This window comes from Kitasatospora sp. NPDC096077 (genome assembly GCF_040303245.1).
In the GTDB taxonomy this organism is placed as follows: domain Bacteria; phylum Actinomycetota; class Actinomycetes; order Streptomycetales; family Streptomycetaceae; genus Kitasatospora.
The window spans coordinates 1-112,548 of the sequence record NZ_JBEOSV010000018.1; the positions used below are offsets into that span (position 1 = coordinate 1).

Annotated in this window: 94 protein-coding genes and 1 riboswitch (1 of these 95 only partly in view); of the genes, 39 read left to right on the plus strand and 55 right to left on the minus strand. The window is 74.1% G+C overall.

What is annotated here, in order from left to right:
- Window positions 1-688 precede the first annotated feature (688 nt).
- Together ABTZ03_RS17725 and ABTZ03_RS17730 are read left to right on the plus strand one after the other, a co-directional pair.
- On the plus strand, window positions 689-4,369 hold the full coding sequence (locus ABTZ03_RS17725) for a SpoIIE family protein phosphatase (protein ID WP_350513896.1): 3,681 nt from the start codon (window positions 689-691) through the stop codon (window positions 4,367-4,369).
- Window positions 4,370-4,488: 119 nt separating this feature from the next.
- Window positions 4,489-4,893: a nuclear transport factor 2 family protein gene (locus ABTZ03_RS17730; protein ID WP_350513897.1), complete on the plus strand. Its 405-nt coding sequence runs from the start codon at window positions 4,489-4,491 to the stop codon at window positions 4,891-4,893.
- Window positions 4,894-4,919: 26 nt separating this feature from the next.
- On the opposite strand, the gene ABTZ03_RS17735 is transcribed toward ABTZ03_RS17730, so the two are convergent.
- The 3 genes from ABTZ03_RS17735 to ABTZ03_RS17745 form a co-directional block, all read right to left on the minus strand.
- A complete protein-coding gene (locus ABTZ03_RS17735) occupies window positions 4,920-5,987 on the minus strand; it encodes an S-adenosylmethionine:tRNA ribosyltransferase-isomerase (protein WP_350513898.1) in 1,068 nt (355 codons plus the stop codon).
- Complete coding sequence (locus ABTZ03_RS17740; RefSeq protein ID WP_350513899.1) at window positions 5,984-6,766, minus strand: SDR family oxidoreductase; 783 nt, start codon at window positions 6,764-6,766, stop codon at window positions 5,984-5,986. Before ABTZ03_RS17740 ends, ABTZ03_RS17735 begins: the two co-directional genes overlap by 4 nt.
- A gap of 164 nt (window positions 6,767-6,930) precedes the next feature.
- Window positions 6,931-7,881, minus strand: coding sequence for a pseudouridine synthase (locus ABTZ03_RS17745; RefSeq protein ID WP_350513900.1), 951 nt, complete (start codon window positions 7,879-7,881; stop codon window positions 6,931-6,933).
- A gap of 190 nt (window positions 7,882-8,071) precedes the next feature.
- On the opposite strand from ABTZ03_RS17745, the gene ABTZ03_RS17750 reads away from it, so the two are divergent.
- Window positions 8,072-9,163 carry a PP2C family protein-serine/threonine phosphatase gene (locus tag ABTZ03_RS17750; RefSeq protein WP_350513901.1) on the plus strand — a complete coding sequence of 364 codons (1,092 nt, stop codon included), beginning with the start codon at window positions 8,072-8,074 and terminating at the stop codon, window positions 9,161-9,163.
- 119 nt (window positions 9,164-9,282) lie between these two features.
- Window positions 9,283-9,675: a DUF3224 domain-containing protein gene (locus ABTZ03_RS17755; RefSeq protein WP_350513902.1), complete on the plus strand. Its 393-nt coding sequence runs from the start codon at window positions 9,283-9,285 to the stop codon at window positions 9,673-9,675.
- Between the two features lie 97 nt (window positions 9,676-9,772).
- Here ABTZ03_RS17755 and ABTZ03_RS17760 read toward each other — a convergent pair whose 3' ends face one another.
- Entirely contained in the window at window positions 9,773-10,615 is an 843-nt protein-coding gene (locus ABTZ03_RS17760; protein ID WP_502894497.1) for a poly-gamma-glutamate hydrolase family protein, read from the minus strand.
- A 253-nt stretch (window positions 10,616-10,868) separates the two neighbouring features.
- Between ABTZ03_RS17760 and ABTZ03_RS17765 the strand changes: the two genes are divergently transcribed.
- Window positions 10,869-11,717, plus strand: coding sequence for a DUF5995 family protein (locus ABTZ03_RS17765; protein ID WP_350513904.1), 849 nt, complete (start codon window positions 10,869-10,871; stop codon window positions 11,715-11,717).
- 66 nt (window positions 11,718-11,783) lie between these two features.
- Here ABTZ03_RS17765 and ABTZ03_RS17770 read toward each other — a convergent pair whose 3' ends face one another.
- Window positions 11,784-13,223, minus strand: coding sequence for a GuaB1 family IMP dehydrogenase-related protein (locus ABTZ03_RS17770; RefSeq protein WP_350513905.1), 1,440 nt, complete (start codon window positions 13,221-13,223; stop codon window positions 11,784-11,786).
- A 381-nt stretch (window positions 13,224-13,604) separates the two neighbouring features.
- On the opposite strand from ABTZ03_RS17770, the gene ABTZ03_RS17775 reads away from it, so the two are divergent.
- Both ABTZ03_RS17775 and ABTZ03_RS17780 read left to right on the plus strand, forming a co-directional pair.
- Window positions 13,605-15,077 carry an SDR family NAD(P)-dependent oxidoreductase gene (locus tag ABTZ03_RS17775; RefSeq protein WP_502894503.1) on the plus strand — a complete coding sequence of 491 codons (1,473 nt, stop codon included), beginning with the start codon at window positions 13,605-13,607 and terminating at the stop codon, window positions 15,075-15,077.
- Between the two features lie 40 nt (window positions 15,078-15,117).
- Window positions 15,118-15,579, plus strand: coding sequence for a nucleotide triphosphate diphosphatase NUDT15 (locus tag ABTZ03_RS17780; RefSeq protein WP_350513906.1), 462 nt, complete (start codon window positions 15,118-15,120; stop codon window positions 15,577-15,579).
- 56 nt (window positions 15,580-15,635) lie between these two features.
- On the opposite strand, the gene ABTZ03_RS17785 is transcribed toward ABTZ03_RS17780, so the two are convergent.
- Genes ABTZ03_RS17785 through ABTZ03_RS17795 form a run of 3 tightly spaced genes read right to left on the minus strand, consistent with a single transcriptional unit; the run spans window position 15,636 to window position 19,074 of the window.
- On the minus strand, window positions 15,636-17,870 hold the full coding sequence (locus ABTZ03_RS17785; RefSeq protein WP_350513907.1) for an FtsX-like permease family protein: 2,235 nt from the start codon (window positions 17,868-17,870) through the stop codon (window positions 15,636-15,638).
- A complete protein-coding gene (locus tag ABTZ03_RS17790; protein ID WP_350513908.1) occupies window positions 17,867-18,553 on the minus strand; it encodes an ABC transporter ATP-binding protein in 687 nt (228 codons plus the stop codon). Before ABTZ03_RS17790 ends, ABTZ03_RS17785 begins: the two co-directional genes overlap by 4 nt.
- Complete coding sequence (locus tag ABTZ03_RS17795; protein ID WP_350513909.1) at window positions 18,550-19,074, minus strand: PadR family transcriptional regulator; 525 nt, start codon at window positions 19,072-19,074, stop codon at window positions 18,550-18,552. Before ABTZ03_RS17795 ends, ABTZ03_RS17790 begins: the two co-directional genes overlap by 4 nt.
- A gap of 362 nt (window positions 19,075-19,436) precedes the next feature.
- Between ABTZ03_RS17795 and ABTZ03_RS17800 the strand changes: the two genes are divergently transcribed.
- Entirely contained in the window at window positions 19,437-20,093 is a 657-nt protein-coding gene (locus tag ABTZ03_RS17800; RefSeq protein ID WP_350513910.1) for an Rv1733c family protein, read from the plus strand.
- A 26-nt stretch (window positions 20,094-20,119) separates the two neighbouring features.
- Here ABTZ03_RS17800 and ABTZ03_RS17805 read toward each other — a convergent pair whose 3' ends face one another.
- The 3 genes from ABTZ03_RS17805 to ABTZ03_RS17815 all read right to left on the minus strand — a co-directional run bounded on the left by ABTZ03_RS17805 (window position 20,120) and on the right by ABTZ03_RS17815 (window position 23,380).
- Entirely contained in the window at window positions 20,120-20,797 is a 678-nt protein-coding gene (locus ABTZ03_RS17805; protein ID WP_350513911.1) for a YoaK family protein, read from the minus strand.
- 95 nt (window positions 20,798-20,892) lie between these two features.
- The gene (locus ABTZ03_RS17810) at window positions 20,893-21,627 is read right to left on the minus strand and encodes an MgtC/SapB family protein (protein WP_350513912.1); all 735 of its coding nucleotides are present in this window, start codon (window positions 21,625-21,627) and stop codon (window positions 20,893-20,895) included.
- A 97-nt stretch (window positions 21,628-21,724) separates the two neighbouring features.
- On the minus strand, window positions 21,725-23,380 hold the full coding sequence (locus tag ABTZ03_RS17815) for an NRAMP family divalent metal transporter (RefSeq protein WP_350513913.1): 1,656 nt from the start codon (window positions 23,378-23,380) through the stop codon (window positions 21,725-21,727).
- 369 nt (window positions 23,381-23,749) lie between these two features.
- Window positions 23,750-23,926, minus strand: a riboswitch (M-box (ykoK) riboswitch).
- 138 nt (window positions 23,927-24,064) lie between these two features.
- Between ABTZ03_RS17815 and ABTZ03_RS17820 the strand changes: the two genes are divergently transcribed.
- The 4 genes from ABTZ03_RS17820 (at window position 24,065) to ABTZ03_RS17835 (ending at window position 29,106) form a co-directional block, all read left to right on the plus strand.
- Window positions 24,065-24,865 carry an ABC transporter ATP-binding protein gene (locus ABTZ03_RS17820; protein WP_502894498.1) on the plus strand — a complete coding sequence of 267 codons (801 nt, stop codon included), beginning with the start codon at window positions 24,065-24,067 and terminating at the stop codon, window positions 24,863-24,865.
- The gene (locus ABTZ03_RS17825) at window positions 24,862-27,603 is read left to right on the plus strand and encodes an FtsX-like permease family protein (RefSeq protein ID WP_350513915.1); all 2,742 of its coding nucleotides are present in this window, start codon (window positions 24,862-24,864) and stop codon (window positions 27,601-27,603) included. The genes ABTZ03_RS17820 and ABTZ03_RS17825 overlap by 4 nt, the downstream gene beginning before the upstream one ends.
- Window positions 27,604-27,853: 250 nt before the next feature.
- Entirely contained in the window at window positions 27,854-28,189 is a 336-nt protein-coding gene (locus tag ABTZ03_RS17830) for a BlaI/MecI/CopY family transcriptional regulator (protein ID WP_400922324.1), read from the plus strand.
- Complete coding sequence (locus ABTZ03_RS17835) at window positions 28,186-29,106, plus strand: M56 family metallopeptidase (protein ID WP_350513917.1); 921 nt, start codon at window positions 28,186-28,188, stop codon at window positions 29,104-29,106. The genes ABTZ03_RS17830 and ABTZ03_RS17835 overlap by 4 nt, the downstream gene beginning before the upstream one ends.
- Before the next feature lie 29 nt (window positions 29,107-29,135).
- On the opposite strand, the gene ABTZ03_RS17840 is transcribed toward ABTZ03_RS17835, so the two are convergent.
- From ABTZ03_RS17840 to ABTZ03_RS17850, 3 genes are all read right to left on the minus strand, one after another.
- Entirely contained in the window at window positions 29,136-30,158 is a 1,023-nt protein-coding gene (locus ABTZ03_RS17840; RefSeq protein WP_350513918.1) for an acetamidase/formamidase family protein, read from the minus strand.
- Window positions 30,155-31,612: an APC family permease gene (locus tag ABTZ03_RS17845; protein ID WP_350513919.1), complete on the minus strand. Its 1,458-nt coding sequence runs from the start codon at window positions 31,610-31,612 to the stop codon at window positions 30,155-30,157. The genes ABTZ03_RS17840 and ABTZ03_RS17845 overlap by 4 nt, the downstream gene beginning before the upstream one ends.
- Before the next feature lie 124 nt (window positions 31,613-31,736).
- Window positions 31,737-32,810: a substrate-binding domain-containing protein gene (locus ABTZ03_RS17850; RefSeq protein ID WP_350513920.1), complete on the minus strand. Its 1,074-nt coding sequence runs from the start codon at window positions 32,808-32,810 to the stop codon at window positions 31,737-31,739.
- A 56-nt stretch (window positions 32,811-32,866) separates the two neighbouring features.
- On the opposite strand from ABTZ03_RS17850, the gene ABTZ03_RS17855 reads away from it, so the two are divergent.
- Both ABTZ03_RS17855 and ABTZ03_RS17860 read left to right on the plus strand, forming a co-directional pair.
- Window positions 32,867-33,337, plus strand: a complete 471-nt coding sequence (locus tag ABTZ03_RS17855; protein WP_350513921.1) for a MarR family winged helix-turn-helix transcriptional regulator — start codon at window positions 32,867-32,869, stop codon at window positions 33,335-33,337.
- A gap of 114 nt (window positions 33,338-33,451) precedes the next feature.
- A complete protein-coding gene (locus ABTZ03_RS17860) occupies window positions 33,452-33,781 on the plus strand; it encodes a DHCW motif cupin fold protein (RefSeq protein ID WP_350513922.1) in 330 nt (109 codons plus the stop codon).
- 84 nt (window positions 33,782-33,865) lie between these two features.
- Here ABTZ03_RS17860 and ABTZ03_RS17865 read toward each other — a convergent pair whose 3' ends face one another.
- Window positions 33,866-34,936 (minus strand): C40 family peptidase, encoded by a 1,071-nt coding sequence (locus ABTZ03_RS17865; protein ID WP_350513923.1) that lies wholly within the window; start codon window positions 34,934-34,936, stop codon window positions 33,866-33,868.
- 347 nt (window positions 34,937-35,283) lie between these two features.
- Here ABTZ03_RS17865 and ABTZ03_RS17870 point away from each other — a divergent pair, with 347 nt between their 5' ends.
- From ABTZ03_RS17870 to ABTZ03_RS17885, 4 genes are all read left to right on the plus strand, one after another.
- Window positions 35,284-37,152 (plus strand): methylmalonyl-CoA mutase family protein, encoded by a 1,869-nt coding sequence (locus tag ABTZ03_RS17870; RefSeq protein WP_350513924.1) that lies wholly within the window; start codon window positions 35,284-35,286, stop codon window positions 37,150-37,152.
- Window positions 37,149-39,392, plus strand: a complete 2,244-nt coding sequence (scpA, locus tag ABTZ03_RS17875) for a methylmalonyl-CoA mutase (RefSeq protein WP_350513925.1) — start codon at window positions 37,149-37,151, stop codon at window positions 39,390-39,392. The genes ABTZ03_RS17870 and scpA overlap by 4 nt, the downstream gene beginning before the upstream one ends.
- A gap of 12 nt (window positions 39,393-39,404) precedes the next feature.
- The gene (gene meaB / locus ABTZ03_RS17880) at window positions 39,405-40,397 is read left to right on the plus strand and encodes a methylmalonyl Co-A mutase-associated GTPase MeaB (RefSeq protein ID WP_350513926.1); all 993 of its coding nucleotides are present in this window, start codon (window positions 39,405-39,407) and stop codon (window positions 40,395-40,397) included.
- 205 nt (window positions 40,398-40,602) lie between these two features.
- Window positions 40,603-41,100, plus strand: a complete 498-nt coding sequence (locus tag ABTZ03_RS17885) for a phosphoribosyltransferase (protein ID WP_350513927.1) — start codon at window positions 40,603-40,605, stop codon at window positions 41,098-41,100.
- Window positions 41,101-41,119: 19 nt separating this feature from the next.
- On the opposite strand, the gene ABTZ03_RS17890 is transcribed toward ABTZ03_RS17885, so the two are convergent.
- The 7 genes from ABTZ03_RS17890 to ABTZ03_RS17920 all read right to left on the minus strand — a co-directional run bounded on the left by ABTZ03_RS17890 (window position 41,120) and on the right by ABTZ03_RS17920 (window position 49,140).
- Window positions 41,120-41,764, minus strand: coding sequence for a response regulator (locus ABTZ03_RS17890; protein WP_350513928.1), 645 nt, complete (start codon window positions 41,762-41,764; stop codon window positions 41,120-41,122).
- Window positions 41,728-43,047 (minus strand): sensor histidine kinase, encoded by a 1,320-nt coding sequence (locus ABTZ03_RS17895; RefSeq protein WP_350513929.1) that lies wholly within the window; start codon window positions 43,045-43,047, stop codon window positions 41,728-41,730. Before ABTZ03_RS17895 ends, ABTZ03_RS17890 begins: the two co-directional genes overlap by 37 nt.
- Before the next feature lie 145 nt (window positions 43,048-43,192).
- A complete protein-coding gene (locus tag ABTZ03_RS17900) occupies window positions 43,193-45,778 on the minus strand; it encodes an ABC transporter permease (RefSeq protein WP_350513930.1) in 2,586 nt (861 codons plus the stop codon).
- Window positions 45,778-46,608, minus strand: coding sequence for an ABC transporter ATP-binding protein (locus ABTZ03_RS17905; RefSeq protein ID WP_350513931.1), 831 nt, complete (start codon window positions 46,606-46,608; stop codon window positions 45,778-45,780). The genes ABTZ03_RS17900 and ABTZ03_RS17905 overlap by 1 nt, the downstream gene beginning before the upstream one ends.
- A gap of 147 nt (window positions 46,609-46,755) precedes the next feature.
- Window positions 46,756-47,400 carry a pyroglutamyl-peptidase I gene (gene pcp, locus ABTZ03_RS17910; RefSeq protein WP_350513932.1) on the minus strand — a complete coding sequence of 215 codons (645 nt, stop codon included), beginning with the start codon at window positions 47,398-47,400 and terminating at the stop codon, window positions 46,756-46,758.
- A 34-nt stretch (window positions 47,401-47,434) separates the two neighbouring features.
- Window positions 47,435-48,409 carry a DUF979 domain-containing protein gene (locus ABTZ03_RS17915; protein WP_350513933.1) on the minus strand — a complete coding sequence of 325 codons (975 nt, stop codon included), beginning with the start codon at window positions 48,407-48,409 and terminating at the stop codon, window positions 47,435-47,437.
- Window positions 48,406-49,140, minus strand: a complete 735-nt coding sequence (locus ABTZ03_RS17920; RefSeq protein ID WP_350513934.1) for a DUF969 domain-containing protein — start codon at window positions 49,138-49,140, stop codon at window positions 48,406-48,408. The genes ABTZ03_RS17915 and ABTZ03_RS17920 overlap by 4 nt, the downstream gene beginning before the upstream one ends.
- A gap of 157 nt (window positions 49,141-49,297) precedes the next feature.
- On the opposite strand from ABTZ03_RS17920, the gene ABTZ03_RS17925 reads away from it, so the two are divergent.
- The 4 genes from ABTZ03_RS17925 to ABTZ03_RS17940 are packed head-to-tail and all read left to right on the plus strand — an operon-like array spanning window position 49,298 to window position 52,458.
- Window positions 49,298-49,984, plus strand: coding sequence for a GntR family transcriptional regulator (locus tag ABTZ03_RS17925; RefSeq protein WP_350513935.1), 687 nt, complete (start codon window positions 49,298-49,300; stop codon window positions 49,982-49,984).
- The gene (locus ABTZ03_RS17930) at window positions 49,984-50,871 is read left to right on the plus strand and encodes a LamB/YcsF family protein (RefSeq protein ID WP_502894504.1); all 888 of its coding nucleotides are present in this window, start codon (window positions 49,984-49,986) and stop codon (window positions 50,869-50,871) included. Before ABTZ03_RS17925 ends, ABTZ03_RS17930 begins: the two co-directional genes overlap by 1 nt.
- A complete protein-coding gene (locus tag ABTZ03_RS17935; protein WP_350513937.1) occupies window positions 50,868-51,539 on the plus strand; it encodes a 5-oxoprolinase subunit B family protein in 672 nt (223 codons plus the stop codon). Before ABTZ03_RS17930 ends, ABTZ03_RS17935 begins: the two co-directional genes overlap by 4 nt.
- A gap of 58 nt (window positions 51,540-51,597) precedes the next feature.
- Complete coding sequence (locus tag ABTZ03_RS17940; RefSeq protein WP_350513938.1) at window positions 51,598-52,458, plus strand: 5-oxoprolinase subunit C family protein; 861 nt, start codon at window positions 51,598-51,600, stop codon at window positions 52,456-52,458.
- Between the two features lie 79 nt (window positions 52,459-52,537).
- Here ABTZ03_RS17940 and ABTZ03_RS17945 read toward each other — a convergent pair whose 3' ends face one another.
- Both ABTZ03_RS17945 and ABTZ03_RS17950 read right to left on the minus strand, forming a co-directional pair.
- Window positions 52,538-53,581, minus strand: coding sequence for a glycosyltransferase family 2 protein (locus ABTZ03_RS17945; protein ID WP_350513939.1), 1,044 nt, complete (start codon window positions 53,579-53,581; stop codon window positions 52,538-52,540).
- A 268-nt stretch (window positions 53,582-53,849) separates the two neighbouring features.
- Window positions 53,850-54,452, minus strand: coding sequence for a superoxide dismutase (locus ABTZ03_RS17950; protein WP_350513940.1), 603 nt, complete (start codon window positions 54,450-54,452; stop codon window positions 53,850-53,852).
- Between the two features lie 258 nt (window positions 54,453-54,710).
- Here ABTZ03_RS17950 and ABTZ03_RS17955 point away from each other — a divergent pair, with 258 nt between their 5' ends.
- Window positions 54,711-56,975, plus strand: coding sequence for a M9 family metallopeptidase (locus ABTZ03_RS17955; RefSeq protein ID WP_350513941.1), 2,265 nt, complete (start codon window positions 54,711-54,713; stop codon window positions 56,973-56,975).
- A gap of 93 nt (window positions 56,976-57,068) precedes the next feature.
- Here ABTZ03_RS17955 and ABTZ03_RS17960 read toward each other — a convergent pair whose 3' ends face one another.
- From ABTZ03_RS17960 to ABTZ03_RS17975, 4 genes are all read right to left on the minus strand, one after another.
- Window positions 57,069-57,524: a DUF5990 family protein gene (locus ABTZ03_RS17960; RefSeq protein ID WP_350513942.1), complete on the minus strand. Its 456-nt coding sequence runs from the start codon at window positions 57,522-57,524 to the stop codon at window positions 57,069-57,071.
- Window positions 57,525-57,578: 54 nt separating this feature from the next.
- Window positions 57,579-58,073, minus strand: coding sequence for a hypothetical protein (locus ABTZ03_RS17965; protein WP_350513943.1), 495 nt, complete (start codon window positions 58,071-58,073; stop codon window positions 57,579-57,581).
- Window positions 58,074-58,158: 85 nt separating this feature from the next.
- Window positions 58,159-61,434, minus strand: coding sequence for a type 2 lanthipeptide synthetase LanM family protein (locus tag ABTZ03_RS17970; protein ID WP_350513944.1), 3,276 nt, complete (start codon window positions 61,432-61,434; stop codon window positions 58,159-58,161).
- A gap of 131 nt (window positions 61,435-61,565) precedes the next feature.
- On the minus strand, window positions 61,566-61,745 hold the full coding sequence (locus ABTZ03_RS17975) for a hypothetical protein (protein WP_350513945.1): 180 nt from the start codon (window positions 61,743-61,745) through the stop codon (window positions 61,566-61,568).
- A gap of 366 nt (window positions 61,746-62,111) precedes the next feature.
- On the opposite strand from ABTZ03_RS17975, the gene ABTZ03_RS17980 reads away from it, so the two are divergent.
- From ABTZ03_RS17980 to ABTZ03_RS17990, 3 genes are all read left to right on the plus strand, one after another.
- Window positions 62,112-62,627: a hypothetical protein gene (locus ABTZ03_RS17980; RefSeq protein ID WP_350513946.1), complete on the plus strand. Its 516-nt coding sequence runs from the start codon at window positions 62,112-62,114 to the stop codon at window positions 62,625-62,627.
- A gap of 116 nt (window positions 62,628-62,743) precedes the next feature.
- A complete protein-coding gene (locus ABTZ03_RS17985; RefSeq protein WP_350513947.1) occupies window positions 62,744-64,030 on the plus strand; it encodes a sensor histidine kinase in 1,287 nt (428 codons plus the stop codon).
- Entirely contained in the window at window positions 64,030-64,755 is a 726-nt protein-coding gene (locus ABTZ03_RS17990; RefSeq protein WP_350513948.1) for a response regulator transcription factor, read from the plus strand. The genes ABTZ03_RS17985 and ABTZ03_RS17990 overlap by 1 nt, the downstream gene beginning before the upstream one ends.
- Before the next feature lie 53 nt (window positions 64,756-64,808).
- Here the strand turns inward: ABTZ03_RS17990 and katG are convergent, their stop codons facing one another.
- Window positions 64,809-67,025 carry a catalase/peroxidase HPI gene (gene katG / locus ABTZ03_RS17995; protein ID WP_350513949.1) on the minus strand — a complete coding sequence of 739 codons (2,217 nt, stop codon included), beginning with the start codon at window positions 67,023-67,025 and terminating at the stop codon, window positions 64,809-64,811.
- Window positions 67,026-67,271: 246 nt separating this feature from the next.
- Between katG and ABTZ03_RS18000 the strand changes: the two genes are divergently transcribed.
- Window positions 67,272-67,685: a Fur family transcriptional regulator gene (locus ABTZ03_RS18000; protein WP_350513950.1), complete on the plus strand. Its 414-nt coding sequence runs from the start codon at window positions 67,272-67,274 to the stop codon at window positions 67,683-67,685.
- A 67-nt stretch (window positions 67,686-67,752) separates the two neighbouring features.
- On the opposite strand, the gene ABTZ03_RS18005 is transcribed toward ABTZ03_RS18000, so the two are convergent.
- Complete coding sequence (locus tag ABTZ03_RS18005) at window positions 67,753-69,069, minus strand: cytochrome P450 (protein WP_350513951.1); 1,317 nt, start codon at window positions 69,067-69,069, stop codon at window positions 67,753-67,755.
- Between the two features lie 137 nt (window positions 69,070-69,206).
- On the opposite strand from ABTZ03_RS18005, the gene ABTZ03_RS18010 reads away from it, so the two are divergent.
- On the plus strand, window positions 69,207-69,827 hold the full coding sequence (locus ABTZ03_RS18010) for an L-threonylcarbamoyladenylate synthase (protein ID WP_350513952.1): 621 nt from the start codon (window positions 69,207-69,209) through the stop codon (window positions 69,825-69,827).
- A gap of 154 nt (window positions 69,828-69,981) precedes the next feature.
- On the opposite strand, the gene ABTZ03_RS18015 is transcribed toward ABTZ03_RS18010, so the two are convergent.
- The gene (locus tag ABTZ03_RS18015; protein WP_350513953.1) at window positions 69,982-70,692 is read right to left on the minus strand and encodes a hypothetical protein; all 711 of its coding nucleotides are present in this window, start codon (window positions 70,690-70,692) and stop codon (window positions 69,982-69,984) included.
- A 136-nt stretch (window positions 70,693-70,828) separates the two neighbouring features.
- On the opposite strand from ABTZ03_RS18015, the gene ABTZ03_RS18020 reads away from it, so the two are divergent.
- Window positions 70,829-71,554: an NADPH-dependent F420 reductase gene (locus tag ABTZ03_RS18020; protein ID WP_350513954.1), complete on the plus strand. Its 726-nt coding sequence runs from the start codon at window positions 70,829-70,831 to the stop codon at window positions 71,552-71,554.
- A 4-nt stretch (window positions 71,555-71,558) separates the two neighbouring features.
- Here the strand turns inward: ABTZ03_RS18020 and galK are convergent, their stop codons facing one another.
- Both galK and galT read right to left on the minus strand, forming a co-directional pair.
- Window positions 71,559-72,689, minus strand: a complete 1,131-nt coding sequence (gene galK / locus ABTZ03_RS18025) for a galactokinase (RefSeq protein ID WP_350513955.1) — start codon at window positions 72,687-72,689, stop codon at window positions 71,559-71,561.
- Window positions 72,686-73,840: a galactose-1-phosphate uridylyltransferase gene (gene galT, locus ABTZ03_RS18030; RefSeq protein ID WP_350513956.1), complete on the minus strand. Its 1,155-nt coding sequence runs from the start codon at window positions 73,838-73,840 to the stop codon at window positions 72,686-72,688. The genes galK and galT overlap by 4 nt, the downstream gene beginning before the upstream one ends.
- 151 nt (window positions 73,841-73,991) lie before the next feature.
- Here galT and ABTZ03_RS18035 point away from each other — a divergent pair, with 151 nt between their 5' ends.
- A complete protein-coding gene (locus tag ABTZ03_RS18035; RefSeq protein ID WP_350513957.1) occupies window positions 73,992-74,801 on the plus strand; it encodes a DeoR/GlpR family DNA-binding transcription regulator in 810 nt (269 codons plus the stop codon).
- 48 nt (window positions 74,802-74,849) lie between these two features.
- Here the strand turns inward: ABTZ03_RS18035 and ABTZ03_RS18040 are convergent, their stop codons facing one another.
- The 5 genes from ABTZ03_RS18040 to ABTZ03_RS18060 form a co-directional block, all read right to left on the minus strand.
- The gene (locus ABTZ03_RS18040) at window positions 74,850-75,872 is read right to left on the minus strand and encodes a LacI family DNA-binding transcriptional regulator (RefSeq protein ID WP_350513958.1); all 1,023 of its coding nucleotides are present in this window, start codon (window positions 75,870-75,872) and stop codon (window positions 74,850-74,852) included.
- An 88-nt stretch (window positions 75,873-75,960) separates the two neighbouring features.
- Complete coding sequence (locus tag ABTZ03_RS18045) at window positions 75,961-77,730, minus strand: glycoside hydrolase family 36 protein (RefSeq protein ID WP_350513959.1); 1,770 nt, start codon at window positions 77,728-77,730, stop codon at window positions 75,961-75,963.
- Window positions 77,731-77,735: 5 nt separating this feature from the next.
- Complete coding sequence (locus tag ABTZ03_RS18050) at window positions 77,736-78,581, minus strand: carbohydrate ABC transporter permease (RefSeq protein ID WP_350513960.1); 846 nt, start codon at window positions 78,579-78,581, stop codon at window positions 77,736-77,738.
- Window positions 78,578-79,519, minus strand: coding sequence for a carbohydrate ABC transporter permease (locus ABTZ03_RS18055; protein WP_350513961.1), 942 nt, complete (start codon window positions 79,517-79,519; stop codon window positions 78,578-78,580). Before ABTZ03_RS18055 ends, ABTZ03_RS18050 begins: the two co-directional genes overlap by 4 nt.
- On the minus strand, window positions 79,516-80,859 hold the full coding sequence (locus ABTZ03_RS18060) for an ABC transporter substrate-binding protein (protein WP_350513962.1): 1,344 nt from the start codon (window positions 80,857-80,859) through the stop codon (window positions 79,516-79,518). The genes ABTZ03_RS18055 and ABTZ03_RS18060 overlap by 4 nt, the downstream gene beginning before the upstream one ends.
- A gap of 381 nt (window positions 80,860-81,240) precedes the next feature.
- Between ABTZ03_RS18060 and ABTZ03_RS18065 the strand changes: the two genes are divergently transcribed.
- The gene (locus ABTZ03_RS18065) at window positions 81,241-82,728 is read left to right on the plus strand and encodes an extracellular catalytic domain type 1 short-chain-length polyhydroxyalkanoate depolymerase (RefSeq protein WP_350513963.1); all 1,488 of its coding nucleotides are present in this window, start codon (window positions 81,241-81,243) and stop codon (window positions 82,726-82,728) included.
- A 364-nt stretch (window positions 82,729-83,092) separates the two neighbouring features.
- Here the strand turns inward: ABTZ03_RS18065 and lysA are convergent, their stop codons facing one another.
- Window positions 83,093-84,484 carry a diaminopimelate decarboxylase gene (gene lysA / locus ABTZ03_RS18070; protein ID WP_350513964.1) on the minus strand — a complete coding sequence of 464 codons (1,392 nt, stop codon included), beginning with the start codon at window positions 84,482-84,484 and terminating at the stop codon, window positions 83,093-83,095.
- Between the two features lie 44 nt (window positions 84,485-84,528).
- Window positions 84,529-84,738, minus strand: coding sequence for a hypothetical protein (locus ABTZ03_RS18075; protein WP_350513965.1), 210 nt, complete (start codon window positions 84,736-84,738; stop codon window positions 84,529-84,531).
- 378 nt (window positions 84,739-85,116) lie between these two features.
- Between ABTZ03_RS18075 and kdpB the strand changes: the two genes are divergently transcribed.
- Window positions 85,117-87,315, plus strand: coding sequence for a potassium-transporting ATPase subunit KdpB (kdpB, locus tag ABTZ03_RS18080; protein ID WP_350513966.1), 2,199 nt, complete (start codon window positions 85,117-85,119; stop codon window positions 87,313-87,315).
- A 230-nt stretch (window positions 87,316-87,545) separates the two neighbouring features.
- Complete coding sequence (locus tag ABTZ03_RS18085) at window positions 87,546-88,055, plus strand: universal stress protein (RefSeq protein ID WP_350513967.1); 510 nt, start codon at window positions 87,546-87,548, stop codon at window positions 88,053-88,055.
- Window positions 88,056-88,218: 163 nt separating this feature from the next.
- On the opposite strand, the gene ABTZ03_RS18090 is transcribed toward ABTZ03_RS18085, so the two are convergent.
- The 3 genes from ABTZ03_RS18090 to ABTZ03_RS18100 all read right to left on the minus strand — a co-directional run bounded on the left by ABTZ03_RS18090 (window position 88,219) and on the right by ABTZ03_RS18100 (window position 93,069).
- Window positions 88,219-89,382 carry an alpha/beta hydrolase gene (locus tag ABTZ03_RS18090; protein ID WP_350513968.1) on the minus strand — a complete coding sequence of 388 codons (1,164 nt, stop codon included), beginning with the start codon at window positions 89,380-89,382 and terminating at the stop codon, window positions 88,219-88,221.
- A gap of 124 nt (window positions 89,383-89,506) precedes the next feature.
- Window positions 89,507-92,230: a molybdopterin-dependent oxidoreductase gene (locus ABTZ03_RS18095; protein WP_350513969.1), complete on the minus strand. Its 2,724-nt coding sequence runs from the start codon at window positions 92,228-92,230 to the stop codon at window positions 89,507-89,509.
- A complete protein-coding gene (locus ABTZ03_RS18100; protein ID WP_350513970.1) occupies window positions 92,227-93,069 on the minus strand; it encodes an FAD binding domain-containing protein in 843 nt (280 codons plus the stop codon). The genes ABTZ03_RS18095 and ABTZ03_RS18100 overlap by 4 nt, the downstream gene beginning before the upstream one ends.
- 572 nt (window positions 93,070-93,641) lie before the next feature.
- Here ABTZ03_RS18100 and ABTZ03_RS18105 point away from each other — a divergent pair.
- Window positions 93,642-94,091, plus strand: a complete 450-nt coding sequence (locus tag ABTZ03_RS18105) for a hypothetical protein (protein ID WP_350513971.1) — start codon at window positions 93,642-93,644, stop codon at window positions 94,089-94,091.
- Window positions 94,092-94,235: 144 nt separating this feature from the next.
- Here ABTZ03_RS18105 and ABTZ03_RS18110 read toward each other — a convergent pair whose 3' ends face one another.
- From ABTZ03_RS18110 to ABTZ03_RS18150, 9 genes are all read right to left on the minus strand, one after another.
- Complete coding sequence (locus ABTZ03_RS18110) at window positions 94,236-96,236, minus strand: Ig domain-containing protein (protein WP_350513972.1); 2,001 nt, start codon at window positions 96,234-96,236, stop codon at window positions 94,236-94,238.
- Between the two features lie 336 nt (window positions 96,237-96,572).
- Window positions 96,573-97,187: a hypothetical protein gene (locus ABTZ03_RS18115; protein WP_350513973.1), complete on the minus strand. Its 615-nt coding sequence runs from the start codon at window positions 97,185-97,187 to the stop codon at window positions 96,573-96,575.
- A 149-nt stretch (window positions 97,188-97,336) separates the two neighbouring features.
- Window positions 97,337-97,756 (minus strand): cupredoxin domain-containing protein, encoded by a 420-nt coding sequence (locus ABTZ03_RS18120; RefSeq protein ID WP_350513974.1) that lies wholly within the window; start codon window positions 97,754-97,756, stop codon window positions 97,337-97,339.
- On the minus strand, window positions 97,756-98,202 hold the full coding sequence (locus ABTZ03_RS18125; RefSeq protein ID WP_350513975.1) for a hypothetical protein: 447 nt from the start codon (window positions 98,200-98,202) through the stop codon (window positions 97,756-97,758). Before ABTZ03_RS18125 ends, ABTZ03_RS18120 begins: the two co-directional genes overlap by 1 nt.
- A 150-nt stretch (window positions 98,203-98,352) precedes the next feature.
- Window positions 98,353-99,684 (minus strand): nitrate/nitrite transporter, encoded by a 1,332-nt coding sequence (locus ABTZ03_RS18130; RefSeq protein WP_350513976.1) that lies wholly within the window; start codon window positions 99,682-99,684, stop codon window positions 98,353-98,355.
- Window positions 99,681-100,157: a nitrite reductase small subunit NirD gene (gene nirD, locus ABTZ03_RS18135; protein WP_350513977.1), complete on the minus strand. Its 477-nt coding sequence runs from the start codon at window positions 100,155-100,157 to the stop codon at window positions 99,681-99,683. The genes ABTZ03_RS18130 and nirD overlap by 4 nt, the downstream gene beginning before the upstream one ends.
- Entirely contained in the window at window positions 100,154-102,742 is a 2,589-nt protein-coding gene (gene nirB, locus ABTZ03_RS18140; protein ID WP_350513978.1) for a nitrite reductase large subunit NirB, read from the minus strand. The genes nirD and nirB overlap by 4 nt, the downstream gene beginning before the upstream one ends.
- On the minus strand, window positions 102,739-103,965 hold the full coding sequence (locus ABTZ03_RS18145; RefSeq protein WP_350513979.1) for an NAD(P)/FAD-dependent oxidoreductase: 1,227 nt from the start codon (window positions 103,963-103,965) through the stop codon (window positions 102,739-102,741). The genes nirB and ABTZ03_RS18145 overlap by 4 nt, the downstream gene beginning before the upstream one ends.
- Window positions 103,962-106,109: a molybdopterin oxidoreductase family protein gene (locus ABTZ03_RS18150; RefSeq protein WP_350513980.1), complete on the minus strand. Its 2,148-nt coding sequence runs from the start codon at window positions 106,107-106,109 to the stop codon at window positions 103,962-103,964. Before ABTZ03_RS18150 ends, ABTZ03_RS18145 begins: the two co-directional genes overlap by 4 nt.
- A gap of 192 nt (window positions 106,110-106,301) precedes the next feature.
- Between ABTZ03_RS18150 and ABTZ03_RS18155 the strand changes: the two genes are divergently transcribed.
- The 3 genes from ABTZ03_RS18155 to ABTZ03_RS18165 all read left to right on the plus strand — a co-directional run bounded on the left by ABTZ03_RS18155 (window position 106,302) and on the right by ABTZ03_RS18165 (window position 108,597).
- Window positions 106,302-107,510: a uroporphyrinogen-III synthase gene (locus ABTZ03_RS18155; protein WP_350513981.1), complete on the plus strand. Its 1,209-nt coding sequence runs from the start codon at window positions 106,302-106,304 to the stop codon at window positions 107,508-107,510.
- A complete protein-coding gene (locus ABTZ03_RS18160; protein ID WP_350513982.1) occupies window positions 107,510-108,214 on the plus strand; it encodes a sirohydrochlorin chelatase in 705 nt (234 codons plus the stop codon). Before ABTZ03_RS18155 ends, ABTZ03_RS18160 begins: the two co-directional genes overlap by 1 nt.
- 98 nt (window positions 108,215-108,312) lie before the next feature.
- The gene (locus tag ABTZ03_RS18165) at window positions 108,313-108,597 is read left to right on the plus strand and encodes a hypothetical protein (RefSeq protein ID WP_350513983.1); all 285 of its coding nucleotides are present in this window, start codon (window positions 108,313-108,315) and stop codon (window positions 108,595-108,597) included.
- Window positions 108,598-108,656: 59 nt separating this feature from the next.
- Here ABTZ03_RS18165 and ABTZ03_RS18170 read toward each other — a convergent pair whose 3' ends face one another.
- Window positions 108,657-109,670 carry a questin oxidase family protein gene (locus tag ABTZ03_RS18170; RefSeq protein ID WP_350513984.1) on the minus strand — a complete coding sequence of 338 codons (1,014 nt, stop codon included), beginning with the start codon at window positions 109,668-109,670 and terminating at the stop codon, window positions 108,657-108,659.
- A 72-nt stretch (window positions 109,671-109,742) separates the two neighbouring features.
- Window positions 109,743-110,633, minus strand: coding sequence for an alpha/beta fold hydrolase (locus tag ABTZ03_RS18175; protein ID WP_350513985.1), 891 nt, complete (start codon window positions 110,631-110,633; stop codon window positions 109,743-109,745).
- 57 nt (window positions 110,634-110,690) lie between these two features.
- Between ABTZ03_RS18175 and ABTZ03_RS18180 the strand changes: the two genes are divergently transcribed.
- The gene (locus tag ABTZ03_RS18180; protein ID WP_350513986.1) at window positions 110,691-111,278 is read left to right on the plus strand and encodes a TetR/AcrR family transcriptional regulator; all 588 of its coding nucleotides are present in this window, start codon (window positions 110,691-110,693) and stop codon (window positions 111,276-111,278) included.
- 205 nt (window positions 111,279-111,483) lie between these two features.
- On the plus strand, window positions 111,484-111,900 hold the full coding sequence (locus tag ABTZ03_RS18185; protein WP_350513987.1) for a helix-turn-helix domain-containing protein: 417 nt from the start codon (window positions 111,484-111,486) through the stop codon (window positions 111,898-111,900).
- A gap of 75 nt (window positions 111,901-111,975) precedes the next feature.
- On the opposite strand, the gene ABTZ03_RS18190 is transcribed toward ABTZ03_RS18185, so the two are convergent.
- On the minus strand, window positions 111,976-112,548 hold the 3' portion of the coding sequence (locus tag ABTZ03_RS18190) for a ClpP family protease (protein WP_350513988.1). 30 nt of this gene lie beyond the right edge of the window; only the last 573 of its 603 coding nucleotides appear in the window; its start codon lies beyond the right edge, outside the window; its stop codon occupies window positions 111,976-111,978.

Genomic DNA, 112,548 nt, shown 5'->3' on the forward strand with positions numbered 1-112,548 from the left:
CCGATCCGTCAGAAGCCGACCCGATCCGGTGATCCGTCAGCGAGCTCATCAGTGTCTCCCTTAATCAGGGTGTCCACCTGATTCATGACACTCCCTCGCTGGCAGCGGGGGCGAGTGAGGTGGGGGCGGTCATGAGGCGGACTCGTCGGGGCGTGACTTAAGGAGCGGAGCGTCCGTCCTGCAGCCCGCGGTCCCGCTGCCGGTGACCGTAGGCCTGGGCCAGGGGCAAGGGCCGTAAACCGGGGCCGAGCTCCAGGGGCCAGGGGCCGGGAGCCCGAGCTCGGAGCCGGAGCCGGAGCCGGAGCCGGAGCCGGAGCCGGAGCCGGAGCGCAACTTGTGGCGGGTGTGGGAGTGTTGGCGCATGAGGGCGGGGAGTGTGGGGGACTTTGTCTGCCGGGGTGCGGTGTGGGTCGGGGCCGTGGTGGCGGCGCCGGTGTTGCTGGTTGCCGGGGGGCCGTTGTACCGGCGGTACGTCGCGTACCTCTACCGGGACGGTGCGCCGCCGGTGGTCGACAGGTCCCGGTTGTGGGTGACCCCGGGGTACCGGGTGCTGCACAACCGGTTGGTGCGGGTCCTGGTGGCGCCCACGCTGGGGTGGGCGGGCCGGTAGCCACGAGGGGCGGGGCTCGGGGGCCGCGTGCGAGGATGGCAGGGCTGGGGGGAACGAGCTCCGGGCGGTTCTCTGGCCATGGTGAACGACGACGCGCAGCGCCGGGGGGAGCCTCGGCGGGAGGCCCTGTTGATGGTGCCGATCGCCACGGCGCTGATCGAGGCCGACGGTCGGATCCTGCACTGGAGCGGCGACGCGGAGGCGTTGCTCGGTTACCGTGCGGACGAGGCGGTGGGGGCGAAGGCGGCACGGCTGCTGACCTCCGACGAGCAGCGGCCCGAGGTGCTGGAGCTGTTCCGGGAGATCCTGGCGGGCCGGGAGTGGTCCGGGGTGTTCCCGGTGCGGCACCGGGACGGGCACCTGGTGAACCTGGAGTTCCGGACCCATCCGGTGAGCGGGCCCGGCGGGGTGCCACTGGTGCTGGCGGTGGCGTCCGAGGTCACGACGCTGCGCCGGATCCAGGCGGATCTGGCCGTGCTGGACGGTTTCTTCACCCAGTCCCCGGTCGGGATGGCCGTGTTCGACACCCAGTTGCGGTACGTGCGGCTGAACGAGGCGCTGGCCCAGAGCAACGGTGTGGCCGCCGCCGAGCACCTGGGGCGGCGGCTGACCGAGGTGCTGCCGGGGATCAACGCCGTCGAGTCCGAGGCGGTGATGCGGGAGGTGCTGGCGAGCGGCCGGTCGGTGGTGGACTTCCGGGCGCACGGCCGGACGCCGGGCGATCCGCGCCGGGACCGGGCCTGGTCGGCCTCGTACTTCCGGCTGGCGGACCGGGTCGGGCGGGTGCTGGGGGTGAGCGGGACCATCGTCGACGTCACCGAGCGTTACCGGGCCGACGCCCGGGCGGCCCGGGCCCAGGAGCGGCTGGCGCTGCTGGTCGACGCCACGGCCTCGATCGGCACCACGCTCGACCTGCGGCAGACCGCCCGGGAGCTGGCGGACGCGATGGTGCCCCGGGTCGCCGACATCAGCGGGGTGTTCGCGCTGGAGGCGTTGATCGCCGGGCGCAACGTCGAGGCGCCCGTCCCGGGCACCCCGCAGCTGGTGCGCCGGCTGGCGATCGCCACCGCCGACCCGCTGTATCCGGCCGACGCGCTGCCGCTGGACTCGGTGTACGAGTTGCCGGCCGACTCCCCGTACGCCCGGGCGCTGATCACCGGGCGGACGGTGGTGGTGCCGTCCTGGGAGCTGCCGCCGCTGAGCGAGGGCATCAACGAGAGCGGCCGCCGGGCCTTCCTGGGCGACCGGCCGCGCTCGGTGCGGATCACCCCGCTGGTGGCGCGCGGCACCACGCTCGGCATGGTGGTGTACTCGCGACGCGGTGAGCGGGAGTCCTTCGCGGAGGCCGACATCACGCTCGGTGACGAGCTGGCCTCGCGGGCGGCCGTCGCGATCGACAACGCCCGGCTGTACCTGCGCCAGCACCAGACCGTCCTGGCGCGGCAGCAGGCGCTGCGCGAGGCGAAGGCCGCCCAGGAGCGACTCGCGCTGGTCAACGCGGCCTCCGCCCGGATCGGCACCACGCTCGATCTGGACCGCACCGCGCACGAGTTGGCCGAGGTGGCGACGCCCCGGCTGGCCGACACGGTGGTGGTGGAGGTGCTGGAGGAGCTGGTCCGCGGCGAGCGCGAGGCCCGGGCCCCCGCGGACGGCTCGGCGCTGCTGCGCCGGATGGCGTTCCACTCGGTGCACGGCTCGACCCTGGCGCCGATCGCCCGGCTGGGCGGGGTGCACCGGTTCACGCCCGGTTCGCCGTACGCGTGGAGCCTGGCGCACCGCAAGCCGGTGCTGGTGCCGCGGATGGACGAGGAGGGCATGGCCTGGTTCGCCGACGATCCGGTGCGCACCGCCGCCGTACGGGAGCAGAACGTGCTGTCGTTCATGGTCGTGCCGTTGATCGCGCGCGGCAATCCGATCGGCGTCGCGGGCTTCTACCGGACCCTGGTCGAGCGCCCGTACGAGGACGAGGACCTGGCGCTGGCCGGGGAGTTGGCGGTGCGGGCGGCGGTGTCGATCGACAATGCGCTGCTGTTCACCCGCGAGCGCGACGCGGCCACCGCCCGGCAGCGCGCGCTGGACGAGGCCTGGGCCGCCCAGCAGCGGCTCGGTCTGCTGAACGAGGCCAGCAACCGGATCGGCACCACGCTCGATCTGCACCGCACCGCACGGGAGTTGGTGGACGTGGTGATCCCGCGCTTCGCCGACTTCGTCACGGTGGACCTGCGCGACGCGGTGCTCGGCGGCGAGGAGCCGGGCGCGGTGCCGCGGGTCGGGCCGGTGCTGATGCGGGCGGTGGCGGTCGGCGATTCGGCGTCGGACAACGTCATGACGGCGGCCGCGGACCAGGTCGGCGAGACCTCCCAGTCCGCGGCGGTGTACGCGCAGAGCCTGCGCACCCGGCGCTCGATCCTGGTCTCCGAGGTGACCGAGGAGGAGCTGCGGCGGATCGTCGCCTCCCCCGACCGGGTGCAGCCGGCGCTGGCCTCCGGGGTGCACTCGTACCTGATGGTGCCGCTGGTGGCGCGCGGACTGGTGCTGGGCGGCGCCGAGTTCGTCCGCAGCCGCAATCCGGTGCCGTTCGGTCCGGCGGACCGTTCGCTGGCCGAGGAACTGGCCGCCCGTACCGCGCTGGCGATCGACAACGGCCGGCTCTACCGGCGGGAGCGGGACACCGCGCTCACCCTCCAACGCAGCCTGCTGCCACAGGAGATCCACCGCACCCTCGGCCTGGAACTGGCCTACCGCTACCTGCCCAGCAGCGTGGTCAGCGAGGTCGGCGGCGACTGGTTCGACGTGGTGCCGCTGTCCTCCGGGCGGGTCGCCCTGATCGTCGGCGACGTGATGGGCCACGGCATCCGGGCCGCCGCCACCATGGGCCAACTCCGGACGGTGGCGCGGACGTTGATCACCCTGGAGCTGCAGCCGACCCGGGTCCTGCACCGGCTGGACGAGGCCACCGCGGCACTCGGCGAGGGCCAGTTCGCCACCTGCGTCTGCGTGGTCTACGACCCGGCCGACCGCAGCTGCACCGCCGCGTGCGCCGGCCACCTGCCGCCCGTGGTCGCCGACACCGCGGGCAACGCCCGGCTGGTCGAGCTGCCGCCGGGCGCACCGCTCGGCGTGGGCGGAGTCCCGTTCGAGGGCGTCGAGTTCACCCTGCCCGAGGAGGCGATCCTGACCCTCTACACCGACGGGCTGGTCGAGCGCCGGGGCCACGACCTGGACGAGGGACTGGAGTTGCTCTGCCACACGGTCGCCGACCGGCGCCAATCGCTGGAACAGACCTGCGACGCCGTACTGACCCGGCTCACCGGCCCCACCGCCGAGGACGACATCGCCGTCATCATGGCGCAGGTCCGCCCGCAGGGCGCCGACCGGATCGCCGCCCTGCCGCTCACCGGCGACCACGCGATGGTCGCCCACTCCCGCCGGTTCACCCGCGAGACGCTCGCCGCCTGGGGCCTGGACGCGCTCAGCGACGGCGCTGAACTGCTCACCAGCGAGCTGATCACCAACGCCCTGGTGCACGCCGGATCGCCCACCCAGCTGCGGCTGTTCTGCAACCGGGTGCTCACCGTCGAGGTCGCCGACCGGGACGACGAGACGCCCCGGATCCGCCGGGCCCGCAACGAGGACGAGGGCGGGCGCGGCATCCACCTGGTCAACGAGCTGGCGCACCGCTGGGGCAGCCGACGGACCGGTGAGGGCAAGGTGGTCTGGTTCGAGCTGGAGCTGCCGCCGGGCGCCCCGCCTGGATGAACAACCGGCGGTTGTCGGAAGGCACCCGGGGTTGTTGGCCGCCCCGGCGGCCCCCGGGCTTTGCTGGTGCCACGGCCGGAGAGCCCGACCGGACGGACCACAGCAGCCAGGAGCCCACCATGCCGCAGACCGACGCCCGCACCGTCGTCACCGAGTACGTCACCCGGATCGCCGCCGGCGAACGGGACGCCGCCGTCGCCCTGTTCGCCGAGGACGCCACCTGGACCTACCCGGGCGACCTCGCGCTCTCCCGCACCTGGCACGGCAAGCAGGAGATCTTCGGCGACTTCCTGGGCCAGGTCGGCACCCTGTTCGCCCCCGACGGCCTGCCGACCATCACCCTCACCGGGGTCCTCGCCGACGGCCCGCAGGCCGTGGCCGAGTGGACCACCGTCGGTACGGCCGCCAACGGCACCGCGTACCGGAACCACTGCCTGGGCGTGTTCACCGTGGAGAACGGCCTGATCACCGCCGTCCGCGAGTACCTGGACACCCACCACGTGGCGCAGACCCTGCTGGCCTGAACGCCCGCCGCCGCACGGCCCGTCGGTCAGTTCGGCAGCAGCAGGTTGACGTCCCCGAACTCGTGCCACAGGTAACGCCGTCGGACGGCCTCCCGGTAGCAGGCGGCCAGCAGCGGGCGGCCCGCGACGGCGGCCAGCATCAGCAGGTGGGAGGCCCGCGGCTCGTGCCAGCCGGTGAGCAGACCGTCCACGGCGCGCACGCCGCGCTCCGGGGTGATCACCAACTCCGTCCAGCCGTCCGCCTCCTGGAGCGTGCCGTCCGACCCGACGGCCGACTCCAGGGCGCGGACGACGGTGGTGCCGACGGCGATCACCCGGCCGCCCCCGGCCCGGACGTGGCCGACCAGTCGGGCGGTGGCCGCCGGGACGTGGAAGCGCTCGGCGTACGGGGCCTCGTGCGCCTCCGGCGAGGCCACCCCGGTGTGCAGGGTGACCGGCGCGACCAGCACGCCGCGGCCCGCCAGCCGGGCCACCGTCCCGGCCGTGAACGGTCGTGCCGCGCTGGGCATTTCACTGCTGCCGGGGACGGTCGCGAAGACCGTCTGGTAGTCCTCGATCGGCCACTCGCGGTCCACGTAGCCGTACCGGATCGGTCGGCCGTGCAGCTCCAGGTAGCGCAACAGGGGTGCGGGAAGGGTGAGTTCGGCGTACCAGAGGCGCGGCGTGAAGGCCTGCACCAGCTCGGCCGCACCGCCGGCCGGGAGCGAGACGCGCAGGCCCGGGCGGGCCGGGGACTCCTCCGGCGGGTAGTAGGCCGCCGCCGCGCCGGGCACCGCCCGGCGCAACTCGACCAGATGGGCGCCCTGTCGGTCCGGCTGGGCGGAGGAGAGGTGCAGCGCGACCGGGGTGCCGTCGGGCAGTCGGCCCGGCAGGGCGGCCGGGAGGGTGGCCGAGTTGTTGACCACCAGGAGGTCCCCCGGGCGCAGCACCTCGGGCAGGTCGGTGAAGCGGCGGTGCTCCACGGCGCCGGTGGTCCGCCGGCCGACCAGCATCCGCACACCGTCCCGGGCCCCGCCGCGCGCCTCCGCCGGTGCGCGGGCGGAGAGTTCGGGCGGGACGGTGACGTCGGGGTCGAGCCCGGCCAGGGTCGTCATCGCCCGCCGCCGTCGGCCGCGGTGACTTCCGGGGCCCCGGCGGCCAGGTCCTCGGCGCGGTAGCGGCCGGAGGGGGTGCGGTCGTGCAGCAGGCCGAGCAGCAGCGGGGCGATCTGCTCGGGCAGCGGTTCGCCGGAGAGGTCCTGGTCGGGCTCGGCCTGCTGCAGCATCCGGGTGCGCATGCCGCCCGGGTCGACCGCCCAGACGTTCAACTCCTGCTCCTCGCGGGCGAGTACGGCGGTGGCCAGGTCCAGCGCGGCCTTGCTGGCGCCGTACCCTCCCCAGCCGAGGTAGGGCACCACGGCGGCGTCCGAGCTGATGTTGAGGACGGCGCCGGAGTGGGCGCGCAGTTGCGGCAGGACGAGCTGGGTGAGGGCGATCGGGCCGAGCGCGTTGACCTCGAAGACCTCCAGCAGGTCGGGCAGCGGGAAGTCGGCCAGCCGGGGCAGTGGTTCGGCGCCGGGGGCGGCTGCTCCGTTGAGCGTTCCGGCGTTGTTGACCAGCAGGCTCGCGCCGCCGAGGCCCTCGGCGGCCTCGGCCAGGTGGGCGCGGTGGTCGTCGTCGACGATCGAGCCCGGGAGCGCGACGACCTTGGTGACGGCCGCCAGACCGGCGGCGGCCTCGGCGAGTTCGGCCGCACCGCGGGCGGTGATCACCAGGTGCCAGCCGTCGGCGGCGAGGGCGTGGGCGAGCGCCAGCCCGAGGCCGCGGGAGGCGCCGGTGACCAGGGCGACGGGGGCGGGGGCGGTGGCGGGGGCGGTGTGCGGTGCTGCGTTCATGGCTCAACGATCCCGCCGCCGGGGCGGGCGGCGGATCGGGCGGCGGAACCGGGACCGGGTCCTCCGTTCGCCCTAGACCGCAGGCCGGACCCAGGACTTCGCCGCTCCCTGATCGGCTCCCACGAACCCGGCCGCAACCCGGTCCGGCCACGGGCGGGTGCCGGTCAGGCCCCCGACTCCCAGCCGGGCCGGTCGGCCCAGGCGGCGAGCGTGCGCCGGCTCTCGAAGCGGCGCTCCCGACCGGACAGCGGGTCGGTGAACTCGACCGTCGAGGCGAGCAGTTGGAGCGGGCGGCGGAAGTCGTCCGGGGCCGGTTCGGGCAGCACCACCGGATACACCGGGTCGCCGAGGATCGGCAGCCCGAGGCCGCTCATGTGCAGCCGCAGCTGGTGGGTGCGCCCACTGAGCGGCCGCAGCCGGTAGCGGCCGAGGCCGTCGCGGTGCTCCAGCAGGTCGACCCGGCTCTCGCTGTTCGGCGGCGCGTCGACGACCTCCCGGGCGGCGATCACCCCGCGCTCCTTGACGATGTGGCTGCGTACCGTGCGCGGGAGGCTCAGCTCCGGGTCGTACCCGGCGATCGCCTGGTACTCCTTGCGCACCAGCCGGTCCCGGAACAGCGTCTGGTAGGCGCCGCGGTCCTCGGGCCGGACCACGAACATGGCCAGCCCCGCGGTGAGCCGGTCCAGCCGGTGGGCGGGGCTGAGCGCGGGCAGGTCGAGGGAGTGCCGCAGCCGGGACAGCGCCGTCTCGACGACGTGCCGGCCGCGCGGGGTGGTGGCCAGGAAGTGCGGCTTGTCGACCACCACGAGGTGGTCGTCGCGGTGCAGCACCACCAGGTCGAAGGGGACGGGCACCTCCGCCGGGTGGTCCCGGTAGAACCAGAGGTGCGCACCGGGGCGAAACGGTTCGTCGAAGCCGATCGGGCCCTGCTCGCCGACGATCTCGCCGTCCCGCAGCGCCGTCTCGACCCGGGCCGCCGCCACCGCGGGCAGCCGCTCGACCAGGTGCTCCCGGACCGTCGGCCAGTCGCCCTCCAGCGGCAGCCGCAGGTGGACCGGGTCCACGCCGCGGCGCTGCGGAAGGGGGGAGGCCGGGCGGCGGCTCTTGCGTCTCATCTCCCGGCCCAGCCTAGTGCGCGCCGCACCGGAGCCCGCGCCGAGGTACCGGGGCACCGGGGGCAGGGACACCGGGGTGTCGCGACCCCGGTGCGCCGGGGTGCCGAGGTGCTGACCCGGGGCGGTACGGGGAAAGTGGTTCGAAGGCCCTCGGGCCCGGAGCACCATTGCCCCCCCTGAAGGAGGACGCGTGACCGCCGCCGGCCCGGACGGGCTCCCGCCGCTGCACCTGCCACGGCGGACCCGGCTGCTGCTGTACGGCGCCCTCCTGCTGCTGGTCGCCGCCGTCGCGGCGGCCCTGGCCATCGGTCCCGGGGCGACCCTGTCGCCGCTGCTCGCGGTGGCCCCGGTGCTCGCCGGGGCCACCACCCGCAAGGCCCGGGTGCCGCTGCTGGTCGGCGCGGCGGCACTGGTCGCGGTCGGCGCGCTGGAGTCGGAGAACACCCAGCTGCCCGCCTCGGTCCGGATCACCGTCTCGGTCACCGTACTGGCCTCGACGCTGGCCAGCGCGGCCAGCGTGGTGCTGGTGGCGGCCCGGGAGCGGGAGCTCTACCAGGTCCGGACGGTGGCCGAGGCGGCCCAGCGGGCCCTGCTGCGACCGCCCGCCGAGCGGATCGGCCCGCTGCGGCTGGCCGTCCGGTACGTCGCGGCGACGGCCGAGGCCCGGATCGGCGGGGACCTGTACGCCGTGGTGGAGACCCGCTTCGGGGTGCGGGTCCTGCTCGGGGACGTGCAGGGGCACGGGCTGTCGGCGGTGGAGACGGCGGCGGACGTGCTGGGGGTGTTCCGCGAGGCGGCACGGACCGAGCCGGACCCCGCTCGGCTCGCGGAGCGGCTGGACGCGGCGCTCACCGCCCGGCCGGGCGACGACGGGCGGTTCGCCACCGCGCTGCTGCTGGACGTCCCGGCCGGCCGGGAGCCGGTCCGGGTGGTGAACTGCGGCCATCCGCCCCCGCTGCTGCGCCGCGCGGGCCGGGTCGCCGAGCTGGCGCCGCCCGTCCCCGCGCCACCGCTGGGCCTGCGCGAGCTGACCGGCGAGGACTACGCGGCGAGCCGCTTCGACCCGGGCCCGGGCGATCTGCTCCTGCTGCACACCGACGGGGTGTCCGAGGCCCGGGACGCCCGGGGCTGCTTCTACCCGCTGGCGGAACGGCTGCCCGGACTGCACGGCGGCAGCCCGGCCGACCTGCTGGACGCGGTGCTGGCGGACGTCCGGGGCTGGGTCGGCGAGCCCGGGCTGGCCGACGACGCGGCACTGCTGGCGCTGCGCTGGGACCACTGACGGGGCTGCCGGGGCGGCTGTGCCGGAGGACGCGGGCGCGATTGTCAGTGCCGTGTGCAACGCTTCACACACGGTCGACGAACGGTCGGCCGGGGTGCGGACTACGAGGGGAGCGTGCCATGACTGCCGAGGTGAGCGGGTCGTTCGAGGTGACGGCGTTCGAGCCGGGCGAGACGGAGGAGCACGAGGGCGGCACCGCCTTCGGGCGGGTCCGGATCACCAAGACGTTCACGGGCGGGCTGAGCGGCCGCAGCGAGGTGCGGATGCTGTCCGTCGGCGGCACGTCGGGCGGGCCGGCCTCGTACGTCGCGGTGGAGCACGTGACCGGCGAACTGGACGGGAAGGCGGGCTCGTTCGTGCTCCAGCACGCGGCCTGGGACACCAGCGGGGTGACGATACGCGTGGTGCCGGGCACGGGGGCGGGCGAGCTGGCCGGGATCACCGGCGAGTTCCGGCTGGCCGTCGACGAGTCCGGCGCCCACACCTACGTGCTGGCCTACCAGCTGGGCTGACGCCCGCTGCGCCCCCGACGACGGGCGCGGCGCAGCGGGCGGGGTCCGGTCGCCCCTTCGGTCGGTCAGTCGGTCGGTCCATCCGTCCGTCCGTCCGTCACAGGATGGGCTGGGTCGCCTCCAGGCGCTGGACGGCGGTCCGGACGGCCGCCGTGAAGCTCCAGAAGAGCGGCAGGGTGTTGGCCGCCCGGTCGGCCCGGGTGTTCTTGCCCGGGGCGAACATCGCGGCCCGCAGCTCGGTGGTCATCTCCAGCTGGGCGCCCATGCCGAGCATGCTGCGGTTGCAGATGTTCTCCGGGGAGATGCCGGCGATCTCCTCCTCACCGGAGGCCGTCACGGCCCGGATGCCCGCCGCGGCGAACTCCTCCATCAGGTACTGGCGGAGGGTGGAGTTCAGGCCGCCGACCAGCACGGCCTGGGCGCCCGCCTCCAGGCCGGCCTGGGCGGTGGTGCAGCCGTGCAGCGAGAGCACGTTGAGGCTGCCGGCGCACATCGCCCGGACCACGGTGTCGTCGCAGTGGGTCGAGGTGACGTGCAGCGCGCTGTTGTTGGAGGACCGCAGGCCCTCGAACATCCAGAAGTCGCGCACCGGGCCGGCGGCCGGGGTCGGGGCGAGGTCCGCGGGGTGGTAGCCGGCGATGGCGAGGCACAGTTCGGAGGTGCCGCCCTCGATGCCGCCGCCGTGCGGGGCGATGACGGTGGTCCGGATGAACGCCGTGCGGTCCTGCGGGCTCTGGTCGTCGATCAGGTGGCGGCGGTAGCGGCGGCCGTAGTCGACGCCTTCGACCAGGGCCGGGTTGGCGTACAGCGCGGTGTTGGAGGGGTAGAGGTCGGCGGCGCTCGCGGGGGTGCTGCCCACGGCGGCGCCGAGGGTGCCGAGGGCAGGGGCCGCGGCGAGCGCGGCAAGCAGGGTACGACGGTTGATCACGGTCGGGATCATGGCAGGAGGTGAGCTATAGGTAAAGTCGAGGCAAAGTAAAGATCAAGTCTGCACCCTCGCACGGCGGGGTCGGACTGATCGTGTGACACCGGCCGGACGGACGCGCGCCGCACCGGCCGAGCGCGGCGACGCGCTGCCACGATGATGCGATCAGTGCACGATCGGTCTCGGAGGGTGGCGCATGCCCGGTCCAGCGACGACCCGCACGATTGCGGCTCACACGCCAGCGGCTCACACGGTCACGACTCGCACGGTGACGGCCCCTTGGGCGACGGCCCGTGCGACGGCGGCCCGAACGCCGGTCACGGTCGAGGAGGTGGTCGGCCGACTGCGGGAGATCGGGGCGGCCCTGCCACTGTCCGACGGGGTGGCGGTGTTCAACCGGCTCTACCTCACCGTGACCGAGGCGGTCCGCGACCGGCTCGCGGACGGGTACTCGACCGACGGCGGGCACTCCGCCGACGGCGACCGCTCCACCGACGGCGGGTACTTCGCCGACCCGCCGGCGATGGCCGAGCTGGACGCGGTGTTCGCCGGACGGTACCTGCTAGCCGTGGCCGCCGACGCGGCCGGGCAGCAGCCGCCCGCCTGTTGGCGACCGCTGTTCGCGCTGCGCGCCCACCCCGGCGTGCACCCGCTGCAGTTCGCGCTGGCCGGGATGAACGCCCACATCCAGCACGACCTGCCGCTGGCGGTGGTCGACCTCTGCCTCCGCCGGGGCTGCGGGCCGGCCGAGGTCGAGCAGGACTACCACCGGATCAACGGGGTGCTGGCCGAGGTGGAGTCGGTCGTACGGGAGCAGTTGCTGCCCGGGCCCGAACTGCCGGAGTACGCCAGGCCGCTCACCCACCTGCTCGGCACCTGGTCGGTCGAGACCGCCCGGGAGGGCGCCTGGTCGGCCGTCCAGGCGCTCTGGGAGCTGCGCGGGCTCCCGGCCGCCGCCCGGGCCTTCACCGCCGCCCTGGACGGCTCGGTCGGGCTGCTCGGCCACGCCCTGCTGCTCCCGCTGCTGCCGTACGACGGCTGCGCGGACGCCCCCGGAACGGGCGCGGCCGCCCGGCTCCCCGAAGCGAGGAGCCGGACGGCCGACGAGCAGGCGTGACGGGAGGCACCGGGTCCGGGCCCGGGTCCGGGTCCGACCTCGGCCCCGACGCCGCCGCTACCGCGATCAGGCCCAGCTGGAGTGCAGCGGCTTGCCCTCGGCGTAGCCGGCCGCGCTCTGGATACCCACGATCGCCTTCTCCTGGAACTCCTCCAGGCTGTTGGCGCCCGCGTAGGTGCAGGAGCTGCGCACGCCGGCCACGATCGAGTCGATCAGGTCCTCGACGCCCGGGCGGGCCGGGTCGACGAACATCCGGGAGTGCGAGATGCCCTCCTCGAACAGCGCCTTGCGGGCCCGGTCGTAGGAGGAGTCCTGGGCGGTGCGGTTGCTCACCGCACGGGCCGAGGCCATGCCGAAGCTCTCCTTGTACTGGCGGCCGTCGGCGGCGGTCTGCAGGTCGCCCGGGGACTCGTAGGTGCCGGCGAACCAGGAGCCGATCATCACGTTGGAGGCGCCGGCGGCGAGCGCCATGGCGACGTCGCGCGGGTGGCGCACGCCACCGTCGGCCCAGACGTGCTTGCCGAGCCGGCGGGCCTCGGCGGCGCACTCCAGCACGGCGGAGAACTGCGGGCGGCCGACGCCGGTCATCATCCGGGTGGTGCACATGGCGCCCGGGCCGACACCGACCTTGAGGATGTCCGCGCCGGCCTCGACCAGGTCGCGGACACCGGCGGCGGAGACCACGTTGCCGGCCACGATCGGGATCTGCGGGTCCAGGCCGCGCACCGCGCGCAGCGCGCTGATCATGCTCTCCTGGTGGCCGTGCGCGGTGTCGACCACCAGCACGTCCGCCCCGGCGTCGATCAGCGCCTTGGCCTTGCCCGCGACGTCGCCGTTGATGCCGACGGTGGCGGCGATCCGCAGCTTGCCGTTCGCGTCCACGGCCGGGGTGTAGAGGGTGGCGCGCAGCGCGCCCTTGCGGGTGAGCAGGCCGACCAGCTTGCCCTCGCGGTCGACGACCGGGGCGAGCTTGCGGTGCGCCTCGGTGAGCTTGTCGAAGGCCTCGCGCGGGGCGATGTCCTCGTCCAGCAGCAGCAGTTCGCGGGACATGATGTCGGCGAGGCTGGTGAAGCGGTCCACGCCCTGGCAGTCGGACTCGGTGACGACGCCGACCGGCTTGCCGTCCTCGACCACGACGAGGGCGCCGTGGGCGCGCTTGGGCAGCAGCGAGAGCGCCTCGGCGACGGTGGCGCCGGGGGCCAGGGTGATCGGGGTGTCGACCACCAGGTGGCGCTGCTTGACCCAGGAGATGACCTCGGCGATGACCTCGGTGGGGATGTCCTGCGGGATGGCCACCAGGCCGCCGCGGCGGGCGACGGTCTCGGCCATCCGGCGGCCGGCGATGGCGGTCATGTTGGCGACCACCAGCGGGATGGTGGTGCCGGTGCCGTCGTTCGAGGAGAGGTCGACACCCTGCCGGGAGCCCACGGCGGAACGGCTGGGGACCATGAAGACGTCGTCGTACGTCAGGTCGTACGAGGGCTTGAGGTCGTTCAGGAAACGCATGAATGGGCTCTCTGGCTGGGAGAAATTACACCTCGGGTGCGGTTGCGGCGATGCCGCCGGAGCGCACTCGGGCGCCCGGCACCCAGCATTCGATTCTCCGTGAGGGCGGGGGCAAATGCCAGTTCGAGCGGCATTGCTGGGGATGTGCACAAACCATGATCAGTGCTCCGCGCGTAGACATGGATGATCCTCCAAAGACGCCCCCCGCCGGTTCCGGGCCCGGCCCCGCCTGCCGGGTCCACCCCGGCCCCCACCTCCGGCTTTCGCTCCGGCCCCCGCCGCTCCCGTAGCATTCACGCGGTACGCGGTAACAGCGGGGCGAGCGGGAAAGCGGCAGCACGGGTGAGCATCGAGCAGACGGACATCGAGCGGGGCCGAGACGTGGAGGAGGGCGAGCAGGAGATCGACTACGGTCCCGGCCTCGACCCCGAGCGCCTGAAGCTCTGCCTGGACGTGCTCGCCGAGCTCGACCGGTTGCACGTCGACCACCCGGACGCGATCACCGTCCGGCAGGCCGTGGGCGGCATATTCCGCACCCTCAAGCAGCGCCGCCGCCAGGAGACCCGGGCCCGCAAGACGGCCAACGACCGCGAGGTCACCGCCCGCACGGCCACCGGCGCGCCGACCCGGATCGACGACGAGACGGCCGGTGCCTTCGGTCTGACCACCGTCACCACCACCGAGATCGCCGGCATCCTGGAGCGCCCGCGCTCCTGCTACACCTGCAAGACCCGGTACGTCGAGGTCGACGCCTTCTACCACAACCTGTGCCAGAAGTGCGCGGCGCTGAACCGGTCCCGCCGGGACGCCCGGGCCGACCTCACCGGCAAGCGCGCGCTGCTGACCGGCGGCCGGGCCAAGATCGGGATGTACATCGCGCTGATGCTGCTGCGCGACGGCGCCCACACCACCATCACCACCCGCTTCCCCAACGACGCGATCCGCCGCTTCACGGCGATGCCGGACAGCGCCGAGTGGATCCACCGCCTCAAGATCATCGGCATCGACCTGCGCGACCCGGCCCAGGTGATGGCCCTGGCCGACGAGGTCGCCGCCGACGGTCCGCTGGACATCCTGATCAACAACGCCGCGCAGACCGTGCGTCGGCCGGCCGAGTCCTACCGCGAGCTGGTCAACGCCGAGTCCGCCCCGCTGCCGGCCGGCGAACTGCCCCAGGCCACCACGATCGGCCGGTTCAACAGCGGCAGCGTCGACCTGCCCGCCCTCCCCCACCAGCCGAGCGACGGCGGGCAGCGACTGGCCGCCGAGGACGTCACCTCGCTCGCCCTGGTCACCGGCTCCGCGACCCCGGCCCGGATCGAGGCCGGCACCGCGATCGACGCCGGCGGCCTGGTGCCCGACCTCGCACCGACCAACAGCTGGGTGCAGACCGTCAGCGAGGTCGGTCCGGTCGAGCTGCTGGAGGTCCAACTCTGCAACTCCACCGCGCCGTTCATCCTGATCAGCCGGCTGCGCCCGGCGATGGCCGCCTCCGCGTCCCGCCGCAAGTACGTGGTCAACGTCTCCGCGATGGAGGGCGTGTTCCAGCGCGGCTACAAGGGCGCCGGCCACCCGCACACCAACATGGCCAAGGCCGCGCTCAACATGCTCACCCGCACCAGCGCGCAGGAGATGTTCGAGTCCGACGGCATCCTGATGACCGCCGTCGACACCGGCTGGATCACCGACGAGCGGCCGCACCCGGACAAGATGCGGCTCGCCGACGAGGGCTTCCACGCCCCGCTCGACCTGGTCGACGGCGCGGCCCGGGTGTACGACCCGATCGTCCGCGGCGAGGCCGGCGAGGATCTGTACGGCTGCTTCCTCAAGGACTACGAGCGCGGCAACTGGTAGCCGTCCGGCCGACCGGTGACCACCCCAAGGAGAGCCCGAGTTGAGCACCGCACCGACCGCGCCGCTGCTCGGCGCCGGGATCATCGTGCCCACCGGGGACGGCCGGGTGCTGATCGGCCGCCGGATCACCGCCGGCGAGCCGCCGACCTGGAGCCTGCCCGGCGGCAAGGTCGACCCGGGCGAGTCCTTCGAGCGGACCGCGGCCCGCGAACTCGCCGAGGAGACCGGCATCGTGCTGCCGGCCGAGCGGATGCGGGTGCTCGCCCTGCACCTGGACCACGAGCTCGGCCGGCCCCGGCTGACCGCCGCGGTGCTGGCTCCGCCGAGCCTGGCCGAGGCGCTGGTCACCGAGCCGCACACCTGCGCCGGCTGGGAGCGCTTCGCGGTGGACGCGCTGCCCGAGCCGATGTTCTACCCGTCCGGGCTGGTGCTCGGCAGCTGGCTGGACGGGCTGGACGTGGCCCGGCGGGACGGGACGCGCAGCTACCCCGTCGCCCGCTGATCCGCAGCACCGACGGATCCACGGGCGACGGGGCCGCCTGCTCCGGCCCGACGCCGTCAGCCGTTGCGCGCCGCCTCCGGCCCGGTGATCCGCCGCAGCAGCGGCAGGGTCGAGGCGATGATCCCCAACGAGGCGGCCAGCCCGAAGCCGGTCAGGCCGTAGTACGCCAGACCCGGTGAGACCAGGTCGTACTTCATCTGCGACGCGAGGAACATCGCCGCCGCGGCGAAGCCGGTCCCGATCGCGAGCGCCGACACCACCAGCAGCGGCAGCGCGCTCTCCAGCCCGACCACCCGGTGCAGCAGCCGCAGCGGTGCGCCGGTCAGCCGCAGGATCGCGAACGGCCTGCGGCGGTCGGACAGTCCGGCCACCACGCTGACCGCGAGGCTGCACCCGGCGATCGGCAGGGTGGTCAGCAGCACCGCGTCCGCCAGCTGCCGCCAGCCCTGGAGCTTCCGCTGCCCCTCGGAGGACCAGTCCTCGGCCAACCGCGGTTCGTAGGTCGGGAGTTCACGCATGAACAGGGTCCGCAGCTGCTCCTTGGCCGCCGCGGAGCCGTCGGTGGTCGCGTAGAGCATCCGCACCGGGAGCCCGGCCACCTCCGCCGCGGAGACCGGTGCGGCGGGCCACTCGTGCTGGGAGGCGTCCAGCAGGTCGACGAACTGGAACTGGTCGACCGCCGCGACGGCCGCCCCCGGGGCGCAGTGGCCGACCACCGGGATCTGTGCGAGTTCCGAGCAGATCACCAGGCTGGGCACCACCGGACGCGGGCCCTGCTGGTACGCCCCGACCTCGGCCGGGTTGTCGTGGACCAGCGCGATCCCCTGGAAGCCGGGCACGGCACGGGCCCGGGCCAGCACCCGGTCGGGCACCGAGGGCAGCGCGGCCGCCTCCTCCCGGTTGCCGAACGGGGTGGCCACGATCGCCTTGCGCACCGAGGGCGCGCCGTCCAGCGCGCCCTGGTTGGCGTCGATGGTGCTCATGATGGCGAGGGTCCCGGTGGTCACGAACAGCGCCAGCACCAGGCCGGCGACCGAGCGGAAGCCCGCCCGCGGGTCGTCCGAGAGGCGGCGCATCGCGATCAGCGAGGCCGGCCGGCTGGTCCGCCTGGCGACCGCCCGGGCGGTCGCCAGGGTGAGCCACGGACCGGCGACCACCAGGCCGAGCATGACCAGCACGAAGCCGCTCAGATAGGCCAGGGACTGCGCGTTCGTGGTCTTCGGGTGGTTGCCGACGAAGTAGCCGAGTTCGGCCAGGCCCGCCACCAGCGGGGTCAACCGCCAGGGGCTCGGCGGCTTCGGGGTGACCCGGCGGGAGACCCCGAGCGGGGAGATGGTGACCCGGCGCAGCGCGAACCGGGCGGCCAGCGCGGCCGCCAGCGGCACCCCCAGCACCACCCCGGCGACCTGCGGCAGGGTCAGGCCGAGGTCGGCGGCGAAGAACCGGTCGCCGGTGAACGGGACGTCGGCGACCAGCGGCTTCAGCGCGGCGTACAGGCCGAGGCCGCCGACCGTGCCGATCACCGCGGCCACCGTGGACTCCACCGCCGAGATCAGCGACACCTGACCGGGCGTCGCCCCCACCAGGCGCATCGCGGCGTAGCGCTGCTCCCGGGTGGCGGCGGAGAGCCGGGTCGCGGTGCCGATGAAGATCAGCACCGGGAAGATCAGCGCTGCGGCCACCACGGTGACCACCAGGAGCAGGGCGTCCCCGTGCACGCCCGCGCCGTAGCAGTCGGCCGAGCAGTCGGCGGGCAGCGCGGTGGCGATGCTGGTGACGGTGTGCGCCCTCGGCAGCGCCTCGACCTCGTCGGCGGTGCGCCCGACGACCACCGCGAGGGTGTCCGGGGAGGGCAGCGCGTCGTCGCCGAGGGTGCCGGCCAGCCGGCCCGGGAAGCGGTCGCCGAGTTCGACGGCCGGGGTGTCGCGCAGCAGTTTCTCCAGCGCGGGCGAGGCGTAGTACTCGCCGGGCGCGGGCAGTCGGCTCAGGCCGGGCACCGACGGCGCGGCGGGGCCGGTCGGGGCGAGGTCGACCCGGAAGATCCGCTTGCCCCGGTAGTAGTCGCCGCGGGCGCCCCACCAGAGCGGGTCCGCCGAGGTGGCGGCCGTCGCGCCCTGGACGCCGGTGTTCATCCAGTTCTGCCGCTCATTGGCGCGGTCGATCGCGTTCATGCCGGAGAAGGTGGACAGCAGCAGCCCGACCCCGATCGCGACGGCCGCCGCGATCATCAGCAACCGGGCCACCGCCTCCCGGCCGCCGCTGACGGCCAGTCGGAGCGAGAAGGCGATCACGGGGCCACCGATCCGGTGGAGAGGGTACGGGCCAGGCCGTCGCGGACGATCGCCTCGCGGTCGGCGTAGGCGGCGACCCTCGGCTCGTGGGTGACCAGGATGACGGTGGTGCCCTGCTCCCGGGCCGAACCGACCATCAGCTCCATCACCTGCTCGCCGGTCAGCGAGTCCAGCGCGCCGGTCGGCTCGTCGGCGAACAGCACCCGCGGCCGGGCCACCAACCCCCGCGCCAGTGCGACCCGTTGGGCCTGGCCGCCGGACAACTCGCCGGAGCGGCGCTGCTCCAGGCCGTCCAGGCCGAGCCGGGCGAACCAGGGCCGGGCCTGGGCGAGCGCGGCTCCCCGGCGCACGCCGTTCAGCAGCAGCGGCAGGGCCACGTTCTCCTCGGCGGTCAACTCCGGTACCAGCTGGCCGAACTGGAACACGAAGCCGAAGCTGTCGCGGCGCAGGGCGCTGCGCCGGGCCTCGCTCATGGTGTCCAGGCGCTGCCCGTCGAACAGCACCTCGCCCGCGTCGGGCACCAGGATGCCGGCCAGGCAGTGGAGTAACGTCGACTTGCCCGAGCCGCTGGGGCCCATCACGGCGAGCACCTCGCCGGCCCGGACGGACAGGCTCGCCCCGCGCAGCGCGGGCGTCTCGCCGAAGGCGAGCGCGAGGTCCCGGGCCTCGATCACGGCGGTCATGCGCGCACCTCCGCGGCCAGCGCGTCGAGCCGGGCGACGGTCAGGTCGATCCAGCGCAGGTCGGCCTCCAGGTGGAACAGGCCGTGGTCGGCGAGCAGGGCGTCCACCAGCGGTCCGGAGCGGCGCAGTTCGGTGAGTTCGCGCATCCGGCGCAGGTGGGCGGAGCGCTGGGTGTCGAGGTAGAGCTCGGCGTCGCGGCCGAGCATCAGGGCCAGCACCACCTTGCTGAACAGCACGGACTGCAGATTGGGTTCGGGGGCGACCGGCTCCTGGAGCCAGGTCTCGAACTCGGTGGCCCCGGTCTCGGTGATGACGTAGCGCTTGCGCTCGGGCCCGTCCCCCGGCTCGGCCTCACCGGCCATCACCTTGCCGTCGCGGGCCAGTCGGCCGAGGGTCGCGTAGACCTGGCCGTACGGGAGGGGCTTGCCCCGGCCGAAGTAGGAGTCGTAGTCGCGCTTGAGGTCGTAGCCGTGGCTCGGCTCCCGCTCCAGCAGTCCGAGGAGGGTCAAAGGAACACTCATGGGGAGGACCATACACCAGGGATATACACCGAGTGTATAGCTGGGAAGAATACCGCCCTGACCTGGCGAAACGTCAACTTCCGGCGGTGGACGGGCAGGAGGCGGCCCCACGACCGCCCCCTGCTCCGCACCGCGGCCCGGCACCCCCACGGTCAACCGGGCCGGAGCCGCGCCCGGGCACGGGGGACGCGGCCGGACCCCAGCCTGCCGGAGCCGGGGCCCGCCGCCGAGGGCCGAACGTCCCGGGTGGTCAGGAGCGTCGGCACCACGAGCGCGCACCGCATCTTGTGCGAGGGGGCCGGTCGGGTGGAGATTGGGTGACGAAACCCCGTACGCGCCCGCGTCCTTGAGGAGTCCTCAGCGTGTCCAGCCCACCCCGCCCGGCCCGGCCCGCGTCGCTCCCGCGGCGAACCGGCCGTCAGCTGCGGCGGGCCTTCGGTGCCCGGCACGAACCGTTGGCCCGCCCCCTCGACCGGTCCCGCGCCCGCGCCTGGCTGCTCGCCGTGGTCGGGGGCCTGCTGACCGCCGCCCTCTCGGTCGGCGGCGCGCTGCTGCTCTACCGCGCCACCGCACCCCGGGCCGACGCCGACCGGGCCCGGCTGCACCGGATCGAGGCCGTGGTCACCAACACCACCGACCACTCCGCCGCCGCCGGCCGGCTCGCCTCCGGCGGTTACGGCAACCGGACCGATGTCGCGGCCTCCTGGAGCTACCCCGGGCACACCCGGCACTCCGGCCTGGTGGACGCCCCGCGCTCGGCCGTGGCCGGTGCCGCCGTCCAGATCTGGGTCGACCCGGACGGCAACGCCACCGCTCCCCCGGTCGAGCGCGCGGCCCTCGCCGTCTCGGCCGCCTGCACCGGCACCGGCGCCCTGCTCGTGCTGTCCGCCCTCCTGGTCCTCGCCCTGCGACTGCGGCTGCACGCCCTCGACCGGCGGGCCGAGGCCGACTGGACCTCCGGTTGGGCCCGGCTGGAACCGCACTGGAGCGGCCGCGCCGGGCACCGCCGGGAGGAGTGACCGCGACAAGATCCGCCGGACAGGGCCTAGCGGCGTTGCGTCCAGGCCGGTGCCGGGACGGGCCTGGCGGCGCGGTGGGTGAGGGCGGCGACGGCGATCAGCAGCACCAGGGCCAGCGCCAGCGCGGCGGGCACGTTCGCGTGCAGCACCAGCGCGGCACCGAGCAGGGCCCCGGCGAACATCCAGGCCGCCGAGGCGAGCCGGCGCGGGCCGGTGCGGTCCGCGGCGAGGGCGGTGAGGGTCATGGTGAGCACGGTGGTGGTGAGGTCGGGGACCTTGAGCGCGCGGACCACCGCGTTCTGCCCGCCCATCGCGAGGGCGAGCAGGCCGATCAGGGTGTAGCGGGCGGGTGCGGAGGTGTGGCCGACCGCCGCCGCCAGCACGGTGCCCGCGGCGACGAGTACCGCCTGGGCGGCGACGGCGGCGGTCAGCAGGTGCCCCCGGTGCCCGGGCAGGTGCCGGACAAGGTGGCCGCCGGCCAGCGCGCCGAGCAGGAAGGCCGCGAGGGCCGCCAGTGAGGCGGTGGCGGACAGGCCGGGGGCACCGGCCAGGGCGAAGCCGAGGAACACCACGTTGCCGGTCATGTTGGCGACGAAGACGTGCCCGAGCTCCAGGTAGCTGACCGCGTCCACCACCCCGGTGACCAGGGTCAGCACCAGCAGCATCGGGACCAGCGGTCCGTGGTCCGGATCGACTTTCGGCATCGGGCCTCCCGGAGGTTCGTGTGACGGTCCCTCCGTTCTACCTCCTCGGGCCCTCGGGACCCCGCCGACAGCAGCGCTCGCCGGCAGGAGTACGCCTACGCCATCGCCGGGTTGCCGTGGTCGTCGTCCTCCGCGTCCAGGTGCCAGTGCAGGTCCCGGACGCCCGGCTCCAGCGACAGCCGGGTGACGACCTGCTCCAGCGCCGGGGTCACCTGGCCGCTGATGGCGACGGTGGCCCGCAGGCTGGTGGCGTCGCCCTGCTCGGTGCGGCGGGCGCGCAGGCCGGTGGGCGAGAGGCCGGAGCCGGCCAGGGCCTGGAGCAGCAGGGCGCGGATGTGGGTCTCGGACTTGCGGTCGCACTCCAGGTGGACGGTGGCCCGGCTGGTGGAGTCCGGGTCGCTGCCGGCCTGCGGGGCCCGGTCGAGCAGTCGGCCGGCCGGGCGCAGCACGACGTGGACGGCGAGCACGGCGAGCGTGCCCATGGCCGCCAGTTCCAGCTTGCCGGAGGCGGCGAGCACTCCGACGGCGGCCGAACACCACAGCGTGGCGGCGGTGTTGAGGCCGCGGACGCCGGCGCCGTCGCGCAGGATGACGCCACCGCCGAGGAAGCCGATGCCGGAGACGACGTAGGAGGCGACCCGGGTGGGGCTGCCGGTGTCGCCGACCGCCTCGCTGTACAGCACGAACAGGGTGGCGCCGGCCGCCACCAGGGCGTTGGTGCGCAGGCCGGCCATCCGGGCCCGCCACTGGCGCTCGACGCCGATCAGCGCGCCGCAGGCGACGCCGGTGGCGAGCCGGACCAGGAACTCGACGGTGGTCAGGGTGTGCACGACGGCACCTCCTTCACGGGGAAACGGACACGGAAAGGGAACGGACGGGCGGTGAGCCGCTGCCCACCGCCCGTCCGTACGGGAGTCGCTCGGCGACTCAGTGGTTCAGCGCGGTCTGGACGACCTTGATGATGACCATGATCATCGCGATCAGCAGGTAGGCGCGCAGGGCGCCCATGCCGACCTTGCGGGCGGTGGACATGACCGGCCGCTCCAGGGTCTCCAGCGGGGGCATCCGCCAGTTCTCCCGGTCGGTGCGGTCGATCGGGTCCTCCTTGGTGCCGGTGCGGCCGGCCACGAAGAAGTACCCGGCGACCAGCACGCCCGCCACACCGCAACCGGTCATGATCCACAGGATCGCGTCCGAGCTGATGTCCGGCCAGACCACGGCGGCGGTCAGGATCAGCGACAGCATCACCAGCACGCCGACCACCGCGGAGGTGAAGGCGTTGGTCTTGGGACCGTTGCGCCAGGGGCCGAGCACGGCCTTGTCGTTGCAGAGCAGCAGCAGGAAGACGGTGGCGGAGGGCAGCAGCACACCGGCCAGCACCTGGACGAACTGGGTCATCAGACCCTGGAGGTAGTCGGTGGACAGCAGGGTGATCGCCGCGGCGACCACCACCAGGCCCGCGTAGACCGCGTAGAAGCCCTTGGCGCCCTTGACCCCGCGGTGCAGCGAGTGCTTGATGCCGAAGACGTCGCCGATGGCGTAGGCGGTGGAGAGCGAGACCGCGAAGGCGCCGATGATCGAGGCGTCCAGCAGGGCGATCGCGAACAGCACGCCCACCAGGTGGCCGGCCTTGTCCTCCAGGCCCTTGGCCACGGCGGCCGCGTCGGAGAACTGGCCGAAGCCGTCGGTGCCCGCGAAGGCCGCGGCGGTGAAGCCGATCATCGCGGCGGCGCCGATGATCACGATGGCGATGCCGATCCACAGGTCGACCTTCTCGTACTTCATGAAACGCGGGGTGATCCGCTTGTCGATGACGTACGACTGCTGGAAGAACAGCTGCCACGGGGCGACGGTGGTGCCGACGATCGAGACGATGACCAGCATCACGGCGGCGAGCTGGCCGGAGCCGCCCGGCATCTGCGGGACCACGAAGTCGTGGGCCATCTGCGAGGTCTTCGGGTGGACCATGAAGTAGATCGGCACCAGCAGCAGCGAGCCGACGCAGAGCGCGATGGCGACCCGCTCGAAGCGCTGGAAGGAGCCGGTGAAGGCCGAGGCGATGATGATCGCCGCCGCCAGGATGACGGAGGCGACCTTCGGCAGGCCGAGGTACCCGGCCGCGAGTGTCACGCCGATGAACTCGGTGACCAGGGTGAGGGCGTTCAGCAGGAAGAGGTCGATGACGCTGAAGGCGCCCCAGAACTTGCCGAAGCGCTCCAGGATCAGCCGGGCGTGGCCGACGCCGGTGACGGCGCCCAGGCGCAGCACCATCTCCTGGTTGACGTACAGCACCGGGATCAGCAGGGCCAGCGTCCACAGCAGCTGGGTGCCGTAGTTCTGGCCGGCCTGGCCGTAGGTGGAGAAGGCGCCGGCGTCGTTGTCGCCGACCATCACGATCAGGCCGGGGCCGACGATCGCCAGCAGGGTCTTGAGCCGGGCGGAGAGTCCGCGGGGGGCGGAGTCGTCGAGCTTGATGGTGCCGAGCGCGCCCTTGATGTCGCCCACGTGGGCGTCGTCGAGGACGGCGGAGCGGGTCGCGGCGGGAGCGGCGGGAACCTTCGGGTCCAGCATCACGTTGGTCATGGCGGGGCCTCCCTGCCCCCTTCCTGGAGGGGGCGACAGGGGGCACGCAGCAGCGATCCTCCCTGCGGGCGCATGTGGACGCACACGACGTCCGCTCCGTACGGCGACGCTGAGCGGCGGCGGCCGTGCGGGCATGACGGTGCGTCAGGCGGCTTGCGTCGGGGCATGGTTGAGCGCACGACGAAGGCCTGGGTGAACGCGCAGGGAAGGTTGTTACCGCGTGCCGGAGGTGTTCGAGAGCATGCGGGGGTAGGGGCTACTGTGGCCCGGACTATCACAGTCCATGTCTCTCGCCTCCTCCCGGTCGGGGGCGCACCGTCTGTGCGCCGCATCACGACACGGCAAGGAGCACACCGGTCGCAGGAGACCGGTCCACCCCAACTCGTCAGAGCTTTGGCACTCCACGGCGTGTCCAGCCGGATCGGCCGGAAGCCACTTGGGGTCAACCCTTAACTCGGGAAGACCTGTCCTGAACCTGGGCGTCTCTCGACGTCGTCGGGTCAGTGGCCTGTGTCCGTGAAGACGCCTCACCGAACGAGGTGCCTTTTCAAACCTCGAAAAGCATAGCCCCGGCGCGGCCGCCCCATGTCACCTTTTCGGCTGATCGTCGACACCTTTGTAGAACCTTGACCGAATCCGGGACGGCTTGTGCATCCCCTGGCGGCATATATAGTTCACCGACATATGCAGCTGAACAGCTCACGAGGGGGAACTGTGTCCCACATCGATCCGAGCCGGCCCGCGCCCGTCCTGCAGCTGGCCGGGGTCTCCCGGGTGCACGGCCGCGGCGCCGCCGAGGTGAACGCCCTGCGCGGGGTCGACCTGACCGTCCACGCGGGCGAGTTCGTCGCCGTGATGGGCCCGTCCGGCTCCGGCAAGTCGACCCTGCTCACCCTGGCCGGCGGGCTGGACCTGCCCAGCGAGGGCCAGGTGCTGGTCGAGGGCGTCGCGCTCGGCGGCCTCGGCAAGGGCAAGCTCGCCGACCTGCGGCGACGCTCCGTCGGGTACGTCTTCCAGGACTACAACCTGATCCCGGCGCTCACCGCCGCCGAGAACATCGCCCTGCCGCGCGAGCTCGACGGCGTCTCCGGCCGCACCGCCCGCCGCGAGGCCCTCGCCGCCCTGGAGGAGCTCGGCATCGGTGAGCTCGCCGACCGCTTCCCCGACGACATGTCCGGTGGCCAGCAGCAGCGCGTCGCCATCGCCCGCGCCCTGATCGGCGAGCGCCGACTCGTCCTCGCCGACGAACCCACCGGCGCGCTCGACTCCGCCACCGGCGACGCCGTGCTCGCCGTGCTGCGCGCCCGCTGCGACGCCGGGGCGGCCGCCATGATGGTCACCCACGAGGCCGCGCACGCCAGTTGGGCGGACCGGGTGATCCACCTGCGGGACGGCGCGGTCGCCTCGGAGAGCGTCGGACGCCGCTCCGGCGGCTGCCCGGCCGCCGTCCACCGGCCCAACCACCTGGACGGGGCGGCCCGATGAGGATCGGAGCGTGGAAGGTCGCGCTGCGGATCGCCCGGCGCGACGCGCTGCGGGCCAAGGGGCGCAGCGCCCTGATCCTGGCCATGATCGCGCTGCCCGTCCTCGGGGTCACCGGCGCCGACGTGGTCCACCGCAGCGGGCAGCTGACCCCGGGCGAACGGGTCGAGCGGGTGGTCGGCCGCGCGGACGCCCTGGTCACCGCGCTCAGCCCGGGCCAGACCGTCGAACAGGCCCCGGTCGCCGAGGACGGTGCCTTCGTCGCCCAGCCCCGGCCCGGACAGCAGCCCACGCCCGAGCAGCTGAAGGGCGCGAGCACCGATCCGGCCACCCTGGTCGGCTCGCTGCTGCCGCCCGGCAGCACGCTCACCCCGGTCCGGAGCGGACCGGAGACCGGCGCGACCTCGCCCGAGGGACTGGTCCGCACCCTCACCACCGAGGCCGACCTCGGCGACCCGGTCTGGCACGGCCGGCTGAACCTGGTCAAGGGCCGCGCCCCCGGCGCCCCGCACGAACTGGCCGCCACCCAGGCCTTCCTGGACCACTCCGGGCTCCCGCTCGGCGGCACCACCACCGTCCAGGGGCTGGAGCGCACCACCTTCACCATCACCGGTGTGGTGGAGCACCCGGACGACCTCGGCAAGGTCGAACTCGTCGCCAGGCCGGGCGAGTTGCTCGACCAGCTGGCCGCCGCCGCGGACCCCGCGGACCCCGGCGCCAAGCAGGCCCAGGGCGGGCACGGATCCTGGCTGGTGCACCTGCCGGGCGGGGTCGCCCTCGACTGGGCCCGGGTCCAGCTGTTCAACGCCCACGGCTACACCCTCACCGCGCGCTCGGTCGCGCTCGACCCGCCGGCGGAGCGGGCTGTCCCCTACTACCGGGACTCCACCGTCTTCCACGACCCCGCCGACGGCAACAGCACCAAGGTCGTGGTCGCCACCGTGACCGGGATGGGCCTGCTGGAGGTCGCCCTGCTCGCCGGGCCCGCCTTCGCGGTCGGCGCCCGCCGCTCCCGCCGCCAGCTCGCCCTGCTCGGCGCCGCGGGCGGCCGGCGCGGCCACATCGGCGCGGTGGTGCTCGGCGGCGGGCTGGTGCTCGGCCTGGCCGGGGCAGCCGTCGGCGTGGTCGCCGGCACCGCCGTGGTCGCCGTGCTCCAGCCGGTGGTCGAGGAGGTCGGCGGCGCGCGCTTCGGACACTTCGCCCTTCCCCCGCTGGACCTGCTGGCCATCGCCGGGGTCGGCCTGTGCACCGCCCTGCTCGCCGCCGCGCTGCCGGCCTGGCAGGCCGCCCGGCGCAGCGTCACCGCCGGGCTCACCGGGCGGGACACCGTCCGGGCGCCCAGCCGCCTGGTCACCGTGGCCGGCGTGGTGCTGATCCTCGGCGGCGGCGCGATCGCGATGTACGGCGCCGGCGCGGTGAGCCACGGGCGCACCGTGGTCAGTACCTACGACGCCCGCACGCTGATCGTGCTCGGCGGCTCGGTCGCCGCCGAACTCGGGCTGCTGGCCTGCACCCCGGTGCTGGTCGCGCTGTTCGGCCGGTTCGCCGGACGGCTGCCGCTCGGCCCCCGGCTGGCGCTGCGGGACTCCGCCCGCAACCGCTCGCGCACCGCGCCCGCCGTCGCCGCGGTGATGGCCGCGGTCGCCGGGGCGGTCGCCATCGGGGTGTACAGCACCAGCACCGACGCCGAGAACCGGCGTGACTACCGGCCGCAAGCTCCTTACGGCGCCGTGCAGTTGACCAGCCACCGGGACGGTCCGCAGGCCGCCGAGCTGCCGGCCGCGGTGGAGCAGGAGCTGACCGGGCTCGGCCAGCGCGCCGACATCGGCCAGGTGGTCTACAAGTTCTGCGACAACTGCTCCAGCGCCGTCCAGCTCAAGGGCCCGGTCGACTGGCACACGCTCAGCGCACCGCCGCACCTGGCCACCGGCGACGCCACCCTGCTGCACAACCTGTTCGACCTCCGCGATCCGGCGGCCGAACAGGCGCTGGCCGCCGGGAAGTTGCTGGTCTTCGACCGCACCCTGGTCGGCGCCGACGGCAAGGCCGTGCTGATGCTGCGCGGGGGCGGCGGCGCGCCGCTGCAGCCCGGGCAGATCCCCAAGCCCGACCTCCAGGAGGTCCCGGTGGACGCGGTGCTGGTCGACAACCCGAACGCCGCCCGCTTCGCCCAGGGGCTGATGCCCGCCTCCGCGCTGGCCAAGCTCGGTCTCGCCTCGGCGCCCCAGGGCGCGGTCTGGCGCCCGGCCACCCCGCCCGACCGCAAGGCGCAGCAGCGGGCCGCGGCCGTCGCCGCCCAGCTGGACCACTACTCCGAGCTGGACGTCGAGCGCGGCTACCAGTCCAAGGGCGACGCGCTCACCCTCGCGCTCAGCGGCTTCGCCGCGCTGGTGGTGCTCGGCGCCGCCGGGATCGCCACCGGACTCGCCGCCGCCGACTCCCGGCAGGACCAGGCCACCCTGGCCGCCGTCGGCGCCCCGCCGCGGATCCGCCGGACCATGGCGGGCCTCCAGTGCGGGCTGATCGCCCTGCTCGGGGCGCTGCTGGGGGCGGCCAACGGCTTCGTCCCGGCGGTCGGGCTGCTGAAGTCCCGGGCCAGCGGGTTCGGGTCGAAGCCGATGATCCTCAGCGCGCCGTGGGGGGAACTGCTGCTGGTGGTGCTGGTGCTGCCGGTGGTGGCGGGGCTGCTCGCGGCGCTGTTCACCCGCTCCAGGGTGCCGCTCGCGCGGCGGCTGTCCTGAGCGCCCACTCCGACCCGAGCACCTGCTCCGGTCACCGGGCGAGCACCTTCGACACCTGCTGAGCACGACCCGAGCACCACCCGGGCACCTCCCGGATCCCGTGGGCGCCCGTCTCCGTCACCCGGAGGCGGGCGCCCGGCGCTCGCCGTACCATGGGCCGCGTTCCAGCGGGCGAAGGGCGCCGGCGACCGGTTCGGTGAGGGAGACGAGGGCGGTGCTACGGGGTTTCGGCGATCTCGAGGCCGAGATCATGGACCGGCTCTGGTCCTGGGGCCGGCCGGCCACCGTGCGCGAGGTGGTCGACGACCTCCAGCGGCAGCGGGCGGTGGCGTACACCACCGTGACCACCGTCGCCGACATCCTGCACACCAAGGGCTGGCTGCGCCGGGACAAGGTCGGCCGCGCCTGGGTGTACGAGCCGACCTGCACCCGGGAGGCGTACACCGCCGAGCTGATGCACCAGGCGCTGGAGACCACCCCCGACCGGGCCGGCGCGCTGCTCCGGTTCGTCGACCGGATCAGCGGGGACGAGGCGTCCGCACTGCTCGCCGCCCTCGAACAGGTGAAGGCCCGGGACGCCGAGTGACGCTCGCCCTGCTCGGCCTCCACCTGGCCGTGACCGGCGTGCTGCTGCCCCGCCGGCTGGTCGGCTCCGCCCGCCTCCGGGCCCGGCTGCAGGCCCGGCCGGCGCTCGGCGCGGCGCTCTGGCTGGCCCTGATGGCCTCCTTCACCGTCGCCCTGGTGCTCGCGGCGCACCACGCGTTCGACCCCGCCGCGCACGAGCCGACCGGGCTGCTCGGCCTGCTCCCCCACACCGACCGGCTCGGGCCGGTCGTGCCGCACACCCACGACTGGTGGCTGCTGGCCGCCGTCGGCGCGGCGCTCACCGCCGTACTGGCAGCGGTCGGCGCCCGGGCCGGACGGGCCCGGCGGCGGCACCGGGCGGTGCTGGACCTGGTCGCGGTACGGGACCGGCGCTGGGGCGCGCTGGTGCTGGAGCACGCCCGGCCGACCGTCTACTGCCTGCCCGGGCGGCGCTCCCGGGTGGTGCTGTCGCGCGGGGCGCTGCGGCTGCTGGACGACCGGCAGTTGGCCGCGGCCGTCGCCCACGAGCACGGGCACCTGCGCGGCCGCCACCACCTGTTCCGGCTGCCCGCCGACACCTTCGCGCTGCTGCTGGGCCCGCTGCCGCTGGCCCGGCTGGGGCGCTCGGAGGTGGCGCTGCTGTTGGAGATGGCGGCGGACGATGCGGCGCTGCGGTCGGTGTCCCGGAGTGAACTGGCCTCGGCGCTCTGCGCGTTGGCGACCTCCGGAGCGACTCCGGGGGTCGCTCCCGGGACTGCTCCCGGGGACGCGTTCGGAGTCGCCTCCACCGGGGTGCTGGACCGGGTGCGCCGACTGGCCCGGCCGGGCGGCGACCGGCGGCGTCGACTGGCCTGGGGCCTGGTGGTGTCGACGCTGCCGGCGCTGCCGTACCTGCTGGCCTGCGCGCCGTACCCGTAACGGTGGGGTGGCGGTCGGCGGGTCGGCGTCTAGCGGTGCCGCAGGTACGCCGCCGCGCTCTCGCGCAGCCGGTCGTGCAGGCCGTCGTAGGCGCGGGTCCGGCCCAGCACCCGCTTGGGCAGCTTGGCGACCATCGTGTAGTTGGTGTCGCAGACGTTCGCGGCCGGGGCCAGGCCGGCCTGGCTGACCAGCTGGTAGGCGTCCAGCTGGTCCAGGCCGAGCAGGCCGCCGGTCCAGCCGACCAGGTCGTGCTGGCTGATCCGGAAGGCGTCCTCCAGCGGGCGGGCGGAGCCGGTGCTGATCAGGAAGTCGTCGTTCTCCAGCCGGGGCCAGGCCGGTCCGCCGCCCTTGACCAGGTCGACGATCACGGTGGTGCGCATCGCCGCCTCCACCGCCGTCCCGCAGACCTCCCCCTCGCCCTGGCGGGCGTGGCCGTCGCCGATGGCGAGCAGGCCGCCCTCGACGTTGACGCCGAAGTACGCCGTGGTGCCGGCCCGCAGCTCCGGGGTGTCCAGGTTGCCGCCGTGGGCGCCCGGGGTGATCGAGGCCAGCACCTCCCCGGCCGCCGGGGCGACGCCGACCGTGCCGTGCATCGGGTCCAGCGGCAGGTCGACCGTGAACCCGCCGTGCCGGGCCCGGAACCGGCAGAGGCCGGCCTCGACGTCCAGGTCGTAGACCCAGACCCGTTCCTCCAGCGGCTGGTGCAGCATCGCCGTGCTGTGGGTCGCGGTCAGTGCGCCGAAGTGCGGGAAGGTGCTGGAGATGCCGTGGTCGCGGGCCGGGGTGATCTCCACGAAGTGCACCGCGAGCAGGTCGCCGGGCTCGGCGCCGGCCACCGCGATCGGGCCGGTGACCGGGTTGAGGTAGGGGAAGACGCACACCTGGCTGGGCAGGTCGCCGGTGCCGCGCACCTTGCCGCCGAAGCAGTCCTCGGTGCTCAACTCGACGACGGCGCCGGGCCGGACGGTCAGCAGCGGGGCGCGGCCGCCGAAGGTGTAGGCGTAGTCCTCGGGGGTCGGGAACAGCTGAACGACGGTCTCGGGCAGGCTCACTTGCTCTCCTCCGGAGTGGTTTCCACGGTGGGCACGGTGTCGGTCTCGGTGCCGGTGCCGGTCTCGGTCTCGGTGACGGCGAGTCGGGGCCGGCGGCCGGTCGCCATCAGCCCGGTCAGCACGACCGCGCCGATCAGCAGCCAGACGAAGCCCAGCCGCTGGGCCGCGATATTGGCGTTGACGACGACGTACCCGAGGATCGCGAAGCCGATCGCGGGGGCGATCAGGTGCCGCCAGTAGTCCCTGCTGCGCTGCCGGACCAGGTAGTGGACGACCACCGCCACGTGCAGGACCAGGAAGGTGGTCAGCGCCCCGAAGTTGACCAGGGTGCTGAGCAGGGTGATGCCGTCCTTGCGGGAGGCCGTGTAGAGCCCGAGCACCAGGGAGATCCCGGCGGTCAGCAGGGTGGCGTTGACCGGCACCCGGCGGGTGGGGTGGATCCTGGCCAGGAAGGCGGGCAGTTGGCGGTCCCGGGCCATCGCGTACAGCAGCCGCGAGGTGGCCGCCTGGGCGACCAGGGAGTTGGCGAAGCCCCAGGCCACGGCGGTGGAGGCGGCGGTGAGCGTGGCGAGCCAGCCGCCGGCGGCGGTCCGGGCCGCGTCGTAGAAGGCGGTGCCGTTCGGATCGCCGTCCCGGATCAGGGCGTCCGGGTCGGACACCAGCAGCGAGGCCACCCAGGTCTGCACGATGAACAGCGTGCCCGCCAGCAGCAGCGCGGCCACCATCGACCGGCCGATCGCCTTGGTGGAATCCCGGTTCTCCTCGGAGAGGGTGGAGATCCCGTCGAAGCCGAGGAAGCTGAGCACCGCGACCGAGACCGCCCCGAAGACCAGGCTCCAGGAGAAGGTGTGGGCGTTGTAGAGCGGGGTGAGGTCGAAGCCCCGGCCCTTGCCGGCGGCGAGGGCGATCACCCCGACCACCACGAACAGGGCCAGCACGACGAGTTCGCCGATCAGCATCGCCTTGTTGACCTTGGAGGTGGTCTCGATGCCCAGGTAGTTGACCGCGGTGTTGAGCAGCACGAAGCCGATCAGCCAGAGCCAGACCGGGACGGACGGCACCAGGGAGTTCATCGCGACGCCCGCGATCAGGTACAGCAGGCCGGGCACCAGCACGTAGTCGAGCAGGATCATCCAGCCGGACAGGAAGCCGACCGGGGCCGCGATGCCGCGCCCGGCGTAGGTGTAGACCGAGCCGGCCATCGGGAAGGCCCGCGACATCTGGGCGTACGACAGGGCGGTGAACATCATCGCCACCATGCCGAGGACGTAGGCCAGGGCGACCATGCCGCCGGAGCCCTGGAAGACGCCGCCGAAGATGCCGAAGGGCGCGATCGGCACCATGAAGACCAGCCCGTAGACGAGCAGGTCGGTGAAGGTCAGGGAACGGCGGAGTTCCTGTCGGTAGCCGTAGCTCTCGATGCCGTCGGGCTGGGGCGCGGGTGTGTCGGCCATGGTGCTCTCTCTCCGGGACGACCCTGCGGGTGTGTGGGGAGACCGTAGGGGAAAGTATTTCCAGATGGAAGGGTTTTGTCGCGGCGTTCCGACAGCCGAGAAGCGCGTGGCGAGCGGGGCGCGCTCAGCGCAGGACTGCGAAGCCGAGGCCCTCGGCCCGGGCGAGGTGGACCGGGCGGCCCTCGGCGGGCAGCAGCCCCCGCGCGGCCCGCGCCAGCCCGTCCGGGGCCAGCGAGCGGCGGGCGGCCAGTTCGGCGAGCAGGCTCAGCCCGTCGTACAGGCCCACCGCGTACGCGTCCAGGACGGGCGCCCACGGCCCGCACAGTGCCCGGTGCCGTTCGGCGAGGCCCTGCCGGCGCTCTTCCTCCAGGGTGGCGAAGGAGGGCATGGCGGCGTACAGCAGGCCGGTGTCGTCACCGCCGAGCGCCAGCAGGCCATTCTCCTCCAACGCTCCGGAGAGCCGGACCAGTCGGTGGTCCAGTCCGCTGCGGCGCAGCGCCCGGTTGAAGTGCACCTGATCCCGCCCGATCAGGCTGAGCAGCAGGGCGTCCGCCCGGCTGGCGCGCAGCGCGTCCAGCAGCGGCTCGACCGCGCCCTCGACCGCCCCGAAGGGGATCCGCCGCTCCAGCACCACCCGGGCGCCGGTGCGGACGACCAGGGCGGTGGCGGCGCGGTGGACGGAGCGCGGCCAGATGTAGTCGTTGCCGATGAAGGCCCAGCGTCGGAGATGGTGATGTTCCGTCAGCTCGTCGACGGAGAGCGAGAGTTGGGCCAGCGGGTCGACGCCGGTGCAGAGCACCCCGGGAAGTCGGGACCCGCCCTCGTGCGGCGGGGTGTAGACGTAGGCGACCCGGCCGGCCGCGACCGTCTCGACCGCCCGGTGCACATCACTGGTGTGGCAGCCGGCCAGCGCGTCCACCGCCCCCGCGGCCAGCAGCGGCCGCACCTCGGCGGCGACCCGTTCCGGGGTGCCGCCGCCGTCCACCAGCACCAGTTCCAGCGGCCGGCCGAGCACGCCGCCGGCCGCGTTCACCTCGTGCGCGGCGAGCAGGGCGCCGTCCAGCGCGGAGGGGCCGGTCAGGCCCAGCGGACCGGACTGCGGCACGACGAGGCCCACCCGGAACACCGCCCGCTCCCGGCCGTCCCGCGCGGAGTGCAGCGCTTCGAGCGGATCGATCAGCACGGCCTCGACGCTCACCAGTGCGAGTATCGTCGTGATGTCGGCCTCGGGAAAGACCGGAAGGGGAGGAACGGATGGCTTCGAGCGACGCCGCACCGACCGGAGTGGCGACCGGAGCGCTGCGGGCCACCGGCGCCGCCCCCGGGCCGCTGCTGGTCGAACTGGTCGCCCTGGCGCACCGCCGACTCTCCTCCGGCCTGGCCGCCGCCCTGGCCGAGGAGGACTGCACCGTCGACCAGTGGCGGGTGCTGCGCGCCCTCGCCGACGGGGAGGGCCGTCTGATGGGCGAGCTGGCCCAGACCCTGCTGATCCCGCAGGCGAGCCTGAGTCGACTGGTCGACCAACTGGCCGACCACGGCTGGGTCTACCGGCGCCAGGACGACCAGGACCGCCGCCGGATCAGCGCCCACCTCTCCCGCCAGGGCCGTACCCGGCTGCGCCGGCTGGACGCCCTGGCCGCCGCCCACGACGCCGCCGTCCGAAGGGCCGGCGGCCTCGCCGACCCGACGCAGGCGCTCGCCCTGGAGCGGCTGGCCGGGCTCTGAGCCCGACTCCCCTTCGGCCGGGGTGGGTTGACCGCCGCGCGGACCCCGGCCGACTCTCCTGCCGCTGACGGCATCCGCCGGACGGGCCGGACCCGGGCGCCGTACGGTGGCCGGATGGAACTCATCGGCTTCCCCTTCACCTCGACCGACTGGAGCACCGTCCCCGAGCGGCGCAAGCCGGGTGAGCACGGCGAAGTGACCAGTCGGGTGCGGGAGTTCGGCGGGGTACGGGTCCGTCGGGTGGACTACAGCGCCGGGTACGTCGCCGACCACTGGTGCCGCAAGGGGCACGTGCTCTACGTCCTGGCGGGCGAGCTGGTCACCACGCTGGACGACGGCCGGGTCGTGGTCACCGGCCCGGGCTGCAGCTACCAGGTCGCCGACGAGGCCGAGGCGCACCGCTCCAGCGCGCCGAAGGGGGCCAGCCTGTTGATCGTCGACTGACCGGCGGCCGGGCGGGTCGTCGGCGACGACCCGCCCGGGGGCGGCGCTACGGACGGCTACGGACGGACTGCTACAGCCGGACGGCTACGGGCGGACGGCGCCCATGTACGGCATCGCGGAGATCGGCAGGACCTCGACGTTCTTGCCGGTGCGCGGGGCGTGGATCATCTTCCCGTCGCCGATGTAGAGGCCGACGTGGTGGATGTCGTTGTAGAAGAACACCAGGTCGCCGGGCTGGAGGGCGTCGCGGGAGACGCGCGGGCCGTCGTTCCACTGGTCCTGCGACATCCGGGAGAGCTTGACCCCGGCCGCACGGTAGGCCGCGCCGGTGAGGCCGGAGCAGTCGAAGCTGTTCGGGCCGGTGGCGCCCCAGCCGTAGGGCTTGCCGAGCTGGGCCTGGGCGAACGCGATGATGGCGGCGGCGCGGCCGCTGGCCGGCGGGGCCGGGGTGCTCAGGTCCGGGCGCGCGGAGGAGCGGGAGGCGCGGTCGGCATCGGCCGCTTGCCGGGCCTCGGCCTTGGCCTTCTCGGCGGACTGCTGGGCGTTGACCTTGGCGCGGTCCTCGGCGCTCAGCTTGTTGAGCATGGCCTGGGCCTGGGCGAGCTTGGCCTGGATCTGCTGCTTCTTCCCGGCCAACTCGGTGCCCACCGAGTCGAGCTGGGCGAGCGTGGCGGTGGCCTCGGCGCGGTCCTGGTCCAGCTTGCGCTGCTCCTCCTGGGCCTGCTTGAGCAGGGCCGACTGGCTGTCCGCGACCTGGTTCTGCGCCGCGGCGCGCTCCAGGTAGCCGGCCGGGTCGGAGTCGAGCATCAGCCGGACGGAGGGGTCGATGCCGCCGTTGCGGTACTGGTCGGCGGCGACCGCGCCGAGCCGGGTGCGCAGCTCGTTCATCGCCTCCTGGCCGCGGGCGACCTTCTCCTGGATCCGGTTGGCCTCGCCCTGCAGCTTCTGCTGCTTGTCCTGGAAGCCGTTGTACTGCTCGACGGACTGCTCGGCCTCCTCGTTGAGCTTGTCCACCTGCTCTTTCACCGAGGCCAGGTTCGGGGTCGGCTCGGCGTGGGCGGTACCGGAGGCGAGCACCGCGCCGCCGGCCATCGCCGTGGTGAGGACCGCCATGCGGGCCCGGCTCGGGGGGCTGGGCTTGCGGCGCTTTCCCATCGGGGTGGGATCTCCTTCGGGGGACGGGCGGGGGCCCGGAGACACGTGCGGGCACGCGAAAGGTCGGCGAAGACGGGCGGAGCCGTACGGGGGATGCCGTCCCCGCCCGCCTTCTTCGAAGTAACTTAATAGATGAGTGCCGGGGTTCCGCAATCCCCCTGTTCCGGGCATCTTTCCGGGCACTTCTCCGAGCACGTCTCCGGCACTCCACGACCCCCGCCGGGCCACCCCGCGGCACTCCCCGTCGGACGGAGTGCTGACCGGGCGCTCAGAACGCGCCAAATCGAGAACAAGGTCACACGCGACGCCCCTGCTCCGGCCATGCGAACGGGCGCTAACCTGCGGACATGAAGGTCCCGCCCGAAAGGCTCCCCCTCGCCGCCGAGTTCCCGGCCGCGCACCGTGAGCAGTGGCAGCAGCTCGTCGAGGGCGTGCTGCGCAAGTCCGGTGCCCAGCCCGAGGACGGCGCCGCCGCCGAGCAGGCGCTCACCACCGCGCTCCCGGACGGGCTGCGCGCCCGCCCGCTGTACACCGCCGAGGACACCACGGCCGAGCCCGGGTACCCCGGCTTCCCGCCCTTCGTCCGCGGCGGGCGGCCGCAGGGCTCCGCCGTCTCCGGGTGGGACGTACGCCAGCGGCACACCGCGCCGGACGCCCGGCGCGCCAACGAGGCGGTCCTGGCCGACCTGGAGCACGGCGTGACCTCGCTCTGGCTGGAGCTGGGCGGCGAGGGCCTGCCGGTCGCCGCACTGCCCGAGGCGCTCGCCGGGGTGTACCTGGACCTGGCCGCGGTGGCGCTCGACGCGGGACCCGAATTCACCGACGCCGCCGAGCAGTTGTTCAAGCTGTACGAGGAGCGCGAGGTCTCCCCCGGCTCCGCCGCCGGCAGCCTCGGCGCCGACCCGCTGGGCCTCCAGGCCCGGACCGGCTCCGCCGCCGCGACGGACACCCTGCTCGCCGAGGCCGCCGCGCTGGCCGTCCGCTGCGCCGCCGGGTACCCGCAGCTCCGCGCGCTCACCGTGGACGCCCTGCCGTACCACGAGGCCGGCGCCTCCCCCGCCCAGGAGCTGGGCTGCGCGCTCGCCACCGGCGTCGCCTACCTGCGCGCGCTGACCGCCGCCGGACTGTCGGTGGACGCCGCGCTCGGGCAGCTGGAGTTCCGCCACGCCGCGGACGCCGACCAGTTCCTCACCATCGCCAAGTTCCGGGCCGCGCGCCGCCTCTGGGCCCGCGTCGCGGAGGTCTCGGGGGCCTCCGCCGACGCCTCCGCGCAGCGCCAGCACGCCGTCACCTCCCAGGTGATGATGACCGCCCGCGACCCGTGGGTGAACATGCTGCGCACCACCGTGGCCTGTCTGGCCGCCGGGGTCGGCGGCGCCGACGCCGTCACCGTGCTGCCCTTCGACAGCGCGCTCGGCCAGCCCGACGCCTTCGCCCGCCGGATCGCCCGCAACACCCAGGCGATCCTGCTGGAGGAGTCCCACCTGGCCCGGGTGATCGACCCGGCCGGCGGCTCCTGGTACGTCGAGCAGCTGACCGACGAACTGGCGCGGGCCGCCTGGGCCTGGTTCCAGGAGATCGAGCGGGCCGGCGGCCAGTCCGCCGCCCTAGGCTCCGGCCTGGTCGGCGAGCGGATCGCCGCGACCTGGGCGGAGCGCTCGGTCAGGCTCGCCAAGCGGCGCGAACCGATCACCGGCGTCAGCGAGTTCCCGCACCTGGACGAGCAGCCGCTGGTCCGCGAGCCCGCCCCCGGGCGCCACCCGGGCGGGCTGCCGCGGGTGCGCCGCGCCGAGGCGTACGAGGCGCTGCGGGACCGCTCGGACGCCCACCTCGCCGCCACCGGCGCCCGGCCGAAGCTGTTCCTGGCCTCGATCGGCACCGCCTCCGCGCACACCGGGCGCACCACCTTCGCGGCCAACCTGTTCCAGGCCGGCGGCATCGCGACGTCCGCCGTCGAGGGCGTCGACCCGGCGGCGTTCGCCGACGCGTTCCGGGCCTCCGGCGCGACCGTCGCCTGCCTGTGCTCCAGCGACGCGGTGTACGGCGAGCACGCCGGCGCGGTCGCCGAGGCGCTCAAGGCGGCCGGCGCCCGACGGGTGCTGCTGGCCGGACGGCTCGCCGAACCGCCCTCCGGCGTCGACGAGTTCATCTCCGCGGGCGGGGACGCGATCGCCGTCCTCACCTCCCTGCTGGACCTCATTGGAGTGGCGCGATGATCCCCGACTTCACCGGCATCGGGCTGGACGGCGACGGCGCCGGCGACACCGGCAGCGGCAGCGGCAGCACCGGCACCCGCCCGGGCGTCACCGACGAGCAGTGGCAGGCCGCCTGGCGCCGGTCCACCGGCAAGGACGTCGACGAGCTGGTCTGGGACACCCCCGAGGGCATCGCCGTCAAACCGCTGTACACCGCGGCCGACCTCTCCGGCCTGGACTTCCTGGAGACGTACCCCGGCATCGCCCCGTACCTGCGCGGGCCGTACCCCACCATGTACGTCAACCAGCCGTGGACCGTCCGCCAGTACGCGGGCTTCTCCACCGCCGAGGAGTCCAACGCCTTCTACCGCCGCAACCTGGCGGCCGGCCAGAAGGGCCTCTCGGTCGCCTTCGACCTGCCGACCCACCGCGGCTACGACAGCGACCACCCGCGGGTCACCGGCGATGTCGGCATGGCGGGCGTCGCCATCGACTCGATCTACGACATGCGCCAGCTGTTCGACGGCATCCCGCTGGACAAGATGTCGGTGTCGATGACCATGAACGGCGCCGTGCTCCCGGTGCTGGCGCTGTACATCGTCGCGGCCGAGGAGCAGGGCGTACCGCCGGAGAAACTGGCGGGGACCATCCAGAACGACATCCTCAAGGAGTTCATGGTCCGCAACACCTACATCTACCCGCCGCAGCCGTCGATGCGGATCATCTCGGACATCTTCGCGTACACCTCGCAGAAGATGCCCCGGTACAACTCGATCTCCATCTCCGGCTACCACATCCAGGAGGCCGGCGCGACGGCCGACCTGGAACTGGCCTACACCCTCGCCGACGGGGTGGAGTACCTGCGCGCGGGCCTGGACGTGGGACTGGACGTGGACGCCTTCGCGCCGCGACTGTCGTTCTTCTGGGCGATCGGGATGAACTTCTTCATGGAGGTCGCCAAGCTGCGCGCGGCCCGGCTGCTGTGGGCCAAGCTGGTCAAGCAGTTCGACCCGAAGAACGCCAAGTCCCTCTCGCTGCGCACCCATTCACAGACCTCCGGCTGGTCGCTGACCGCCCAGGACGTGTTCAACAACGTCGCCCGTACCTGCGTGGAGGCGATGGCCGCCACCCAGGGCCACACCCAGTCGCTGCACACCAACGCCCTCGACGAGGCGCTCGCCCTGCCGACGGACTTCTCCGCCCGGATCGCCCGCAACACCCAGCTGCTGCTGCAGCAGGAGTCCGGCACCTGCCGGGTGATCGACCCCTGGGGCGGCTCGGCGTACGTCGAGAAGCTCACCCAGGACCTCGCCGCCCGGGCCTGGCAGCACATCCAGGAGGTCGAGGCGGCCGGCGGCATGGCCCAGGCGATCGACGCGGGCATCCCCAAGATGCGCGTCGAGGAGGCCGCCGCCCGTACCCAGGCCCGGATCGACTCCGGCCGCCAGCCGGTGATCGGCGTCAACAAGTACCGGGTGGAGAACGACGAGCAGATCGACGTCCTCAAGGTCGACAACTCCTCTGTGCGGGCCCGGCAGTTGGAGAAGCTGCGGCGACTGCGCGAGGAGCGCGACGAGGCCGCCTGCCAGGACGCGCTGAACGCGCTGACCCGGTCCGCCGAGGCCGGCCCGCAGCGCGGCGGCTCGCTCGACGGCAATCTGCTGCACCTGGCCGTCAACGCGGCCCGCGCCAAGGCCACCGTCGGCGAGATCTCGGACGCCCTGGAGAAGGTGTACGGCCGCCACTCCGGCCAGATCCGTACCATCTCCGGTGTGTACCGAGACGAAGCCGGCCCGTCGGCCCCGCTGCAGCGCACCCGCGACCTGGTCGAGCGGTTCGAGCGGGCCGAGGGCCGCCGACCGCGCATCCTGGTCGCCAAGATGGGCCAGGACGGCCACGACCGAGGCCAGAAGGTGATCGCCACCGCCTTCGCCGACCTGGGCTTCACCGTCGACGTCGGCCCGCTGTTCCAGACCCCGGCCGAGGTGGCCCGCCAGGCCGTCGAGGCGGACGTCCACATCGTCGGCGTCTCCTCACTGGCCGCCGGGCACCTCACCCTGGTGCCCGCGCTGCGCGCCGAACTCGCGGCCGCGGGGCGGGAGGACATCACCATCGTGGTGGGCGGCGTGATCCCGCCGCAGGACTTCGACGCCCTGTACGAGGCCGGCGCGGCGGCGGTCTTCCCGCCCGGGACGGTCATCCCGGAGGCGGCGTACGACCTGCTGAAGTCGCTGGCGGCCGATCTCGGCCACGAGCTGTGATCGCCTGATCCGATGCCTCCCCGGACGATCGACCTCGACAGCTATGTGACGGGTGTCCTCGACGGCTCGCGCGCCTGGATCGCGCGCGCCGTCACCCTCGTCGAATCCAGCCGCCCCGACCACCGCGCGCTCGCCCAGCAGCTGCTGCAACGGCTGCTGCCGCACGCGGGCGGGGCGGTCCGGGTCGGCATCACCGGCGTGCCCGGTGTCGGCAAGTCGACCTTCATCGACACCTTCGGGACGATGCTCACGGGCTCGGGGCACCGGGTGGCCGTGCTGGCCGTCGACCCGACGTCGACCCGGACCGGCGGCTCCATCCTGGGCGACAAGACCCGGATGGAGCGGCTGGCGGTGGATCCCGCCGCCTTCGTCCGGCCGTCGCCCACCTCCGGGACGCTGGGCGGGGTCGCCAAGGCCACCCGGGAGTCCATGGTGGTCATGGAGGCCGCCGGGTACGACGTCGTGCTCATCGAGACGGTGGGGGTGGGCCAGTCGGAGACGGCCGTGGCGGGGATGGTGGACACTTTCCTGCTGCTCAGCCTGGCCCGCACCGGCGACCAGCTGCAGGGCATCAAGAAGGGCGTGCTGGAGCTGGCCGACGTCATCGCCGTCAACAAGGCGGACGGGCCGCACGAGCGGGACGCCAAGGCTGCCGCACGCGAACTGGCCGGTGCGCTACGGCTGTTGCAGCCGCCGGACGCGGCGTGGACACCGCCGGTGCTCACCTGCAGCGGGCGGGACGGGGCCGGGCTGGACGTCCTGTGGGAGCGGCTGCAGCAGCACCGCAAGGTGCTGGACGCGACGGGCGCACTGGCGGCCAAGCGGCGGGAGCAGCAGGTCGAGTGGACCTGGTCGATGGTCCACGACCAGCTGTACGCGCGACTGCACGAGGACCCGGAAGTACGGCGGCTGAGCGGGGAGCTGGAGGCCCAGGTGCGGGCCGGCACGCTGCCGGCGGGGCTGGCCGCGCAGCGGATCCTGGAGAGCTTCTTCGGTACTGATTGAGGGAATTGGGGAGCATCGCCACCATCGTCGACGGTGTCGTGGTCGAGGCGGGTCGGCCGGGGAGCCCAGGTCATGAAGCAGACCCTGGAAACTCTCCGGCGGTCACACCCGGCGACGAACCACGGCTGGGGGGCAGGGGGCGCGGCTGGACTGGTCTGGGGGAGCGGATTCGCCTCCGGGGCGGGTCTCAAGGAGACTGGGCAGCGTGACTGATGTGCGAGAGATCCTGGATTACCAGACCTTCGGCCGGGCCGTGCGCGAGCTGGCGCAGACGATCGCCGACGACGGCTACGAGCCCGACCTCGTCCTGAGCATCGCCCGGGGCGGCGTGTTCGTGGCGGGCGGTCTGGCGTACGCGCTGGACTGCAAGAACATCCACCTGGTGAACGTCGAGTTCTACACCGGTGTGGGCACCACCCTCGACATGCCCGTCATGCTGGCGCCCGTACCCGCCGCGATCGACTTCACCGACAAGAAGGTGCTGATCGCCGACGACGTCGCCGACACCGGCAAGACGCTGAAGCTGGTGCACGACTTCTGCCTCGACCACGTCGCCGAGGTCCGCTCCGCCGTCATCTACGAGAAGTCGCACTCCCTCGTCCAGTGCGAGTACGTGTGGAAGCGGACCGACGACTGGATCGAGTTCCCCTGGTCGGGGGAAGGCCCGGTCGTCAAGCGGCACGGCCAGGTGCTCGACGCCTGAGTGGCGCAGGGGCGCCCGGTCAGGCGTTGAGGTAGGCGAGGACGGCGAGGACGCGGCGGTTGCTGTCGCTGTCCGGGGGCAGGGTGAGCCGGACGAAGATGCTGGAGATGTGCTTGGCCGCGGCGCCCTCGGTGATGGCGAGGCGGTGGGCGATGGCGGTGTTGGAGCAGCCCTCGGCCATCAGTTCCAGGACTTCGCGCTCGCGGGCGGTGAGGGTGGCGAGCGGCCGGTCGCGGGCGTGGCTGACCATCAGTTGGGAGACCACGGCCGGGTCCATGGCGGTGCCGCCGGCGGCGACCCGGCGGATGGCGTCGATGAACTGTTCGTTGTCGAAGACGCTGTCCTTGAGCAGGTAGCCGATGCCGCCGGTGCCGTCGGCGAGCAGTTCCCGGGCGTACATCTGCTCGACGTGCTGGGAGAGCACCAGGATCGGGAGTCCGGGGCTCTCGCGCCTGGCCTGGAGGGCGGCTCGGAGGCCCTCGGTGGTGAAGGTGGGCGGCAGCCGGACGTCGACGATCAGGAGGTCGGGGCGGTGATGGGCGGCGGCTTCGAGCAGGGCGGGGCCGTTGTCGACGGCGGCCACGGTCTGGAAGCCGTAGGCGTCCAGGAGTTGGATCAGGCCCTGCCTCAGCAGGAAGAGGTCTTCGGCGAGGACGATGCGCACGGTATCTCCATCGTGATGGTGGTCGGGCCGCCCGGCGGGCTGGTGAGGTCGAGGGTGCCGTCGAAGGTGGCCAGTCGGCGGCGGATGCCGTGCAGGCCGGTGCCCGCCGTGGGGTCGGCGCCGCCCCGGCCGTCGTCGCGGACGCGGGCGTGCAGCACGGCGCCGTCATGGCGGACTTCGACCCGGACGTGCTCGGCGTCGGCGTGCTTGAGGGCGTTGGTGAGCAGCTCGGAGACCGCGAAGTACAGGGCGGATTCGAGCGGTGGCGGCAGCTCGCCCGGGAGGTCCACCAGCACCTCCGCCCGCAGCGGGCTGGCCAGGCCGAGGGCGCGCAGGGCGTCGGCGAGGCCGCGTTCGGCGAGGACCGGCGGATGGATGCCGCGCACCAGGTCGCGCAGCTCACGCAGGGCGGCGACGGAGGAGGTGCGGGCGTCGCGCAGCAGGCGGCGGGCCTCGTCCGACTCGTCGCCGAGGTGGCGTTCGAGCGCGCCGAGGGTGAGGCCGAGGCCGACCAGCCTGGCCTGGGCGCCGTCGTGCAGGTCGCGTTCGATCCGGCGGAGTTCGGCGGCGGCCGTGTCCAGGGCGCCGGTGCGGGTCTCGGCGAGGTGCTGGACCCGGAGGGTGAGCCGGGAGCGTTCGGTGGGGCCGAGCAGCAGGCGGGTGAAGTGGGCGTGCGGGATGAGGAGCAGCGGGCTGTACCGGACCCAGGCGACGAAGAGCGCCACGGCCGCCAACGCGCCCAGGGCGGCGGTGGGTTGGCTGTGGATCGGGATGAGGAAGTACTCGCGGCCGGTGCCCTGGGCGCGGAGGACGGGCCGCCACAGGCCAGCGGCCAGCGCGAGGCCTTCGAGGACGTAGTAGAGCACCGCGGCGGGGAGGAAGCCGGTCATGCCGACGACCGAGTTGAGCAGCAGCCAGAGCAGGTCCCGCCAGGTGGCGGGGTCGGTCAGGATCCACTTGCACCGGCGGATCCAGCCGACGATGTCCTGCTCGAACTCCTGGGGTGCGGGCCGGTAGGGGACGTCCACCGGGACCCCTGACCGGGCGGCCGCACGCCGGTTGGCGTTGCACAGGCGGCGGACCCACCCGGTCACGATCGGCAGCATCAGTGCGCCGATGCCGATGACGACGAGGATCACGAAGTAGCTGGTGATCAGGAAGAGGGCGAGGGAGAGCACGGCGCCGAGGGCGATCAGCACGCCGATCACCAGGTCGGCGCCGGCCCTCCGCAGTCGGGCGGGGAAGGCCTGCGGGCCACGGGCGGGGCGGTGGGTGAGGGGCATCCGAACGATCGTCCCTCCGTGACGGCAGCGGTCCCGCGGGGCCGCTTCGGACGAGCGTCCCACACGAATGTCTGATACGAGAGTCTCACATAGATGTACCACACGGCTGTCCGATACGGACGTACGTCCTACTCCGCCCCGTCGGTCAGGCTCCGGACCCGACCGTTTCGATCGGCGGTGTCCGCATCCCCCGCCAGGACGGCACCAGGGTCGCACCGAGGATCAGGGCGAGCGCACCGGCGGTGACGGCGAGTTGGATGCCGATCGAGCCCTGCGGCAGTGCGCTGTGGGCCTTGACCAGGCCGTACGGCACGATCGTGGCCGCCGCGGCGACGGTGCCCAGGACGGTCGCGACGACGGCCACCAGGACGCCTTCGACGCCCAGCATGCCCAGCACCTGGGCCCGGGTGGCGCCGGTCAGGCGTTGCAGGCCGAGCTCGCCGCGGCGCCTGCGGGTCACCGCCACCAGGGTGTTGACCACGGTGATCGCCGCGTAGCCGACGATCATCGCGACGATGGTGTAGTTCGAGGCGGCCAGGATCTGCTGGATCTGCCGGCCGGGACCGGCCACCGCGGGATGGTCGACGACGGCCGTCCCGGGCAGCCCGGCCGCCAGCCCGTCCAGGCCGGAGCGGATCCGGGCGGGGTCGGTGCCGGCCGCCGCCCGGACCAGGATCCTGGTCGGCAGGCCGGTGGTGGTGTGCGCGGCCAGCACGTCGGCGGGCAGCAGCAGGTACTGCTCACCGGGGTCGCCGGGACGGCCGGGGTCGCCGGGGTCGGGGTCGCCGCCGTACTCGGCCACCACCGTCGGGTCGGCGGCGGCGCCGTCGCCGAAGTGGATCCGCAGGGTGTCCCCGACGCGGACGCCGAAGCTCTTCGCCTGCGCCCGCGACAGGGCCACCGCGTTCCCTCTCAGGTCCTCGATCGACCCGTTCAGCGCGCCGAGCGCGAGGGTCTGCCGGGCTCCGTCGGCCGAGACGCCGCGCAGGTCCACGGTGTCGCCGTGGCTGGCGGCGTCCACGAAGCCGGTGGAGTCGACCAGTTCGGAGGCGCCGGCCACGCCGGGGAGGGCCCGGACCGCGCCCAGCAGCCCCGGTGCGAAGCCGCCGGTCGAGCTGGACAGGGCGTATTCGGCCCGGACGCCGAGCGCCCGGCTCCGGGCGGAGACGTGGTCCTCGGTGGACTGCATGGACAGGGTGCCCCCGGCGATGCCGATCAGCAGCACGATCGGCGCCACCGCGCTTCCGGTGCGCACGTGCTGGGTCGTCGCGTTGCGCAGCGCCAGGTACCCGGACAGCCCGGAGAGGGCGCGCACCGGCCGGCCGACCGCCGTCACGACCGCCCTGGTGATCCCCGGGGCGAGCAGGGCCAGGCCGATCGAGCACAGGACCGAGGCCGGGCCGGCGGTGCTCGCCAGGGTCGGGCCGTCCGTCATCACGGTGGCCGTGACGACCGACAGCCCGGCGCCGCCGGCCAGCAGGAGCAGCGCCGTCAGCAGCCGACCGGTGGTGAGCCACCGGCCGGGCACGGTGCTCTCGGCCAGGGCCGCGACCGGCTCTGTCCGCGCGGCCCGGCGCCCGGCGAACAGCGCCGCGCCGAGGGCGGCCGCGACCGCCACCAGGGCACCGACGGCGACCGGGATCCAGCCCTGGTGGAAGGTGATCTCCCGGGCCACCACGCCGTGATCGGTCAGCTGCCGGTACAGCGACTCGCCGACCACCCGGCCGGGGACGACCGCGAGGGCGGTGGCGAGCCCGGACAGCACGGCGGTCTCGCCGAGGACCATCCGACGCACCTGCCGGGAGGTGGCGCCGACGGCCCGCAGCAGGGCCGTCTCACGGGCCCGCTGCTGGAGCGAGAGCCCGAGCATGGAGGCGACGCCGAACAGCACGATCAGCACCGCCCAACTGCCGAAGACCGCCGCCAGGATGGTCACGGTCCGCTGCCCGGAGAGTGCGCCCGGCAGCTCGGCCAGGCCGCGCCGCTCGCCGGTGAGCACCGTCGCCGTGCCGCCCCCGGCCGACGCCACCGCCCGTGCCACGGACCGCTCCAGGCCCGCGAGGTCGACGCCGGGGGCCGGCCGGACCCCGATGGAGTCCAACCGTCCGTCGGTACCGGCCAGTTGGCGTGCCTGGGCGTCGGAGAAGAACAGGCCCGGGCGGAGCGACCAGCCGGTGTCCTGGCGGGCGATGCCGGACACCGTGAAGGTCCGGAGGGTGCCGCGCACCGTCACCTGCACGCCGGAGCCGACCGTGGCGCCCGCGTCGGCGGCCAGCCCGGTGTCGAGGACCACCTCGCCGCTGCCGGGGGCCGCGCCGCCGGTCAGCCGGTAGGGGGTCAACCCGGCGGCGCTCCAGTTGTGGCCGTTCGAGCCGGCGCCGACCGCCCGGCCGCCGACCACCACGGTCGCGGGGAAGGACAGGTCGGGGATCGCACTGCCGACACCGGGCACCGCCGTGACGGTGTCGAGCAGGCCCGGGTCGATCCGGCGGCGCTCGCCGAGCGCCGTGGAGCCGGAGGAGCCCGTGGAGTCGGTGGTGTCACGGGTCTGCTGACCGGTCACCACGATCGGCACCCCGGCCAGGCGCTGCGGCGGGGCCGCCATCCGGACGCCGGTCTCCAACAGGCCGCCACAGGCCATCACGATCGCGGCGCCGAGGAACATCGCCGTGAAGACGGCGATGAACCCGGCCCACCGGAACCTCAGTGTGCGCAGGGCCAGCAGCCACATCAGCGGCCACCTCCCGGCCCGGCGTCGAAGGAGGCGGCAGAGGAGGAGGAGGCGGGGCCTGCGGGAACGGGGTCGTCCTCCCAGGCGCCGAGCCGGGTCATCCGGGCGGCCACCGCGTCGGCGGTCGGCCGGTGCAGTTCGCCGACGAGACGGCCGTCCGCGAGGAAGACCACCCGGTCGGCGTGGGCGGCGGCCACCGGGTCGTGGGTGACCATGACCAGGGTCTGCCCGCCGACGGTCACCGCTTCGCGCAGCAGGGCGAGCACGGCCGCGGCGGTACGGGTGTCCAGCGCGCCGGTCGGCTCGTCGGCGAACACCACGGCGGGCCGGGTGACCAGGGCGCGGGCGATCGCCACCCGCTGCTGCTGCCCGCCGGAGAGTCCGCCGGGCAGGTGGTCGAGCCGGTCGGCCAGCCCGACCCGGTCGACCACCGAGAGCACCCGCTCCCGACTCGCCCGCCGTCCAGCCAACTGCAGTGGCAGCACGATGTTCTGATGCACCGTCAGCGACGACAGCAGGTTGTACGCCTGGAAGACGAAGCCGATCCGGTTGCGGCGCAGCTCGGTCAGCCGCCGCTCGTCCAGGTCCGCGAGGTCGGTGCCGCCGACCAGCACCCGGCCCGACGTGGGCCGGACCAGCCCGGCGGCGCAGTGCAGGAAGGTGCTCTTGCCGGACCCGGAGGGGCCCATCACGGCGGTGAAGCTGCCGGTGTCGAAGCCCAGGTCCAGCCCTCTGAGCGCGGCCACCGCGCCGTCGCCCCTCCCGTAGGTCTTCTCGACCGCTTCCAGCCGGACGGCCACGGCCGGCCGTTCGTTCCCTCGGGTCCGCACTGGGTCTCCCCCCGATCGGTCGCGCCCCTCGCGCGAGCTGCTATCGACCGTAGGAGTCGGGCCGTTCGGGCACATTGGGCTTCCCTGGGGTGTCCGGGGTAGAGGTTTCTCCACCCCGGACCCGGAGGTTCCGTCACCCCGGCGGCGTCAGTGGGTCGCCCCTTCCGGGACCCGGAGGTCGGCGGTGCGGGACGCGGCGGCGGTGAGCAGGGCCCGCACGGCGTCGGCGACGGTGTCGGCCGGCAGGGAGGGCTTGGTGCCGTCGAGGACCTGCTCGGGCAGGGCCGGGATGTGGACGAACCCGCCGCGCACGGCGGGGTGTTCGGTGGCGAGCAGGTGCATCAGGGCGTAGAAGACGTGGTTGCAGACGAAGGTCCCGGCGGTGTGCGAGAGGGAGGCGGGGACGCCCGCCTCCCGGACGGCGGCCACGCAGGCCTTGACCGGCAGGGTGGCGAAGTACGCGGCGGGGCCGCCGGGGACGACGGGGAGGTCGACCGGTTGCCGGCCGGCATTGTCGGGGATGCGGGCGTCGTCGATGTTGACGGCGACCCGCTCGACGGTGACGTCCGGTCGGCCGGCCGCCTGGCCGAGGCAGACGACCAGGTCCGGGGCGCAGTCCGCGATCGCCGTGCGCAGTTCCTCGGCCGCCCGGCCGAAGACGCAGCCCAGCCTGACGGCGGTGACCAGGAGCCCCTCGGGCGGCTGGTCGGCGACCAGCCGGGCGACCTCCCAGGACGGATTGACGTCGGCACCGTCGAACGGTTCGAAGCCGGTGAGCAGGACCCTGGTCATGGGGCGGCCTTTCGGAGGTGGGGAGGGGAGCGGGTCAGAACGCGAAGAGCGACATGATGACGATGTTGCACGCCAACAGCGCTCCGGCCGTGGGCAGTTGGGCCTTGATCGGACCGTACTGGTCCTTGAGTTCGAGCAGGGCCGCCGGGACGAGGTTGAAGTTGGCCGCCATCGGGGTGACCAGCGTGCCGCAGAAGCCGGCCAGCATGCCCACCGCCAGGACCACCGCGGGGCTGCCGTGCAGCTGGGTGATCAGGATCGGCCAGCCGATCGCGGCGGTCATCACCGGGAAGGCCGCGAAGGCGTTGCCCATGATGATCGTGAACAGGGCCATGCCCAGGCAGTAGACGGCCACCGCCGCGTACTTGCTGCCGTCCGGGAGGACGTGGGTGGTGAGCCGGCCGATCTGGGTGCCGACGCCGGCGCTCTGGAAGATCGAGCCCAGCACGGCGAGGAGTTGGGGCAGCAGCAGCGCCCACCCCATCGCCTCCAGCAGCCCGCGACCGGAACGCAGGGCGGTCACCGGGTTGCGTTCGCGGGTGAGCAGCAGCGCCAGGCCCAGGCCGACGAGCGTACCGATCCCGAGGCCGAGCAGCGTCTCGCTGCCGGTCTGCAGCAGCGGCAGCCGCGCACCGCCGAGGTGCACGCCCTTGAGCAGCGTGCCGCAGGCCAGCGCGACCAGCGGGAGTGCCAGCGCGGGGATGAACAGCCGGCCGCCCAGGCGGGCGGCGGAGGCGGCCCGCTGCTCCGGGGCGGCGCCGGTGGGGGTGCCGCGGCCGGTGAAGCCGCAGCCGGCCAGACCGATCATCACCAGGACGGCGACGCCCAGCGGTGCGGCGGGCGCGCTCTTGTCGGCGACCCAGCTGCCGTAGACGAAGCTCGCGCCGAGCAGCCCCCAGAAGGCGGCCGTACCGTACCGTCGGGGGTTGCCCCGGTCCACCGCCATCTGCGCGGCCGACGCCAGGAAGATGGCTCCGACCAGCCAGTACAGCCACTCGACCTTGATCACTTGCTCGGCTCCTCGATGCGGACGGCGGTGGCGGTGGCGGTGGCGGCCGGGCCGCCCGCCGGGGCGGATTGGTCCCGGGCGAGGGTGCGGTCCAGCCGCAGCAGCCGGGCGCCGTGGATGAGGGTGGCGCAGACGGCGGTGGGGACGGCCCACAGCGCGAGCTGCACCGGCTCCAGGTCGGTGTGGTAGGTCGCGTTGACGAAACCCGTGATCAGCAGGATCGAGCCGACGGCGAGGAAGCAGTCCTCACCGAAGAACAGGCCGATGTTGTCGGCGCTGGCCGCGAAGGAGCGCAGCCGTTCGCGGGCCTTGTCGGTCAGGGTGCCGTGGCGGCGCTCGGCGGCGGCCTCCGCCATCGGCACCACCATCGGGCGCACGGCCTGGGCCGGTCCGCCGAGTCCGGTGAGGCCGAACGCGGCGGTGAGCTGGCGCACCACCAGGTAGGACGCGAGGACGCGTCCGGCGCTGGCCCTGGCGAGCTTGTTCATCAGCGTGCGGGCCTGCTCCTGGAGGCCGTGGCGCTCCAGCAGGCCGATCAACGGCAGGGTGACGGCGATGACGGTCACCGAGCGGCTGGAGGCGAAGCCGGTGCCGAAGGCGTCCAGGACCTTCAGCGGGCTCATCCCGCCCAGCAGTCCGGTGAGGACGCCTGCGGTGCCGACGACGAGGAGCGGATTGCGCCGAGTGGCGAACCCGGCCACCACGACGAGGATGCCGACAAGAACGATCATGTTCCTGACCGCCTTTCAGAGGACCTCCGTCCGGCAGGTGGCCGTTCGGGCCGGCACGGGCGGAGGAGGTCGCGGCTGGGTGGGCCGCGACCCTGCGGGGGTTGCCGCGAGGCTAGGGGATTGTGGAACAATCCGACAAGAGTTCAGGAGGTGGAACGTGACCGGGATCTTCGACGCGCTCGCGGCCGACCGGGGTCGGCTCGAACGCGCAAGCGCCGCCCAACGCGTGGCCGAGGTGCTGCGCGAGCACATCACCGAGGGCCGGCTCGCCCCCGGCACCCGGCTCTCCGAGGAGGCACTCGGCGAGGCGCTCACCGTCTCGCGCAACACGCTCCGCGAGGCGTTCCGGCTGCTGGCCGACCAGCGGCTGGTCGTGCACGAGCTCAACCGCGGCGTGTTCGTCCGGATCCTCGATCCCTCCGACGTCGCCGACATCTACACCCTGCGCCTCGCCCTGGAAACGGCCGGGGTGCGCGCCCTGCACAGCGCCGCGCCCGAGCGGCTGGCCGCGGTACGGGCGGCGCTGGACCGGGCGGAGGCCGCCGAGGCGATCGGCGACTGGGTCACCGTCGGCACCGCCGACCTGCACTTCCACCAGGCCGTCGCCGGGATCGCCGGCAGCCCGCGGATCGACGAGTGCATGGCCCGCCTGATGGCCGAGCTGCGCCTGGCCTTCGCCGCCGTGCCGTCCGCGCGCGGGCTGCACGCGCCCTTCCTGCGGCGCAACGAGACCCTCACCGGGCTGCTGGAGTCCGGCGCGATCGACGACGCCGAGGTGGAGCTGACCGGCTACCTGAACGACGCCCGCGCGGTGATCGTCCGCGCGATGACGGGCGGCGCGTGATGACGCCGAGCGGGCCCGGACGGCCCGATTCGACGCCCGGCGACGACGGATCCCCCGCGAGACCCGCCACCGGGGACGAACCGCCTGCGACGGCACCGGCCGCGACGGCACCGGCCGCCCCCGTACCGGTCGTCGACCTCAACGCCGACCTCGGCGAGGGGTTCGGACGCTGGACGCTCACCGACGACGACGCCCTGCTCTCCGCGGTCACCAGCGCCAACGTCGCCTGCGGCTTCCACGCCGGGGACCCGAGCACCATGCGGCGGGTGTGCGAGCTGGCCGCGGAGCGGGGCGTCCGGATCGGCGCCCAGGTCTCCTACCGGGACCTCGCCGGGTTCGGCCGCCGGGCCATGGACCTCCCGCCCGACGAGCTCGCCGACGAAGTCGCCTACCAGATCGGGGCGTTGCAGGTCTTCGCCCGGGCGGCCGGAGCGCACGTGGCGTACGTCAAACCGCACGGCGCGCTGTACAACCGGACGGTGCACGACGAGGAGCAGGCGGCGGCGGTGGTCCGGGGCGTCCGACTGGCGGCGCCGTCCGCGGACCTGCCCGTCCTCGGACTGCCCGGCTCCCGGCTGCACGAGGCGGCCGGGCGGGCCGGACTGCCGGTGGTGGCCGAGGCATTCGCCGACCGCGCCTACACCCCGCACGGCACGCTGGTGTCCCGCCGCGAACCCGACGCCGTGGTCCACGACCCCGACACCGTGGTGCACCGCGCGGTCGCCATCGCCCGGGACGGCGAGGTCACCGCCCGCGACGGCGGGCGGCTCCGACTGCGGGCCCGCTCGCTGTGCGTGCACGGCGACACCCCCGGGGCCGCGGAGCTCGCCCGCCGGGTCCGAACCGCCCTGTGGACGGCCGGAGTTCGCGTCGAGGCGTTCGCGTGAGCGCCGGAGCGGACGGCAGAAGGACCGGGCGGGGGTCGGGCCGGCCGCGCCTGCGGGTCCTGCGGGTCGGCCCGGACGCGCTGCTGGTCGAACTCGACGGCGCCGACCAGGCGATCGCCTTCCACGCCGAACTCCAGCGCCGCCGCGCGGTGTCCGGGTTCCCGTCCGTCACCGAGGTGGTGCCCGCCGAACACACCGTCCTGCTCGACGGCGTGTCCGACCCCGACGCCCTGGCCGCCGAACTGCCCGGCTGGCGGGTACCACCGCTGCGGACGGCCGGCGACCAACGGGTGACCGTCCCGGTGCGCTACGACGGCGCCGACGTCGCGGAGGTCGCCGCCCTGTGGGGCGTCGCCGAGCGGGAGGTCGCGCGGATCCACTCCGCGACCGAGTTCCGGGTCGCGTTCAGCGGCTTCGCCCCCGGATTCGGCTACCTGACCGGCCTCCCCGAGCGCTACCGGGTGCCCCGGCGGGCCGTGCCGCGCCGCGCCGTACCGGCCGGGGCGATCGCCCTGGCCGGCCGCTACACCGGCGCCTACCCGCGCTCCTCCCCCGGCGGCTGGCAGCTGATCGGACACACCGACGCCGTGCTGTGGGACCCGTCCCGCGAACCCGCCGCGCTGTTCAGCCCGGGAACCCGGGTCCGGTTCGCGATCGAGGAATCATGACCGGAGCGGCGGGACACAGCGCGGTAGGACCCGGGCGAGAGAGCGTGGCGGAGGAAGCATGACCGTGACCGTGATCAGCGCAGGCCTGCTGACGACCGTCCAGGACCTCGGCCGCCCCGGGCACGCGCACCTGGGCGTGCCGCGGTCCGGCGCGCTCGACCAGCCCGCCCACCGGCTGGCCAACCGCCTGGTCGGCAACCCCGCGACGGCGGCCACCCTGGAGACCACCGTGCTCGGCTGCACGCTGCGGGCGGACCGGGCGGTGACGGTCGCCGTGGCCGGCGCGCCGTGCGCCGTGCGGGTCGACGGGCGGCCCGCCGCCTGGGGCGCCCCGGTGCGGCTGCCCGCCGGGGCGGTGCTGGAGGTGGGCCCGGCGACCCGGGGCGTGCGCAGCTACCTCGCCTTCGCCGGCGGGGTCGCCGCCGACCCGGTGCTCGGCAGCCGTTCGACCGATCTGCTGTCGGGGCTGGGCCCCGCTCCGCTGGCCCCCGGGGACGCGCTGCCGCTCGGCGAGCCGGTCGGCCCGGCCGCCGGGGTGGACGTGCTGCCGGTGCCCGCGCCGCCCGAACCGCTGCTGCTGCCCGTGCTGTTCGGGCCGCGCGAGGACTGGTTCACGGCCCGGTCGCCCGCCGTCCTGACCGGTTCCGACTACCGCGTCTCCCCCACCAGCAACCGGATCGGCCTGCGCCTGGAGGGCCCGCCGCTGGAGCGCGCCCGGGACGGTGAACTCCCCAGCGAGGGCATGGTGTTGGGAGCAATCCAGGTCCCGCCGGACGGGCGCCCGGTGGTCTTCCTGGCCGACCACCCCACCACCGGCGGCTACCCCGTCATCGGGGTCGTGCCGGCCGCCGCGCTCCCCGCCGCCGCCCAGGCCGTCCCGGGCACCCCGGTCCGCTTCACCCCGGCGGGGCGCCGGTAGCGGGCCGGCGCGGGCGGGCCGAAGGTAGCGGGCGGGGCCGGCGCGGGCGGGCCGAAGGTAGCGGCCGGGGCCGCCGGGATCAGCCCCGGCGGACGGCCTGGGCGGCCTGGCGGGTGCGCCGGACGGCCCGGTGGAGGCGCTGGACGGCGATGAAGCGGTTCATCGCGTCGGTCAGGGTGAGCCGGTACTTGACCCGGAGCTGGGCGTTGAGGCCGGCGATGCGGTCGGGGCCGATGGCGTGCAGCAGGCGGCTGACGTGCCGCTGGTAGACCTCCCAGTAGTTGCGGTCGCCGTCCGGAACGGACCAGAAGAACATCGGGATCTCCTCGGTCAGGCAGTTCCGGTCGTAGGCGCGCAGGTGCTGCTCGGTGAACAGCGGTTCCGGGCGGGCGAGCAGCCACTCGCGGACGAGTTCCATCGAGCGGACCCGGTCGATCACGCCGCGCGGGTCGGTCTTCTTCTGGGTGATGGAGAGGGCGCCGTCCTCGCGGACCCGCCAGTGGTAGATCGGCTCGGCGAGGACGTCGACGTGCGTGGCGAGGAAGTGGTGGGGGACGCTGACCGGGGCGTCCTCGTAGAGGATGCCCTCCGGGTAGAGGATGCCCGCGGTGTCGAAGAAGGAGCGCCGGTAGACCTTGTTCCAGGCGGTGCGGTCGGTGACCAGGGCGGGGGTCTCGCTGACGTGGGTGCGCAGCCGGGTCTCACGGAAGGCGCGCCGGTGGGCGTGCGAGGGGGTGAGGCCGGTGGTGCGCAGGCGCATCGCGTTGCCGGTGACGAAGTCGGAGCCGGTCCCGTCCAGCGTGCTGATCATCAGCTGGTAGGCGTGCGGGGGCAGGGTGTCGTCGCTGTCGACGAAGGTCAGGTACTCGGTGCCGGCGGCGAGGTGGCGCCAGCCGGTGTTGCGGGCGGCGCCGAGGCCCTGGTTCTCCTGCTGGACCAGCCGGAAGCGGGGGTCGGCCTCGGCGTAGGACTTGGCGATGACCGGGCCGTCGTCGGTGGAGCCGTCGTCGACCATGACGCACTCGAAGTCCGTGAAGGTCTGCGCCGCGATCGAGTCCAGGCACTCCCCGAGGTAGCGCTCGACGTTGTAGATCGGGACGACGACGGACAGACGCGGGGCCATCGGACGGCCTTTCGCTCAGGAGCGGACGGGCCGGTCGGCCGGGAGGCCGCCGACCGCCGGTGACCGGCGGTGCTCTGAGCGTAGCGATCGCGCGCCGGTCGCGGGCGAACAACGGGTAGCGGTGAGTCTTCCGTTCGGTGTGGCCGGTGTGGCCGCCGCGACCGGGGTCAACGGCCTTGGCGGGCGGGCCCGGTGGGAGGTGCAGGTGAGGACGGGGGAGGACCCCGGACCGCCCGACCGGTCCGGGGCCCTCCTGCTCACCCGGGGCTCAGACGCTCTTCGCGTCGGCGAAGCGGGAGGAGACGTCCTGCCAGTTGACGACGTCCCACAGACGGGTGACGTAGTCCGGGCGGACGTTGCGGTACTGCAGGTAGTACGCGTGCTCCCAGGCGTCGAAGGCGAGCAGCGGGGTGGTGCCCTGGCCGACGTTGCCGTGGTGGTCGTAGACCTGCTCGACGATCAGGCGCTTGCCGAGCGGCTCCCAGGAGAGGATGCCCCAGCCGGAGCCCTGGACGCCGGTGGTGGCGTTGGTGAGCTGCTTCTTGAAGGCCTCGAAGCTGCCGAAGTGCTCGGTGATGGCGTCGGCCAGCTCGCCCTCGGGGCGGTCGCCGCCCTCCGGGGAGAGGTTCTGCCAGAACAGCGAGTGCAGCACGTGGCCGGACAGGTGGAACGCGAAGGTCTTCTGCAGGCCGACCAGACCGCCGAACTGCTCCTTGTCGCGCGCCTCGGCGAGCTGCTCCAGGGTGTCGTTCGCGCCCTTGACGTAGGCGGCGTGGTGCTTGGAGTGGTGCAGCTCCAGGATCTCGGCGGACATCGCCCGCTCGAGCGCGGAGTAGTCGTACGGCAGGTCGGGAAGCGAGTAGGCGCCCATGGTGGGACACGGCCCTTTCGACGATGGTGATGATCGTGCCGGGACAACACTATTGCGTATGGGTTGCAGGAACGAAGCATGGGCTCCTGCTTATTCCCGGCCTGACTGCTCGTCGCGCGGCGGCGGAGCGGACGCAGAAGTCCTCGCCGGGGTCTTCCCTTTACCTGAATGAGTGTGCCATTTTACATGTCACACATCAGGTTCCGTCCGTGCGCCCCAGCCGCACGGCCCCCTCACGGTCCCGGAGGCCCCACTCCCATGCGTCCCTTCCGGATAGCGAAGGCGCACGCGCGCAGAGTCCCTGCGCTCGGCGTCGCCTTCCTCCTCGCGCTCGGGCTGTTCGCCCCGCAGGCGCACGCGGCCGAGTCGCCGTCGACGTCCGCCGCCCCGAAGGCCCGGACGGCGGCACCGCCGCACGCCGTCCCGGTGCCCAAGTCCCCCGACACCCCGGAGGATCCCCGCCCGCTCGCCTCACAGACCCAGGGCCGGCCCACCGCCCCGACGGCCGGCGGCACCGTCGACACCCCCGCCGCCGCCCGCACCGCCCGCCGACTGGCCGCCTGCGACACCGCCGCGTTCACCGGCAAGACCGGCGCGGCGCTGGTCCAGCAGGTCAGATCGGCCGGACTCGACTGCGTCAACACCCTGTTCACCCTCACCGGCGACAACGCCAAGGCCGCCTTCAACGAGGCCCAGATGGTGACCGTCGCCGACGCCCTGCGCGACACCGCCGCCGCCTACCCCGGCGACAACTCCACCTCCGCCGGGCAGTTGGTGCTGTTCCTGCGCGCCGGCTACTACGTGCAGTGGTACCACCCCGACGCCACCGGGCCGTACGGCGCCGCCCTGCGGACGTCGATCCGCGGCGCGCTGGACGCCTTCTTCGCCGCCCCGCACAGCAAGGACGTCAGCGAGGCCAACGGCGCCACCCTGGCCGAGGCCGTCACGCTGATCGACAGCGCCCGGGAGAACGCCCGCTACACCGGCGTGGTCAAGCGCCTGCTCGACGGTTACACCGGTGGGTGGACCGGCTCGATGGCAGCCGCCGTCGGCAACACCGCCACCGTCATCGAACGCGGCTTCGAGCTCCCCGAGTTCACCGCCGCCCTGCAGGCCGACCCGTCCTTCGCCACCACCATGGCCTCCTTCGTCACCCGCAACGCCGACCGGCTCACCGGCTCCGACCCGGTGACCGGCGTCGGCATCCAGATCGGCAACCTGGTCGCCGTCGACGCGCTCCGGGCCCAGGGCCGACCGATCGTCAAGGACCTGGTCAACCGCTACCCGCTGGTCGGCAACACCGGTCCGCTCACCATGAACCTGCTCTGGTTCGCGGAGAAGAAGGACCCGGGCAACTGCTCCTACTACGGCACCTGCGACGTGCCCGCCAAGCTCGTCCCGCTGGTGCTCAGGAGCGACCACACCTGCAACCCGAACCTGCGCATCCGCTCGCAGAGCATGACCGCCCAGCAGAACGCCGACACCTGCACCAGCCTGGTCAACCAGGACGCGTTCTTCCACCGGGTGGTCAAGGACAACGGCCCGGTCGCCGACGACCGCAACACCTCCCTGGAGGTCGTCGTCTTCGACGACTACTACAACTACAGCCTCTACGCCTGGGAGATGTACAACATCGCCGTCGACAACGGCGGCATGTACGAGGAGGGCAAGCCGGCCGAGCCCGGCAACCAGGCCCGCTTCATCGCCCACCAGGCGGACTGGCTGCGCCCGAGCTTCCAGATCTGGAACCTCAACCACGAGTACACCCACTACCTCGACGGCCGCTACGACATGTACGGCGACTTCGATGCGGGCATGACCACCCCGACCATCTGGTGGGTCGAGGGCCTGGCCGAGTACGTCTCCTACAGCTACCGGGGCGTCCACTACGACGACGCCGTCACCCAGGCCGGCCTGGGCACCTACCCGCTGAGCACCCTCTTCGACTCCACCTACGACAACGCCGACTCCACCCGGGTCTACAACTGGGGCTACCTGGCGGTGCGTTACATGCTCCAGTCGCACCCGCAGGACGTCGACGCGCTGCTCGCCAAGTACCGCGTCGGCGACTGGAACGGCGCCCGCACCCTGCTCAAGACCACCATCGGCACCCGCTACGACGCCGACTTCGCGACCTGGCTCAAGGCCTGCGCCGCCGACAACTGCGGCTCCCTGCCCACCGATCAGGCCCCGCTGTGCGCCGCCGCCGACACCCGGCAGTACGACAAGAACTGCCGCCGCGACGGCGTCGCCGCCACCACCGGCAACTACGGGTACAGCTTCCTCTACCTGCCCGCCGGGGTGAAGCAGCTGACCATCACCACCGCCGGCGGCACCGGCAACGCCGACCTGTACTACAACGGGCCGTCCTGGGCCACGAGTTCGTCGTACCAGGCGAAGTCCGCCGGCTCCGGCAACGGCGAGAGCCTGACCATCGCCGACCCGCCGGCCGGCTGGGTCTACTTCAGCCTGTACGCCCAGCAGGGGTTCGACGGCGTGACCGTCACCACCACGTACAACTGATCGCCACCACCGCTCCGCACCGGAGGGTCCCGCGTCCGCGCGGGGCCCTCCCCGCGCGTCCCGCCCTCCGTCCGGTGGGGTGGCCGTGGGCGCTCAGGCCGTCGCCGCCCAGGTGACCAGCGGCGGGCGGACGGCGGCGCACAGCGGGTGACCCTTGGCGTCGGTGAGGCCGAGGCGGGCGACCAGCAGGCCGGTGTCGACCGCCTGCGCCAGGACGCCCCGGTCCACCGCGGCCAGCAGCAGCTTCGCCCGGCGGAACAGCCGCCAGGCCTCGCCGTCCGGCGTCACCCAGTTCAGGTAGACGAACCGCCCGCCCGGCCCGCCCTGGACGTACCGCCCGGTGACGTCCGCCCCGCCGTCCGGCAGCCGCTTCACCGCGCACTCCAGCGACCACCGCGCGCGTGGTGCGTCGCCGGGCTGCGGGTCCAGCAACTCGGCCGGGCGGCCACGGCGTTGGACGGCGACGTGGATGTCCCGGTAGCCCGGGAAACCCGGCCCGGCGCCGCACGGGCGGCCGGGCAGGTCGATGGCCTCGATCCTCAGCTCCATACCGCCATCGTCCCCCACCCCGGCCCGCACCGGGCGCCGGGCACGCCCGGCCGGTCAGTCGCCCGGCGGCGGTGGGAACACCACGTGGTCACCGGCCCGTTCGAGGCACCGCCAGGACTCCTCGACCTTCGAGCTCGTCGGCAGCACATCGATCCGGAGCTCGTGCTCCAGCGTGATCCGCAGGTCGCCCTCCGGCGCCCGTTCGACCGCCAGCACCCGTGGCTCCCGCCGCTTCAGGAACTCCCGCAGCGCGTCGGCGCCGATGTCGTAGGCGAGGCCCTCACCCTCCCCGACGGGCACCAGGTCGTCCGAGCCGAGGTAGACCTCCCCGCACTGGACGATCCGGAACGGGCACCGGGCGTGCACCGCGAAGCGGGTGCCCGTCGACACCTCCCCCGACTCCCCGAGCGGCCACTCGACCGTCTCACCGAAGTCGACCACGCCCATCCCGCCGAACCGGTAGACGTTGACCCACACTTCCCCGACCAGCCGCCGCAGCAGCCGGTCCCCCGCGTCCCCGCCCTCGGCGGGCTCCCCGTTGCTCCCCATCAGGCCATCGTCGTTCATCCGGCCGGACGGCTCACCCCGTTTTCGCCGTTCCTTTGCTCTGCCGCTACGCGGCTCCGCCACCAGGTCAGGCCGACGGCGGGGCCATGGTGAGGACGGACGGGACGGTGGCGGGGGCGGCGAGCCGGAGCAGGCCGTGGCCGATGCCGGCCAGGCCGACCAGCAGGGAGGGGCTGTGCACCCCGTGCGGCAGCCCGCACCGCCGCCCCCGGGCCTCCAGGTCGTCCAGGACGGCGTGGGCCTGCCGTTCGGTGGCGGCCCGCCAGGCGCCGCCGGCGAGGTGGAGGGCCTCCAGGTTGCCGAGGTCGCCGTGGCAGAGCGAGGAGTTGTGACCGAAGCCCGCCCGCAGGACGGTGCCGAGCGCGGTGTCGCGTTCGGCCAGGAGGGCGTCCCGCCGTTCGGGCAGCAGGTCGGCGAGCGCGGTGCGGGCCAGTGCGATGCCGGCCGCGCCGTGGCACCAGAGGGCGGGGAAGCCCGGACCGTCGGGGCCGCCGTCCTCGCGGACGTCGCGCCAGTTGGCGGCGGTGGCGTCGAACAGGGTGTGCTCGTACTCCACGGCGGCGAGGGCGAGTCGGGCCGCGCGCGGGTCGCCGAGCCGGTGGCCGGCCCGGGCCAGCGCCCAGGCGATGCCGGAGCCGCCGTGGGCGAAGCCCGCGAGCGGGCGGTCCACGCTCTCCGCCAGGGCCGCGGGCAGCCAGCCGGTGCCGCCCTCGGGGTGCGGGGCGGCGGCCCGGACGAGGCGTTCGACGCAGAGCGCCAGCGCGTCGGTGACTGCGGGCCCGGGGCGGACGGCCTCCCAGGCGAGCAGGCCGCCGATGGTCCCGGCGTTCCCGGCGAGGACGTCGTACTGGGTGTCCTCCCCGGCGGTGGCGGCGATGCGGTCGAGGACCAGGGAGCCCAGCGCGTCCAGTTCGGGGTCCGGGTGGTCGGCGGTGAGCTGGGCGAGCGCGTGGAGCACGCCGCCGGTGCCGGCCAGGCCGCCGCCGAGCCGGTCGGCGCGGCGGCGGATCTGCTGACGCAGCGTCAACTCCGCTGCTCGGGCGGCCTCGCGGTGGTCACGGTCGCCGGTCACCAGGGCGAGCTGGTGGAGGAAGAGGGCGATGCCCGCGGTGCCGCTGTAGAGGTCGGGGCCCAGCTCGGCGGGGGCCCAGCGGCCGGGCGGGGTCCAGTTGGGGCCGGCCCAGGCGAGGTCGGCGCCGCCCCGGTAGGCCTCGCGGAGCAGCTGTTCGCCGGCCTCCACGGCCTCGGCGAGGGCGCGGGCCGCCAGGTCCGGACCGGGCGCGGTCGGTGCCGGCCGTTCCCTCGGCGGGTGGCTCCGGGCGATGGCCGTGGCGGTGGCGGTTCCGCGCGGCTCGTACGCGCCGTCGGCCGTCATCACCGAGAGCCTGAGCAACTGGAGTTGGCGGGCGAGGTCGTCCTCGCCGAGGCCGTCCGCCTTGGCGAGTGCCAGGTCGAGGGCCGGCCGGTCGGTGACGCCCGGGATCAGGGCGCCGGTGGAGGAGCGGGCGTCGACGCCGTCCGGCCGGATGGTGAAGACGGGCACGTCGCCGCGCCACAGGTCGGCGCGCTCGTGCGCGACGAAGGCGAGGGCCTGCTCCTCCCAGCCGACGAGTGCCCAGAGCCGGTCGAGATGGCGGTCCTGGTCGAGGGCGTCGCGCAGCACGTCGGGGTGGCAGGCGGTGTTGAGCAGGCTGCGGTACTCGAAGGTGTCGCGGCGCAGCAGGCGGGTCTCGTCGGCCGCGAAGGCGCCGAGCAGCGAGCGGAGTTGCGGCTTGTCGGCGGCGAGCAGCCGGTAGGCCTCGGTGAAGCCGGCCTCCAACTCGGCCAGGTGGTCGGCGAGTCGCAGCGACCGGCCGGCCGGAACGGGTCGACTGCCGGGGGCTTCGACGGGCAACCGCCGGTACTCCAGCCGGAGTTCGTCCGTGCCCTGGCCGACCAGGACGGGCAGCGGGCGGGGCGGGAGGCTGCCCGGGTCCCAGCCGAGGGCGGAGATGTCGGCGCCGCCGTTGCCCTCGTCCCACATCCGCTCGGGCAGCAGGCCGGACCGCAGCACCGAGTGCCGGGCCTGGTGGCGGGCGAGCCGCTCGGACTCGGAGAGGTCCTTGGCGGGCTCGCGCAGGTCGGGGTGGAGGATCGCCTCCAGGTCGATCAGGACGGGCTGGTCCCGGACGGCTAGCAGGTTCTGGGCGTGGCAGTCGACGGCGTCGAGCGCGTACATCAGCGCGCAGAGCGTGCCGGCGCGGTGGTAGAAGGCGCTCAACTCGGCTTCGTCGCGAACCGGTTCGGCGCTCAGGTGGGCGACCCAGCCGTAGCCGTCACCGGGCAGGTGGGCCACGTCGCGCAGCGGTAGCCGCAGCTGCGGGTTGAGCCAGTGGAGCAGCTGCTGGAAGTGGGTCTCGGCGCCGAGCGGCCGCGGCTTGTAGACGAGCCGGACACCGTGCTCGAAGCGCAGCGAGCTGACCGTGGCTCCGCCGCGGTGCGGGTCGCCGAGGCCGGTGGCGAGTTCGGTGAGCCGGCCGAGCGGGCGGCCGTCGGCGAAGGTGCGGGCGAGCGCGGGCAGGTCGGCGGCGAGGCGGCGGAACAGGGTGAGGGTGGTGTCCGTCCACTGCTCGGCGAGGGTGGTGAGGCGGAAGGCCAGGACCGGGTACTCGGCGAGCAGGCGCAGCGCCCGCTCGGGGCGGGCCAGCCGGTCGACGAGGTCCCGGTAGCGGAGTTCGGGGGTGTCGCCGACCGACTCGCCGGTGAGGCGGGCGACGTGGAGTTCGGTGATGACGGTCCTGGTCACCATCCCGTGGACGGTACCGGTCAGCGCGGGGAGGGCCAGCGCGGCCAGCTCCTCGGGAGTGCCGGGCGCGGGGACGTCCAGGGCGGCCAGTCCGGCCCGGAGGCGGTCGCGGGCGTCGGCGAGCAGCGGGGCGGCCGGCCGGGCGAACTCGTGCTCCTCGGGGACGTCCAGCTCGGCCGCCCGGTCGAAGGCGGCGGCGAGCCGCTCGGCCCAGGCCTGGGCCCCGAGACGGTCGGCGAGCGCGTCCGGGTGCTCGGCGAGGAGGGCGCCCAGGGCCTCGGGGTCGAGGCCGTCGGCGGCGAGGCGGTGCCCGAACCAGCCGGCCCGGTCGAAGGGCGCCTGGGCCTGCCAGCGCTCCAGCTTCCGGGCGGCGCGGTCGGCGCGGTCGGCGCGCTCGGTGTCGCTGACGGACCCGGCGTCGCCGACGGACCCGGCGGCGGCGGACCCGGCGGGCTGCGGGGCGGGCCGCTCCGGCGCCCGGCCGCGGGCGTTCAGCGGAACGGCTCGGGCGGCCGCCCGCAGGAGTTCGGACGCCAGGGGTTCGGACGCGTCGACCACGGGGCGGTGCTGCCTCTCTGCTTGCTCGCGCTACTCGCTACTCGCTACTTGCCGGTTGCCGGTCGGCCAGGTCCGGCGCGGACCCCGGGCGGTCGTACGACCGGGCCCGGGATCGGCGCCGGACCCCGGTCTCAGTAGCTGCAGACGCGGCCGCAGCTGGACCAGCCGTCACAGGTGCTGTTCTGCACCGCGGCGGTCACGTAGAGCTCGTCCACCAGCTCGCCGGCCGGGTGGACCGAGTGTCCCTGGCCGAGGGTGAGCCGGAAGTCCTCGTCCTTGAGCGCGCGAACCTGATCGGCTGTGGGCTGCATGATGCCTCCTGCGAGCGTTCGGGTGTGGCACGGGTGTGCCGGTCCGGGATCCTGACAGCGCCCCACCCGTCACACCAGGGGCGGGCGGATCGGCGGTACGTATTTCGGCCATGGTCGAAGAATGGGCCCCGGCGCCGCCTCGCCGCCGTTCCACCAGGCCGGACCGGGTCCGCTTCCGCCGCCCGACCGCCCGAGGAGCCCGGTGCGACCCCGGGCGGCCCGGAACGGCCCCGCACCTGGCCGAAAGCGACCGGCCGTGCCCGGGTGGAACCAGGCCGTTGGTTTGAGCCCGGAGCTCCTGTGGCAGCGCCCCGCACCGGGGGCCAGGATGGAGGCCCGAGCGACCCCGGCCCCGATCGGAGTGCGATGAGCGAGCAGCACAACCTGGTCCTGCTGACCTTCCCCGACACCACCACCTGGCGCCACGCCCTCGACGGCGCCCAGCGCCTGCCGGGGCTGCGGATGGCGGCGGCGCTGGAGCGCAGCGCCGACGGCGTGCTGGAGATCAAGGACACCTTCACCCGGGGTGCGGGCGTGGCCACCGTCGGCTCGGGGCTGCTGGGCGGGCTGGTGGGGCTGCTCGGCGGGCCGGTCGGGGTGCTGCTGGGGTTCGCGGCGGGGGCGGCGCTGGGCAACGCGGCCGAGGAGCACCTCGCCACCGAGGCCGGTGCCGCGCTGATCGTGCTCTCCCCGCGGGTGCCGGACGGCGGGGCGATGCTCGCCCTGGAGGTGCGGGAGGCCTCGCCCGGGCCGGCCGACGAGCTCGCCGCCCAGTACGGGGCGTCGGTCGAGCGGATCGACGAGCAGACGTTCACCGAGCAGGTCCGGGCGGCGGAGAAGAAGGCCGAGGAGGACAGCACCGGCACCGGGGAGGAGTCCTGAGGTCGGGGGCCACCGGGCGGCCGTAGGCGTCATCCTTCCGACGTAGTCACCCGGTGTACCGGCTGCCGCCGTTCGCGGGGCTGTCCCCACCGGCGCCGGGCCGCCACACTGTCCCGGTGATCGACGTGATCAACCACCCCGCGGCGCAACGCCTGCGCACCGCGGCGGCCCGGCTGGGCGGCGGCCCGGGCGCGGCGCCGCCGCCCCGGCCGACCCGCCGCGGCCAGGCCTTCGACCTGGCCCTGACCCTGCTCCTCTGCGTCACCGTCGCCCGCTACGCCGAGGTCGCGGCGAACCTGGACGGCGTCGGCTGGAACCCGCTGCTACAGCTGGCACCGGCCTTCCCGCTGCCGCTGGTGCTGCGCCGGCGCCACCCGCTGGCGGTGCTGTGGTCGGTGCTGCCGGGCGCGCTGCTGCTCCGGACCCAGCACGGGGACCTCGCGTACTGGGCGGGCGTGGTGGTGATCGTCGCCGCCTACGGCGCGGCCGCGTACGGGCGCCGGCCGGTGGCCGTGCTGTCGGGCCTGGCGGCCGCCACCGTGACCCTGGTGGTGGTGTTCGACGACGCCTATCTGCCCCACCTCCAGCGGTCGGTGGTCGCCGTGCTGGTCCTGGTCCCGGTGTTCGCGGTGGCCTACGAACTGCGGATGTGGCGCGGCCGGGTGGCGGAGGGGCGGGCCCGGGTGTCCGCGCTGGAGCGGGAGCGGTCGGCCGCGCTCCAGCGCGCGGTGGAACTGGAACGCGCGCGCATCGCACGGGAGTTGCACGACGTGGTGACCCACAACGTGAGCATGATGACCATCCAGGCCGGGGCCGCCCGCAAGATCCTGGACACCGCCCCGGACCGGGCCCGCGAGGCGATGGCCGCGGTGGAGGCGGGCGGGCGCGCGGCGATGACCGAACTGCGGCACGTGATGGGCCTGTTGACCATCGACGCGGGCCCGGACGAGGACCCGGCGGCCGCCGCCGACCTCAGCCCGCAGCCCGGCCTGGACCGACTGGACGCCCTGGTCGAGGGCGTCCGGCGGGCCGGACCGAGCGTGCGGCTGACCGTGCGCGGGGAGCACCGGCCCGTCCCGCCCGGGGTCGGGCTCGCCGCCTACCGGGTCGTCCAGGAGGCGCTCACCAACACCGTCAAGCACGCGGGCGGCGCCGACGCCGCGGTGACCGTCGACCACGCCCCCGACCACCTGCGGGTGGAGGTCACCGACACCGGCGGCCGCCCCACCGGCGCCGCCGCCACCGGCGACGGGCGCGGCCTGCTCGGGCTGCGCGAACGTCTCGCCGTCTACGGCGGGACCCTGCGGACCGGCCCCCGGCCGGGCGGCGGCTACCGCGTCACGGCCTCGATACCGCTGGAGAATCGGGAGAGTCGGGAGAGTTCGGGGAGTTGGGAGAGTTGATGACCGTGGCCGACGCGCCGCCGATCCGGGTGGTGGTCGCCGACGACCAGGCGCTGGTGCGGATCGGGTTCCGACTGATCCTGGAGTCCGAGGGGATCGAGGTGGTGGCCGAGGCCGAGGACGGCGAGCAGGCCGTCGCCGCCGTCCGCCGGACCAGGCCCGACGTGGTGCTGATGGACATCCGGATGCCCGGCCTGGACGGACTGGAGGCCACCCGGCGGATCCTCGCGGACCCGTCGACCCGGCCGCCCCGGATCATCATGCTGACCACCTTCGACCTGGACCACTACGTCTACGCGGCGATGGCCGCCGGGGCCAGCGGCTTCCTGCTCAAGGACGTCACCCCGGAGCATCTGGCCGCCGCCGTCCGGCTGGTCCGCACCGGTGACGCGCTGCTCGCCCCGGCGATCACCCGCCGTCTGGTCGAGCGCTTCGCCCGCCCGGCCGTCCCGGCCGCGGCCGCCCCGCACCGCGAACTGGCCACCCTCACCCCGCGCGAGCTGGAGGTGACGACGCTGCTCGCCCGCGGCCTCAGCAACGCCGAGCTGGCCGCCCGGCTGCAGCTCTCCGAGGCGACGGTGAAGACCCATGTGGCCCGGATCCTGGGCAAGTTGGGGCTGCGGGACCGGGCCCAGGTGGTGGTCGCGGCGTACGAGACCGGACTGGTCAGCGTGGGCACACCCGCGCCCGCACCCGCACCCGCACCCGCACCCGGTCCGCGCTGACACACGACGGGAGCCCGGGGGCAGTGGCCCCCGGGCTCCCGGCTACCGCAGTGCTACACCAGGTCGAAGCGGTCCGCGTTCATGACCTTGACCCAGGCCGCGACGAAGTCCTCGACGAACTTCTCCTTGGCGTCGTCGGCCGCGTACACCTCGGCGACGGCGCGCAGTTCGGAGTTCGAGCCGAAGACCAGGTCGGCCCGGGTGCCGGTCCACCTGACCTTGCCGGCCGCGTCCCGGCCCTCGAAGGTGTGGGCGTCCTCCGAGGTGGACGTCCAACTGGTGCCCAGGTCCAGCAGGTTGACGAAGAAGTCGTTCGTCAGCACGCCCGGGGTCTCGGTCAGCACACCGTGCGCGGACTGCTGGTGGTTGGCGCCCAGCACACGCAACCCGCCGACCAGCACGGTCAGTTCGGGCGCGCTGAGGCCCAGCAGGTTCGCCTTGTCGAGCAGCAGGAACTCGGCCGGCAGCCGGTTGCCCTTGCCGACCCAGTTGCGGAAGCCGTCCGCCTTGGGCTCCAGCGCGGCGAAGGACTCGGTGTCGGTCAGCTCCTGCGGCGCGTCCACCCGGCCGGGCGCGAACGGCACCTCGACGGCCAGCCCGGCCGCCTTGGCCGCCTGCTCGACGCCGACGCCGCCGGCCAGCACCACCAGGTCCGCCAGCGAGACCTGCTTGTCGCCGGCCTGCGCGTTGAACTCCCGCTGCACGCCCTCCAGCGCCCGCAGCACCCCGGCCAGCCGGTCCGGCTCGTTGACCTCCCAGCCGGCCTGCGGCTGCAGCCGGATCCGGCCGCCGTTGGCACCGCCGCGCTTGTCGCTGCCGCGGAAGGAGGAGGCCGCGGCCCAGGCCGCGGAGACCAGCTCGGAGACCGACAGCCCGGTCGCGGCGATCCGCCGCTTGAGGTCCGCGACGTCGGCGACCCCGACCGGCTGGTACGAGACGGCCGGCAGCGGGTCCTGCCAGAGCAGGTGCTCGCTCGGGACCTCCGGGCCGCGGTAGCGGACCACCGGGCCCATGTCACGGTGGGTGAGCTTGTACCAGGCACGGGCGAAGGCGTCCGCGAACTCCGCCGGGTTCTCCAGGAAGCGGCGGGAGATCGGCTCGTACACCGGGTCGAAGCGCAGCGACAGGTCGGTGGTGAGCATGATCGGGGTGTGCCGCTTGGCCGGGTCGTGGGCGTCCGGCACGGTGCCCTCGCCGGCGCCGTCCTTCGGCTTCCACTGGTGGGCGCCGGCCGGGGACTTCGTGAGCTCCCACTCGTAGCCGAACAGCGTCTCGAAGAAGCTGTTGTCCCAGGTGATCGGGGTGGCGGTCCAGATGCCCTCCAGGCCGCTGGTGATCGCGTCACCGCCGACACCGGTGCCGTAGGCGCTCTTCCAGCCGAGGCCCTGCTGCTCCATCGGCGCGTCCTCCGGGTCCGGGCCGACGTTGTCCGCCGGGCCGGCGCCGTGGGTCTTGCCGAAGGTGTGGCCGCCGGCGATCAGCGCGACGGTCTCCTCGTCGTTCATCGCCATCCGGTAGAAGGTCTCGCGGATGTCGCGGGCGGCGGCGATCGGGTCCGGGTTGCCGTTGGGGCCCTCCGGGTTGACGTAGATCAGGCCCATCTGCACGGCGGCCAGCGGGCTCTCCAGCTCGCGGTCGCCGGTGTAGCGCTCGTCGCCGAGCCAGGTGGTCTCCGGGCCCCAGTAGACGTCCTCGTCCGGCTCCCACTCGTCGACCCGGCCGCCGCCGAAGCCGAAGGTCTCGAAGCCCATGCCCTCCAGGGCGACGTTGCCGGTCAGCACGATCAGGTCGGCCCAGGACAGGCTGCGGCCGTACTTCTTCTTGACCGGCCAGAGCAGGCGGCGGGCCTTGTCCAGGCTGGCGTTGTCCGGCCAGCTGTTCAGCGGGGCGAAGCGCTGCTGGCCGCCGCCGGCGCCGCCGCGGCCGTCACTGATCCGGTAGGTGCCGGCGCTGTGCCAGGCCATCCGGATCATGAACGGGCCGTAGTAGCCGAAGTCGGCCGGCCACCAGGGCTGCGAGGTGGTGAGCACCTCCTGGATGTCCCGCTTCACGGCCGCGAGGTCGAGGGCGTCGAAGGCCGCGGCGTAGTCGAAGTCCGCGCCGAGCGGGTTGGCCACGGCGGGGTTCTTGGCGAGGATCTTCAGGTTCAGCCGCTCCGGCCACCACTGGCGGTTCCCGCCGCCCTGGGTGGGGTGAAGCGCGCGCCCGTGGTTGACCGGGCAGCCGCCCGCGCTCGCCTCTACACCGGTTGCATCGTGGATCTCAGACATGGGAATCCTTCCCTACAAGGCGGATCACGGTGTCTCTACTGCTACCTACGGCATCTACATGCTGCTACTGCTGCCACTGCTGCTGTCTGGAACTACCGCTACCCAGGCTAGCGCCGGAGCCGATCCTACGATGGACGAAATCCAAGTCAAGAAAGACACCAAGTCCATATCCGATCGGGATCCGGAAGCCCCCGGATGTGAATTGCTAAACTCCGGTCTTCCCCTTGACCTGAATAGGTGAACCGTATGAGTGACCTGCTGGAGCGGCTGCGCGAGCGCGGCTGGCGCCTCACCTCCCAGCGGCGCGTCGTGGCCGAGGTCCTGGACGGCGAGCACGTGCACCTGACCGCCGACGAGGTGCACGCCCGCGCGGCCGAGCGCCTCCCGGAGATCTCCCGCGCGACGGTCTACAACACCCTCGGCGAGCTGGTCACCCTCGGCGAGGTTATCGAGGTCTCCACCGACGGGCGCGCCAAACGCTACGACCCCAACGCCCACCACCCGCACCAGCACCTGATCTGCACCGGCTGCGGCGCCATCCGCGACGTCCACCCGCTCGGCGACCCGCTCACCGACCTCCCGGCCGACCAGCGCTTCGGCTTCGCGCTCTCGGGCGCCGAGGTCACCTACCGGGGGCTCTGCCCGGCCTGCGCGGGCTGACCGCTCCGGCACCGGGGGAATCGTTCCGGCTGCCCGGGCCGTCGGTCCAGCCGGCCGGGCCGTCGGTTCAGCCGGCCGAGCCGTCCTGCCAGCGGACCGGCAGGCTCTTGAGCCCGTTCTGGAAGTTGGACACCAGCCGCTGCGGCCGCCGCTCCGGGTCGAGCGCGAGGCCCGGGAGGCGCTCCAGCAGATGACGCAGGGCGGACCGCAGCTGCAGCCGCGCGAGTTGGGCGCCCACGCAGAAGTGCGGGCCGTAGCCGAAGCTCACGTGGTCGTTCGACGTGCGGGAGACGTCGAAGCGGTCCGGCTCGGGGAACACGGCCTCGTCGCGGTTGGCGGAGGCGTGGTACACCACCACCTTGTCGCCCGCGCGGATCGACTGCCCGGCGAGCTCCGTGTCCCGGGTCGCGGTGCGCCGGAAGTGCACCACGGGCGGCCAGCAGCGGAGCATCTCCTCCACCGCCGACGGTATCAACTCCGGCCGCTCGCACAGCAGTCGGTACTGATCGGGATGGCTGAGCAGGGTGTGCAGGCCGCCCGGCAGGCCGTTGCGCACGGTCTCGTTCCCGGCGACGGCGAAGAGGAAGAACATGGTCTCGAACTCCTCGACCGTCAGACCCGCCCCGAGCGTCCGGGCCAGCACACCGCCCGGGTCGGGCCGGGCGGCCAGGGCGTGCGCGTAGGCGAACATGTCGGCCAGCGCGGCGCGGGAGCGCGGATCGACCGGACGGCCGTCCGGGGTGGTCCGGGCGGTCGGGCGGCGCGCGAGGGCGAGGCGGCCGACGTCGGTCAGGGCCGCCGGGTCGACCGTACTGGCGAAGGCGTAGTCGGCGTCCTGGTAGCCGATCACCCGGTTCGCCCAGTCCAGCAGCAGCCCCCGGTCCTGCTCGGGCACCCCCATCACCCGGGCCAGAGTCCACACCGGCAGGTCGGCGGCGATCGCCGTGAAGTCGGCGGCGCCGTCCGGCCGGACGGCCTCGACCAGCTCCCGGGCCCGGCCGTCGACCGCCTCCGCCAGCTCCGCCAGGGCGCGCGGGGTGAACGCCGCGGCCACGATGCGGCGCAGCCGGGCGTGGTCCGGGGGGTCCTGGTTGAGCATCATCGTGCGGACGAAGTCCAGGTCGGCCGGGGTCCCCGGGTCCCGGATCTGGGTCGCGCCGAGGTGCGAGGAGAACAGTTCGGGGCTGCGCAGCACCTGCTTCACGTCCGCGTGCCGCAGCACCGCCCAGTAGCCGACCCCGGACGGCCAGTCCCCCACCGCCGGCTCCTCCACCCAGCAGACCGGCGCCTGCGCCCGCAGCTCGCGGAACAGCTCGTACGGCACGCCGTCGGCGTACGTCTCGGGCCGGAAGATCCGGTTCACCCGCGCCTGGTCGACACCCATGGGGCCCGACCGTACGCCGCGGTCCGGCGGTCCACCAGACCCCGGTCGGGCGCGTTCACAGGCTCGTTCGCGGGCTCGTTCGCGGTGGTTTGTCGCGGATGCTCCCGTACCGCCCCGGGATCCCGTAGGGTCGGCCAATGGCGAAGTACTTCGACGTGCACCCCGAGTCCCCCCAACCGCGCACCATCAGCACCGTGGCCGACAGCGTCCGGTCCGGCGCCCTGATCGCGTACCCCACCGACTCCTGTTTCGCCCTCGGCTGCCGCCTGGACAACCACGACGGGCTGGAACGGATCCGGTCGATCCGACGCCTCGACGACCGCCACCACTTCACCCTGATGTGCCAGGACTTCGCCCAGCTGGGGCAGTTCGTCCAACTCGACAACTACGTCTTCCGGGCGGTCAAGGCCGCGACGCCGGGCAGCTACACCTTCATCCTCCCGGCCACCAAGGAGGTGCCGCGCCGGCTGCTGCACCCCAAGAAGAAGACCGTCGGGGTCCGGATCCCCGACCACGTCGTCACCCGGGCCCTGCTCGCCGAACTCGGCGAGCCGCTGGTCTCCAGCACCCTGATCCTCCCCGGCGAGGAGGAGCCGATGACCCAGGGGTGGGAGATCAAGGAACGGCTGGACCACGTGCTGGACGCCGTGCTGGACTCGGGCGACTGCGGCACCGAGCCGACCACGGTCATCGACTTCTCGGGCGGCGAGGTGGAGATCGTCCGCCGCGGGGCGGGGGACCCGGCGCGCTTCGAGTGACGGTGCGACGGCCCGGGGAAGGCCCGGGCCGCCACCCGGACCGGATTCGAACGCGGAAGCAGCGCCAGGGGGTTGCCGTTTCACCGCCGTCGGGCCAGTTTGATGGCGAGCAGGACCACAGCGAGCGCGAACGGGGGTCGCGCCGGGCCGTGGATCATGTCGTCAGAATGTCATGGACGGTGATGAGTTGTTCGAGTTGGGTAGGGTCGTCGACCCGCAGGATGGCAGACTCCACGGCGAGTTGGAGGCCGGGGCCGCGCAACCAGTCCACGAAGGCCTGATACGGGGCGCCCTGCCTGTCCCAGAAGGCGTTCTGCGGTTCGAGGCCGCCGCTCACGGCGAACTCGTACAGGCGCTCCACGGCCACCGGGGTGACGAGGAGTTCCCATTCTGCTAGCCGGCCGGTGAAGGCGGCCGGGGCCCGATCTCCTGCTGCCGCGAGGGCGCAGAGCACGGCCTCGGCGTCCCACCACTCGTCGGCGTTGTGCAGGACGTCCACCCAGAGGGCGTCCAGGAGTCGACGCAGGTAGCCGGCCTCCGGCCACTCCTGCCAGCCCGCCCGGGCGAGCTTGTTGCCGACCAACTCCAGGTCGGGGACGGTGAGTTCAGTGGTCAGCGCGAGTTGGAGGATGCGCGGGGCGAAATAGCGGAAGTCGGCGGGCGAACCGACGGTGTTGAGGACGGAGGTCGCGTAGTACGTCAGCTCGTCGGCGGTGAGCCGCTCGCGCGGCGTGTGGAGCAGCACGCTCAGTTCGGCGGGCCGGGTGCAGCAGGGGCAGGCGTCGAGGGCGGTCGGGCGCGGGGCCGCGGCAAAGGCGGCGGGGAGGCCGTGGATGAGGTGCTGCAGTGGGGTGCCGTCCGTCATGGACGCCATTCAACATGCCGGGCGAGCCCGTTCGGCGGCTGGCCGCCCGGGACAGCAGTAGGCCCAGGGCGTCGTCAACCGGGGGTTCCGGGGGACCACCCTTGCGGGCGGGAATCCGGGGCGTGGCGGGGAACAGATGCGATCACGGCGTGGTTGGGGCTGGGCGATGGACCGTGCGGCACTCGTGAAGGGCTTTCCCATGAAGATCGGCATTATCGGTGCGGGCAACATCGGCGGCAACCTGACGCGGCGGCTCACCGCGCTGGGGCACGAGGTCTCGGTGGCGAACTCCCGCGGGCCGGAGTCGCTGCGGGCACTGGCGGAGGAGACGGGCGCGACGGCGGTGCCGGCCACCGAGGCGGCCAAGGGTGCGCAGGTCGTGGTGGTGACGGTGCCGCTGAAGAACGTGCCGGACCTGCCGAAGGGGCTGTTCGACGGCGCCGCCGACGGGCTGGTGGTGATCGACACCGGGAACTACTACCCGAAGGAGCGCGACGGCCGGATCGACGCGATCGAGGACGACGGGCTGACGGAGAGCCGCTGGACGGAGCAGCACATCGGCCACCAGGTGGTGAAGGTGTTCAACGGCACCTACGCGCAGGACCTGTTGGACCGGCCGCTGCCGGCCGGCGCCCCGGGGCGGCTGGCGGTGCCGGTCGCCTCCGACAACGAGGCGGCGAAGCGGGTGGTGCGCGCCCTGGTGGACGAGCTGGGCTTCGACACGGTGGACGCGGGCGGCATCGACGACTCCTGGCGCCAGCAGCCGGCCACGCCGGTGTACGGGCTGCGGGCCGGGGTGGAGGCGGTGACCCGGGCGCTCGCGGAGGCCTCCCCGGAGCGCCCGGCGGCCCACCGGGCCTGACGGATCACCGCAGTCGGCGCGCCCCCTCGGCCGGTACGGCGGTGAGGGTGCGCGGCTCGGTGTGACCGGCGGCACGGAAGGCGGCGGTCACGGCGGCGGCGACGTGCTCGGCCGCGTCGGCGTCCACCAGGGCGATGACGGAGCCGCCGAAGCCGCCGCCGGTCATCCGGGCGCCGTGGGCACCGGCGGCCAGGGCGGCGTCGACGGCGAGGTCGGTCTCCGGGCAGGAGACCCGGTAGTCGTCGCGCAGCGAGGCGTGCCCGGCGGTGAGGATCGGGCCGAGCGCGGCGAGGTCGCCGGCGTCGAGTGCGGCGACGGCGGCCTCGACGCGCGCGTTCTCGCTCACCACGTGCCGCACCAACGGCCGGAGGTCGTCCGGGAGTCGCTCCAGTGCGACGGGCAGGCCGGCGGCGTCCAGCGAGCGCAGTGCGGGCAGCCCGAGCAGCGCGGCGGCCTTCTCGCAGCCGGCCCGCAGTGCGGCGTAGGCGCCGTCGCCCAGGTCGTGCTTGACCCGGGTGTCCAGGACGAGCAGTGCCAGCCCCGCCGCCCCGAGATCGACCGGCACCTGGCGCACCGTCAGGTTGCGGCTGTCCAGGAAGAGCGCGGCACCGGGGCGGCAGCACATCGAGGCCATCTGGTCCATGATCCCGCAGGGCACCCCGACGAAGGCGTTCTCGGCCCGCTGGGCCAGCAGCGCCAGTTCGGGGGCCGACAGGCCCAGCCGGTACAGGTCGTCGTACGCGGCCGCGACCGCGCACTCCAGCGCGGCGGAGGAGGACAGCCCGGCGCCGCTGGGCACGTCGCTGTCCAGCCGGATGTCCGCCCCGCCGACCGGGTGCCCGGCGTCGCGCAGCGCCCACACCACACCGGCCGGGTAGCCGGCCCAGCCGGCGACCGAACCGGGCGCGAGCTCGTCGACCCGGAGCTCGGTCACCGGCCCGCCGCCCTGGGCGGACCACAACCGCAGCAGCCCGTCCGTCCGCCGGGCGGCCTGCACCCGGGTGGTCTGCGGCAGGGCGATCGGCAGCACGAACCCGAGGTTGTAGTCGGTGTGTTCGCCGATCAGGTTCACCCGCCCGGGGGCGGCCCACTCCCCCTCCGGCGCGCGGTGGTAGAGCTCCGTGAACGTGCTCATGAGGCGACCTCCCGCAGCCGGCGGGCCGCGTCCTCGGGGGTGACGTCGTTGACGAAGGCGTCCATGCCGGATTCCACACCGGCCAGGTACTTGAGCTTGTCGGCGGTGCGGCGGATGGTGAACAGCTCCAGGTGCAGGGCGAGTTCGTCGCGCCGGCCGGCGGGGGCCTGGTGCCAGGCGGAGATGTACGGGGTGCGGCCGGGTGCCTCGGGAGTGCCGAAGAGGCGGTCGAAGCGGCGCAGCAACTCCAGGTAGAGGCCGGGGAGTTCGTCGCGCTGGGCGGGGTCCAGGGTGGTCAGGTCGGGCACCCGGCGGTGCGGGAAGAGGTGCACCTCGTACGGCCAGCGGGCGGCGAAGGGGACGAAGGCGGTCCAGTGCCGCCCGGCGAGCACCACCCGTTCGCCGTGGGCGCGTTCGGCGGCGAGCAGGTCGTCGAAGAGGTTGCGGCCGGTGGCGGCGCGGTGTTCGGCGGCGCGGTCGACCATCCGGGCGGTGCGCGGGGTGGTGAAGGGGAAGGCGTAGATCTGGCCGTGCGGGTGGGCGAGGGTGACGCCGATCTCGGCGCCGCGGTTCTCGAAGCAGTAGACCTGCTGCACGCCGGGCAGGGCGGAGAGTTCGGCGGTGCGGTCGGTCCAGGCGTCGAGGACCAGGCGGGCGCGTTCCGGGGTGAGATCGGCGAAGGAGGCGTCGTGGTCGGCGGTGAAGCAGACCACCTCGCAGCGTCCGGCGCCGGGGCCGCTGGTCCACAGGCCGTCGGCGTCCCCGGTGAGCGGGGCCGGTGGTCCGGCGAGCGAGGGGAAGCGGTTCTCGAAGACGGCCACCTGGTAGTCGGCGGCCGGGATCTCGCTCAGCCGGCCGTCGCGGGAGGGGCAGAGCGGGCACTCCTCGGCCGGGGGCCGGTAGGTGCGGGCCTGGCGGTGGGCGGCGACGGTGACCCAGGCGCCGGTGGCCGGGTCGAGCCGCACCTCGGGGCCGGCGGGACCGACCGCGCCGGAGGGATCGCCGGGACCGCCGGGGCGGGGGTCGAGCGGGCGCCGGTCGACGGTGTCCCGGGGGACGGCCGCGCCGCTGTCGTAGTAGATGAGCTGGCGCCCGTCCGCGAGGGTGGTCGCGGTCCGGGCGGTGGGCTGGGTCAGGGTCGTCCCGGCCATGGCCTTCTTTCCTCTGCGTGGCGTGGCGTGGCGAGCGTGATGGCTGTATGACGCCAGGGGGAACAACGGAAAGCTAGAATCAACAGAAAGCTACAATCTCAAACATTATCCATCAGAACCACGCCTCGAAAGTGGTCGAAGGAGGCCCCCGATGGCTGACAGCGCCCAACCGCTCGCCGGACAGCGCCGCGTGCTGATCCTGGAGCAGGTCCGCGCCCGCGGCGGGGTCCGGGTGACAGAGCTGGTCCGGGACCTGGGCGTGTCCGACATGACCGTCCGCCGTGACCTCGACGCGCTGGCCCGCCGCGGCCTGGTGCAGAAGGTGCACGGCGGCGCGGTGCGGATCGAGGCACCGGCCAGCGGCGAGCCCGGGTTCGAGACCAAGGCGCACTGGGAGCTGCCCGCCAAGGAGGCGATCGCCCGGGCGGCGGCCGCCCTGGTGCCGCCCGGCTCGGCGGTCGGGCTGGCCGCCGGGACGACCACCTACGCGGTCGCCCGGCACCTGCGCGCCGTCGAGGGCCTCACCGTCGTCACCAACTCACTGCGGATCGCCGAGCTGCTGGAGCAGCCCGACGAGGACGGCACGCCCGCCACCGCCACGGTGATCCGCACCGGCGGCGTCCGGACGCCCTCGGACGCACTGGTCGGACCGGTGGCCGACCAGGCGATCCGCTCGCTGCACGTCAACGTGCTGATCCTGGGCTGCCACGGCCTGTCCGCGGAAACCGGCCTGACCACCCCCAACCTGGCCGAGGCGGAGACCAACCGCTGCTTCATCCAGTCCGCGCGCCGGGTGGTCGTGGTGGCCGACCGGACCAAGTGGGACGCGGTCGGCCTGGCCTCCTTCGCCTCGCTGGACCAGCTGGACGTGCTGGTCACCGACGACGCCCTGCCCGCGGAGCAGCGGGAGGCGGCCGCCCGGCTGGTCGGCGAGCTGGTCGTCGCCGCCGAGGAGTGCTGACCGGCGGAACGGTGAGCGGGACCGAGCAGCACCGACCTACGGAAGCCGTCAGCCCGAACTGGCCCGCACCACCAGCTCGGTGGGCAGTTCCAGGCCCGTCGTCGGCACCGCCTCGCCGTGCACCTGGCCGAGCAGCCGGGCCATCAGCCCCGCCGCGATCGCCCGCAGCGGCAGCCGGACCGAGGTCAGCGGCGGGTGCAGGTGCCGGCACAGCGGTGTGTCGTAGAACCCGGTGACCGCGACCCCGGCGGGCCCGACCGCCAGGCCCTCGGCCCGCACCGCCTCGTAGACGTCCAGCGCCAGCAGGTCGCTGCCCGTCGCGAAGGCGGTCGGCCGGTCCGGGCCGCGCAGCAGCGCCCGGACGGCCGCCGTGCCGGAACCGTCCGGCAGCGGCGCCGCCGCCAGGCCCAGCCGCCGGGTCTCGGCGAGGAACCCCGCCCGGCGGGCCGCCATCCAGGGCAGCTCCTCGGTGGCGCCGAGGTAGCCGATCCGGCGGTGGCCCCGCGCCGCCAGGTGCCGCACCACCGCCGCCATCGCCGTGTCGTTGGCGATGTCCGCCCAGTGCTGCGGCTCCGCCGGTCCGGTCCGCCCGAAGCTGGCGAACGGGACACCGAGCCGGGCCACGTGGGCGATCCGCGGGTCGTCGGTCAGCACGTCCGCCAGCACCAGTCCGTCGACCTGACGGGCCGCGACCAGCTCGTCGATGGCCGCGACCGGGTCCGCCGCGGGCGGGGCGGGCCGGAACAGCAGCACCCGCTGGCCCCGCTCCCCCGCCGCGTCGACCAGGGCCTCCAGGAAGCCGGCCATCAGCGGGTTGGGGTCCAGCGGGTCGTCCACCGGCGCCAGGTAGCCGATGGTGCGCCGGGCGCCGCTGCGCAGCGACCGGGCCGACTGGTCGGGCTGGTAGCCGAGTTCGCGGATCGCCGTGCTCACCCGCTCCAAGGTCTCGGTACGGACCCGGTGCGGGGCGTTGAGCACGTTGGAGACGGTCTGCCGGGAGACCCCGGCCGCGCGGGCGACCTCCTCGATGGTGGCGGCGCCGCTGCGCGACCGGCGCGGTCCCTCGGTCAATGCGGTCCTCCTGCACGGGTGACGGGCTGATGCTGACGGGTGGCCACCGACGCGTCGGCCACCGACGGGACGACCACCGGCGGCCCGGCTACCCGCGGCGCAGCGTGAGCAGCCCGCCGCGCGGCACCGGCACGGTGTCCGTCCGCCCGAGGTCGATCTCGTCCTGCCGGACGATACGCCCCCGGGCGTCCTGCACGGTGACGGCGGCCGTCCCGCTGCCGCCGGTCAGCCGGACGTCCGGATCGGCGTCGGCGTTGGCGACCAGCAGCGTGCGCCAGTCGGCCGCCGAGGCGTCCACCGGCAGCGCCGCGTACCGGGCGACCGCGACCGTCCCCGCGCCGAGCGCGGTGACCAGCGGGTATCCGAGGTCGGGCCGGCTCGGGCGCAGTTCGCCGAGCTGCAGGGTGTCCAGGTGCTCGCGGAAGACGCCCAGCCAGAAGGCGAGCGCCTCGCGCTGCCCGGGGTCCTGGGCGGCGAGGTCGACGGAGATCTGCGGCACCGAGAACAGCACGTTGATCAGGTGGCAGGCGATCTGCTCCGGCGGCTCGGCCGGGTGCCACATCAGCATGTCGGCGTGCACCGGCACCGGCCCGGCGGCCAGCCGCACGTCGACGGTGCGCTGCCGGTTCTCCTGCGGGCTGAGCGGGCAGTCGGTGGCGCGGATCATGGTGACGTACGGCCACAGGCCGGGGCTGACGTACGGCTGGCGGTGCTCGACCATCGCCTCCGGGTGGGCGGCGGTGATCCGGGCGCGGATGGCGGCGAGCAGCTTCTCCACGCCCTCGGCCACGCTCGCGCAGTCCGCCTCGGGGCCCGGCTGGGGGGCGTCCGCGCGCTCGGCGGCGCGGGCGAACCAGTCGACGAAGTCGACCTTGAGGCCGTCCATGCCCCACTCCTCGACCGCCCGGGCGAGCCGGCCGGTGAGGAACTCGCGGACCTCGGGGTAGCGCGGGTCGGCGACGATCGCGCCCATGTGGGCGGCGTCGGCGAGGACGTACCGGCCGATCTGCCGGAACGCGGCGCTGTCCTTGCCGATGAACGGCAGCGCGTACCAGAGCAGGTACTGGACGCCGAGGTCGTGGACGCGCTTGACGTGCTCGGCGGTGCCGGGCAGCGACACGGGCTCCCAGTCGCCGCAGTGGGCGTAGCCGCGGGTGCGGTCGGCGGTCATCCAGCCGTCGTCGACGATGATCACGTCCAGGCCGAGGTCCTTGCCGAGCGCGGCCTGGGTCTCGATCCGCTCGGGCGAGACGTCCTGGTGCATCGAGTACCAGGTGGAGTAGGCGGGGCGGCGGGCGGCGTCCGGGATGACGGCGGTGCGGCCCTCGCCCCACCAGGCGGTGAGGTCGGCGAGGCAGCGGGCGTAGTGCCGGCCCGAGGTGTCGATGCGGACGGTGAGCCGGCCCTCGGCCTGGGCCCAGAACCGGAACTCGCCGGTCTCCTCGACCACTCCGGCGCCGGCCAGCACCTCGACCTGCTCGGCCGCGAAGGCGCAGAGCGCGGTGTCCCCGGTGCCGACCAGCGCGGCGATCGGGGCGCCGGCGGCGAGGCCGGTGCGGCGCGGGGCGCTCCAGGCGGCGGGCAGCCAGCCGGTGCCGCGCGGTTCCGGGGTCCAGAAGGAGGTGGCGTCCACGCAGGGCACCCGCCATTCGATCCGGACGGCGGCCGGGCCCTCGGCGGTCACCTCGACCACACCGTCGGCGAGTCGGCGGGCGGCGCCGGTGCCGCTCACCCGCAGGTCCAGGCCCTGGGCGGGCAGTGGGCGCAGGGTTCCGGCGGCGGGGGCGTGCGGCTCCCAGAGGTCGGGCTCGGGGGAGGCCGTTCCGGTCTGCCGGGTCGGCCCGGTCGTCTCGGTCATGCGGCTCAGCCTTTCGTGGCGCCGGCCAACAGGCCGGAGATGAACTGCCGTTGGAGGACCAGGAAGAGGACCATCAGCGGCAGGGTGGACAGCGCGGTGCCGGAGAGGATCGCGCCGTAGTCGGTGGTGGCCTGGTTGCCGTACAGGGTCGCCAGGGCGACCGGGAGGGTGTGCATGTCCGGGCTGCGCAGGGCGATCAGCGGCCAGACGAACTGGTTCCAGGAGCCCAGGAAGAGGAAGATCGAGAGCGCGGCGAGCACCGGCCGCATCACCGGGACGACGACGCTCCACAGCACCCGGAACTCGCCCGCGCCGTCCACCCGTGCGGCGTCCAGGAGTTCGTCGGGCAGACTGCTCAGCGACTGGCGCATCAGGAAGATCGCGAAGGGCACGCACAGGCCGGGCAGGATGATCGCCTGGTAGGAGTCGAGCAGACCGAAGCTCATCATCATCTTGAACAGCGGTACCAGCATGACCTGTTCGGGCACCACGAGGGTGGAGAGCAGCAGCGCGAACAGCAGGGTGCGGCCGCGGAAGCGGAACTTGGCGAAGGCGTAGCCGGCCAGCAGCGCGACGACCAGGGCGCCGGCGGTCTGGATCCCGGCCACCAGCAGGGAGTTGCCGAGCACCCGCAGCAGCCCGATCCGCTGGTCCAGCCGGTGCAGGTTCTCGCCGAGGCCGCCGCCGGGCAGCAGGTGCGGCGGCCAGTCGAAGATCTCGGTGTCCTTGCGGGTGATGGAGATCAGCAGCCAGTAGAAGGGGGCGATCGAGAGGCCGGTGAGGCCGGCCAGGAGGAAGGTGAGCGGCCAGCCGCGGAGCTTCCTCAGCCGCCCGGGTCCTTGTCGGTTCATCGGTCCTTCTCCCCCATCAGACGCATCTGGACCGCGCCGAGCACGGCCACCAGCAGGGTGAGCGCGTAGGCGATGGCGGAGGCGTAGCCGAAGTCGAAGTAGCGGAAGCCGTTCTGGTACAGGTACATGGAGACGGTCAGGGTGGCGTTGTCCGGGCCGCCGCCGGTCAACACGTACGGCTCGTCGAAGAGTTGGAGGGTGCCGATGGTGGAGAGCACGACGGTGAACAGCAGCACCGGGCGCAGCGCGGGGACGGTGACGGCGGTGAAGCGGCGGACCGGTCCGGCGCCGTCGACCATCGCGGCCTCGTACAGCTCCTTGGGGATGGACTGCAGGCCGGCCAGGTAGATGACGGCGTTGTAGCCGGTGTAGTGCCAGGTCAGCACCAGGACGACGGACATCCGGGCCCAGAACGGCTGCCCCAGCCAGTCGACGGTGGGCAGGCCGACGGCGTTCAGCAGCCAGTTGACGGCGCCGTCGTCGCGCTTGAGCAGGAAGGCGAAGATCACGCCGGTGGCGACCAGGCCGGTGACGGCGGGCATGAAGACGCCCAGCCGCCAGACCGCCCGCCAGCGCACCAGCACGGAGTTGATGCCGACGGCCATCAGCAGCGCCAGGCCGAGCATCAGCGGGACCTGCACGACGAGGATCTCGCCGGTGTTGCGCAGCGCCGTCCAGAACAGCGGATCGTCCAGCAGGCGGCGGTAGTTGGCGAGGCCGGCGGCGCGGGTGGCGGTGCCGGAGCCGGTGCTGAAGGAGAGCAGCAGCGACTCGACGATCGGGTAGGCCTTGAACACCCCGAAGGTGATCAGGGCCGGGGCGAGCAGCAGGTACGGCAGGGCGGTGCGGCGCAGCCGGGCCCGGCGGTGGGCGCGCTCGGCGCGTCCGGCGGGGCGGGCCGGCCCGGTGAGGACGGGGGGCGGGGCGGTGGCGGTCATGCGATGGTGCGTCCGCTCTGCTGGGCGAGCTGCTTGGCGGCGTCCTGGAGGACGGTGGCGGGGTCGCCGCCCTTGAGGAAGACCTTGGTCTGGGCGTCGCCGGCGAGCTTGAGGGCGCGGGCGTAGTCGCTGGAGAAGTTGGTCGGGTCGCCGCCGTCGGTGGCCAGTTCGGCGAAGGTCTTCAGCGGGGACTGGCCGCCGTAGTAGTCGCTGGGCTCGGCGTACATCGGGTCGGAGTAGGCGTCGAGCAGCGCGGGGAAGACGCCGCCGCCGTTGAACATGGCGTTCACCGAGGCGGGGCGGGTGAGCGCGTACTCGACGAACTTCCAGGCGGCGCGGCGGCGCGGGCTGGAGGCGGAGACCGTGAGGTGGGTGGAGTTCACCAGGGCGGTGCGCCGGCCCCCGGGGGTGACGGCCGGCGGCTTGGCGAGGCGCCACTCGCCGCGCTGGTCGGGGAACTTGGCCTCCAGGTAGTGGGCCGCCCAGGCGGGCATCGGGGCGACGGCGAGCTTGCCGGCCTTCATCAGGGTGGCCCAGCCCTGGCTGCCCGGGGCGTCGGCGACCAGTCCGGCGTCGTCCAGGTGCTTGAGGATGGTCATGGCGCGGACGGCGGGCTCGGAGCCGAGGGTGATCCGGTTCTGGAGGTCGAAGTAGAAGGCGCCCTGGAGCTGCATCAGGTTCTGCACGAAGTCCAGGTCGGGGTCGGGGTTGGCGGCCTTGTTGATGCCGATCAGCGAGATGCCGGGGTTGGCGGCCTTGAAGCGGTCGGCGGTGGCGATCAGGTCGTCCCAGGTGGCGAAGGTGGTGGGGTCGAGGCCGGCCTTGTCGAAGTAGTCCTTGCGGTAGAAGAAGCCGAGCGGGTTGACCTCCCAGGGCAGCGCGTAGACGTGGCCGTCCTTGCCGGTGACGACCGGCCACAGGCCCTTGGCGAACTTGTCCTTGTGGGCGTCGGCGCCGAAGGCGGAGAGGTCGGCGAGGCCGCCGGGGAACTTCTCCAGGTAGCCGGGCAGGTAGTCGCAGCCGATGTGCAGGACGTCGCCGAGGCCCTGGCCGCCGGCCGCCAGGCCGACGGTGATCTTGTCCCAGATGGCGGGGTTGCCGATGTCCTGGACGTCCACCTTGATGCCCGGGTTGTCCTTCTCGAAGGCCGGGACGACGGCGCGCAGCGCGGCGGCGGCCGTGGCCCAGGACCACACGGTGATCGTCCCGGTGTCGGCGTCCCCGCCGGAGCCGCCGCCCGATCCGGAGCCGCCGCAGGCCGCGAGGCTGCCGCCGGCCGCGAGGGCGAGCAGGCCGGCTCCGGAGGCGCGGAGCAGATCGCGACGGGAAAGGTGTGACATTGCATTCCTCCCGGTGGGGTGGCGCTGGGCAGGGACGAGCACGAGGTGGGGGTCTGCTCGACGGTCGCGGGCGGGCCTGAGCACGGGTTTGAACGTTCAAAACCACAAAACAAACCAGAACCAAACACATTCGCACGAGCGGGACACAGCAAACGCCCGCACTCCCCACCCCGTCAAGCCCCGCGCCCACCGATCCCGACCACCGCAACCGTTCCGTTACCGGCCCCGACCACCCGTCACCCGTCACCCGTCACCCGGAGCTGGTTGACGATGGGGGCGGGCCACACGGTGGGGTGGGGCGGCGTGAGGGTCCGTGCCATGTCCACCGCCGTCACCCGCGCCCATGCTTCACGGCACCGATCTCGCCCTGGGAGCCCCGCCATGCCCGAACCCGTGCGCACACGCGTACTCGCCCTCCTCCTCGCCGTCGTCGCCGTCCTCGGCCTCGCCACCGCCGCCACTCCCGCCGCAGCCAGTCCCGCCGCCGCTCCCGCAGCCGCCGACAGCGGGACCTTCCAGCAGGTGACCGGCTTCGGCTCGAACCCCGGCAACCTCGCGATGTACAGCTACCTGCCGGCCGGCCTGCCCGCCGGAGCGCCGCTGGTGGTCGCCCTGCACGGCTGCACCCAGACCGCGAGCGACTACTACGGCGGCTCCGGCTGGCCCAAGTTCGCGGACGCCTACCGCTTCGCCGTGGTCCTCCCGCAGACGAGCTCGGCCAACAACCCGCTGTCCTGCTTCAGTTGGTTCGACTCCGGCAAGGACACCCGAGGCAACGGCGAGGCCGCGTCCGTCGTGCAGATGGTGGAGAAGGCGGAGGCGCTCTACGGCTCCGACCCGCACCGGGTGTTCGTCACCGGCCTGTCCGCGGGCGGCGGCCTGGCCGCTGACCTGCTGGCCGACTACCCCGACGTCTTCGCCGGCGGCGCCGTCGACTCCGGCCTGCCCGCCCAGTGCGCCACCACCCAGGGCGCCGCCTCCGGCTGCCAGAGCGGCAGCCAGAACCTCACCCCGGCCCAGTGGGGCGACAAGGTCCGCAACTCCGACCCCGGGTACGCCGGTCCGTGGCCGCGGGTGGCGATCTGGCAGGGCACCGCCGACTACACCGTCCAAGCGGTCAACGGCACCGAGCTGCGCGACCAGTGGACCGACGCCCGGGGCATCGGACAGACCCCGTCCGGCTCCCAGAGCCTGCCCGGCGGCACCACCCTGACCACGTACGACGACGCCACCGGCGCCCCGGCCGTCGAGCTGTACTCCGTCTCCGGCATGGGCCACGGCCTCGCGGTCCACCCCGGCTCCGGCCCCGACCAGTGCGGCACCACCGGCGCGTACTTCCTCGACACCATCTGCTCCAGCTACTACACCGCCCAGTTCTGGGGCCTCGCCGCCCCCGTCACCGGCGGCGGGCTCCCGGCCCCGGCCGGACTCGCCGTCACCGGCACCACGGCCGGCTCGGTCTCGCTCTCCTGGACCGCCGTCGCCGGCGCGGTCTCCTACGACGTCTACCGCAACGGCGTGCGGGTCGACTCCGCCGCCGTGACCGGAACCGCCTACACCGACACCGGCCTGGCCGCCGGCACCTCGTACGGCTACACCGTCGCCGCCGTCGACTCCTCCGGCACCGAGGGCGCCCGCTCGGCCGTGGTCGACGCCACCACGACCGGCGCCGCCCCGAGCTGCTACACCGCGAACAACTACCAGCAGACCGCGGCCGGCCGCGCCCACCAGAGCGGCGGCTACACGTACGCCGACGGCTCGGACCAGAACATGGGCCTGTGGAACGTCTTCACCACCCACACCCTGGAGGAGACCTCCCCCGGCTACTACGTGATCGCCGACGCGGGCTGTCCGGCCGCCACCGGATGACAAGAGTTGGGTGGGAGGTCGGCCCGGCCGACCTCCCACCCAACTGTGCTCAGGCGAACGGCTCCTGTCGCAGCAGCCGACGGACGCCGAGGGGCGGACGCACGGGAATCCGGTGGGCGACGGACCGTTGAGGCCGCGCCGCCGCGGCCGGCCGTCGCGGCGGCCCGCGTGGGTGAGCGCGAGCCCGAGGGGCCACAGGCCGCCAACAGCAGGGCGGATATGCCGGCGGCCCCCACGGAGCGCACACGAGTCATTCGAGTCATGGGCAGAATGTAACGGTCGTGTGCGACGGAACGTCAGCCCCTGGCCCGGGAATTACTCCCGGGCCCGTGCGCCCCCACGCCCGTACGCCGGTCCGCGTTCCTCAGCGGCCGACCTCGCGCAGCCGGAAGTCCTCGACCGTCTCCCGCCGGATCAGCAGCCGGGCCCGGCCGTCCTTGACCGCCGCCACCGCCGGACGCCCGACCAGGTTGTAGCCGGAGGCCATCGACAGCTGGTACGCACCGGCCGCGGGCACCGCCAGCAGGTCGCCCGGGCGCAGGTCGGCGGGCAGCACCGCGTCCCGGACCAGGACGTCCCCGGCCTCGCAGTGCCGGCCGACCACGTCCACCCGCATCGCGCCCGCGTCCGAGCGACGGCCCACCAGCCGCACGCTGTACGGCGATCCGTACAGCGCCGGGCGCGGGTTGTCGCTCATCCCGCCGTCCACGGCGGCGAAGCAGCGGCCGTCCGCCGTGTGCTTGACCGACAGCACCCGGTACACCGCCACCGCGGCCGGGCCGGCCACCGCCCGGCCGGGTTCGACGATCAGCCGCGGCACCTCCAGCCCGGTCTCGGCGCAGCGCACCGCCAGCCGGTCGGTGACCCGGACCGCGAACTCGGCCAGGTCCAACTCCTCGTCCCCGGGCAGGTAGCGGATGCCGTGGCCGCCGCCGAGGTCGAGCTCGGGCAGTTCCACGTCGTGCCGTTCGCGCACCTCGGCGAGCAGCCGCACCAGCGCGTCCACCGCCTGGAGGTAGGGCTCGATCGAGGTGATCTGCGAGCCCAGGTGGCAGTGCAGCCCGGCGAGTTCGAGCCCGGGCTGGTCGAGCACCCGGGCGATCGCGTCGGCCGCGTCGCCGCCCTCGATCGGGAAGCCGAACTTCTGCCCGCCGACCCCGGTCCGCACCGCCGCGTGGTGGCCGGCGGCGATCCCGGGCACCACCCGGACCAGCACCTTCTGCGGGGTGTCGGCGGCCACCAGCGCCGCCAGCCGGGCGATCTCCGCCGGGCCGTCGATCACGATCCGGCCGACCCGCAGGCGCCGCGCCAGCCGCAGCTCCTCCGGGGACTTGGCGTTGCCGTGCAGCAGGATCCGCTGGGCCGGGAAGCCGGCCGAGACCGCCAGCCACAGCTCCCCGGCCGAGCAGACGTCCAGGCCCAGCCCCTCCTCGGCCACCCAGTCGGCCATCGCGCTGCACAGGAAGGCCTTGGCCGCGTAGAGCACCTCGGCGTGCGGCAGCGCCCGCCGGTAGGCCCGGGCGCGGCTGCGCACCTCGCCCTCGTCCAGCACGTACAGCGGGGTGCCGAACCGCTCGGCCGCCTCCGCCAGGCCCACTCCGCCGACCAGCACCTCGCCGCCCGGGCCGGGCCGCGCCGAGGCCGGCCAGGGGCCGCCGAGCACGTCGGCGGGGGCGGACGCGGGGGCGGTCCCGGGGCCGGACGCAGGGGCGGCCGCCGGGGCGGAGGGGACGGGCGGGGCGAAGAGCTGGGTCATGTCGGATGCTCCTACGGGTGGTCGGACGGGGCGTGGCGGCGGGGTCAGTCCTCGAAGTGCATCGCGAACCGGCAGTTCGCCGGGCGGGTCCGGGCCCGGTCGGTCGGGTCCTGGACCTCGGCCTGTCCGGGCGGCTCCGGCTGGTCCTGGTACGCGGTCGCGGGCACCAGGCGGACGGGCCGTCCCAACGGCCGGGCCGAACGGCTGGGCCGGCCCGGCTGGTCGATGTCGATGACGGCGGTGACGGTGGTCACGGCGGGCTCCTCGGGGTCGGGCGCGGGTGGGGCGGGCCGTCGGGGACCGGCGACCTCACCCACCAGTGGAGACCCTCCGGGGGCCGACCGCACCCGGCCTTGACGCACGGCCTACGCATCGGGGGCGTACCTTGACGACTTCCTGACATGCCTCCCATCCCATCGGTGCGAACGTTCGTTCGTGCAGGTCGGAGCCGGTTCACCGCCCAGTGTCAGGGAGCTGTCAAGAATCGGCGGCCGCCCGCCAAGCCCGCGTCAAGACCCGCATGGCGCCCCGGAAACCGGTGGTGGGCTGTGGCCCGTCCCCGTCGCCACCGAGTCCGTCGCCCCGCCGCCGAGAGGCCGAGCCAGGGGCGGCCCGGAAGGTCCCCCGAGACGATGCGCCGTTCGGCCCTCACCACACCGGATGCCACCGCACCCCGAACCGACTGGTTCCGACGCCCGGGCCCCGGTCCCGCGCAGCCCCCCGAGCCCGACCCGGGCCACCACCCGAGCCACCGGCCGTCCTCGACCCGGGGCCGGCGCACGCTGATCACCCGGCGCCAGCTGGCCGAGGCCCTGCCCGCCGCCGTCCGCAAACTCGACCCGCGCACCCTGGTGCGCAACCCCGTGATGATGGTGGTCGAGACCGGTTCGGCGCTCACCACCATCAGCGCCGTGCTGCACCCGGGCGTCTTCGCCTGGGTGATCTCCTTCTGGCTGTGGCTGACCGTCCTGTTCGCCAACCTCGCCGAGGCCGTCGCCGAGGCGCGCGGCAAGGCACAGGCCGAGTCGCTGCGGCGCGCCCAGGCGGGCATGACGGCCCGACGGCTGCTGCACTGGCGGGTCGGCACCCCCGACCACCGCCACGAGGTGCTGCCCGCCGAGGAGTTGATGCTGCACGACATCGTGCTGGTGCCGGCCGGGGAGGCCATCCCGCAGGACGGCGAGGTGGTCGAGGGCGTCGCCAGCGTGGACGAGTCCGCGATCACCGGCGAGTCCGCGCCGGTCATCCGCGAGTCCGGCGGCGACCGCACCGCCGTCACCGGCGGCACCAAGGTGCTCTCCGACCATCTGATCGTCCGGGTCACCTCGCGCCCCGGGCAGAGCTTCGTGGACCGGATGATCTCCCTGGTCGAGGGCGCCAACCGGCAGAAGACCCCGAACGAGATCGCGCTCAACATCCTGCTGGCCTCGCTCACCATCGTCTTCCTGCTGTCCGTCGTCTCGCTCCAGCCGATGGCGATCTACGCCCACGCCCCGCAGACCACCATCGTGCTGGTGGCGCTGATGGTCGCGCTGATCCCGACCACCATCGGGGCGCTGCTGTCCGCGATCGGCATCGCCGGGATGGACCGGCTGGTCCAGCGCAATGTGATCGCCCTGTCCGGACGGGCCGTCGAGGCCGCCGGCGACGTGGACGTGCTGCTGCTGGACAAGACCGGCACCATCACCCACGGCAACCGCCGGGCCGTCGCCCTGCACCCGCTGCCCGGCGCCACCGTCGAACAGCTCGCCGAGGCCGCCCAGTTGGCCTCCGTCGCGGACGAGACCCCGGAGGGGCGCTCACTGGTCGAACTGACGAACCGTCAGTACTGGGTGCCGCCGAGGTCGCCCGGCGAACTCGGCGAGCAGCGGCCGGTCCCGTTCACCGCGCTCAGCCGGATGAGCGGCGTCGACCTCACCTGGCCGGACGGCACCGGCTGCCTGATCCGCAAGGGCGCGGCCGCGGCGGTCGCCCGCTGGGTGGTGGACTCCGGCGGGCGGATCCCGATGGAGGCCAAACCGCTGGTCGACCGGATCGCCGAGGCCGGCGGCACCCCGCTGCTGGTCGCCGTGCACGACCGGCACGGCGCCCGCGCGCTCGGCGTGGTCGAGCTCAAGGACGTGATCAAGGAGGGCATCGCCGAACGCTTCGCCGAACTGCGCCGGATGGGCATCCGCACCGTCATGGTCACCGGCGACAACCCGCTGACCGCCAAGGCGATCGCCGAGGAGGCCGGGGTGGACGACTTCCTGGCCGAGGCCACCCCCGAGGACAAGCTCGCCCACCTCAAGCGCGAGCAGGCGGCCGGGAACATGGTCGCGATGACCGGCGACGGCACCAACGACGCCCCCGCGCTCGCCCAGGCCGACGTCGGTGTGGCGATGAACTCCGGCACCCCGGCCGCCAAGGAGGCCGGCAACATGGTCGACCTCGACTCCAACCCGGCGAAGCTGATCGACATCGTCCGGGTCGGCAAGCAACTCCTCATCACCCGGGGCGCGTTGACCACCTTCTCGATCACCAACGACGTGGCCAAGTTCTTCGCGATCATCCCCGCGATGTTCGCCCACGCCTACCCCGGACTGCACCACCTCAACATCATGGGCCTGCACAGCCCGCAGTCCGCGATCGCCTCCGCGATCATCTTCAACGCGCTGATCATCGTCGCGCTGATCCCGCTCGCCCTGCGCGGCGTGCGCTACCAGCCCTCCTCCGCGACCGACCTGCTCCGCCGCAACCTGCGGGTGTACGGGCTGGGCGGGCTGATCCTGCCGTTCCTCGGCATCAAGGCGATCGACCTGCTGATCGAGTTCGTACCGGGACTGGGCTGACCGGGACCGGGCCGAGCACGACCGGGACCGGGCCGGCCACGACCGGCGAGCCGCTGTCAGGAGGCCGTCAAGATGTGTGCGACCCGCGTCATGGAGATGTCAGCACCGGTACGGACCGGACGGTTCCGGGGTTCACTGGAGTCATCCGGAGCAAGGAGCCAAGGAGCACCGAACCGGCGGAAGCGGAACTCGACCGGAGTGGGCTGCCGGAGAGACGGAGGCGAACGGCCATGACCGACACGACAGCCGAGACCACGGCCGGCACGACCCGGGTGATCGTCGGCCTGAGCGGGTCCCTGAGCAGTCTGGCCGCCCTCTACCACTCCGTCGGCGAAGCGGCCCGGCTCGGCGCCGTGCTGGTGCCGGTCGCCGCCTGGACGACGCACGACAAGGACGGGCTGCGCCCGCTGTCCGAGCTGGAGCACGCCGCCCGGCGGCGGCTGGACATCGCCTTCGAGCAGGCCTACGGCGGCTACCCGTCCGGCCTGGTCATCCACCCGCTGGTGGTGAACGCCGAACCGGGGCCCGCCCTGGTCGCCGCCGTCACCGGGCCGGACGACCTGCTCGTCCTCGGCGCGGCCACCCCGCGCCGCTTCGAGCGGCTGCGCGGCACCTCCGTCGCCCGGTACTGCCGGCACCGGGCCGGCTGCCGGGTGGTCGAGGTCTCGCCGTCGGCGCTGCTGACCCGGCTGGAGCTGACCGCCCGCACGGGCGCACCGCTGCCGCTGCTGGCCCGGTGAGGCCGGCGGGCCCGGCAGCGCCCTTCGAACGCCCCGCCGCCCCGGCGCACCCCGCCGGGGCGGCGGGTGCCATGTCGCGGGCCGCGATCGGGCCGTGAGCGGGCCACGTCGCAGGCGATGGAACGGGCAGCTGAGCGGGCAGAGGAGCGGGGAGCTGAGCAGGCTATGAGGCGTCCGGCAGGTGCGCGCCGAGCCAGCCCAGCGAGGGCGGGATCAGCCGGTTCCAGGTGGTGAAGTTGTGCCCGCCGCGGTCGACCGTGGCCTGGGCCACCACCAGCGGCGGACGGGCCGCCGCCGCGAAGGCGGAGGAGTCTGCGTAGGTGCTGCCGTCCTCCTTGCTGGCGGCGAGCAGCACCGCGAGCGCGGGCACCGGCAGGTGGGCCAGCCGCCAGTTCAGGTCGGCCTCGTCCCGGCGCTGCGGGCTGCCGCCGAAGAGGTCGCCGGTGGTCACGTCGTCGGCCGCCTTGAAGTAGCCGGAGAGCGAGACCGCCACCGGGAAGGTGTCCGGGTGCACCATGCCGAGCTTGACGGCGCAGTAGCCGCCGGTGGAGTCGCCCATCACGCCGAGGCTGCGCGGGCCGTCGAGCACCCGGTAGCCGGCCCTGAGGTCGGCGGGCATGTCCACCGCGTAGTAGCTCTGCGCCTGCGGGCCGTGCGGGACGTCCTCGCACTCGGTGTCCCGGGGCATGGTCGGCGAGGGCCGCATCAGCACCAGTACGGTCGGCTTCACGGTGCCCCGGCCCAGCAGGGCCAGCTCGGTGGCCGGGTAGCGCAGCTTGGTGACCAGGTTGGCGGCGTCGCCGGGGAAGCCGGTCAGCACCAGGACGGCCGGGAAGCGCTTGCCCTGGTAGCCGGGCTGGAAGTACTGCGGCGGCAGGTAGACGTAGCCGTCGGTGCTCAGTCCGGTGGTGGCGCCGGGCAGCCGGACCCGGTCGAGCCGCCCGGCCCGGGCCGGGGCGTGGCCGCCCGGGCCCGCGCCGGTGATCTCGGCCGTGCCGAGCACCTGCACCCCGGCCGGGGTGCCGCCCGGAGCGGCGGGAGCGCCGGGGGCGCGGCCCGGGGTGGCCCCGGCCCCCTGGATGACGGCGGCGCCGCGCTCGTGCCCGAGCAGGTCGGACCAGCTGCTGTAGAAGCCGAAGTGGTCGTTGACGGCCAGCCCGAGCGTGCCGAGCAGCGCCAGCTGGGTGACCAGGACGGTGCCGAGCCGCAGGAACACCGCGGGCCAGCTGCGGACCGCCAGCCGGGGCCAGACCCAGAGCGTGCCGAGCACCGTGAACCCGGCGAGCAGTGCCGCCAGCGCCAGCAGCTTGTGACTGGTGAGTCCCATCGGTCCCGGCCTCCCCTACCACTGTGGACCACCGCCGGACCGGACGGCTCCCCCACCCGGCGTGGCGACGCCGTCACCGTGAGTCCGTCGTCCCCGTGACTCCGCCGTCACCGTGAGTCCGCCGTCACCGCCCCCGCTCGGCCAGCGCCTGCCAGACCCGGTCGCGCAGGAACGGCGGGTCGGTGAAGCGGATGCCGGTGGCGTCGCGCAGCGCGTTGGCGAAGGCGGGGGCGACCGGGTTGAACGGGCTCTCGCTCATCGACTTGGCCCCGAGCGGGCCGATCGCGTCCGAGGTGGTGCTGAAGTGCACCTCGGTGCGCGGCACGTCGGCGAACGCCGGCAGCCGGTAGCGGCGGAAGGCCGCGGTGCTGACCTCCCCCCGCTCGTCCAGCAGCACCTGTTCGAACAGGGTGGCGCCGAGCGCCTGGGCGACCCCGCCCTCGACCTGGCCGCGGCACTGCATCGGGTTCATCACCCGCCCGGCGTCGGCGCCGTGGACGCTGCGCAGGATCCGGATCTCCCCGGTGTCGGGGTCGACGGCGATCCGGAACCACTGCGAGTTGAAGGCCACCGACCGCGGCGAGCCGCCCCAGTGCCCGGCGGCCGACAGCTCCACCCCGCGCTCGCGCGCCACCTCGTGCAGCTCCTTCAGCGGGACGCCCCGCCCCTCGCACTCCACCGCCTCCGCGCCGAGCCGCACCAGGGCGCGCGGGCTGCGGGCGTGCTCGGCGGCGAAGGCGGTGAGCCGCTCGGCGAGCGCGTCGGCGGCCCGCAGCACCGCCTTGCCCGCGACCACGGTGCCCGCCGAGCCGAAGGCGCCGGTGTCGTGCCGGACCACGTCGGTGTCGGACTGCCGGACGGTGATCCGGTCCACGGTGGTGTCGAGCGCGCCGGCCGCGATCTGCCGGTGCACGGTGGTGGTGCCGTTGCCGAACTCGGCGGTGCCCACGGCCAGGTCGTACGTGCCGTCCGCCAGCAGGGTCACCGTGGCGTCGGCGAAGTGGCCGCCGGGCGGGCCGGTGGCGATCATCGCCATCGCGAAGCCCTGGCCGACCAGCCAGCCCTCGGGCGCGTCGGCGGCGCTGCGGTCGTCCGCGAGGGCGTCGCGCACCACCTGGAGGCACTGGTCCAGGCCGTAGCTGGCGATGTGCAGGTCCTCCTCCTCGCCGCCGGGGCTGTGCATCGGCTCGCCGGGGCCGATCACGTTGCGCTCCCGGAACTCCAGCGGGTCGAGGCCGAGCCGGCGGGCGAGTTCGTCCATCGCGGACTCGACGGCGAAGGTCACCTGCCCCAGGCCGTAGCCGCGGAAGGCGCCGGCCGGGACGCCGTTGGTGTACACCGAGTACGCGTCGACCTTCTTGTGCGGCACCCGGTAGACGCCCATCGACTCGCCGACGCTGTGGAACATCACCGCCGGGCCGTGGTTGCCGTACGCCCCGGTGTTCGCCACCACCCGGAACTGCAGCGCGGTCAGCGTGCCGTCGGCCTTCGCGCCCGCCTTGACGGTGATGGTGAACGGGTGCCGGGTGGTGGCGCCGAAGAACTGCTCGGCCCGGGTGAACTCCAGCTTCACCGGGCGGCGCAGGCGCAGCGCGGCGAGCACCGCGATGTCCTCGGTGAGCATCTCCTGCTTGCCGCCGAAGCCGCCGCCGACCCGGCCGGCCACCACCCGGATCCGTTCCTCGGGCAGGTCGTACAGGGCGCACAGGGCGCGCCGGGTGAGGAAGGGGACCTGGGTGCTGGAGCGGACCACCAGCCGTCCGTCCTCCTCGAAGTGGACGACGCAGCCGTGGGTCTCCAGGCTGGCGTGCTGGACCCGCTGGGTGCGGAAGGTCTCCTCGTACACCAGGTCCGCCTCGGCGAACCCCTCGGCCACGCTGCCGAGTTCACCGTGCACCTCACCGCAGACGTTGTTCTCCGGGCGGGCGATCCGGGACTCCGGCCCCTTGGGGTGCAGCACCGGCGCGCCGGCGGCCATCGCCTCCTCCGGGTCGAGCACGTACGGGAGTTGCTCGTACTCGACGACGATCCGCCGGCAGCCCTCCTCGGCGGCGGCCTCGGTGTCGGCGACCACGGCGGCGACCCGCTGGCCGACGAAGCGCACCACGTCGTCCAGCACCCGGGTGTCGTCCGGGTCCTCGGTGGGGTGCTCGTGCCGGGCCGAGGAGTACAGCCGCTCGGGCGCGTCGTGGTGGGTGAACACGGCGTGCACGCCCGGGACGCGCAGGGCGGCGGTGGTGTCGATCGCCGTGATCCGGGCGTGCGGGTGCGGGGAGCGCAGCAGCTTCAGGTGCAGCAGGCCGGGCACGTCGAGGTCGAAGGTGTAGCGGGCGGTGCCGGTGACCACCTGCGGGCCGGCCGGGGCGCCCAGGTTGCGGCCGACCGCGTGACCGGGGTCGGGCTCCTCGGTGTGGCGGACGCCGGCGATCGCGTCCTCGATCGCCCGGTAGCCGGTGCAGCGGCACAGGTTGCCCTTCAACGCCCTTGGCAGGTCCGCGCGTTGCTCGGCGTCGAGGGCGGTGGTGGTCATCAGGAAGCCGGCCGTGCAGAAGCCGCACTGGAAGCCCTGGGCGTCCAGGAAGCGCTGCTGCATCGGGTGCAGTTCGCCGTCCGGGCCGGCCAGGCCCTCCACGGTGGTGACGGACCGGCCGTCGGCGCGGGCCGCCGGGTAGAGGCAGCTGTGCACCGGGGCGCCGTCAACCTGGACGGTGCAGGCGCCGCAGTCGCCCGCGTCGCAGCCCTTCTTCACCCCGAACCAGCCGCGCTCGCGCAGATAGGTGCGCAGGCACTGGCCCGGGCGCGGTTCGGCGTCGGTCGGACGGCCGTTGACGTGCATCGCGAAGCTCATCGCGCTGCCTCCTCCAACTGGTTCTGCGGGCCGAGCTCCTGCCGGATCTGCTCGGCGAAGCGGAAGGTCAGGTGTCGCCGCCAGGCGGGCAGCCCGTGGATGTCGTCGAAGTACTCCTCCGGCCGGATGCCCTCCCGCAGCGCCTCCGCGACGGCGGCCGCGTTCGGGGCGGGCGGGAACCAGAACCGGAACGGGCGTACGGTCGCGGCGGTGACGGTCAGGGTGAGTGAGCCGTCCAGCGGGTCCAGGGTGCCGATCAGCAGGGCGGCGGAGCGGCCCAGCCCGTACAGCGAGGCCTGCCGGAAGGCCGTCCGGCCGGCCAGGGCGCGGGCCGGCAGGGTGATCGAGCGCAGCAGTTCGCCGGGGAGCAGGTCCTTCCGTCCGGCGCCGGTGACGAAGCGCGCCACCGGGACGCGGCGGTACTCGCCGGAGGGGGCGCGCAGCAGGCAGACGCCGTCCAGGGCGGCGGTGAGCGAGATCATCGGGCCGGCCGGCAGGGCGTTGCACAGGTTGCCGCCGACGGTGGCCGTGTTCCAGATCTTCCAGGAGGCCAGGAAGGCCCGGCAGCACTGCTCGACCAGCGGCGCGGCCGTCCAGTCGGCCTCCTCCCGGCCGTACCGGGAGAGCTGGGCGACGGTGCAGGTCGCGGCGATCTCCAGGCCGCCGTCCGGGGTGCGGGTGAGCGGCTGCCAGCCCATCCGGCCGAGGTCGATCAGCCGGCGGATGTGCGGCTGCGGTTCGGAGAACAGGTACGTCCCGCCGCCGAGCCAGGCGTCGCCGGGCCGCCAGGCGCCGCCGAGGCGGGCGTCCCGCAGTTCGGCCACCGTGTTCAGATCCATGTCGCCCCGCCGTCCCCGCTCGGTCCCGTTCGTTCGGTAGGGCGATTCAAGCCGCCCGCCCCGATGCCCCACGAGTGGTTCCGGGCACCATGCGCGCCTGCCGCGCCCTGGTGGATCATCCAAGGCCGGTAGGGGAGTTGGCCGCTCCGCATGCCAACTTCGACAAGGGTGTCGAAGTTGGCATGTCCGGGCTATGCTGTCGGCAGTTCCGAAGGTGAGCCCCACCCGTCGACGCCCGCACCGCTCCGGTGGACCGCGCCGCTCCGGACCGTCCGGGCCCCGACCCGCTCGACGCCCGCTCGACACCCGCTTCCGCCCCCGCACCGCCGAGTCCCGAGCCGCCGAGTCCCGAGCCGGCACCACTGCGGCCCTCCGCCCGAACTCCGGCCTGTTGTTGAGTTTTTGACGTTCCGTCAATTCGGTACGCACCACCGTCACCACCTGGCCGTCCAGGCGTACCCCGGGCCGCCCGCCGCCGTTGTACGGAAGGTGAGTCGCCGGCACGGAAACGGAAGGCGAGTCGCCGCACCCGCCCCCGACCCCCGGCTCCCCCGCCGAGGAAGAGGTTCCCCTTGACGACGCCCCGGATCCTCCCCCGCCCGCGCGAGACGGCCGTCCTGGTCGGCGTCCTCGGGCTGCTCGTCCTGGAGGAGATCGCCCTGAACCTCGCCGAGGAGGAGGACCGCCCGGTCATCGGCGGCCTGCTGATCGGCGCGGCCTGCTCCGGCCTGCTGGTGGTCGGCGCGGTGCTGTTCAGCCGCTGGCTCGACGCCCGCCGTCCGCTCCCGCTGCCGCCGCCCGGCCCCAACGGGCGCGAGTACAGCGCCCGGGCGCTCGAAGGCTTCCCGATGGAGACCGTCCGCCCTCTGCTGCTCGCCGAACACGCCCCGCAGCTGGGGCAGTTGTACTCCGCCTGGATGCTCGCCCGGACCGGCCGCCCGGCCACCTGGATCGCCCGCCGGCTCGACCTGCCCGTGGACACCGTGCACCTGCTGGTCGACGCCGCCCGGACCCAGCCCTGACGGAACTCCCGAACGGCGGACCGGCAGGTCGGCCGAGCACGACGACGGCCCCGGCACCGCGGGTTCGCGGTGCCGGGGCGTGCTGTCGGGAGGTGCTGTCGGGACGTGCCGTCGGGACGTGCGGTCAGGAGGTTCGCCGACCGATCAGCTCTCGCGGCCCGAGGCGTCGTCGATCAGGAACGCCGTGGTCGGGTTGGTGCCGGTCTCGTGGGAGACCAGCTTGAGGCCGATGGTGGTCCCCCAGCCGACCTGGCCGATGACCGAGGAGAGGTCCACCGACTGGTACTGGTAGCCGTTGGTCGGGTTCTGGCTGGTCCAGGTCTTCACCGTGCCGATCGGCTGACCGGTGTACTGGTTGATCGCCACCAGCGACAGGGTGTCCGGCGAGCTGGTGGAGGCGCCGGCCGACTCCACGTCCAGCCAGAAGGAGAAGGTCGCCTGCCCGAAGCCCGGGTAGGTGTTCAGGTAGGTGGTGATGGAGTCGTCGGTGCCGGTGTTCTGGCCCAGCCAGGCGTACCAGGAGCCGGAGTGCGGCGCGTGCAGGCTGGACGGGGTGATGATGTTGTAGCCCGACGGGCTCCAAGCGTCCGTCATCACCGTGTGGTTGACGTCGGCCGAACCGTTCTCGAAGCCGGGGTCGATCAGCTGCTCGATGCCGCCGCAACCGGAACCGCCGGAGGTGCTGACGTTCTCCCAGAAGCCGGTGGACGCCGACTTGCCGGTCGGGTCGGTCGCCGTCACGTTGATCCGCTGGTAGCCGTTGGTCGCAGCCGAAGTACCGGAGATCACACCGCTGTTGGCGTCGATGGCCAGGCCCTGCGGCAGCCCGCTGGCGCTGTAGGTCAGGGCCGCGCCGCTGCTGGAAGCACCCACCGCCGGGATCGACAGCGGCTGCCCGGCCTTGTCCGACCGGTCGCACAAGGTGCTCACCGAGACCGGCGGACTGGCCACGATCGGGTCCGAACTCATGCACAGGTGATCGGAGTTGGACCACAGCGTCTGCAGCGGGAAGCTACCCGTCGCGAGGTCCTCGGTGAACAGCCCGCCGTTGGAGCCCTTCGGGATCCAGGCGCACTTGTCGGCGACCTCCTGGCCGGTGGCGTCGGTCCAGCCGCCCGGGGTGTTCGGGTCGGTCAGCGTCTCCGCGTACTCGTGGCCGCCGATGATCCCGTAGCCGTCCAGCCGGCCCCGCGGGGTGTTCTCGCCGAACCAGTTGGTGCCGCAGCCGGCCACGTCCGTCAGGTACGGCATGTTGGTGTAGGCGAGCTGGCCGTACTGCGAGCGCTGGAAGTCGTGCCAGGCGCAGTAGCCCAGCTCCTTCCACTTGTCCGGGTCGGTGCCCTGCGGCGAGTCGATGACGTACTGCACGTTGCGGTTCTGCGCCTCGGTCAGGTTGCCGAAGTGCTTGGCCGCGGCCAGCGCCTCCGCACCGAGCTGCGGCTCGGTCGCGGCCTGCGGCGCCGGGGCGGCGTTGTCCACCCAGACGCCCGCGAGCACGCTGCCCGGCTGCGGGTACGGGACGTGCGCGGACCCGGCCGGGCACTGCACGGAACCGGCGGCGATGCCCTCGCAGTACTGGGTCAGCACGGCGCTCCAGCCGTCGCCCGCGCTGCCGAGGCCCTTGAAGAAGTCCTGCTGGTACGGGGCGGCCTGGTCCGGGTCGCCGGTCACCACGGTGTCACCGGTCGAGTTGGTCGACGCGCTGCCCCACTGCGAACCCCAGAGCACCAGGTACACCTTGGGCGCACCGATCACCACACCGCTGGACTCCTGGCCACCCTTGTAGGTCATCTGGAGGTCGTACTCGTTCGCGACCGAGCCGTCGCCGTCCTTGGTGCCGCTGCCCGGGTCGGCGCCGTCCACCAGCTGCTGCGCCTTCCCGGCGACACCACCGGACTTGGCGGCGGCCACCGGGCCGGTCCGGGCCGCCATCGCCCGGCGCGGGCCGGACTTCGGCGGGGCCTTGTCGGTCTTCGGGGTGCCCGGCTGGACGGCGACGGTGGCCGTCTGCTGGGCGTGGGAGTCGGCCATCGCGGACAGCGGGCTGCTGAGCGCGGCACCGGCGAGGGCGGCGGCGAGCGCCACCAGGGCGGTCCTCGGGGCGCGGTGGGTCCGCTCCGATGATCGGGATCGGAATCTGAACACGGGTCGGGTTCCGTCTCTCGTGACGTGGGGGGGGAAGAGGGTGATGCACGCTGCGCGGTGGGAGAACGGACGGGGAACGGATCACGCTCTGAGCTCCGCTTGTGCAATGCGCCATATGATATTTCACTGCACCTCGCACACAAGGGCCCCACATCACGCCGCTTCGTGCCACCCCTCCCCCACGGACCGGCCGGGCCGACCCCGGAGCGCCCGCCCACCCTTCCCCCGCCCGGCCCGATCGCCCCCGAACCGGGCATCGCGCCAACTCGGCTCGGAGGCAGGGATTTTAACTCCCCCTTACCCGCCCCCACCTCGCCTTGGTGTTCCAGGCCCCCCTCAGACCCCACGCCCCACATTCGCCTGCGCCACCAGGAACGGCACCAACCCGCGCTCCGCCAACGCCGACCGCCAGGCCGCCCGCGCCCGCACCAACTCCCCCAGCCCGGTCGCCTCCTCCTCGACCCCCTTCCCCCGCGCCGCCGAACCCAACAGCCCCAACCCGCCCACCACCAGACACACCGCCGCAACCCCGGCCGCCACCCAGCCGGCCCCCACCAGCGCGTGCCCCACCACCTCAAGATCCTCGGACAACCCCAACACGTAGCCGAGCAACAGGAACACCACGGCGGCGACAACGGCCACTATCGGCACGATCACCCCCAACACCCCCCACCACCCCGACGCCCGCCCCCGCGCCGGCTCCTCCATCGGCAACCGCGCCACCGCATCGGCATCCGCCCGCAACAGCGCATAACGCTCGTACTCCGGCGCCGCGGCCGCCAACACGTACGCCGCGTTGTCCCGCGCCGTCCGCCGCAACCGCTCGACCCCGCGCGCCTCGTCACCGCTGTCCCGCAGGGCAGCACGAACCTGCGGCGCGGCCAACGCCCGGCCCAACCCACTCTCGAAGTCGGCCCGATCCTGCTGCGGCAGTCGAAGCGGCCTGTCCATGCTGTGCCCCCGTCTCACCGTTCACGTAGTTCTACAGAACTGTAGAACATTCAGGTGAAGGTAAACAGCCCTGTTCAGGGGCGGATCTCGGCCTCAGGACGGGTCGGCCATGGGGACCCGGGCGAGGGCAGCGCGGAGGCAATCCGCCGCTACGCCACGGTCAGCAACCCGCGCATGAAGTGGTGGTAGCCGCAGAGGTACGGGTACGTGCCGGGCTGGCTGGGGGCGATGAAGGAGGCGGTGCCGCCGGGGGCGATGGGCCCGGTGTCGAAGGTGGTGGGGTCCTGGGCGGTGAGGGTGTGGGTCACGGTGCCGGTGTTGCGGACGGTGACCACCGCGCCCGGGTGGACGGTGAAGTCGGCCGGGTCGAAGGCGAAGTCGCGGATCGTCACGATGCCGGCGAAGGGGGTCGGGGAGGACGGTGTCGGGGAGGACGGCGTCGAGGCGACCGTCGGCGGGGCGGTGACGACGGAGGACTCGTCCGGGGCCGCCCCGACGTAGGCGCTGAGGCAGCCGGTCAGGAGGGCGCCGAGGAGCAGGAGGGCGGCGGCCCGGACGGTCGGGGTCATCAGCTGGCGGCGAGTCGCATCCGGCGGGAGTCCGCGGCGGCGGACGGGGTGGAGCCGATGTTGGAGACGGTGGCGATGACGACGGCGTCGACGTCGGGGAGCCAGTTGGAGGTCTTGGACTGGACCATGAACTGGCGCTGCTGCTGGTTGCCGTCGCAGTTGATGTCGGCCTCGGCGGTGCGGGCGGAGCCGAAGGCGGTCGAGGCGGCGTCCTCCGGGTTCTTCTGCTCGACCGAGACGGTCAGCGAGCGGGCCTCGTCGGCGGCCGAGCAGAGGTAGGTGGCGTCGACCAGGACCCGGCTGGGGATCTTGGGGTCGATCCTGGCCTCGCCGAGGGTGATCACCGTCCCGGACGGGTCTCCGTCGCGGGCGGGCACGGCCTGGGCGGCGGGGGCCAGGCCGACCAGGGCGGTGGTGAGGGCGGTCACGACGATCCAGCGCTGCACAGCGAACCTCCGGGGTGTGGGGCGTAGTGCGGCCGACGCTAGTCAAGGCTTCGAGGGCCCGCGCGCCGGATCGTCCGATCGTCGTACGACCGACCCCGCACCTATACCGCCAAACGGGTAGCCCCCGGACCCCCATCGGCGCCGACCCCGTCACCGCCGCCGCAGCCACACCGCCCAGGTCAGCCCCGAGCACAGCAGGTACGCCACCAGGAACCCCAGGTACGCCGCGTCCCCGTTCCCGCTGGCCAGGAACGACTGCCGGAACGCCAGGTTCACCAGCACCCCGCCGAACGCCCCCACCGCCCCCGCCAGCCCGATCAGGGCCGCCGACCGCCGCCGGGAGTCGGCCTCGGCGGCCGCCGGGTCGGCCCCGGCCGCGACGGAGCGCCGGGCGAGGTCCTGGTAGTGCGCCGGGATCATCTTGTAGGTCGAACCGTTGCCGATCCCGCTGAGCACGAAGAGCGCGATGAACCCGCCGAGGAACAGCGGCAGCGAGCCCGCCCGGGAGGCGGCCAGCACGAGTGCGGTCCCGGCGCCCATGGCGGCGAAGGTCGCCAGCGTGACCCGCGCGCCGCCGTACCGGTCGGCCAGCCGTCCGCCGACCGGCCGCAGCAGCGAGCCGAACAGGGGCCCCAGGAAGGTGAGCGCGGCGGCCTTGACCGGGGTGTCGAAGCGCTCGTGGAACTGCACCTGGAGCACCTGCCCGAAGGCGAAGCCGAAGCCGATGAAGGAGCCGAAGGTGCCGATGTACAGGGTGGACACCGCCCAGCCGTACGGGTCGCGGGCCACCTCGCGCAGCGTCCGCCCCTCCCCGCCGGCGGACACCGGCAGGTTGTCCATCCGCCACCAGGCCCCGGCGGCCGCGAGCACGATCAGCGGCAGGTAGAGCAGCGGCAGCAGCCGGGGGTGGGCGGCGCCGGCGGTGGCCAGCACCAGCAGGCCGAGCAGCTGGACGGCGGGGACGCCGAGGTTGCCGCCGCCCGCGTTGACGCCCAGCGCCCAGCCCTTGAGCCGGTGCGGGTAGAAGGCGTTGATGTTGGCCATCGAGGAGGCGAAGTTGCCGCCGCCGACCCCGGCCACGCAGGCGACCGCCAGCAGGGTGCCGTAGGAGACGCCGGGCCGCAGCACCGCGGCCGCGAGCGCCGTCGGAACGAGCAGCAGCAAGGCGCTGATCACCGTCCAGGTGCGGCCGCCGAAGCGGGCGACGGCGAAGGTGTACGGCAGCCGCAGCAGGGCGCCGAGGGCGGTGGGCAGGGCGGTGAGGGTGAACTTGCCCGCGGTGTCGACGTGGTATTCGGGCCCGAGGAAGAGCACCAGCACCGACCACAGGCTCCACACCGAGAAGCCGATGTGCTCGGAAAGGACCGAGAAGACCAGGTTGCGCCGGGCGATCCGGGCGCCGCCGCGGGCCCACTGCTCCTCGTCCTCCGGGTCCCAACCCGCCAGCGGGGCGGGCGATCTGGTGTCGAGGACGGCCGTCATGCCGCGATCCCTCCGTCCGCGTCGAGCGAACCCGCCGCGTCCAGCGCACCGGCCGCGTCGAGCGTCCCTTCCCCCTCGAACGCGCCCTCCCCCTCGAACGCGCCCTCCCCGTCGAGCGCGCCCTCCCCGTCGAGCGCCCGCACCGGCCAGCGCCGCAGCACCGCGGGGCTGCCGTCGGGGGCGGTGGATTCGTCCAGGCAGCGTCCGTCGGTGAGGTCGTACACCTGCTTGTACATCGGCGAGATGAGGGTCGGCCGGTCGCCCCGGCTGCCGAGCAGGCCGCGGGCGAGGACCGGGGCGCCGCTGAACGGGTCGAGGTTGTCGACGGCGTACAGCTCCCCGCCACGACCGCGGAACAGGGCGACCTGGCCGGCCGCCTCGGGGAGCAACACCGCGACGCCGCGGCCGGGTTGGAGGTCGGTGAGGGCGCAGACGGTCTGCCAGCGGGCGCCGTCGTGGATCTGTACGGTCACGGGGTGAGCACCTCCGGTCGGGCTCCGGCGATCAGCACCGGGGCGTTGAGGGTGAGGCCGGTCTCGCCGGGGCGGGCGGGGCGGATCTGGCCGCGTTCGGGGACAAAGGTCACGGCGGGGTCGGGGGTGCCGGGGGCGTTGACGAAGGAGGCGAAGCGCCGCATCCGGTCGGGGTCGGCGAGGGTCTCGGCCCATTCGTCCCGGTAGCCGCCGATGTGACGATCCATCAGTTCATCGAGCTCGGCGGCGATGCCGAGCGAGTCGTCCAGCACCACGGCCCGCAGGTGGTCGAGTCCGCCCTCCAGCCGCTCCAGCCAGACCGAGGTGCGCTCCAGCCGGTCGGCGGTGCGGATGTAGAACATCAGGTACCGGTCGATGGTGCGGATCAGGGTGTCGCGGTCGAGGTCGGCGGCGAGCAGGTCGGCGTGCCGGGGGGTCATGCCGCCGTTGCCGCCGACGTAGAGGTTCCAGCCGGCCGAGGTGGCGATGATGCCGAAGTCCTTGCTCTGCGCCTCCGCGCACTCGCGGGCGCAGCCGGAGACGGCGGCCTTGAGCTTGTGCGGGGAGCGCAATCCCCGGTAGCGCAGCTCCAGTTCGATGGCGAGGGAGGTGGAGTCCTGGACGCCGAAGCGGCACCAGGTCTCGCCGACGCAGGACTTCACGGTGCGCAGCGACTTGCCGTAGGCGTGCCCGGACTCGAACCCGGCGTCGACCAGCTTGCGCCAGATGACCGGGAGTTGGTCGACGGTGGCGCCGAACATGTCGATCCGCTGGCCGCCGGTGATCTTGGTGTAGAGGCCGTGGTCGCGGGCGATCTCGCCGATCGTGATCAGGCCCTCGGGGGTGATCTCGCCGCCGGGCACCCGGGGCACGACCGAATAGGAGCCGTTGCGTTGGAGGTTGGCGAGGAAGTGGTCGTTGGAGTCCTGGAGGGCGCCCTGCTCGCCGTCCAGGATGTGGCCGTTGCCGAGGCTGGCGAGGATGGAGGCGACGGTGGGCTTGCAGATCTCGCAGCCCTCGCCGCCGGTGCCGTGCCCGGCCAGCAGCGCGGAGAAGGTGGACAGGCCGGTCACCCGGACGATCTCGTACAACTCGGCACGGCTGTGGGCGAAGTGCTCGCACAGGCCCTGGACGGTGGCGATCCCGGCGGCCGCCAGCTCCTCGGTGACCACGGTGCCCAGCTGCTTGAGGCAGCTGCCGCAGCCGGTGCCGGCCCGGGTGCACTTCTTGACGGCGGCGACGCTGTCCGCGCCCTGGTCGCGGACGGCGGCCCGGACGGCGCCCTGGGTGACGTTGTGGCAGGAGCAGAGCACCGCCTCGTCGGGCAGCGCGACCGACCCGGCGGCGGCGAACCCGCTTGGCAGCACCAGCTGTTCGGGCGCGACGGTGAGCGGCTTTCCGGCGACGGCGAGCGGGCGCAGGGTGCCGTAGCCCTCGGTGTCGCCGACCAGGACACCGCCGAGCAGCGCGCCGTCGGCGCCGATCACCAGCTTGCGGTAGATGCCGCTGCGGCTGTCGCTGTACAGCACGTCGAGCGCGCCCTCGGCGCTGCCGTGCGGGTCGCCGAAGCTGGCGACGTCGACGCCGAGCAGCTTGAGCTTGGTGGAGGTGTCGGCGCCGGTGAAGCCCGCGACGTCCAGCCCCGCGACCGTGCGGGCCGCCGTCTCGGCCATCTGGTAGCCCGGCGCGACCAGCCCGTACACCCGGCCGTCGACCGCCTGGGCGCACTCCCCGATCGCCAGCACCGCCGGGTCCTCGGTGCGGCAGCGGGCGTCGACCACGATGCCGCCGCGCGCGCCGACCGGCAGTCCGCAGTCCCGGGCGAGCTGGTCGCGGGCGCGCACCCCCGCGGAGAAGACCACCAGGTCGGCGGGCAGTTCCCGGCCGTCGGACAGGGCGAGGCCGCGCACCCGGCCGTCCGGGCCGGTGAGCACGCCGCTGGCGCCGGCGCCGGTGTGGACGGTGACGCCGAGCGCCTCGATCTTGCGGCGCAGCGCCGCGCCGCCGCCGTCGTCCACCTGGACGGCCATCAGCCGGGGCGCGAACTCGACCACGTGGGTGGCCAGGCCCCCGGCCCGCAGGGCGCCGGCCGCCTCCAGGCCGAGCAGTCCGCCGCCGACCACCACACCGGTGCCCGCGGCGCCGGCCTCGGCCCGGATCGCGTCGACGTCCTCGATGGTGCGGTAGACGTGGCAGCCGGGCGCTTCCGTGCCGGGCACCGGCGGTACGAACGGCACCGAGCCGGTGGCCAACACCAGGACGTCGTACCGGACTTCGGAGCCGGAGCGGGTGCGGACCAGCCGCGCCGCCCGGTCGATCGCGGTGACCGGGTCGCCCAGCCGCAGGTCGATGCCGTGCTCGGCCGGGAAGCCGGCCGGGCAGAGCGCCAGGTCGTCCGGTGTGCCGCCGGAGAACAGCGAGCTGAGGTGGACCCGGTCGTAGGCCGGGCGGGGCTCCTCGGCGAGCACGGTGACCCGCCAGCCGCGCGCGGCCGGCTGCTCGGTCCAGGCCTCCAGGAAGCGCTGGCCGACCATGCCGTGGCCGACCAGGACGAGGTCCCGCACATCGCGGTCGTCTGCGGTCATGGGGTGACTCCTAGCGTGAGCAGGTGCAGGGGGTGGCCGGCGAGCGCGCCGCCGTCGGCGAAGGCGCCGGCCAGCGCGTCCACGGTGGCCAGGTCGCCGAGCAGGATGGCGCCGACCAGTCGGTCGCCGCGCAGGACGAGCTTCTTGTAGCTGCCGCGGGTGGCGTCGGTGAGCCGCAGCACGTCGAGGTCCGGGTCGAGGCCCTCGTCCACGGCGCCGAAGGCCGCGTACTCCAGGTCGCCGGTGCTGAGCCGGGCGCGCGGGCTGCTGCCGGGGTAGCGGGCGTCGGGCTCGGCGCCGGAGAGGTGGCGGGCCAGCACGTCGGCCTGCTCCCAGGCGGGGCCGGCCAGGCCGTGGACGGTGCCGCGGTGCTCGGCGCAGTCGCCGATGGCGAACACGTGCGGGGCGGCGGCCAGTCGGTCGTCCACCAGGACGCCGGTTCCGACCGGCAGACCGGCGGCGTGGGCGAGCGCGGTGCGCGGGCGGGTGCCGCAGGCGAGCACCACCAGGTCGCAGTCCAGCCGGTAGCCGTTGGCCAGTTCCACCGCCTCGACCCGGCCCTCGGCGCCGCCGTGCACGGCCCGCGCCCGGTTGCCGGTGTAGCAGTCGACGCCGAGCCGCCGGAGCCGCTCGCGCAGCACGGCGGCCGCCTCCGAGTCCAGCTGACGTTCAATCAGATGCGGTGCCTGGTGCACGATTTCGACCCGGACGCCGAGCGCGGCCAGCGCCCGGGCGGCGCTCACCCCGAGCACCCCGCCGCCGATCACCACGGCCCGCTTCGCCCCGACCGCCTCCTCGGCGAGCCGGGCGCAGTCCTCCAGGGTGCGCAGTGTGTGCACGCCCTCGACCAGGCCGTACCCGTCGGGGCGGCGCAGTCCGCGGACGGGCGGGAGCACCGGGTTGGCGCCGGTGGCCAGCACCAGGTCGTCCCAGGGCTGTTCGCTCCCGTCGGCCAGCCGCAGGGTGCGCGCCGCCGGATCGAGGGCCACCACCTCGCAGCCGGGCCGGGCCGTCGCCCCGCCCAGCGGCAGCGCGATCGCCTCGGCGTCGTAGCGGCCGGTCAGCACCTCGGCGAGCAGCACCCGGTTGTACGGGGCACGCGGCTCGGCGCCGTACACGGTGACGGTGCCGGGCCCGCCGAGGGCGGTGTAGCGCTCGGCGAACCGGGCGGCCGCCATGCCGCCGCCGACCACCGCGATCCTGGGGGCGGTCCCGGGGGTCATGTCCCCGCCTCCCGGTGTACGCGCTCCACCCGGACGGCGCAGAGCTTGAACTCCGGCATCCGGGAGACCGGGTCGAGGGCCGGATTGGTCAGGCTGTTGGCCCGGCCGGCGCCCGCCCAGTGGAAGGGCATGAACACGGTGTCCGGCCGGATCGCCTCGGTGATCCGGGCCGGGGCGACGGCCCGCCCGCGCCGGCTGGTGACGGCCAGCGGCTCGCCGTCCGCGACGCCGAGCCGCTGCGCCAGCCGCGGGTGCAGTTCGACGTACGGGCCGGGCGCGGCCGCGTTGAGCTCGGCGACCCGGCGGGTCTGCGCGCCGCTCTGGTACTGGGCGAGCACCCGGCCGGTAGTCAGGTACAGCGGGTAGTCCTCGTCCGGCTCCTCGGCGGCCGGGCGGTGGGTGACCTCGGCGAACCGGGCCCGGCCGTCCGGGGTGGCGTAGCGGTCCAGGAACAGCCGGGGCGTCCCCGGGTGCCCCTCGGCCGGGCAGGGCCAGAACACCCCGTCCTCGGCGGCGATCCGGGCGTAGCTGATGCCCGCGTAGTCGGCGTCGCCACCGGCCGAGGCGCGCCGCAGTTCCTCGAAGGCCTGCTCCGCCTCGGCCGGGAAGCCGTCCGGGACCCCCAGCAGGGCGGCCAGTTCGCGCAGCAGCCAGAGCTCGCCGCGCACGCCGTCCGGCGGGTCGAGGGCGCGGCGGCGCAGGATCACCCGGCCCTCCAGGTTGGTGGTGGTGCCGTCCTCCTCGGCCCACTGGGTGACCGGCAGGACGACGTCGGCGAGCCGGGCGGTCTCCGAGAGCACCAGGTCGGCGACCACCAACAGGTCGAGTGCGCGCAGCCGTTCGGTGATCTGCCCGGCGTTCGGCGCGGAGACCGCCGGGTTGGATCCGGCCAGCAGCAGCGCCTTCACCCCGCCCGGGCGACCGAGGCCGTCCAGCAGCTCGTACGCGGAGAGCCCGGGGCCGGGCAGGCTCGCGGCCGGGACGCCCCAGACGGCGGCGACGTGGGCGCGGGCCGCCGGGTCCTCGATCGAGCGGTAGCCGGGCAGTTGGTCGGCCTTCTGGCCGTGCTCGCGACCGCCCTGCCCGTTGCCCTGGCCGGTCAGGCAGCCGTAACCGCTGTACGGGCGGCCGGACTTGCCGGTGGCCAGGCACAGGTTGATCCAGGCACCGACGGTGTCGGTGCCCTTGCTGTGCTGTTCGGCGCCGCGCGCGGTGAGCACCATGCCGGTGGCGGCCTCGCCGAACATCCGGGCCGCCAGCCGGAGTTGGTGGACGGGAACGCCGGTGATCCGCTCCACCCGATCCGGCCAGTGGGCCATCGCGGACTCGCGGGCCGCCGCGAAGCCGCTGGTCCGCTCGGCGATGAAGTCCTGGTCCAGCAGGCCGTCCGCGATCACCAGGTGGAGCAGGCCGAGGGCGAGCGCCAGGTCCCCGCCGGGGCGGGGCTGCAGGTGCAGGTCGGCCAGTTCGGCGGTGCGGGTGCGGCGCGGGTCGACCACGATCAACGTGCCGCCGTTCTCCCGCAGTTCGCGCAGGTACCGGACGGCCGGCGGCATCGTCTCGGCCGGGTTGCCGCCGACCAGGACCAGGCAGCCGGTGTGCGGGAGGTCGGCGAGCGGGAACGGCAGGCCGCGGTCCAGGCCGAAGGCCCGGCGGTGCGCGGCGGCGGCCGAGGACATGCAGAACCGGCCGTTGTAGTCGATGTTGGCGGTGCCCAGCACCACCCGCGCGAACTTGCCCAGCAGATAGGCCTTCTCGTTGGTGAGCCCGCCGCCGCCGAACACGCCCACCGCGTCCGGCCCGTGCTCGGCCCGTACCCGCGCCAGCCCGGAGGCCACCCGGTCCAGCGCCTCGGGCCAGCTCGCCGAGCGCAGCGGGCCGCCGGGCCGGTCGCGCAGCAGCGGGCCGGTCAGCCGGGCGGCGCGGGCCAGCAGCGCGGGCGCCGTCCGGCCCTTGCCGCACAGCGCGCCCCGGTTCACCGGGAAGTCCGGGCGCTCCAGCACCTCGACCGGCGGCCCGGCGGGGGCGGACCCGGCCGGCCCGACGGGCGCCAGCCGCATCCCGCACTGCAGCGAGCAGTACGGGCAGTGCGTGTCGGTGGCGGCCGGGGTGGTCGGGGCGACCGGGGCGGCGGTTGGTGTCATGCCGAGAAAGGTCGCCGCCCGCTGTTTCGTGACCGGGTCGCCGGTGTTGCGGGTACGGTACGCCCTGCTCACACCGCCCGGGCGCCGGGGTGCGGGCCCGGACATCCGCCGTAACCGCAGCGGCGCTTTCGCTTACCGGCAGGTGACGGCCGGGCAATGCCGCCGTAACAAGCGGGACGGAGGCTGGCCCGCATGGCAGCGACCCCCACCCCGGCAGAACCGGCAGAACCGGCAGGCCCGGCCGGACAGCACGGACCGGCAGGACCGGCCGGACGTCCAGGAGCACCCGCCGGCCCCGCGGGCCCGCTCACCGGCTTCACCGTCGGCGTCACCGCCGCCCGCCGCCGCGAGGAGCTGACCGCCCTGCTCACCCGGCGCGGCGCCCAGGTGGTCGAGGCGCCGGTGCTGCGCATCCTGCCGCTCGCCGACGACCTCGCCCTGCGCGAGGCCACCGACCGCTGCCTGGCCGCCCCGCTCGACTACGTGGTGGCCACCACCGGCGTCGGCTGGCGCGGCTGGATGAGCGCCGCCGAGGGCTGGGGCCGGGGCTCCGACCTCGCCGAGGCCTGCCGCGCCGCCGTGGTGCTCAGCCGGGGCCCCAAGGCCACCGGCGCGGTCCGGGCCAGCGGACTGGACGAGGGCTTCTCCCCCGACAGCGAGGCCACCGACGAGCTGCTCACCTGGCTGCTCGCCCGCCCACTGGCCGGGCGCCGGATCGCCGTCCAGGAGCACGGGGTGCGCCTGGACGCCTTCGCGGCGGCGCTGCGCGAGCGCGGCGCCGAGGTGATCTCCGTCCCGGTCTACCGCTGGGCGCCGCCGGAGGACCCGGGCGCGGTGCGCCGACTGCTCGACCAGACCGTCCGCCGCCAGGTGCACGCGCTCACCTTCACCAGCGCCCCCGCGATCACCGCCCTGCTCGCCGCGGCACGGGCCGAGGGGCGGTACGAGGCGCTGCTCGACGCGCTGCGCGCCGATGTGCTGCCGGTGTGCGTCGGCACCCTGTGCGCCCGCCCGCTCACCGACCTCGGCCTGCCCGCCGTCCACCCCGAGCGCGGCCGACTCGGCGCCCTGGTCCGGCTGCTGGCGGACACCCTCCCGGGCCGGGCCCGACGCGAAGTCCAGCTCCCCGGCGGGGTGTTGACGCTACAGGGGAACGCCGCCCTGGTCGACGGCGAGAGCCACCGGCTCAGCCCGCGCGGCGCCGCCGTGCTCCGCGCCCTCGCCGAACGGCCCGGCCGGGTGCTCAGCCGCGCCGACCTGCTGCGCGCCGCCTGGCCGGACGCGGCCGCCGACGAGCACGCGGTGGAGGCCGCCGTCGGCCGACTGCGGGCCGCGCTCGGCCCGCACGCCGCGCTCATCCGCACCGTCCCCAAGCGCGGCTACCGGCTGGCGGCGGGCTGATGCCGCCGGTGCTGCTCGCCGTCGCGCACGGCAGCCGCGATCCGGCAGCGGCGACCTCGATCCGCGCCCTGCTGCGGACAGTTCGCGCGCTGCGTCCCGAACTCACCGTCCGCTGCTGCTTCCTGGACCTGGCCCGCCCCACCCTCGCCGAGGCCCTCGCCCGACTCGCGGACGCCCGACCGGTGTTGGTGCCGCTGCTACTCGGCACCGGCTACCACCTGCGGGTCGACCTGCCCGCCGCCCTCGCCGACGCGGGCCTCCCCCGCACCCATCTCGCCCCGGCGCTCGGCCCCCACCCGCTGCTCGCCGAGGCCCTCGCCGACCGCCTCACCGAGGCCGGCGCGGCACCGGAGGCCCCCGTGGTGCTGGCCGGGGCCGGCTCCTCCGACCCCACCGCGCTCGCCGACACCGCTCGTACGGCCGAGCTGCTCGCCGCCCGCCTCGGCCGCCCCGTCACCCCCGCCCACCTCTCCGCCGCGGCCCCCACACCCCACCAGGCCGTGGCCGCCCTCCACGCCGCCGGCCACCTCCGGGTCGCCGTCGCCGGCTACCTGCTCTCCCCCGGCCACTTCGCCCGCCGCACCGCCACCACCGCGGCCACCTGGACCGGCGCCCCACTCGCCCCCCACCCGGCCGTCGCCCGCCTCCTCCTCCACCGCTACGACCAGGCCCGCACGGCGACCGAACTGCGCACCGCCGCCTGACCGCCTGACGGCGACCGAGCAGGCCGGCAGAGGTGACCGGCAGGGGTGACCGGCCACCCTGCGATACGGTGTCGCCCCACGGCGAAGGGGGCACGGCAATGCTGCTGAAGCAGGGGGACACCGTCCTCGGCACGATCACCATCGACGACCTGGACATGCCCTGGTGGCACGGCCACTTCCGGCCCACCCCGGCGTTCGAGCCGATCCGACCGTTCTTCGACGCCACCCGACGGGCCTTCAAAGCGGCGGACGACCGGACGATAGGCGCCGCCCTCGGGGCGATCAAGTCCCTGGCCCTCGTGATCGAGCCCGAGGACGGGACCGAACCGATCACCGCGTTCCTGCTGCACATCGAGGGCGACCGGATGCGGCTGCGCCACTGACGGCTGCCCGGCCCGGCCCGCGAACAGCCCCGATGCGCCTCAGCCCGACGGCGGGGCGGTCAGCTCGACGGCGAGGCGGTCAGCTCGATCGCCCGGAGCGCGGCCGCCAGGGCACGCTCGTCGCCCACGTCCAGGGCCGTGTCCGTCAGCTTGACGACGTGTTCGTCGCCGTGCGCCAGGGCCCGTTCGAACACCTCCTCGGGGGTGACCGGTCCGGGCGGGGCGTACGGGACGGGTTCGTCCGGCGCGTACATCGCGGTCACCGCCGCAGCCGCCGTCCAGGCCGCTCGCAGGCTCGCCGGCCACAGGGCGGGCGGGAGCGCGGGCAGCGCGCGCAGCACCGCGTTGGGGGCGGTGGCCGCGTGCACCAGCATGGTCTCCTCGCCGTGCCCGTGGGTGGCGTAGCGGTGGGTGGCCGCCCGTACCAGGTCGGCGAGGCGGTCGCGCGCCTCGCCCGGTTCGGTCACCCCGGCCGCCCACACCGGCAGCGCCGTGACCCGGTCAAGCCGGGCGGGGAAGCCGCCGTCCCGCTCGGCGATCGGCGGGACGGCGTCGAGGGCGGCGGCCGCGCCGACGGCCGTCGGCCGAAGGACCGGAACCGTGACCGGCCGGTGGCGCGCCGCCCAGTAGCCCAGGCCGTGGGCGAGTTCGGCCGACCGGGGCCCGGTCTCCGCGCCGGCCAGCAGGGTGCGCACGGCGTGGCCGACCCGGATCACCGGGTGGGTGGAGCCCCCGTACAGCCCGGGCAGCAGCCGGGGCCACCACTGCGCGAGCACCTCGCGCCAGGGGTGTTCGGCGAGTTGACGCTCGAAGTGGTCGATCCAGTCGGCGGCCCGGGCCGGATCGCCCAGCGCGGCAGGCCAGTTGGCGGCCGTGACCGGCTCGACCCGGGACGGGAAGTCCTCCAGCTTCCGCGCGTACCGGTCGAGCCACCGGTGCACGGCGGGCGCCTGCCCGTGCGCGGCCAGCGCCTCGACGGCCATCGGCGCGTGGTTGCTCAGCCGGCCCAGCCGCTCGGGCCCCGTGCGGTGCAGGCGTTCCAGTGCCTCGTCCAGAATCCCCGTGGTGTCCATGGCCACGACGCTAGGCGGGCCGACGCGACGGCGTAACGGTCCGCAGACGTAGGCCTTCGGACGCCCTCGGAGTCAGCCCCGGGCGAGTTCGCCGAGGAAGCCCAGCAGCCGTTCGTTGACCAGCTCCGGCTGCTCCAGGTTCAGTCCGTGCCCGGCCCGTTCGACGATCTCCGCCCGCACGCCGGGGATCAGCGCGGTGACCCGCTCCAGCACCCGGCGCGGCCGCAGCAGCGCGCTGCGCCGGCCGACCAGCATCAGCACGGGCAGCCCGATCGCGCCCAACTCCGCGTCCGTGAACGGCCGGGCGGGCGGGCGGCCGCCCGGCTTGTAGCTGCGCATGGCGAGCATCAGCGGGGCGATCATCTCGCGCGGCGCACTGAGCGCGGGGTTGGCCAGCAGCCGGCCGACCGCCGGGCGCAGCGGTCGCGGGGCGAGCATGCCGAACAGTCCGCCGATCATGTGGACGTAGAACCGGGCGGGCACCTTCTCGATCCCGCCCGGGTCCAGCGAGGTGACGGAGGCGAGCCGCTCGGGCCCGTGGACGGCCTGGTTGAGCGCCAGCCAGCCGCCGTACGAGACCCCCACCAGGTGCACCCGGTCCAGCCCGAGCCCGGCCAGCACCTCCCCCAGCCAAGCGGCGTTCTCGGCGGACCCGGCCGCGACGGCGCGCTGCACGCTGCGGCCCGGGTCGTCGAGGGTGTCGATCGCGTACACCGGGTGGTGCGCACCCAACGCGGCGATCTGCGGGTACCAGTTGGACGGGTGCCCGGCGTGGCCGTGCAGCAGCACGATCGGTTCGCCGTCGGTCGGCCCGTAGTGGTGGACGTGGACGGTGCCGTACCCGGTCTCGATGTCGAACTCCCGGCGCGGGGAAGGCCAGAGCTCCATCGCCCGGTCGTACGCGTCGAGGAACGTCGTGCGGGCCTTCTCGCTGGTGAAGTGTCCGACGCTGGTCCTGGTCATGATCCCTCCCGGTTTTGGTGGTATGGTTGTACCACAAAAACATCCGGAAGGAACCCGATGCCCAAGCTGGTGGACCACGAGGAGCGACGGGCCCACATCATCGACGCCCTGCTCCGCTCGGCGGCGGCCAGCGGCCTGCACTCCGTCACCATGCGCTCGGTCGCGGCCGAGGCGGGGGTGTCGGTACGGCTGGTCCAGTACTACTTCGACACCAAGGAACAGCTGCTCCTCGCCGCCATGACCCGCCTCACCACCCGGATGGGCGAGCGCATCCAACGCCGCCTCCGGGCCACGGGCGCCTCGACCGCCCCGCGCGACATCATCGAGGCGGTCCTGCTGGAAGCCGTCCCCACCGACGAGGAGAGCCGGGCCTTCCACCTCATCCACACCGAGTACGCGGTGCTGTCGGTCACCGACCCCGCCCTCGCCGGACCGGCGTTCCTGGCCGCCCCCAACGAGATGGAGGCCTTCCTCGCCGCCCAGCTCACCGCCGCCGGCGCCACCGACTCCCCCCGCCAGGAGGCCGTCGTCCTGATGGCCGTCTCGGCCGGCCTCGGCCTCAGCGTCCTGCTCGGCCAGCGCACACCGGACGACGCCGTCGCCGTCCTCCACCACCACCTCGGCCGCATCCTCCCCGCCCGGTGACGGGCCCGGGCGCTCCGCTGGGATGATCATCCGAACAAGGGAACACAAGGGAACGAGGGCTCCGACCTGGTCTTCGAGGCGACCGGTGGCACCTGGAGCGTCCTGGAACCGTGGCGCGCCCGACCCGCCCGTCCGCACGCGCGACTTCACCCACAGCAGAGCGCCACACCCTTCCGTCGGCGCCCCGGATCCCTAGGCTGAAGGGGTGAGCACTCAAGCGCCGAACGAAGCCCGCGTCATCCCCCTGCGCCCGCACGCCGCGCCGCCCGGCCCCGGCCGGTCGGGCCACACCCCGCCGGCCCCCGCGCCGAGGGAGCCGCTCTGGCGCGACCTCGTCGGCGACGCCCTGCGCCGCGAACGGCTCGCCCAGGAACGCACGTTGAAGGACGTCGCGGAGACCGCCCGGATCTCGATGCCGTACCTGTCGGAGCTGGAGCGGGGACGCAAGGAGGCCTCCTCCGAGGTGCTCGCGGCCGCCGCCAAGGCGCTCGGCCTCGGCCTCGGCGACCTGCTCTCGCTCGCCCAGGAGGAACTGGTCCGGCACAGCCTCGGACGGACGGCCCAGGGCCGGACGTCGTCCCCCTCGTCGGCGCGCTCCAACGGCCTCTGCCTCGCCGCCTGACCGGAGCCGCCCGACTCGGCGCCCGTCCGGGCGGGCGGGCCGGTGCACCCCCGTGGCACCGGCCCGCCCGCTCGGTCAGCCGAACGCCACCCGCCGGTTCAGCACCTCGTCCGCCAGCCCGTAGGCGACGGCCTCCTCGGCGGTGAACACCTTCTCCCGGTCCATGTCCGCGCGCAGCGTCGCCGCGTCGTGCCCGGTGTGCCGGGACAGCACCTCCTCCACCTGCGAGCGGACCCGCACCATCTCCTTCGCCGCCAGGCTCAGGTCGGAGACCGTCCCCTGCTGCCCACCACTGGCCGGCTGCCCGAGCAGCACCCGCGCGTGCCGCAGCACGAACCGCCGCCCCGGGTCCCCGCCCGCCAGCAGCACCGCCGCCGTCGAGGCCGCCTGGCCGACGCAGAAGGTGGAGACCGGCGCCTGCACGAAGGACATCGTGTCGTAGATCGCCATCAGCGAAGTGAACGATCCGCCGGGCGAGTTGAGGTAGATCGAGATCTCCCGCTCCGGGCTCTCCGACTCCAGGTGCAGCAGCTGCGCGATGACCACGTTGGCCACCCCGTCGTCGATCTCGGTGCCGAGGAAGATGATCCGCTCGTTCAGCAGCCGACTGAACACGTCGTACGTCCGCTCGCCCTTGGCGGTTCGCTC

Coding starts and splice junctions, on each gene's coding strand:
- ABTZ03_RS17830 (WP_400922324.1), top strand. CDS start 27,854: ATGGACCGGCTCTGGTCCTGGGGCCGGCCGGCCACCGTGCGCGAGGTG.
- lysA (WP_350513964.1), bottom strand. CDS start 84,484: ATGACCCAGCTCTTCGCCCCGCCCGTCCCCTCCGCCCCGGCGGCCGCC.
- ABTZ03_RS17745 (WP_350513900.1), bottom strand. CDS start 7,881: ATGAGACGCAAGAGCCGCCGCCCGGCCTCCCCCCTTCCGCAGCGCCGC.
- ABTZ03_RS18150 (WP_350513980.1), bottom strand. CDS start 106,109: ATGACACCAACCGCCGCCCCGGTCGCCCCGACCACCCCGGCCGCCACC.
- ABTZ03_RS17730 (WP_350513897.1), top strand. CDS start 4,489: ATGCCGCAGACCGACGCCCGCACCGTCGTCACCGAGTACGTCACCCGG.
- ABTZ03_RS17855 (WP_350513921.1), top strand. CDS start 32,867: ATGGCTTCGAGCGACGCCGCACCGACCGGAGTGGCGACCGGAGCGCTG.
- ABTZ03_RS17975 (WP_350513945.1), bottom strand. CDS start 61,745: ATGCAGCCCACAGCCGATCAGGTTCGCGCGCTCAAGGACGAGGACTTC.
- ABTZ03_RS17805 (WP_350513911.1), bottom strand. CDS start 20,797: ATGCCGAAAGTCGATCCGGACCACGGACCGCTGGTCCCGATGCTGCTG.
- ABTZ03_RS17845 (WP_350513919.1), bottom strand. CDS start 31,612: ATGGCCGACACACCCGCGCCCCAGCCCGACGGCATCGAGAGCTACGGC.
- ABTZ03_RS18165 (WP_350513983.1), top strand. CDS start 108,313: ATGCTGCTGAAGCAGGGGGACACCGTCCTCGGCACGATCACCATCGAC.
- ABTZ03_RS18175 (WP_350513985.1), bottom strand. CDS start 110,633: ATGACCAGGACCAGCGTCGGACACTTCACCAGCGAGAAGGCCCGCACG.
- ABTZ03_RS17770 (WP_350513905.1), bottom strand. CDS start 13,223: ATGCGTTTCCTGAACGACCTCAAGCCCTCGTACGACCTGACGTACGAC.
- ABTZ03_RS17940 (WP_350513938.1), top strand. CDS start 51,598: ATGACCGTGACCGTGATCAGCGCAGGCCTGCTGACGACCGTCCAGGAC.
- nirB (WP_350513978.1), bottom strand. CDS start 102,742: ATGACCGCAGACGACCGCGATGTGCGGGACCTCGTCCTGGTCGGCCAC.
- ABTZ03_RS17965 (WP_350513943.1), bottom strand. CDS start 58,073: ATGGGGAGCAACGGGGAGCCCGCCGAGGGCGGGGACGCGGGGGACCGG.
- ABTZ03_RS17950 (WP_350513940.1), bottom strand. CDS start 54,452: ATGGGCGCCTACTCGCTTCCCGACCTGCCGTACGACTACTCCGCGCTC.
- ABTZ03_RS17860 (WP_350513922.1), top strand. CDS start 33,452: ATGGAACTCATCGGCTTCCCCTTCACCTCGACCGACTGGAGCACCGTC.
- ABTZ03_RS17960 (WP_350513942.1), bottom strand. CDS start 57,524: ATGGAGCTGAGGATCGAGGCCATCGACCTGCCCGGCCGCCCGTGCGGC.
- galT (WP_350513956.1), bottom strand. CDS start 73,840: ATGGCCGGGACGACCCTGACCCAGCCCACCGCCCGGACCGCGACCACC.
- ABTZ03_RS18100 (WP_350513970.1), bottom strand. CDS start 93,069: ATGGATCTGAACACGGTGGCCGAACTGCGGGACGCCCGCCTCGGCGGC.
- ABTZ03_RS17930 (WP_502894504.1), top strand. CDS start 49,984: ATGACGCCGAGCGGGCCCGGACGGCCCGATTCGACGCCCGGCGACGAC.
- ABTZ03_RS17870 (WP_350513924.1), top strand. CDS start 35,284: ATGAAGGTCCCGCCCGAAAGGCTCCCCCTCGCCGCCGAGTTCCCGGCC.
- ABTZ03_RS17735 (WP_350513898.1), bottom strand. CDS start 5,987: ATGACGACCCTGGCCGGGCTCGACCCCGACGTCACCGTCCCGCCCGAA.
- ABTZ03_RS18005 (WP_350513951.1), bottom strand. CDS start 69,069: ATGGGTGTCGACCAGGCGCGGGTGAACCGGATCTTCCGGCCCGAGACG.
- ABTZ03_RS18180 (WP_350513986.1), top strand. CDS start 110,691: ATGCCCAAGCTGGTGGACCACGAGGAGCGACGGGCCCACATCATCGAC.
- ABTZ03_RS17955 (WP_350513941.1), top strand. CDS start 54,711: ATGCGTCCCTTCCGGATAGCGAAGGCGCACGCGCGCAGAGTCCCTGCG.
- ABTZ03_RS17795 (WP_350513909.1), bottom strand. CDS start 19,074: ATGAGTGTTCCTTTGACCCTCCTCGGACTGCTGGAGCGGGAGCCGAGC.
- ABTZ03_RS17725 (WP_350513896.1), top strand. CDS start 689: ATGGTGAACGACGACGCGCAGCGCCGGGGGGAGCCTCGGCGGGAGGCC.
- ABTZ03_RS18010 (WP_350513952.1), top strand. CDS start 69,207: ATGGCGAAGTACTTCGACGTGCACCCCGAGTCCCCCCAACCGCGCACC.
- meaB (WP_350513926.1), top strand. CDS start 39,405: ATGCCTCCCCGGACGATCGACCTCGACAGCTATGTGACGGGTGTCCTC.
- pcp (WP_350513932.1), bottom strand. CDS start 47,400: ATGACCAGGGTCCTGCTCACCGGCTTCGAACCGTTCGACGGTGCCGAC.
- ABTZ03_RS18090 (WP_350513968.1), bottom strand. CDS start 89,382: ATGGGACTCACCAGTCACAAGCTGCTGGCGCTGGCGGCACTGCTCGCC.
- ABTZ03_RS18145 (WP_350513979.1), bottom strand. CDS start 103,965: ATGACCCCCGGGACCGCCCCCAGGATCGCGGTGGTCGGCGGCGGCATG.
- kdpB (WP_350513966.1), top strand. CDS start 85,117: ATGCGCCGTTCGGCCCTCACCACACCGGATGCCACCGCACCCCGAACC.
- ABTZ03_RS17990 (WP_350513948.1), top strand. CDS start 64,030: ATGACCGTGGCCGACGCGCCGCCGATCCGGGTGGTGGTCGCCGACGAC.
- ABTZ03_RS18000 (WP_350513950.1), top strand. CDS start 67,272: ATGAGTGACCTGCTGGAGCGGCTGCGCGAGCGCGGCTGGCGCCTCACC.
- ABTZ03_RS18085 (WP_350513967.1), top strand. CDS start 87,546: ATGACCGACACGACAGCCGAGACCACGGCCGGCACGACCCGGGTGATC.
- ABTZ03_RS17895 (WP_350513929.1), bottom strand. CDS start 43,047: ATGCCCCTCACCCACCGCCCCGCCCGTGGCCCGCAGGCCTTCCCCGCC.
- ABTZ03_RS18170 (WP_350513984.1), bottom strand. CDS start 109,670: ATGGACACCACGGGGATTCTGGACGAGGCACTGGAACGCCTGCACCGC.
- scpA (WP_350513925.1), top strand. CDS start 37,149: ATGATCCCCGACTTCACCGGCATCGGGCTGGACGGCGACGGCGCCGGC.
- ABTZ03_RS18155 (WP_350513981.1), top strand. CDS start 106,302: ATGGCAGCGACCCCCACCCCGGCAGAACCGGCAGAACCGGCAGGCCCG.
- ABTZ03_RS18050 (WP_350513960.1), bottom strand. CDS start 78,581: ATGAACCGACAAGGACCCGGGCGGCTGAGGAAGCTCCGCGGCTGGCCG.
- ABTZ03_RS18095 (WP_350513969.1), bottom strand. CDS start 92,230: ATGAGCTTCGCGATGCACGTCAACGGCCGTCCGACCGACGCCGAACCG.
- ABTZ03_RS17920 (WP_350513934.1), bottom strand. CDS start 49,140: ATGATCGTTCTTGTCGGCATCCTCGTCGTGGTGGCCGGGTTCGCCACT.
- ABTZ03_RS17755 (WP_350513902.1), top strand. CDS start 9,283: ATGACTGCCGAGGTGAGCGGGTCGTTCGAGGTGACGGCGTTCGAGCCG.
- ABTZ03_RS18060 (WP_350513962.1), bottom strand. CDS start 80,859: ATGTCACACCTTTCCCGTCGCGATCTGCTCCGCGCCTCCGGAGCCGGC.
- ABTZ03_RS17815 (WP_350513913.1), bottom strand. CDS start 23,380: ATGACCAACGTGATGCTGGACCCGAAGGTTCCCGCCGCTCCCGCCGCG.
- ABTZ03_RS18160 (WP_350513982.1), top strand. CDS start 107,510: ATGCCGCCGGTGCTGCTCGCCGTCGCGCACGGCAGCCGCGATCCGGCA.
- ABTZ03_RS17740 (WP_350513899.1), bottom strand. CDS start 6,766: ATGAACGCAGCACCGCACACCGCCCCCGCCACCGCCCCCGCCCCCGTC.
- galK (WP_350513955.1), bottom strand. CDS start 72,689: ATGAGCACGTTCACGGAGCTCTACCACCGCGCGCCGGAGGGGGAGTGG.
- ABTZ03_RS18120 (WP_350513974.1), bottom strand. CDS start 97,756: ATGACCCCGACCGTCCGGGCCGCCGCCCTCCTGCTCCTCGGCGCCCTC.
- ABTZ03_RS17980 (WP_350513946.1), top strand. CDS start 62,112: ATGAGCGAGCAGCACAACCTGGTCCTGCTGACCTTCCCCGACACCACC.
- ABTZ03_RS17900 (WP_350513930.1), bottom strand. CDS start 45,778: ATGTGGCTGCTGGCCCTGCGCACACTGAGGTTCCGGTGGGCCGGGTTC.
- ABTZ03_RS18020 (WP_350513954.1), top strand. CDS start 70,829: ATGCGATCACGGCGTGGTTGGGGCTGGGCGATGGACCGTGCGGCACTC.
- katG (WP_350513949.1), bottom strand. CDS start 67,025: ATGTCTGAGATCCACGATGCAACCGGTGTAGAGGCGAGCGCGGGCGGC.
- ABTZ03_RS18035 (WP_350513957.1), top strand. CDS start 73,992: ATGGCTGACAGCGCCCAACCGCTCGCCGGACAGCGCCGCGTGCTGATC.
- ABTZ03_RS17945 (WP_350513939.1), bottom strand. CDS start 53,581: ATGGCCCCGCGTCTGTCCGTCGTCGTCCCGATCTACAACGTCGAGCGC.
- ABTZ03_RS18045 (WP_350513959.1), bottom strand. CDS start 77,730: ATGACCGAGACGACCGGGCCGACCCGGCAGACCGGAACGGCCTCCCCC.
- ABTZ03_RS17865 (WP_350513923.1), bottom strand. CDS start 34,936: ATGGGAAAGCGCCGCAAGCCCAGCCCCCCGAGCCGGGCCCGCATGGCG.
- ABTZ03_RS17760 (WP_502894497.1), bottom strand. CDS start 10,615: ATGATCCCGACCGTGATCAACCGTCGTACCCTGCTTGCCGCGCTCGCC.
- ABTZ03_RS18065 (WP_350513963.1), top strand. CDS start 81,241: ATGCCCGAACCCGTGCGCACACGCGTACTCGCCCTCCTCCTCGCCGTC.
- ABTZ03_RS17825 (WP_350513915.1), top strand. CDS start 24,862: ATGAGGATCGGAGCGTGGAAGGTCGCGCTGCGGATCGCCCGGCGCGAC.
- ABTZ03_RS17820 (WP_502894498.1), top strand. CDS start 24,065: ATGCAGCTGAACAGCTCACGAGGGGGAACTGTGTCCCACATCGATCCG.
- ABTZ03_RS18130 (WP_350513976.1), bottom strand. CDS start 99,684: ATGACGGCCGTCCTCGACACCAGATCGCCCGCCCCGCTGGCGGGTTGG.
- ABTZ03_RS18055 (WP_350513961.1), bottom strand. CDS start 79,519: ATGACCGCCACCGCCCCGCCCCCCGTCCTCACCGGGCCGGCCCGCCCC.
- ABTZ03_RS17790 (WP_350513908.1), bottom strand. CDS start 18,553: ATGACCGCCGTGATCGAGGCCCGGGACCTCGCGCTCGCCTTCGGCGAG.
- ABTZ03_RS18115 (WP_350513973.1), bottom strand. CDS start 97,187: ATGGACAGGCCGCTTCGACTGCCGCAGCAGGATCGGGCCGACTTCGAG.
- ABTZ03_RS18015 (WP_350513953.1), bottom strand. CDS start 70,692: ATGACGGACGGCACCCCACTGCAGCACCTCATCCACGGCCTCCCCGCC.